At 58.4% G+C, this 115,343-nt stretch carries 92 protein-coding genes, 4 tRNA genes and 1 riboswitch (1 of these 97 running past the window's edge); of the genes, 58 read left to right on the plus strand and 38 right to left on the minus strand.

The window, feature by feature from the left end; translation table 11 throughout:
* The 6 genes from IV01_RS06915 to uvrB form a co-directional block, all read right to left on the minus strand.
* Positions 1–76 (minus strand) — tRNA-Glu (locus tag IV01_RS06915).
* Between the two features lie 45 nt (positions 77–121).
* Positions 122–197: transfer RNA gene (locus IV01_RS06910), tRNA-Ala, on the minus strand.
* 50 nt (positions 198–247) lie between these two features.
* Positions 248–323, minus strand: a tRNA-Glu gene (locus tag IV01_RS06905).
* A gap of 90 nt (positions 324–413) precedes the next feature.
* Positions 414–489 (minus strand) — tRNA-Ala (locus tag IV01_RS06900).
* Positions 490–637: 148 nt separating this feature from the next.
* Positions 638–2,119, minus strand: coding sequence for a glutamate--tRNA ligase (gltX, locus tag IV01_RS06895; RefSeq protein WP_032630281.1), 1,482 nt, complete (start codon positions 2,117–2,119; stop codon positions 638–640).
* A gap of 318 nt (positions 2,120–2,437) precedes the next feature.
* Positions 2,438–4,453: an excinuclease ABC subunit UvrB gene (gene uvrB, locus IV01_RS06890; RefSeq protein WP_032630282.1), complete on the minus strand. Its 2,016-nt coding sequence runs from the start codon at positions 4,451–4,453 to the stop codon at positions 2,438–2,440.
* Between the two features lie 368 nt (positions 4,454–4,821).
* On the opposite strand from uvrB, the gene IV01_RS06885 reads away from it, so the two are divergent.
* The 9 genes from IV01_RS06885 to IV01_RS06845 all read left to right on the plus strand — a co-directional run bounded on the left by IV01_RS06885 (position 4,822) and on the right by IV01_RS06845 (position 12,597).
* Positions 4,822–6,018: an amino acid aminotransferase gene (locus tag IV01_RS06885; protein WP_032630283.1), complete on the plus strand. Its 1,197-nt coding sequence runs from the start codon at positions 4,822–4,824 to the stop codon at positions 6,016–6,018.
* Between the two features lie 375 nt (positions 6,019–6,393).
* Entirely contained in the window at positions 6,394–7,605 is a 1,212-nt protein-coding gene (locus tag IV01_RS06880) for a PepSY-associated TM helix domain-containing protein (RefSeq protein ID WP_032630284.1), read from the plus strand.
* Positions 7,602–8,159: a hypothetical protein gene (locus IV01_RS06875; protein WP_032630285.1), complete on the plus strand. Its 558-nt coding sequence runs from the start codon at positions 7,602–7,604 to the stop codon at positions 8,157–8,159. The genes IV01_RS06880 and IV01_RS06875 overlap by 4 nt, the downstream gene beginning before the upstream one ends.
* Positions 8,156–8,494 (plus strand): hypothetical protein, encoded by a 339-nt coding sequence (locus IV01_RS06870; RefSeq protein WP_032630286.1) that lies wholly within the window; start codon positions 8,156–8,158, stop codon positions 8,492–8,494. The genes IV01_RS06875 and IV01_RS06870 overlap by 4 nt, the downstream gene beginning before the upstream one ends.
* Positions 8,491–9,063, plus strand: a complete 573-nt coding sequence (locus IV01_RS06865) for a DUF6162 family protein (protein ID WP_032630287.1) — start codon at positions 8,491–8,493, stop codon at positions 9,061–9,063. Before IV01_RS06870 ends, IV01_RS06865 begins: the two co-directional genes overlap by 4 nt.
* 35 nt (positions 9,064–9,098) lie before the next feature.
* Complete coding sequence (locus tag IV01_RS06860) at positions 9,099–10,025, plus strand: metal ABC transporter substrate-binding protein (protein WP_032630288.1); 927 nt, start codon at positions 9,099–9,101, stop codon at positions 10,023–10,025.
* The gene (locus tag IV01_RS06855) at positions 10,022–10,786 is read left to right on the plus strand and encodes a metal ABC transporter ATP-binding protein (RefSeq protein ID WP_032630289.1); all 765 of its coding nucleotides are present in this window, start codon (positions 10,022–10,024) and stop codon (positions 10,784–10,786) included. The genes IV01_RS06860 and IV01_RS06855 overlap by 4 nt, the downstream gene beginning before the upstream one ends.
* Positions 10,786–11,685 (plus strand): metal ABC transporter permease, encoded by a 900-nt coding sequence (locus IV01_RS06850; protein WP_032630290.1) that lies wholly within the window; start codon positions 10,786–10,788, stop codon positions 11,683–11,685. The genes IV01_RS06855 and IV01_RS06850 overlap by 1 nt, the downstream gene beginning before the upstream one ends.
* Positions 11,686–12,597 (plus strand): metal ABC transporter substrate-binding protein, encoded by a 912-nt coding sequence (locus tag IV01_RS06845; RefSeq protein WP_032630291.1) that lies wholly within the window; start codon positions 11,686–11,688, stop codon positions 12,595–12,597.
* 267 nt (positions 12,598–12,864) lie between these two features.
* Here the strand turns inward: IV01_RS06845 and IV01_RS06840 are convergent, their stop codons facing one another.
* The gene (locus tag IV01_RS06840; RefSeq protein WP_032630292.1) at positions 12,865–13,827 is read right to left on the minus strand and encodes an isopenicillin N synthase family dioxygenase; all 963 of its coding nucleotides are present in this window, start codon (positions 13,825–13,827) and stop codon (positions 12,865–12,867) included.
* Positions 13,828–14,335: 508 nt separating this feature from the next.
* Between IV01_RS06840 and hutH the strand changes: the two genes are divergently transcribed.
* The 12 genes from hutH to IV01_RS06785 all read left to right on the plus strand — a co-directional run bounded on the left by hutH (position 14,336) and on the right by IV01_RS06785 (position 28,000).
* On the plus strand, positions 14,336–15,865 hold the full coding sequence (hutH, locus tag IV01_RS06835) for a histidine ammonia-lyase (protein ID WP_032630293.1): 1,530 nt from the start codon (positions 14,336–14,338) through the stop codon (positions 15,863–15,865).
* 69 nt (positions 15,866–15,934) lie between these two features.
* A complete protein-coding gene (locus IV01_RS06830; RefSeq protein ID WP_032630294.1) occupies positions 15,935–17,116 on the plus strand; it encodes an alpha-hydroxy acid oxidase in 1,182 nt (393 codons plus the stop codon).
* A gap of 4 nt (positions 17,117–17,120) precedes the next feature.
* Positions 17,121–18,497, plus strand: coding sequence for an FAD-binding oxidoreductase (locus IV01_RS06825; protein ID WP_032630295.1), 1,377 nt, complete (start codon positions 17,121–17,123; stop codon positions 18,495–18,497).
* 120 nt (positions 18,498–18,617) lie between these two features.
* A complete protein-coding gene (locus IV01_RS06820; protein ID WP_050507833.1) occupies positions 18,618–19,454 on the plus strand; it encodes a transporter substrate-binding domain-containing protein in 837 nt (278 codons plus the stop codon).
* A 147-nt stretch (positions 19,455–19,601) separates the two neighbouring features.
* Positions 19,602–20,261, plus strand: a complete 660-nt coding sequence (locus IV01_RS06815) for an amino acid ABC transporter permease (RefSeq protein WP_032630297.1) — start codon at positions 19,602–19,604, stop codon at positions 20,259–20,261.
* Positions 20,258–20,929, plus strand: coding sequence for an amino acid ABC transporter permease (locus IV01_RS06810; protein WP_032630298.1), 672 nt, complete (start codon positions 20,258–20,260; stop codon positions 20,927–20,929). The genes IV01_RS06815 and IV01_RS06810 overlap by 4 nt, the downstream gene beginning before the upstream one ends.
* 88 nt (positions 20,930–21,017) lie before the next feature.
* On the plus strand, positions 21,018–21,830 hold the full coding sequence (locus IV01_RS06805) for an amino acid ABC transporter ATP-binding protein (protein WP_154232255.1): 813 nt from the start codon (positions 21,018–21,020) through the stop codon (positions 21,828–21,830).
* On the plus strand, positions 21,830–22,567 hold the full coding sequence (gene hutC / locus IV01_RS06800; RefSeq protein WP_050507834.1) for a histidine utilization repressor: 738 nt from the start codon (positions 21,830–21,832) through the stop codon (positions 22,565–22,567). The genes IV01_RS06805 and hutC overlap by 1 nt, the downstream gene beginning before the upstream one ends.
* A gap of 96 nt (positions 22,568–22,663) precedes the next feature.
* Positions 22,664–22,924 (plus strand): hypothetical protein, encoded by a 261-nt coding sequence (locus IV01_RS0125360; protein ID WP_050507836.1) that lies wholly within the window; start codon positions 22,664–22,666, stop codon positions 22,922–22,924.
* Between the two features lie 309 nt (positions 22,925–23,233).
* On the plus strand, positions 23,234–24,535 hold the full coding sequence (locus tag IV01_RS06795) for an Nramp family divalent metal transporter (RefSeq protein ID WP_032630301.1): 1,302 nt from the start codon (positions 23,234–23,236) through the stop codon (positions 24,533–24,535).
* Positions 24,536–24,803: 268 nt separating this feature from the next.
* Positions 24,804–26,120, plus strand: coding sequence for an MFS transporter (locus IV01_RS06790; RefSeq protein ID WP_032630302.1), 1,317 nt, complete (start codon positions 24,804–24,806; stop codon positions 26,118–26,120).
* A gap of 113 nt (positions 26,121–26,233) precedes the next feature.
* Positions 26,234–28,000, plus strand: a complete 1,767-nt coding sequence (locus IV01_RS06785) for a sensor domain-containing phosphodiesterase (protein ID WP_032630303.1) — start codon at positions 26,234–26,236, stop codon at positions 27,998–28,000.
* A gap of 10 nt (positions 28,001–28,010) precedes the next feature.
* Here the strand turns inward: IV01_RS06785 and IV01_RS26875 are convergent, their stop codons facing one another.
* Positions 28,011–28,178, minus strand: a complete 168-nt coding sequence (locus tag IV01_RS26875) for a DUF6021 family protein (protein WP_195758806.1) — start codon at positions 28,176–28,178, stop codon at positions 28,011–28,013.
* A gap of 328 nt (positions 28,179–28,506) precedes the next feature.
* The gene (locus IV01_RS06780) at positions 28,507–31,305 is read right to left on the minus strand and encodes a PAS domain-containing protein (RefSeq protein ID WP_418903548.1); all 2,799 of its coding nucleotides are present in this window, start codon (positions 31,303–31,305) and stop codon (positions 28,507–28,509) included.
* Between the two features lie 205 nt (positions 31,306–31,510).
* Positions 31,511–31,716, plus strand: a riboswitch (cobalamin riboswitch).
* 105 nt (positions 31,717–31,821) lie between these two features.
* Here IV01_RS06780 and IV01_RS06770 point away from each other — a divergent pair.
* On the plus strand, positions 31,822–33,972 hold the full coding sequence (locus IV01_RS06770) for a TonB-dependent receptor (RefSeq protein WP_032630305.1): 2,151 nt from the start codon (positions 31,822–31,824) through the stop codon (positions 33,970–33,972).
* Between the two features lie 203 nt (positions 33,973–34,175).
* Here the strand turns inward: IV01_RS06770 and IV01_RS06765 are convergent, their stop codons facing one another.
* Entirely contained in the window at positions 34,176–35,087 is a 912-nt protein-coding gene (locus IV01_RS06765; RefSeq protein ID WP_032630306.1) for a LysR family transcriptional regulator, read from the minus strand.
* A gap of 102 nt (positions 35,088–35,189) precedes the next feature.
* On the opposite strand from IV01_RS06765, the gene IV01_RS06760 reads away from it, so the two are divergent.
* The 5 genes from IV01_RS06760 to IV01_RS0125365 all read left to right on the plus strand — a co-directional run bounded on the left by IV01_RS06760 (position 35,190) and on the right by IV01_RS0125365 (position 44,406).
* Complete coding sequence (locus tag IV01_RS06760) at positions 35,190–38,615, plus strand: molybdopterin-dependent oxidoreductase (protein WP_032630307.1); 3,426 nt, start codon at positions 35,190–35,192, stop codon at positions 38,613–38,615.
* Between the two features lie 24 nt (positions 38,616–38,639).
* A complete protein-coding gene (locus tag IV01_RS06755) occupies positions 38,640–39,578 on the plus strand; it encodes an ornithine cyclodeaminase family protein (RefSeq protein WP_032630308.1) in 939 nt (312 codons plus the stop codon).
* Between the two features lie 58 nt (positions 39,579–39,636).
* The gene (locus tag IV01_RS06750; RefSeq protein WP_032630309.1) at positions 39,637–41,088 is read left to right on the plus strand and encodes a short-chain fatty acid transporter; all 1,452 of its coding nucleotides are present in this window, start codon (positions 39,637–39,639) and stop codon (positions 41,086–41,088) included.
* Positions 41,089–41,666: 578 nt separating this feature from the next.
* A complete protein-coding gene (locus IV01_RS06740; protein ID WP_032630461.1) occupies positions 41,667–43,088 on the plus strand; it encodes a sugar porter family MFS transporter in 1,422 nt (473 codons plus the stop codon).
* Between the two features lie 109 nt (positions 43,089–43,197).
* The gene (locus IV01_RS0125365) at positions 43,198–44,406 is read left to right on the plus strand and encodes a sugar transporter (RefSeq protein WP_032630311.1); all 1,209 of its coding nucleotides are present in this window, start codon (positions 43,198–43,200) and stop codon (positions 44,404–44,406) included.
* Between the two features lie 6 nt (positions 44,407–44,412).
* Here the strand turns inward: IV01_RS0125365 and IV01_RS06735 are convergent, their stop codons facing one another.
* Positions 44,413–46,887, minus strand: a complete 2,475-nt coding sequence (locus tag IV01_RS06735) for an EAL and GGDEF domain-containing protein (protein WP_154232252.1) — start codon at positions 46,885–46,887, stop codon at positions 44,413–44,415.
* Positions 46,888–47,202: 315 nt separating this feature from the next.
* Here IV01_RS06735 and IV01_RS06730 point away from each other — a divergent pair, with 315 nt between their 5' ends.
* Positions 47,203–49,530: a putative bifunctional diguanylate cyclase/phosphodiesterase gene (locus tag IV01_RS06730; RefSeq protein WP_032630312.1), complete on the plus strand. Its 2,328-nt coding sequence runs from the start codon at positions 47,203–47,205 to the stop codon at positions 49,528–49,530.
* Positions 49,518–50,402, plus strand: a complete 885-nt coding sequence (locus IV01_RS06725; RefSeq protein WP_032630313.1) for a phosphate/phosphite/phosphonate ABC transporter substrate-binding protein — start codon at positions 49,518–49,520, stop codon at positions 50,400–50,402. Before IV01_RS06730 ends, IV01_RS06725 begins: the two co-directional genes overlap by 13 nt.
* Before the next feature lie 410 nt (positions 50,403–50,812).
* Here IV01_RS06725 and IV01_RS06720 read toward each other — a convergent pair whose 3' ends face one another.
* The 6 genes from IV01_RS06720 to IV01_RS06695 all read right to left on the minus strand — a co-directional run bounded on the left by IV01_RS06720 (position 50,813) and on the right by IV01_RS06695 (position 56,090).
* Positions 50,813–52,057: a saccharopine dehydrogenase family protein gene (locus IV01_RS06720; RefSeq protein WP_032630314.1), complete on the minus strand. Its 1,245-nt coding sequence runs from the start codon at positions 52,055–52,057 to the stop codon at positions 50,813–50,815.
* 27 nt (positions 52,058–52,084) lie between these two features.
* Positions 52,085–53,182: a carboxynorspermidine decarboxylase gene (locus tag IV01_RS06715; protein ID WP_032630463.1), complete on the minus strand. Its 1,098-nt coding sequence runs from the start codon at positions 53,180–53,182 to the stop codon at positions 52,085–52,087.
* Positions 53,183–53,344: 162 nt separating this feature from the next.
* On the minus strand, positions 53,345–53,722 hold the full coding sequence (locus tag IV01_RS06710; RefSeq protein WP_050507867.1) for a hypothetical protein: 378 nt from the start codon (positions 53,720–53,722) through the stop codon (positions 53,345–53,347).
* Positions 53,723–53,727: 5 nt separating this feature from the next.
* On the minus strand, positions 53,728–54,495 hold the full coding sequence (locus IV01_RS06705; RefSeq protein WP_032630315.1) for a phosphatase PAP2 family protein: 768 nt from the start codon (positions 54,493–54,495) through the stop codon (positions 53,728–53,730).
* 36 nt (positions 54,496–54,531) lie between these two features.
* Complete coding sequence (locus tag IV01_RS06700) at positions 54,532–55,392, minus strand: phosphatase PAP2 family protein (protein ID WP_032630316.1); 861 nt, start codon at positions 55,390–55,392, stop codon at positions 54,532–54,534.
* 11 nt (positions 55,393–55,403) lie between these two features.
* Positions 55,404–56,090: a histidine phosphatase family protein gene (locus tag IV01_RS06695; RefSeq protein WP_050507841.1), complete on the minus strand. Its 687-nt coding sequence runs from the start codon at positions 56,088–56,090 to the stop codon at positions 55,404–55,406.
* A 333-nt stretch (positions 56,091–56,423) separates the two neighbouring features.
* Here IV01_RS06695 and IV01_RS06690 point away from each other — a divergent pair, with 333 nt between their 5' ends.
* From IV01_RS06690 to IV01_RS0125370, 7 genes are all read left to right on the plus strand, one after another.
* Positions 56,424–58,073, plus strand: coding sequence for a phosphoethanolamine transferase (locus IV01_RS06690; protein WP_032630317.1), 1,650 nt, complete (start codon positions 56,424–56,426; stop codon positions 58,071–58,073).
* Positions 58,074–58,144: 71 nt separating this feature from the next.
* Positions 58,145–58,819: a response regulator transcription factor gene (locus IV01_RS06685; RefSeq protein WP_032630318.1), complete on the plus strand. Its 675-nt coding sequence runs from the start codon at positions 58,145–58,147 to the stop codon at positions 58,817–58,819.
* A 244-nt stretch (positions 58,820–59,063) separates the two neighbouring features.
* The gene (gene yghU / locus IV01_RS06680) at positions 59,064–59,903 is read left to right on the plus strand and encodes a glutathione-dependent disulfide-bond oxidoreductase (protein ID WP_032630319.1); all 840 of its coding nucleotides are present in this window, start codon (positions 59,064–59,066) and stop codon (positions 59,901–59,903) included.
* Positions 59,904–60,479: 576 nt separating this feature from the next.
* On the plus strand, positions 60,480–61,889 hold the full coding sequence (gene mapR / locus IV01_RS06675; protein WP_032630466.1) for a GntR family transcriptional regulator MpaR: 1,410 nt from the start codon (positions 60,480–60,482) through the stop codon (positions 61,887–61,889).
* A 416-nt stretch (positions 61,890–62,305) separates the two neighbouring features.
* Positions 62,306–65,299: a type III effector HrpK domain-containing protein gene (locus IV01_RS06670; protein ID WP_032630320.1), complete on the plus strand. Its 2,994-nt coding sequence runs from the start codon at positions 62,306–62,308 to the stop codon at positions 65,297–65,299.
* Between the two features lie 708 nt (positions 65,300–66,007).
* Complete coding sequence (locus IV01_RS27535; protein WP_080290362.1) at positions 66,008–66,310, plus strand: DUF7693 family protein; 303 nt, start codon at positions 66,008–66,010, stop codon at positions 66,308–66,310.
* A 126-nt stretch (positions 66,311–66,436) separates the two neighbouring features.
* Positions 66,437–68,158: a PAS domain-containing hybrid sensor histidine kinase/response regulator gene (locus tag IV01_RS0125370; RefSeq protein WP_050507843.1), complete on the plus strand. Its 1,722-nt coding sequence runs from the start codon at positions 66,437–66,439 to the stop codon at positions 68,156–68,158.
* Positions 68,159–68,210: 52 nt separating this feature from the next.
* Here the strand turns inward: IV01_RS0125370 and IV01_RS06665 are convergent, their stop codons facing one another.
* Positions 68,211–68,960, minus strand: coding sequence for a glucose 1-dehydrogenase (locus IV01_RS06665; RefSeq protein WP_032630321.1), 750 nt, complete (start codon positions 68,958–68,960; stop codon positions 68,211–68,213).
* A gap of 209 nt (positions 68,961–69,169) precedes the next feature.
* On the opposite strand from IV01_RS06665, the gene IV01_RS0125375 reads away from it, so the two are divergent.
* The gene (locus IV01_RS0125375) at positions 69,170–70,084 is read left to right on the plus strand and encodes an AraC family transcriptional regulator (protein ID WP_195758807.1); all 915 of its coding nucleotides are present in this window, start codon (positions 69,170–69,172) and stop codon (positions 70,082–70,084) included.
* Between the two features lie 21 nt (positions 70,085–70,105).
* On the opposite strand, the gene IV01_RS06660 is transcribed toward IV01_RS0125375, so the two are convergent.
* Positions 70,106–70,603 carry an isochorismatase family protein gene (locus tag IV01_RS06660; protein ID WP_032630322.1) on the minus strand — a complete coding sequence of 166 codons (498 nt, stop codon included), beginning with the start codon at positions 70,601–70,603 and terminating at the stop codon, positions 70,106–70,108.
* A gap of 152 nt (positions 70,604–70,755) precedes the next feature.
* Between IV01_RS06660 and IV01_RS06655 the strand changes: the two genes are divergently transcribed.
* The 3 genes from IV01_RS06655 (at position 70,756) to IV01_RS06650 (ending at position 72,556) form a co-directional block, all read left to right on the plus strand.
* Positions 70,756–71,313, plus strand: coding sequence for a GNAT family N-acetyltransferase (locus IV01_RS06655; RefSeq protein WP_032630324.1), 558 nt, complete (start codon positions 70,756–70,758; stop codon positions 71,311–71,313).
* Between the two features lie 217 nt (positions 71,314–71,530).
* Positions 71,531–71,692, plus strand: coding sequence for a DUF2986 domain-containing protein (locus tag IV01_RS26445; RefSeq protein ID WP_080290363.1), 162 nt, complete (start codon positions 71,531–71,533; stop codon positions 71,690–71,692).
* A 111-nt stretch (positions 71,693–71,803) separates the two neighbouring features.
* The gene (locus tag IV01_RS06650; RefSeq protein ID WP_032630325.1) at positions 71,804–72,556 is read left to right on the plus strand and encodes a substrate-binding periplasmic protein; all 753 of its coding nucleotides are present in this window, start codon (positions 71,804–71,806) and stop codon (positions 72,554–72,556) included.
* A gap of 32 nt (positions 72,557–72,588) precedes the next feature.
* Here IV01_RS06650 and IV01_RS06645 read toward each other — a convergent pair whose 3' ends face one another.
* Entirely contained in the window at positions 72,589–73,506 is a 918-nt protein-coding gene (locus IV01_RS06645) for a LysR family transcriptional regulator (protein WP_032630326.1), read from the minus strand.
* A 124-nt stretch (positions 73,507–73,630) separates the two neighbouring features.
* Between IV01_RS06645 and IV01_RS06640 the strand changes: the two genes are divergently transcribed.
* On the plus strand, positions 73,631–73,894 hold the full coding sequence (locus tag IV01_RS06640) for a DUF2798 domain-containing protein (RefSeq protein ID WP_032630327.1): 264 nt from the start codon (positions 73,631–73,633) through the stop codon (positions 73,892–73,894).
* A 399-nt stretch (positions 73,895–74,293) separates the two neighbouring features.
* On the opposite strand, the gene IV01_RS06635 is transcribed toward IV01_RS06640, so the two are convergent.
* The 6 genes from IV01_RS06635 to IV01_RS06610 all read right to left on the minus strand — a co-directional run bounded on the left by IV01_RS06635 (position 74,294) and on the right by IV01_RS06610 (position 80,785).
* The gene (locus IV01_RS06635; protein WP_032630328.1) at positions 74,294–75,490 is read right to left on the minus strand and encodes a CaiB/BaiF CoA transferase family protein; all 1,197 of its coding nucleotides are present in this window, start codon (positions 75,488–75,490) and stop codon (positions 74,294–74,296) included.
* A 2-nt stretch (positions 75,491–75,492) separates the two neighbouring features.
* A complete protein-coding gene (locus IV01_RS06630) occupies positions 75,493–76,431 on the minus strand; it encodes a hydroxymethylglutaryl-CoA lyase (RefSeq protein ID WP_032630329.1) in 939 nt (312 codons plus the stop codon).
* 161 nt (positions 76,432–76,592) lie between these two features.
* The gene (locus IV01_RS06625; RefSeq protein ID WP_032630330.1) at positions 76,593–77,879 is read right to left on the minus strand and encodes a CitMHS family transporter; all 1,287 of its coding nucleotides are present in this window, start codon (positions 77,877–77,879) and stop codon (positions 76,593–76,595) included.
* Positions 77,880–77,990: 111 nt separating this feature from the next.
* The gene (locus IV01_RS06620) at positions 77,991–78,689 is read right to left on the minus strand and encodes an RraA family protein (protein ID WP_032630331.1); all 699 of its coding nucleotides are present in this window, start codon (positions 78,687–78,689) and stop codon (positions 77,991–77,993) included.
* A 13-nt stretch (positions 78,690–78,702) separates the two neighbouring features.
* On the minus strand, positions 78,703–79,731 hold the full coding sequence (locus IV01_RS06615; protein ID WP_229636142.1) for a hydroxyacid dehydrogenase: 1,029 nt from the start codon (positions 79,729–79,731) through the stop codon (positions 78,703–78,705).
* Between the two features lie 136 nt (positions 79,732–79,867).
* Positions 79,868–80,785 carry a LysR family transcriptional regulator gene (locus tag IV01_RS06610; RefSeq protein ID WP_032630332.1) on the minus strand — a complete coding sequence of 306 codons (918 nt, stop codon included), beginning with the start codon at positions 80,783–80,785 and terminating at the stop codon, positions 79,868–79,870.
* 352 nt (positions 80,786–81,137) lie between these two features.
* Here IV01_RS06610 and IV01_RS06600 point away from each other — a divergent pair, with 352 nt between their 5' ends.
* On the plus strand, positions 81,138–81,578 hold the full coding sequence (locus IV01_RS06600; protein WP_032630335.1) for a YqaA family protein: 441 nt from the start codon (positions 81,138–81,140) through the stop codon (positions 81,576–81,578).
* A gap of 16 nt (positions 81,579–81,594) precedes the next feature.
* On the opposite strand, the gene IV01_RS06595 is transcribed toward IV01_RS06600, so the two are convergent.
* Positions 81,595–82,290: a tRNA (adenine(22)-N(1))-methyltransferase gene (locus IV01_RS06595; protein WP_032630336.1), complete on the minus strand. Its 696-nt coding sequence runs from the start codon at positions 82,288–82,290 to the stop codon at positions 81,595–81,597.
* Positions 82,291–82,376: 86 nt separating this feature from the next.
* Positions 82,377–83,303 (minus strand): Gfo/Idh/MocA family protein, encoded by a 927-nt coding sequence (locus IV01_RS06590; protein ID WP_032630337.1) that lies wholly within the window; start codon positions 83,301–83,303, stop codon positions 82,377–82,379.
* A 427-nt stretch (positions 83,304–83,730) separates the two neighbouring features.
* On the opposite strand from IV01_RS06590, the gene IV01_RS06585 reads away from it, so the two are divergent.
* The 3 genes from IV01_RS06585 to IV01_RS06575 all read left to right on the plus strand — a co-directional run bounded on the left by IV01_RS06585 (position 83,731) and on the right by IV01_RS06575 (position 87,682).
* On the plus strand, positions 83,731–83,916 hold the full coding sequence (locus IV01_RS06585) for a hypothetical protein (protein ID WP_032630338.1): 186 nt from the start codon (positions 83,731–83,733) through the stop codon (positions 83,914–83,916).
* 63 nt (positions 83,917–83,979) lie between these two features.
* Positions 83,980–84,477, plus strand: a complete 498-nt coding sequence (locus IV01_RS06580) for a pilus assembly PilX family protein (RefSeq protein WP_032630339.1) — start codon at positions 83,980–83,982, stop codon at positions 84,475–84,477.
* Positions 84,464–87,682: a pilus assembly protein gene (locus IV01_RS06575; RefSeq protein WP_032630340.1), complete on the plus strand. Its 3,219-nt coding sequence runs from the start codon at positions 84,464–84,466 to the stop codon at positions 87,680–87,682. Before IV01_RS06580 ends, IV01_RS06575 begins: the two co-directional genes overlap by 14 nt.
* 26 nt (positions 87,683–87,708) lie before the next feature.
* Here IV01_RS06575 and IV01_RS06570 read toward each other — a convergent pair whose 3' ends face one another.
* Positions 87,709–88,665, minus strand: a complete 957-nt coding sequence (locus tag IV01_RS06570) for a threonine dehydratase (RefSeq protein ID WP_032630341.1) — start codon at positions 88,663–88,665, stop codon at positions 87,709–87,711.
* 102 nt (positions 88,666–88,767) lie between these two features.
* On the opposite strand from IV01_RS06570, the gene IV01_RS06565 reads away from it, so the two are divergent.
* A complete protein-coding gene (locus tag IV01_RS06565) occupies positions 88,768–89,568 on the plus strand; it encodes a helix-turn-helix transcriptional regulator (RefSeq protein WP_032630342.1) in 801 nt (266 codons plus the stop codon).
* 370 nt (positions 89,569–89,938) lie between these two features.
* Positions 89,939–92,371, plus strand: coding sequence for a DUF3772 domain-containing protein (locus IV01_RS06560; protein WP_032630343.1), 2,433 nt, complete (start codon positions 89,939–89,941; stop codon positions 92,369–92,371).
* A gap of 112 nt (positions 92,372–92,483) precedes the next feature.
* Here IV01_RS06560 and IV01_RS06555 read toward each other — a convergent pair whose 3' ends face one another.
* Complete coding sequence (locus tag IV01_RS06555; RefSeq protein ID WP_032630344.1) at positions 92,484–93,650, minus strand: MFS transporter; 1,167 nt, start codon at positions 93,648–93,650, stop codon at positions 92,484–92,486.
* A gap of 94 nt (positions 93,651–93,744) precedes the next feature.
* Here IV01_RS06555 and IV01_RS06550 point away from each other — a divergent pair, with 94 nt between their 5' ends.
* A complete protein-coding gene (locus tag IV01_RS06550) occupies positions 93,745–94,638 on the plus strand; it encodes a LysR family transcriptional regulator (RefSeq protein WP_032630345.1) in 894 nt (297 codons plus the stop codon).
* Between the two features lie 384 nt (positions 94,639–95,022).
* Positions 95,023–95,586 carry a type 1 glutamine amidotransferase domain-containing protein gene (locus IV01_RS06545; RefSeq protein WP_032630346.1) on the plus strand — a complete coding sequence of 188 codons (564 nt, stop codon included), beginning with the start codon at positions 95,023–95,025 and terminating at the stop codon, positions 95,584–95,586.
* A gap of 194 nt (positions 95,587–95,780) precedes the next feature.
* On the opposite strand, the gene IV01_RS26450 is transcribed toward IV01_RS06545, so the two are convergent.
* The 4 genes from IV01_RS26450 to IV01_RS06535 form a co-directional block, all read right to left on the minus strand.
* Positions 95,781–95,936: a hypothetical protein gene (locus tag IV01_RS26450; protein WP_080290365.1), complete on the minus strand. Its 156-nt coding sequence runs from the start codon at positions 95,934–95,936 to the stop codon at positions 95,781–95,783.
* A gap of 160 nt (positions 95,937–96,096) precedes the next feature.
* Entirely contained in the window at positions 96,097–96,699 is a 603-nt protein-coding gene (locus IV01_RS0125380; protein WP_080290366.1) for a DUF417 family protein, read from the minus strand.
* 17 nt (positions 96,700–96,716) lie between these two features.
* A complete protein-coding gene (locus tag IV01_RS06540) occupies positions 96,717–97,142 on the minus strand; it encodes a cupin domain-containing protein (protein WP_032630471.1) in 426 nt (141 codons plus the stop codon).
* Positions 97,143–97,144: 2 nt separating this feature from the next.
* Positions 97,145–97,588: a carboxymuconolactone decarboxylase family protein gene (locus IV01_RS06535; RefSeq protein WP_032630347.1), complete on the minus strand. Its 444-nt coding sequence runs from the start codon at positions 97,586–97,588 to the stop codon at positions 97,145–97,147.
* A gap of 116 nt (positions 97,589–97,704) precedes the next feature.
* Here IV01_RS06535 and IV01_RS06530 point away from each other — a divergent pair, with 116 nt between their 5' ends.
* Positions 97,705–98,619, plus strand: a complete 915-nt coding sequence (locus tag IV01_RS06530) for a LysR family transcriptional regulator (protein WP_032630348.1) — start codon at positions 97,705–97,707, stop codon at positions 98,617–98,619.
* Between the two features lie 157 nt (positions 98,620–98,776).
* Here the strand turns inward: IV01_RS06530 and IV01_RS06525 are convergent, their stop codons facing one another.
* The gene (locus IV01_RS06525; RefSeq protein WP_032630349.1) at positions 98,777–99,748 is read right to left on the minus strand and encodes a GlxA family transcriptional regulator; all 972 of its coding nucleotides are present in this window, start codon (positions 99,746–99,748) and stop codon (positions 98,777–98,779) included.
* 299 nt (positions 99,749–100,047) lie between these two features.
* On the opposite strand from IV01_RS06525, the gene IV01_RS06520 reads away from it, so the two are divergent.
* Positions 100,048–100,593, plus strand: coding sequence for a cysteine hydrolase family protein (locus tag IV01_RS06520; RefSeq protein ID WP_032630350.1), 546 nt, complete (start codon positions 100,048–100,050; stop codon positions 100,591–100,593).
* A 504-nt stretch (positions 100,594–101,097) separates the two neighbouring features.
* The gene (locus IV01_RS06515; RefSeq protein ID WP_032630351.1) at positions 101,098–102,588 is read left to right on the plus strand and encodes a hypothetical protein; all 1,491 of its coding nucleotides are present in this window, start codon (positions 101,098–101,100) and stop codon (positions 102,586–102,588) included.
* A 60-nt stretch (positions 102,589–102,648) separates the two neighbouring features.
* Here IV01_RS06515 and IV01_RS06510 read toward each other — a convergent pair whose 3' ends face one another.
* The 3 genes from IV01_RS06510 to IV01_RS06505 form a co-directional block, all read right to left on the minus strand.
* The gene (locus IV01_RS06510; RefSeq protein ID WP_080290367.1) at positions 102,649–104,139 is read right to left on the minus strand and encodes an MFS transporter; all 1,491 of its coding nucleotides are present in this window, start codon (positions 104,137–104,139) and stop codon (positions 102,649–102,651) included.
* Positions 104,140–104,220: 81 nt separating this feature from the next.
* On the minus strand, positions 104,221–107,400 hold the full coding sequence (locus tag IV01_RS0125385; protein ID WP_050507851.1) for an efflux RND transporter permease subunit: 3,180 nt from the start codon (positions 107,398–107,400) through the stop codon (positions 104,221–104,223).
* A complete protein-coding gene (locus IV01_RS06505) occupies positions 107,400–108,563 on the minus strand; it encodes an efflux RND transporter periplasmic adaptor subunit (protein WP_032630353.1) in 1,164 nt (387 codons plus the stop codon). Before IV01_RS06505 ends, IV01_RS0125385 begins: the two co-directional genes overlap by 1 nt.
* Positions 108,564–108,712: 149 nt before the next feature.
* Here IV01_RS06505 and IV01_RS06500 point away from each other — a divergent pair, with 149 nt between their 5' ends.
* The 6 genes from IV01_RS06500 to arcC form a co-directional block, all read left to right on the plus strand.
* Entirely contained in the window at positions 108,713–109,414 is a 702-nt protein-coding gene (locus IV01_RS06500) for a response regulator (protein ID WP_032630354.1), read from the plus strand.
* Positions 109,415–109,469: 55 nt separating this feature from the next.
* Positions 109,470–110,780 carry an ATP-binding protein gene (locus tag IV01_RS06495; RefSeq protein ID WP_032630355.1) on the plus strand — a complete coding sequence of 437 codons (1,311 nt, stop codon included), beginning with the start codon at positions 109,470–109,472 and terminating at the stop codon, positions 110,778–110,780.
* A gap of 405 nt (positions 110,781–111,185) precedes the next feature.
* A complete protein-coding gene (arcD, locus tag IV01_RS06490) occupies positions 111,186–112,613 on the plus strand; it encodes an arginine-ornithine antiporter (RefSeq protein WP_032630356.1) in 1,428 nt (475 codons plus the stop codon).
* A gap of 33 nt (positions 112,614–112,646) precedes the next feature.
* Positions 112,647–113,903: an arginine deiminase gene (gene arcA, locus IV01_RS06485; RefSeq protein ID WP_032630357.1), complete on the plus strand. Its 1,257-nt coding sequence runs from the start codon at positions 112,647–112,649 to the stop codon at positions 113,901–113,903.
* Positions 113,904–113,970: 67 nt separating this feature from the next.
* Entirely contained in the window at positions 113,971–114,981 is a 1,011-nt protein-coding gene (locus tag IV01_RS06480; protein WP_032630358.1) for an ornithine carbamoyltransferase, read from the plus strand.
* Positions 114,982–115,123: 142 nt separating this feature from the next.
* Positions 115,124–115,343, plus strand: partial view of a carbamate kinase gene (arcC, locus tag IV01_RS06475; RefSeq protein WP_032630359.1) — the 5' end (the start) only. Its footprint extends 710 nt past the window's final position; the window shows 220 of its 930 coding nt (coding positions 1–220); the start codon lies at positions 115,124–115,126; its stop codon lies beyond the right edge, outside the window.

A 115,343-nucleotide genomic window follows, 5' to 3' on the forward strand; every position in this document is an offset into this window, starting at 1 on the left:
TGGCGTCCCCTAGGGGACTCGAACCCCTGTTACCGCCGTGAAAGGGCGGTGTCCTAGGCCACTAGACGAAGGGGACGCAAAACCTTCGAGCAGATTCGTCAATGACGAACCCTGGCAAAATTGGTGGAGCTTAGCGGGATCGAACCGCTGACCTCCTGCATGCCATGCAGGCGCTCTCCCAGCTGAGCTAAAGCCCCAGATTTATCGCCTCGCGGCTCACATCACTTTCAAATGATGCATTTTAAAATGGCGTCCCCTAGGGGACTCGAACCCCTGTTACCGCCGTGAAAGGGCGGTGTCCTAGGCCACTAGACGAAGGGGACAAAACCTTCTTCATGCAGATGATCGGTCGCTGGATCCGGTCATCTCGCATTGTTTCAAGGCAGCAAAGCTTACCCTTGAAACTCTAAATTTGGTGGAGCTTAGCGGGATCGAACCGCTGACCTCCTGCATGCCATGCAGGCGCTCTCCCAGCTGAGCTAAAGCCCCACATCAGTGGACGGGGCGCATGTTAAGCGTGAGTGGCAGAGCTGTCAAATTTATTTTTAACAATTTCTAAAGTTTTTTGTCGGTATTACAACCACTTACCGTTCGGCCCCGCAAAACAGGGCCGAACGGCAAGGGCTCAGTCAGTTGCTCAGGCGATGGCACCCAGCAGCTTTTCCCATTCCTTGTTTTCTTTCTTCGAAACGCCGCCGAGCAGATCAATCGCCTGGCGCAGACGGAAGCGCGTCAGGTCTGGCCCAAGGATTTCCATTGCATCGGTCACCGAGACCGAATTGGCCTGACCGGTGATCGCCGCGAACATCAACGGCATGGCATCACGCAGCTTGAGCTCCAGATGCTCGACGACGGCCTGAATGCTGCCCATGATCCGGTCCTTTTCCCACTGGCGCAGGGTTTCCAGCTTCCACAGAATCAGTTGCATGACCTGGCGCACCTGATCAGGCGACAGTTTTTTACTTTCAAAGAGCTTGACGTCCGGCGTGACGCCACCGGCGAAGAAGAAGCCGGCCAGCGGCGCGACCTGGCTGAACGTCTCTACCCTGCCCTGCACATGGGGCGCGATCTTCATCATGTATTCCGGGTTCAGCGCCCAGGTCTGCAGACGGGTGGCGAACTCTTCCACCGGCAGCTCACGCAGCCACTGACCGTTGAGCCAGGACAGCTTCTCGATGTCGAAGATCGGCCCGCCCAGGGAAACCCGGGACAGGTCAAAGTGCTCGACCATCTCTGCCAGAGAGAATTTCTCGCGCTCGTCCGGCATCGACCAGCCCATCCGACCCAGATAGTTGAGCATCGCTTCAGGCATGAAGCCCATGCGCTCGTAGAACGTCACCGAGGTGGGGTTCTTGCGCTTGGAGAGCTTGCTCTTGTCCGGGTTACGCAACAGCGGCATGTAGCAAAGCTGCGGCTTGTCCCAGCCGAAATATTCATAGAGCAGGATCAGTTTCGGTGCCGACGGCAGCCACTCTTCGCCACGCAGTACATGGGTGATGCCCATCAGGTGATCGTCGACAACGTTGGCCAGGAAGTACGTCGGCAGGCCGTCGGTTTTCATCAGGACCTGCATGTCCATACGATCCCACGGGATTTCGACTTCGCCGCGCAGCATGTCCGGAACCACGCACACGCCTTCGCTCGGTACTTTCATGCGGATAACGTGAGGCTCACCAGCGGCGAGGCGACGGGCGACTTCTTCCTTGGAAAGCAGCAAGGCACGGCCGTCATAGCGCGGGGTTTCACCCTTGGCCATTTGCTCGGCGCGCATCTGATCCAGCTCTTCAGCGGTGCAGAAACAAGGGAATGCATGACCCAGCTCAACCAGTTGCTGAGCGTACTTCTGATAAATCTCGCCCCGCTCGCTCTGCCGGTAAGGGCCGTGCGGGCCGCCAACGTCAGGACCTTCACTCCATTCGATGCCCAGCCAGCGCAGCGCGTCGAAAATCTGCTGTTCCGACTCGCGGGTCGAGCGCAGTTGATCGGTGTCTTCAATGCGCAGGATGAACTCACCGCCGTGCTGCTTGGCGAAGCAGTAGTTGAAGAGTGCGATGTAGGCCGTGCCAACGTGAGGGTCGCCAGTAGGCGATGGCGCGATGCGGGTACGAACGGTGGTCATGAAAAATCCCGGAATAGGTCTAACAAGCCGCGAATGTTAACAGGCGCGGGGGTTGATGTGGGAGGAGTGGGCTCCAGAGACGGGTTTTGTGTACATATCCATTAGCTGGGTAACGGCTAGTGATGGTTGCGCCCTTACGGCGCCTCACTTTTGAGAAGAAGCGCAAAAGTAAGCATGGTTACTTTTGGGCTCTTTTCAAAAGTGACGCGCTGTAAAAGCGCAACCATAAGTCGCCACAACCGAAAGAATGGATATGTACACAAATACAAATAGATACCCATTCCTATCGCGGGCAAGCCTCGCTCCAACGGAGCGTCATCAAACCGCCAACAACCGCTCCCGCAACTTGCCAATCTCGTCGCGCATCTGCGCCGCGGCCTCGAACTCCAGGTCTCGGGCCAGTTGGTACATTTTCTCTTCAAGCTGACGAATGCGTTTGGTGATTTCGCTGGGTGAACGCAGTTCGTTTTCGTACTTGGCGTTTTCTTCGGCAGCCTTGGCCATGCCTTTGCGCTTCTTGCTGCGCGAACCCGGCACCGTTGCGCCTTCCATGATGTCGGCAACATCCTTGAATACACCTTGAGGGGTGATGCCGTGCTCCAGGTTGTGGGCGATCTGTTTGTCCCGGCGCCGCTCAGTCTCACCGATGGCGCGCTCCATGGAGCCGGTGATCCGGTCGGCGTACAGAATCGCCCGGCCATTGAGGTTACGTGCCGCCCGGCCAATCGTCTGGATCAGCGAACGCTCGGACCGCAGGAAGCCTTCCTTGTCGGCATCCAGAATCGCGACCAGCGAGACTTCCGGCATGTCCAGGCCCTCGCGAAGCAGGTTGATCCCCACCAGCACATCGAAAGTGCCCAGACGCAAATCCCGGATAATCTCGACCCGCTCCACGGTATCGATGTCCGAGTGCAGATAACGGACTCGCACCCCGTGATCCGCCAGATAGTCGGTCAAATCCTCGGACATGCGCTTGGTCAAAGTGGTCACCAGCACTCGCTCTTCCAGAGCCACACGCTTGGTGATTTCCGAAAGCAGGTCATCCACCTGAGTCAGCGCCGGGCGGATCTCGATCTGCGGGTCTACCAGTCCGGTCGGACGCACCACCTGCTCAATGATCCGGCCAGCATGCTCGGCTTCGTAGTTACCGGGGGTCGCCGAGACGAAAATGGTCTGCGGGCTGACCGCTTCCCACTCGTCGAAACGCATTGGCCGGTTATCCAGCGCCGAGGGCAGACGGAAACCGTATTCCACCAGCGTCTCTTTACGTGACCGGTCGCCTTTGTACATCGCGCCTACCTGCGGCACGCTGACGTGGGATTCGTCGATCACCAGCAAGGCGTCGGCCGGAAGGTAGTCATACAACGTTGGAGGCGGCGCGCCGGATGGACGACCCGACAGGTAGCGTGAATAGTTTTCGATGCCGTTGCAGTAGCCCAGCTCCAGAATCATTTCCAGGTCGAAACGGGTGCGCTGTTCCAGCCGTTGAGCTTCCACCAGCTTATTGTTGTTGCGCAGGTATTCCAGGCGCTCCTGCAACTCGACCTTGATGCCCTCCATTGCTTCCACCAGGGTTTCCCGGGGGGTTACGTAGTGGCTCTTGGGGTAAAAGGTAAATCGCGGCAGCTTGCGAATCACCTCGCCGGTCAACGGATCGAAGGCCGACAGGCTTTCCACTTCATCGTCGAACAGTTCAATGCGGATCGCTTCCAGATCCGACTCGGCCGGGTAGATGTCGATCACATCGCCCCGCACTCGGAAAGTAGCCCGGGCAAAGTCCATGTCGTTGCGGGTGTACTGCAGATCCGCCAGACGGCGCAGCAAGGCGCGCTGGTCGAGTTTGTCGCCGCGATCCACATGCAACACCATGCGCAGATAGGTTTCCGGACTACCCAGACCATAGATGCAGGACACCGTGGTGACGATGATCGCGTCCTTGCGCTCCAACAACGCCTTGGTGGCGGAAAGTCGCATTTGCTCAATGTGGTCGTTGATCGAGGCATCTTTCTCGATGAAGGTGTCCGACGACGGCACATAGGCTTCGGGCTGGTAGTAGTCGTAATAAGAGACGAAGTATTCCACCGCATTGTTCGGGAAGAACGCCTTGAACTCGCCATACAACTGCGCCGCCAGGGTCTTGTTCGGCGCCAGCACCAGCGTCGGGCGCTGCACCTGAGCGATCACGTTGGCGATGCTGAAGGTTTTACCCGAGCCGGTCACGCCAAGCAGGGTCTGGTGCGCCAGCCCGGCTTCGATCCCTTCAACCATCAGGCGAATGGCCTCGGGCTGATCCCCAGCAGGCTCAAAACGGGTTACGAGCTGAAACTCGGACATAACGGACCTCTTTTGGCGTTTTCACCCGACAGTGCGTGAAAACATGCGCGAAAAACGCTGTAACTGCTAGCGCCCGCGCCACGAAGGGAACGGTCGTACAGAATATGAAGTGATGGGACTACAAATGGAGTCGCCATCGGCTGCTTTCAACCCGTTGCTTTCAACCACTGAATCAGGGCCACCGGCAGATGCGCGTTGCAATATGACTAATGGCTGAAAAATAAGCCGGGAAACCGCAAAAAAACGCCTCCCAGCCTGTCGCCCCCAGCGAAGATGGTCTCTATACTGACTCCCCGTTTGTGCACCGCTCTGGCGCATCCGGATCAGAGCGGGTTTCCCCTCACCTCTCACACAGAGCCGCCACAAAAATGAGCCTGTTCTCCGCTGTCGAAATGGCACCACGCGATCCAATCCTGGGCCTCAACGAAGCATTCAACGCCGATACACGCACCACCAAGGTCAATCTTGGCGTGGGCGTCTACTGCAACGAAGAAGGACGCATTCCCCTCCTGCGCGCGGTGGCTGAAGCCGAGAATATCCGCGTGGCTCAACATGCTCCCCGTGGTTACCTGCCGATTGACGGGATCGTGGCTTACGATCTGGCGGTGCAAAAACTGCTGTTTGGTAGCGAGTCGCCATTGATCGCGTCCGGTCGTGTCTTGACTACCCAGGCCGTCGGCGGCACGGGCGCCCTGAAAATCGGTGCAGATTTCCTCAAGCAACTGCGTCCTGACGCCGTCGTGGCCATCAGCGATCCAAGCTGGGAAAACCACCGCGCCCTGTTCGAAACCGCCGGCTTCCCGGTGCAGAACTATCGCTACTATGATGCGACCAGCCACGACGTGAACCGTTCCGGCATGCTCGACGACCTGCAGAATCTGCCTGCCGGTTCCATCGTGGTGCTGCACGCCTGCTGCCACAACCCGACTGGCGTCGACCTGACCCTGGAAGACTGGAAAAAAGTCCTTGAAGTGGTCAAGGCCAAAGGCCACGTCCCGTTCCTGGACATGGCTTACCAGGGCTTTGGCGCCGGTATTGACGAAGACGCCGTCGCCGTTCGTCTGTTCGCCGAGTCCGGCCTGACGTTCTTTGCCTCCAGCTCGTTCTCCAAATCCTTCTCGCTGTACGGCGAGCGGGTGGGCGCCCTGTCGATCATCACCGACTCCAAAGAAGAAACCGCTCGCGTCCTGTCCCAGGTCAAGCGCGTGATCCGCACCAACTACTCCAACCCGCCGACCCATGGTGCAACGATCGTCGCCGCCGTGCTCAACAACCCAGAGCTGCGCGCCCAATGGGAAGAAGAGCTGGCTGAAATGCGCGTGCGCATCAAAGACATGCGCCAGCAGATGGTCGAGCGTCTGGCCAATAACGCTGCCGGCCAGGACTTCAGCTTCGTCGGCCGCCAGAGCGGAATGTTCTCCTACTCTGGCCTCACCACCGAACAGGTGCATCGTCTGCGTAACGAGTTCGGCATCTACGCCCTGGACACCGGTCGCATCTGTGTGGCGGCGCTGAACCAGAACAACATCGAGACCGTGTGCAAGGCGATTGAACAGGTGATCTAAGCCTCCATCGCAACAAAAAAGGGGAAGCAGACCGAGGTCTGGCTTCCCCTTTTTTTATGGCATTTATTCACACGGATTATGTGGGAGCGAATTCATTCGCGAAGCGGCATTGCAGTCGACACTCCTTTTGTGGATGTAAGGGCTTCTTCGCGAATGAATTCGCTCCCACAGGAACACATCCACCTTCACCACTCCGCCACTAGAAACAAATTCTTACATCTGAAATAAGAATTAAAGCTGTAGGTATTTCATTCTCATTCGTCTTAACAAAAATGCAGCAGTTGCGTCTTCAACAGTCACGCCTGCTTTTCCGGTGACACAACAAGCCCAAGCGATCATTGGGTTGCTCCAACCGTGAGTCGAGACCGTTATCCCATGTCGAAGAAATCCCGTTCAAAAATCTGGTTTCTGGTCCACAGCTGGCTGGCATTGCCGATCTGGTTCTTTGTGCTGATCGTCTGTTTTACCGGCACCCTGGCCGTGGTCAGTAAGGAAATCATGTGGCTGGTCAACCCGGAGATGCGCGCGAATCCGCCCAGCAACGATGCCCCGCGCATGAGCTTTGAGCAGGTCAAGCAGACGATTCTGAGCAAAGACCCGCACCTGATCGTCAACCGGATTTCCGAGCCGGACGGCGATTACTTCGCCCTGAATGTACGGGTCACCTACCCCGGTGGTCGCGCGGTGACGGCCTATGCCAACCCCTACACCGGCGTGATGCAGGGCATCGCGCCATCCTTCGACTTCCCCGCCTTCACCCGGGCCTTGCACGGCTGGTGGCTGGTGCCGTTCACCAATGGTTTCTCCTGGGGCTGGTACATGGTCTCGATGCTCAGCATCCCGTTGCTGGCGTCATTGGTGACGGGGCTGGTGGTCTACAAGAAATTCTGGAAAGGCTTCTTCAAGCCCACGCTGCGTTTGAACCACGGTGCGCGGATTTTCTGGGGGGATTTCCACCGTTTAAGCGGTATCTGGTCGATCTGGTTCATCGCGGTGATTTCCATCACCGGCATGTGGTTCCTGATCCAGGCGATTCTCTTCGACAACCAGATCACGATTTCCAGCCAGTCGCCCATTGCCTCAGTGATACCACACGCCAGCGTGCCATTGACCGCTGACGGCAGCCCGGCGCCGATGATCAGCCTGGACCGGGCCGCCGATATCGTCCGGGAGAAAATCCCCGGCCTGGAGCCGAGCATGATCACTGCGCCGCTCAATGCCTACAGCAACATCAGCGTCATGGGCCGCAGCTGGTACCCGCTGATGTTCCAGAGCGCAGAAATCAACCCGTACAGCGGTGAACTTGCCACCTCCCACCTGCTGTCGGACCGCTCGGCCCTGGAATTCGTCACCGAGTCCATGCGACCGCTGCACACCGGTGACTTCGGGGGTATCTGGATCAAGCTCATCTGGACGTTCTTCGCGCTGATCCTGAGCATGATGGTCCTCAGCGGCTTGTTGATCTGGACCAAACGCACCACTCAGGCAACCCTCAACGCCCTCAAGCGCAACCATAAAGCCGACGCCAGACACAACGAGCGCCAGACTGCACATCTGCCCACCGAAACAGCGGAGACCACCCTGTGAACAAGGCCGCTACTGTGACACCGCCCTCGAAGCGCTCGCCTACAAAGCTCAGCCGCTTCTGGTACAAGTGGCGGTTCCACCTCAACATCCTGTTGTTGCTGATACCGCTGGGGTTCATGCCCAAGTACTTCTCCGATATGGCGCTGTTTCGCGGCGATGCTGGTCTCGGTCAGCGTGAGATCGGCGAGGTTCAGGTCGGGCCATGGAGCATTCGTCTGGCCGAATTACGCAACAGCGCGCCGATGCTCGACGGAGCTTCGGGTTATATGAAGACCTTCAACGCCGCGCTGTGCACCGAGTGCGCGGACCGGGTCAAGGCGACTTACCTGCGGATCGGCAAACCCCGCAGTCTGCGCGCCGCCGGGGTGATTTTCTTCGGCTCGCCCTATCGCATGGGCGCGTTCATGCAAATCCCTGAACGTACCGACCCTGATGCCGACCTGTGGATCACCATGGAAGGGTGGGACGGCTCAGTGCATCAGGCTTCCATCCCTTTGTCACAGGCCTCCCCCGCTACGGTTGCCTGGTTGAAAACCCAAGGAGTCAAACCATGACCAGCAGACTTTATCTTCGCCGGCTGGGCACATCCGCGCTGTTCCTGCTCGGCGCAGGCCTCAGCAGCGTTGCCCTGGCGCACAACCCGATGTGCGAATGCAAACAGATCGAGAATGAACAGATCCGCTGCACCGGTGGTTTTTCCGATGGCAGCGGCGCACCGGGAGTAACCCTGGACGTGATCGGCTACGACGAAACCATCCTGGTACCCGGCAAACTGGGTGAGGACTCGACAATGACTTTCAAAAAACCCGCCTCAGAGTTCTACGTGCTGTTCGACGCAGGTCCCGGCCACGTGGTGGAAATCGACCAAGCGGATATCCAGGCCCCATGAACACGCCCACTGTTCAGATCGTCCGCCCCGCGGGTGCCGGGCATGAAACCCTCTACGTGTTGCTGCTCTGCGCGGTGATTCTGCTGGTCGCAGGGGCCGTCGTCGGTTTGCACGGTGAAAGCCAGGACGTGCAAAGCGTTGCCGCCCACCAACTGGACGCCCGTCGTGACCTGACTGCCTCCGAGCAAGGTATCTATGCAGATCTGCGGGTGACCCTGGATGAAATCCACTTCCTCGCCGCGGAACAGCAAACCCCGGTGACCCCACAGCAGCTGGGCGATGAGGGCTTCGCGCCGTTTGCAGAGGACGCCAGCTCGGTGAGCCGTGGCGCTCATGCCTGGCAAATGGTCGACAAGTCCTACCTTGGGCTAAGCCAGAACCCCACGGTGGCAGGCTCGTTTCTGTTGCGCCTCGGTAAGACCGATGACACCCAGGCCGACATCTGGATCAACCGCAGCCCATCCTTGGCGGCCAGCAACGACATCAGCGACGCGGCCCTCATCAAGGCCGGCTGGCAACAGGTCGTCGCCCAGTTCGACGCTGGCGTAACTCGCCATCAGAAGCATTGACCCCACGCACTTATTTGAAAGAAGACTGCCTGCCCATGCCCATTTTTTTGAAACGCCGACCGTTGTTGCGTGTTGTGCTGGTCGGCCTGCTGGCCACCCTGCTCGCGCCCATGGCCAATGCTGATGCCAAGCGCTTGCGCATCGGCATCACCCTGCACCCGTATTACAGCTACGTGAGCAATATCGTCGGCGACAAGGCCGAGGTCGTGCCTCTGATCCCGGCGGGTTTCAACCCCCATGCTTACGAGCCTCGCGCGGATGACATCAAGCGCATCGGTTCGCTGGACGTGATCGTACTCAATGGTGTCGGCCACGATGATTTTGCCGACCGCATGATCGAGGCCAGCGAGACACCGCAAATCCCGGTCATCGAAGCCAATCAGGACGTGCCGCTGCTGGCCGCCACCGGTGTTGCGGCCCGTGGCGCAGGCAAAGTGGTCAACCCCCATACCTTCCTGTCCATCAGCGCCTCGATTGCCCAAGTCAATAACATCGCCCGCGAACTGGGCAAGCTCGACCCGGACAACGCCAAGACCTACACCACCAATGCCCGTGCCTACGGCAAACGCCTGCGTCAGATGCGTGCGGACGCCCTGGCCAAGCTGACCAAAGCGCCGAATGCCGACCTGCGCGTGGCCACGGTGCACGCTGCCTACGATTACCTGCTGCGCGAGTTCGGCCTGGAAGTCACGGCCGTGGTAGAACCCGCCCACGGTATCGAGCCAAGCCCCAGCCAGTTGAAGAAAACCATCGATCAATTGCGCGAACTGGATGTGAAGGTGATTTTCTCGGAGATGGATTTCCCGTCCACCTACGTTGAAACCATCCAGCGCGAATCCGGGGTCAAGCTCTATCCGCTGTCACACATTTCCTATGGCGAATACACCGCCGATAAATACGAGAAGGAAATGGCTGGCAATCTGGACACTGTGGTTCGGGCGATTCAGGAGGCCGGTGCATGACCATTGCTGAAAAAATCGCCCTCACGGGTAACGGCCCCGGCGTGGAGTTTGCCGACGTCAGTCTGACCTTGGGTCGCACGGCGATTCTTGACCACGTCAACTTCAAGGTCCGGGCGGGCAGCATCCATGCGCTAGTCGGGCCCAACGGTGGCGGCAAGAGTTCGCTGATCAAAACCCTGCTCGGGCAGATGCCGCATCAGGGTCAGCTCAGCCTGCAATGGCCTGACGCGCCGGGTGTGATCGGCTACGTGCCCCAGGCGCTGGAATTCGACCGAGGCTTGCCGATGACGGTGGATGACTTCATGGCCGCCATGTGCCAGCGGCGTCCGGCGTTTCTGGGCTTGTCGCGGCGTTATGCCGGGGCGATTGGCGATGCCCTGGAGCGGGTCGGCATGCAGGACAAACGCAAACGGCGCATGGGTGCCTTGTCTGGCGGCGAACGCCAGCGGGTGTTGTTGGCACAAGGGCTGATTCCTGCTCCGCAACTGCTGGTACTCGACGAGCCCATGTCCGCTCTTGATGAAGCCGGCATTCAGGTGTTCGAACGTCTACTGATTGACTGGCGTCAGGCGGGAATCACCGTGTTATGGATCGAGCACGACCTGGAGGCCGTCAAGCGGCTTGCCGACCAGGTCACCGGCCTTAACCGCAGAGTGCTGTTCGACGAATCTGCCGCCACGGCCCTGACCCCTGACCGACTGTTGACCCTTTTCTCAGCTCATCCGCGTGTCGCCGATGCCAGTTTCGGGAGTGCTGCGTGATGGATTACGAGCAGTTTCGACTTTTCATTCAAGGTCTGGCGTCGTCGGGCTATCTGCCTGAGGCGCTGGCCTACGGTTTTGTGGTCAATGCCTTACTGGCGGGTTTGCTGATCGGACCGGTGCTGGGCGGTCTGGGCACCCTGGTGGTGGTCAAGCGTTTTGCCTTCTTCTCCGAAGCGGTCGGTCACGCAGCATTGACCGGCGTGGCCATCGGTATCCTCCTGGGTGAACCCTATACCAGCCCTTACGGCGCGCTGTTTGGCTATTGCCTGCTGTTCGGCATCGTTCTGAATTACCTGCGCAATCGCACCGGCCTGGCACCTGACACGTTGATCGGCGTCTTCCTCTCGGTGTCGTTGGCCTTGGGCGCGAGCCTGCTGCTGACGCTGGCAGGCAAGATCAACGTGCACATTCTGGAGAACGTGCTGTTTGGCTCGGTGTTAACCGTCAACGGCAGCGACCTGCTGGTCCTGGCGGTGGTGGGCACGCTGGTCATGGGCCTGAGTTTGCCGTTGTACAACCGCATCATGCTCGCCAGTTTCAATCCGCAACTGGCGGCCGTGCGCGGCGTGGCGGTCAAGACGCTGGATTACCTGTTCGTGATTCTGGTGACCCTGATCACGGTCGCCTCGGTCAAAGTCATCGGCGCGATTCTGGTGGGGGCCTTGTTGGTCATTCCCGCCGCCGCTGCACGTTTGCTGAGCCAATCGCTCAAAGGCTTCTTCTGGATTTCCGTGGCCATTGCCACCTTCAGCACCCTGTGCGGCATTCTGCTGCCCATCGTCTTCGACCTGCCCGTACCGTCCGGTGCCGCGATCATTCTGGTTGCCGGCATGGCCTTCGCCCTGGCCGCGATTGCCCGTGGCACGGTGCCAAGCCTCAAAGGGAATATTGGATAAATGCTGCGTACATTGACTTTCGCTCTGGCCATCACCGGCCTGTTTACCTGCACGGCTCAAGCGGCTCCCGCGACCGCCGACAGCAAAACGCCGGTACGAGTGCTGGCCAGCCTGCCCATCACCTTCGGCTTGGGGCAGATTCTGCTCAAGGACAGCGGCGTGGTGCTCGAACGTGCCGCTGCAGCCAACTTGCCCGGTTCACGGCAGACCGCATACTTCACCGGTCGTGGCGCTGATGCCCTACGCAAACTGGCGGTGGATGCGGACGCCGTGATCGGCTTGCGTTCGGTCTGGGCAGATGATCCGCTCTACCCCAACGCGCGGCGCAGCAACATTCGCATTGTCGAGATCGACGCCGCACGTCCGGTGGATGGCAGCTTGCCGGGCATTGCCGTGCAACCGGGCCAAGGGATCGATGGTTTGAACAGCCAGCCCTGGCTGTCCAGCAACAACATGGGGCGTATGGCCGACGTCATGGCCGCCGATCTGGTGCGCCTGGCGCCCGCGGCCAAACCGCGGATCGAAAGCAATCTGGCGAGCCTCAAGCAGCAACTGCTCAAATTAACGGCTGACAGCGAAGCGAGTCTGGCCAGTGCCGACAACTTGAGTGTGGTCAGCCTCTCCGACCGCTTGAGCTATTTGATCGGCGGCCTGAATCTGGAGCTGATTGACACGCAGTTGCTGACCGACGAGCAGTGGACACCTGAAGCCATACAGAAACTGACCGAGACTTTAAAGGCCAACGATGTCGCGTTGGTACTCGACCACCGCCAACCGCCAGAGCCGGTAAAGGCGGCGATTACGGCAGCGGGCAGCAAACTGTTGGTCGTGACCGAGGATGGCGAAGACCCGGTGGCAGAGTTGCAGGGCAATATCGGGCGGGTGACGCAGGCGTTGGTTGGGAAGAAGTAACAGGCTGCACTCCATCGTCGGAATGCAGCCCAGACCAAGCACCGTTCCTGGGTCCGTGATTACCTGTGGGAGCGAGCTTGCTCGCGAAGAGGGCGGGACATCCAATATATTTCTGATGACAGGGAAATTGCTTTCGCGAGCAAGCTCGCTCCCACAGGAGTCTATTGCGGCTCGAGTCATGCGGGGTTGCAGCGAACCTAGAATTTCACAATTACCCCGCCCCTAAGGGAGCGCGGCCTGTGCAAAAAAAGGCGCCGCATTGTTTTTCTACTGCGCCTTCTTCCGATAAGCCATCGAATCATCAATCCGTTTGAGGATGTAATCCCCCGCCGCCACGGCCGGATACAGACTGGCATCCGGTTCAACACCCAGATCACAGGGGTCAACCATTGCGCTATAGGTCGGGTCGTAAAAGGTTGCGATGGAATAGCGCTCGTGCCCGGATTTATTGATCACCCGGTGCAAGGTTGAACGAAAGCGGTCGTTGGACCAACGGGCCAACAGATCCCCGACATTGACCACCAGACTGCCGTGAATCGGCGTGGCATCGATCCAGTCGTTCGTGCCCAAATCGCGAACCTGCAAGCCGCCGCTGTCATCCTGATACAACAGGGTGATGCAGCCGTAATCGGTATGCGGCGCCACCCCAAACTGGTCGGTCTCGGCCATGGGTGGGTGTGGTGGGTAATACACCATCTGCGTGCGCTGCAGTCGCTTGTCGTATTTTGCGGTGAAGAAGTCTTCGTCGATGCCCAGGCCTGCTGCCACCGCCTTCAACAAATCCGCCCCGGCAACCGCGATCGCGGCGTAATACTCGTCCAAGGCGTCGCGCAGTTCAGGCATAAACGCTGGCCACTGGTTCGGCCCACGCAGCGCCTCGCCGGCCAGCACATTTGCATCGTCTTCCGGCAATTCCAGGCCTATGCTGAAAAACTCTTTGTGGTCAGGCCGAGTCGCTTCGTACATCAGCGCCCCGCCCAGGGCATGCCAACCTCGGTGCCGTTTGTTGACGGCTACCTGGCGCTTGGTTTCCACGGGATAGGCGAAAAATGTTTTTGCGGCGGCCATGGCCCGGTCGATCACTGCCTGCGGCACGCCGTGGTTGGTGATATAGAAAAAGCCGCTCTCACTGCATGCCTCGCGAATGGCCGCACCGACCCGCTGGATGCTGGCGGGATCACCTTGATGGACGCCGGTCATATCGATCAAGGGTAGACGAGTCTCGGTCATGCTGACTCCTTTGTGGCGGCGGTATATACAGGTTCTGATTTTCAAGGATCAAGCATTTAATGTGCCGGGCTAGGGCGCAAAGATGCATCGCTCGCCGGTTTTTGTGGGAGCGAGCTTGCTCGCGAAGAGGCTGTAATGCTCAAGTATCTCTTTGAACTAGAACACCGCCTTCGCGAGCAAGCTCGCTCCCACAAGTCCATCATTTGCTGCGCGAGCAGGCGGCATCTGAACGGTGGCTCTACTACAGCAGAAAAATTTGGGACACAACGTTTCCAGATGCCCCAGCATTGGGCGGCCAGACCGCAAATGGTGCAACTTTAGGTGACAGGAGTGGGTTATGCAGGCATCGAGGCATCGAGCAATCCCTCGGCCCGCAGAGAAATTATTTGCTTGGCCCGGCTTTTGCTCTACCTGTATATACAGGATGATATGACCTTCGCTTCTGAAACGGTGTCAGCTCAAAAATCGTCGCCAGAATTACCCAATTAATCAAAGCAGGAATTGCGCTATGCCTTCACCACTTGTACTCATTCCAGGCCAGTTCGACCTCGACCAATTGCGCGCCATTTATCAGCAGCAAAGCCCATTCGAGCTTGATCCTGGCGCCCGAGAAGTGGTGGATGCCAGCACACGTACCGTCAACGAAATCATCGCCAACCAACGCACCGTGTACGGGATCAACACCGGTTTCGGCCTGCTGGCGCGCACCTCGATTCCCACCGAGTCACTGGCCAAACTGCAACGTAACCTGTTGCTGTCCCATTGCACCGGGACTGGCCCTTTGCTGGATGACGCCAGTGTCGCGCTGATCATGGCCCTGAAGGTCGGGTCGCTGGCCCGGGGTTTCTCCGGGATTCGCTGGGACGTGATTCAAGCGATCAGTGCGCTGTACGCCGCCAAGGTCTATCCGTGCATTCCGTCCCAGGGTTCGGTCGGTGCCTCGGGCGACCTGGCCCCCTTGGCGCATATGTCGGCTGTGCTGATCGGCGTGGGTCGGGTGCGCCATGAAGGCCGGGAAATGGACGCGGTGGAAGGCCTCGCCCTTGCTGGCCTTGAGCCCATGGTGCTGGGCCCGAAAGAGGGCCTGGCGCTGATCAATGGCACCCAGGTGTCTACTGCGCTGGCACTGCGCGGCCTGTTCGCCACCGAAAAGCTGTTCACCGCCGCAGTGGTAGCGGGCAGCCTCAGCGTTGAAGCCCTGAAAGGCTCCGACGTTCCCTTCGATCCACGTATTCAGGCGGTGCGAGGCCAGCCGGGTCAGATTGACGTGGCCCAGTTGTATCGCGAGCTGTTGGCCACCAGCGAGATCCGCACTTCACACATCAATTGCGGCCGTGTGCAGGACCCTTACTCCCTACGTTGCCAGCCCCAAGTGATGGGCGCCTGCCTGGATCACATGCGCTTTGCCGCCGGTGTATTCATGCGTGAAGCCAACGCTGTTTCAGATAATCCGCTGGTGTTCAGCGCCGATGGCGATGTGTTGTCCGGCGGTAATTTTCATGCCGAGCCAGTGGCCATGGCTTCTGATGTGCTTGCCTTGGCGATTTCGGAAATCGGCGCACTCTCGGAGCGCCGCATTGCGCAACTGGTCGATCCTGCCCTGTCAGGCCTGCCGGCGTTTCTGGTCAAGGAAGGCGGGCTCAATTCCGGCTTCATGATTGCCCAGGTCACTGCCGCTGCGCTGGCTTCCGAAAACAAGACCCTGGCCCATCCTGCCTCGGTGGACAGCCTGCCGACCTCCGCCAATCAGGAAGACCATGTGTCCATGGCGACGTTTGCGGCACGCCGTTTGCTGGATATGGCGGGTAACAGCAGCGCCGTAGTGGCGATCGAACTGCTCGGTGCCGCACAAGGGGTAGATTTGCACGCTCCATTGCACACCTCGGAAAAACTCAGCGAAGTGCTGGAAATGATCCGCAGCGAAGTCCCCCACTACGACGAAGACCGCTATTTCGCTCCGGATATCGCCGCTGCACGGGCCTGGGTCGAAGGCGGCGCGTTTGCCCGTTGGCTGCCTTTTGAGCGCTTGTACGGCTGATCGCCCCTCGCGTCGGCGCAAATTCATGCGCCGACAGCGCTGCTTTTCTTTTCCTCACTAAGGAACCGCATGCGCAGGTATCACAACGGCCCGGATTTTCGCCGGGCCCACAGCATCGCCGAACTGGCCGACATGGCCCGACGTCGGCTTCCCCACTTCGCCTGGGAGTACCTGGAGGGCGGCGCTGAAGAAGAGCTGACCCTCAAGCGCAATCGCCAGGCGTTTTCTGATATCGCGCTGCTGCCCAGCACCTTGGTGCCCTACGCCAACCTCAAGACTCGGCGGACAGTCTTCGGCCGCGAGCTGCCGCTGCCCATGGCTATCGGCCCCACCGGCTACAACGGCATGCTGTACAAGGACGCTGACATTCATCTGGCCCGCGCCGCCACTGAACGTGGCCTGCCGTTCACCTTGAGCACGGTCTCCACCAGCTCCATGGAGCAAGTGGTGGCCGCCGTTCCCGACGTCAATCTGTGGTTGCAACTGTATTGCCTGCGTGATCCGGCCATTCAGGAGGATATGCTGAAACGCGCCAGCGCCGTGGGTTGCCAGACGCTGCTACTGACCAGCGATGCCGCGTTGCTCGGTAACCGGGAATGGGACAAACGCAACTTCACCCGCCCGCGCGCCCTCAGCCTGAGGAATAAAATCGATGTGCTGTGCCATCCGCGCTGGCTCTATCAGGCGCTTTGGCCCAAGGGCATGCCGAGCCTGGCCAATATCGAACGTTATCTGCCGCCCGAGCAGCGCAATGCCAGCGGCGGCGCGCATTTCATGGGCGCACAAATGGACACCGAGCTGGACTGGGAGGCGCTCGCCCGCTTGCGTGATCGCTGGCCTCAGCGTCTGGTGCTCAAAGGAGTGATGCATCCCGCCGACGCGGAAAAAGCCGTGGCACTGGGCCTCGATGGCATCGTCATCACCAATCACGGGGGACGACAACTGGACGGCGCTCCGGCCAGCATCGATTGCCTGCCCGCCATCGCCGCTGTGGCCAAGGGCAAATTGACCCTGTTACTGGACAGTGGAATCCGCCGCGGCACGGACATTATCAAAGCCTGTGCGCTGGGTGCCGATGCGGTCTTGCTGGGTCGTTCCACCTTGTACGGCGTTGCCGTCGGTGGTCAGGCAGGTGCCGGGCATGCTCTGGATCTGTTGGCCGAGGAACTGCGCTTGTCTCTGTATCTATTGGGCCGCCCGGACATATCCGCGTTGCGTGCGGACTTTTCTCCAACCTGCACGGTGAGCTGAAGCCATGACTGATCTGAAGCACACGCTGGCGCAACTGCGCGAAGCCCTGGGCGATGCTCAGGTACTGACCGGCGAGGCCATCAGCCAACGCCATTACAGCGACTGGACGCGCCATGCCCCCACCTGCCCGGCCGCCCTGCTGTTACCGCGCAGCACCGAACAGGTGTCCGCCGCATTGCGCATCTGTAATGCCGCGCAACAGCCCGTTGTCCCCCAAGGCGGCATGACCGGGCTGGCGGGCGGCGCAGTGCCACGCGCCGGGGATATTGCCCTGTCCCTGGAACGCCTGCGGGGCATCGAAGAAATCGATAGCGCAGCAGCCACAGTCAGTGTCTGGGCAGGTACGACCTTGCAGGACATTCAGCAAGCGGTGCATGACGCAGGTTTTCTGTTCCCGCTGGATCTGGGTGCTCGTGGCTCCTGCCAGATCGGCGGCAACATCGCCACCAATGCGGGGGGCAACGCGGTGATCCGCTATGGCATGACTCGCGAGTTGGTGCTGGGCCTTGAGGTGGTACTGGCCGATGGCCGGGTGCTGAACCTGATGAACAAGATGATCAAGAACAACTGCGGTTATGACCTGAAACAGTGCTTTATCGGCAGTGAAGGCACGCTAGGGGTGATCACCCGCGCCGTGTTGAAACTGGCGCCGCAGCCCGCCGAAACCACGACGCTGCTCTGCGCCCTGCCCGACTACCCCAGCGCCGTGAGTCTGCTGCGTCGTGTGCAACGCAGTGCAGGAACGCCGCAAGCTTACGAGTTGATGTGGCAAGACTTCTTCTGCATGGGCGTTTCCTGGCTGGAAACCCCGGTAGCGCCGATGCCCGATGACTATCCACTGTATGTGCTGCTGGAGTCCTCGGCCTCGCGTGAAGTGCTGGAGCAAACTCTGGAGGCAGCCCTGGAAGCCGGGGAAGTGGTAGATGCCATCCTCGCCAGCTCCCAGACTCAAGCCCGTGGGCTGTGGAAGATTCGCGAAGCCACTGGAGAGTTTCCGGTGCGCCTGGCACCCCTGAATTTCGATATCAGTCTGCCTATCGGCCAGATCGGTGATTTTGCCGAAATGTGTCGCCAGCGCCTGGCGGAACGCTGGCCAGGCAACCAGAGCGTGTATTTCGGCCACATCGGTGACAGCAATCTGCACCTGACCGTGGATTGCAATTCTCTGCCACAGCCAGCGCCCATTATTGAGATTGAAGAGCTGGTGTACAGCGCGGTCGGCGAAATGCGCGGCGCGGTATCTGCCGAACACGGTATCGGCCTGCTCAAACGCGAGTTCCTGCATCACTCGGTGAGTGATGAGGCCTTGCAGACCATGCGCCAGCTCAAGGACTGCTTCGACCCCCAGGGCATTCTCAACCCGGGGAAAATTCTCGACTGAGCCAATGACCCACCTGTCTATACCGGTATGGCACGCTAACTGCAGCCATGTTCAGGAGATCAGACAGCCCTCAGTTACGCCACGACCACGACAGTCCTTACCGAGACGAAGGAGTTACAAATGCAACTCGATTCCCTGTTAAGTAAAACAGTCAAAAGCCTGAGCATCGCCATAGCCTTGGCTGCCTTGCCGTTGGCGGCCCATGCCGACCAGTTGGCCGATGTGAAAAAAGCCGGTGAGTTGGTGGTGGGCACAGAGTTGCAATTTGCACCGTTCGACTTCACTGAAAACGGCAAGCAGAAAGGCTTGAACGCCGAGTTGTTCGAACAGCTGGGCAAGGAGCTGGGGGTCAAGATCAAGTTCATCGACCTGCCATGGCCTAGCGTGTTGCCAGGGCTTGAGGCGAAGAAATTCGACATGGTTGCCGGGCCGATCATCGAGACCAAAGCACGCCAGGAGCGTTACCACTTCGTGCTGCCTATCGCTGAAGCTACCGTTGCGCTGATGGTCGGGGCCAAAGACGACAGCATCAAAAAGCCTGAAGATATTTCCGGCAAAACCGTTGGTGCGGGCAAAGGCTCGGCGCAGCTGGAAGAACTCAAGGCCTTCGCCGCGACCCTGCCTGAAAAAGTCACGATCCGCGAATACGTCGATAACAACCAGGCCTACGCTGATCTGGCCGCCAAGCGCATCGTGGCGGTGGCCAACTCGCTGCCGAACATTTCCTACGTCGCCGCTGAGCGCAGCAATCTGTACAAAGTGATCCTGCCGCCGTTTGGCAAGAAGTCCTACTTCGCTTATCTGGGCCGCAAAGACGCGGAATCGCAAAGCCTGATCGCCGCGCTGGATGCCGCCATCCTGAAAATGCACGCCGACGGCCGTCTGGCTGCGCTGCAGAAAAAATGGCTGGGCGCGGAAATGGACGTGCCAAAGGCGGAGTTCACGCCGACCTGGTGATGTCACGACAGCAGTGCTGCCGTACGACCACCGTAGGACCGGCTTTAGCCGGGAGAGGGGCATTTCTGACAATACAGATGCAGTGAATGTACCGGCCTCCTCCCGGCTAAAGCCGGTCCTACGGGGCTACCAATATCTGGAGAAACAATGTTCGATTGGCCCTTGCTGATCCAAAACCTGCCATTGATGCTGGAGGCGCTGCTGGTGACGTTGCAGGTCACTGTCGCCGCGCTGGTCATAGGTTTTGTCATCGGCGTTGTGGTCGGCAGCCTGCGGTTGTCGCCCATCCCCCTGCTCAGGCGTCTGGGCGGTGGCTATATTTTCGTGTTCCGCGGCATTCCGCTGCTGGTGCAACTGCTGTTTATCTATTACTTCCTGCCCCGCATCGGCTTGCCCAATGTATCGCCCACAGTGGCGGCCATCATCGGCTTGTCGCTGGCAGCGGGCGCTTATATTGCCGAGATCATGCGCGGCGGCTTTCTGGCAATTCCCCAGGGTCAACTGGAAGCGGCCGGCTTGCTGGGCTTGAGCAACGCGCAAATGCTGGTACGCATCCGGGTTCCGCAGGCGGTGCGGCTGACGCTGCCAGCGCTGGTCAATGAAATGATCCTGCTGATCAAGGCGTCGTCGCTGGTCTCGGTCGTCGGCCTGGCGGATCTGACCCGCACCGCGCAAAACATGGCGGCCAGTGATTACCTGTTCGTGCAGGATTACCTGATGCTGGCGGCCTTTTACTGCCTGATCAATATCCCGCTGGCCTTCTGTGGCGGCCTGCTGGAGCGACGATTGAAAGGGCATCTGGCATGATTTTCGATCCGCACATCATCACCGATCACCTGGACGAAATCGGTTCAGGTTTCATGATCACCCTGGCCACCTGGACCAGCGGCGTAGTACTCGGTATTGCCCTTGGCATGCTGATCGCCATTGCCCAGCTGTTTGGCAACAACCTGGTGCGCGCCCCGCTACGGGTGTTCATCGAGCTGATTCGCAGCACGCCGTTTCTGGTCCAGTTGTTTCTCGTGTACTACGCCGGGCCGGCGTTCGGCCTGAGCCTGGAACCGATTCCTGCTGGGATTCTGAGCCTCGGGATATACGGCAGCGTGTATTTCGCCGAGATCTTCCGCACCGGTTTCGAATCCGTGGCCCGCGGCCAACTGGAAGCCGCCGATTGCCTGGGCATCACCCGCTGGCAGTGCATCATGCGCATCCAGGTGCCGCAAATGCTGGTGATCATCCTGCCCGCGCTGGTCAATCTGGTGACCATCTTGTGCAAGGAAACCGCCGTGCTGTCGATCATCACCATCCCGGAACTGACCATGGTCCTGACCGGCATTGGCTCGGAAACCTTCGCGTTTGTCGAAACGTTGCTAGTGCTGTGCATCGGCTACCTGCTGCTGGTCGAGGCCTGCTCACGGTTGGGCATGTTCCTCGAACGCCGGGTTGGCCGTTTCATGAACAGGCAATCTCAATGAATAACCAAGCCCTATGAACAGCGCCCACACATTGCACCAAGGTTTACCCATGAACGAATCCGTGGAACCGGCCGACAATCGAGAGCCTATGTTGCGCCTTGAAAAAGTCGGCAAAAGCTTCGGCGCCTTGCGCGTCCTCAAGGGGATTGATTTGCAGGTGCAGCATTCTGAAGTGGTCTGCCTGATCGGCCCGTCCGGTTCAGGCAAAAGCACCCTGCTGCGCAGCATGGCGTTCCTCGAAGAATATGACGAAGGTGAAGTCATCATCGAAGGCAAACTGCTGGGCTGGTTACCGGGCTCGTCACAGGAGCATGGCGGTAACGGCAAAAAGCGCAAACGCGCGCCGCAGTCGCAGATCAACCAGGTACGCAGTAACGTTGGCATGGTGTTCCAGCAGTTCAACCTGTGGCCGCACATGACTGCCATCGGCAATGTCTGTGAAGCCTTGCGCCGGGTGCGCAAATTGTCCGCAGAAGAAGCCAATCGCCGTGGCATGGCCATGCTCTACAAAGTGGGGCTGGCGCACAAGGCTGCCTCATACCCGGCTCAGCTGTCTGGCGGCCAGCAACAGCGGGTGGCGATTGCCCGGGCGTTGGCGATGGAGCCGCACATCATGCTGTTCGATGAACCGACCTCAGCCCTCGACCCGGAGCTGGTGGGCGAAGTGTTGCAAGTCATGAAGACCCTGGCCAAAGAAGGCATGACCATGGTGGTCGTGACCCACGAAATGGGCTTCGCCGCTCAGGTTGCCGATTCGGTGGTGTTTCTCGATCAGGGCGAGGTGGTCGCACGCGGGACGCCGCAGCAGATCTTCCACAACGCCGAACATCCACGCTTGCAGCAGTTCCTGCAGAACTATCTGGACCGCAACGCATTCTGGCAGGACGGCAAAGAGGTCTGATGAGCCCGCCAGCGCCACAAGCCTTGTATCGCCGCGCCAAGGACTTTGTGCAAGGCAAGCTGAACTCGGGCGAGTGGAAAGCGGGCGACCTGATCCCCTCGGAAAACCGCCTGGTGCAGGAGTTGGGAATGTCGCGCATGACGGTCAACCGCGCGCTGCGGGAACTGACCGAAGAAGGCTTGCTGGTGCGTGTTTCAGGGGTCGGGACGTTTGTCGCCGAGAGCAAACCGCAATCAAACCTCTTGCGTATCACCAACATCGCTGACGAGATCAGCGCCCGAGGCCATCGCTACAGCTGTGAGGTGCTGCATCTGGGTCGCGAAGCAGCCTCGATGCCGGTGGCAGCGGCTTTGGCATTGAGTACCGGCGCATCGGTTTTTCATGTGCTGTGCGTGCACTGCGAAGAAGGTGTACCGGTGCAGCTGGAAGATCGCTACGTCAATCCTGAACACGTTCCCGACTTTCTCAAGCAGCCCTTTGGCGACCAGCTGCAACCGGCGCGCTATCTTTTGCAGACAATTCGCCCGGATGACATTGAGCACATCGTCGAGGCCTGCCATCCCAACGCAGAGGAAAGCCGTTACCTGCAAATAGCACTGACCGAGCCGTGTCTGGTCCTGATGCGCCGGACCTGGAGCGGCGGAAAAGTGGTCACCTATGTGCGCCTGATTCACCCCTCCTCTCGCTATCGCCTGGGCAGTCGATTGCCGGTCAACAGCGCCCACCGCGACAGCTGATCGACCAGCGGTGGCAACTTCGATCGAACGACAGTCATCCGCCAGCCTCGAAATCTTGTAAGCCTTTCAGCAGTACATGAATCAGAGGTGACAATAATGACCGACCAGAGCCAGAACACCCTCGACCGAAATGACCCTGCCATTGACCCGGAAAGCCCGCAAGACGAGTCAGTCCAGAGCCAGCAGAATCAAGGCCGACCACAGGGCCAGCCGGATACTCAGTTTGAACAGAATCAACAATCAGGCGGCAACACCTTCACACCGGATTACGAGCCGGAAGAAAAGCCCGAAATCCAGCGCCCTAATCCCCACGCCACACAGGGTGAAGATGCGGACGTGGACACTGATGGCGGGTAGGGTCTTACCTCCAGTAGCGAGGTCCGCTGTTTAACCCGTGGGAGCGAATTCATTCGCGAAAGCGTCCTTTGAGACAACCGGATGTGGTCTGCGACGTCCCCTTCGCGAATAAATTCGCTCCCACAGAATTGCGTTTCAATCATTGAAACGCGTGATGTTTGATTAAATCTTCGAACTGCATCATCTGCTTCCCCGCCCCTCCCCCTCGCAATATTTCCAAACATTTGCAAAACTTCTTGAGTTGTACGACGTCCGATGTTGTGTTCGACTTGCACTGTCTCACTAAAAATAACAAGGGAGATCTAACCTATGGCGAGCACCAGCTCCGTCGATAAGAAACCTGTTGCTGTGCGCGAATCGTTTTTTGCCAAGGTCACCAAGCTACTGGGTCCTGGCATCATCGCGGTGTTGTCCTGGCTCGGCGCGGGCGACCTGATTACCTCTTCGGTAGCAGGTGCGAACTACGGCTACGCCATGATGTGGGTGCTGGCGGTTTCGCTGTTACTGCGATTCCTTATCGTCAATATCATCGCGCGCTTCCAGCTCTGTAATAACCAGGGCATGAGCATCCTTCAGGGTTACGCCCAACTCCATCCGCTGTTCGCCTGGTTCATGCTGGGTTACGCACTGCTGATGGGCCATCTGATCAACGCCTACATGATCAAGGGCGCAGGCGAAGCGCTGGCCATGTTGCTGCATATCAACCAGCCGTTGCTGTGCTCGTTTGCAGTGGTGATCGCGGTCTGGCTGCTGGTAGGACGCAACATCTACACCATGATCGAAGGCGTCATGAAAGGCCTGCTGGCCCTGATGACCCTGGCGTTTCTGGCGCTGGCGATCATGTCCAAACCCGATGTGGTCGGCATTCTCAAAGGCACTATCGGCTTCAGCATCCCGCCAGATGAGGGCGTGCATGGCGCGTTACTGGTAGCAGTGTCGGTGATCGGCGCCGTGGCCGGTTCCATCGCCAACTTCGTGCATCCGTATGTGATGCGCGAGAAAGGCTGGATCGGTCCTGAGCACAAGCGGATGCAGCGCAACGACCTGCTGTTCGCGGTGTTTGTCGGGATCATCATCAACCTGGCGATCTGGGTGGTCGGTGCCGAAATCCTGCGTCCCAACGGCCTGCAAGTGAATACCCTGCAGGATCTGGGCAAGGCGCTGGAAATGTTCTTCGGTCCTGCGGGCTGGTACATCTTCTTCGTCGGCGTGTTCGCCACCCTATTCGCCAGCATCGCCGGCAAGACCACCGCGTTCCCGATGCTGATCACCGATGCCTTCCAGCACATCCAGCCAAAACGTCGGGAGAAGTACGGCAAAGAGTTCCATAAAGACCCGATGCACAAGTGGTTCATGTTGTTCATCCTGGTCACCCCGTTGGTGTGGTCACTGCCGGGCATGCCGGACTTCGTAACCCTGACCATCGGTGTGAACGCGTTGAACATCATCGGCTTGCCGATCATCTCGCTGGGCCTGCTATTCATGTCGAACCAGAAATCCCTGCTCGACAAGCAATACCGCAACAACCTGTTCGAGAACATCGCACTGCTGTTCGCGACGGGTCTGGCATTGTGGGTCGCGTTCCAGCTGGGGAGTGATTTGTTGGGTTGATACTGTTGGGTTCTTTGTGGGAGCAAGCTTGCTTGCGAAGAAGGTGTTCGGCGATAAACATTTTCTGGATGTGCCGACGCCTTCGCGAGCAAGCTCGGTCCCACGTAATGGCTGCCGTCCTGACAAATGATTTGCAACAAACCATTGCACAACCACCGCTCCAGACAGCAGGATCGTTATTCCTGCCCAACCCAGCGGAGTTTCACTGGCAATGGACCACGTCTTACCACCACCCTCTACCCGGCTGACCTCCCGCGAATTTCGCGGGATGGTGGCCATCCTCATCTCCATCGCCCTCGCCACCCTCGATACCGCCATCGCCAATACCGCGCTGCCAACTATTGCAGCGGACCTGAATGCCTCGCCCGCTGCGTCGGTCTGGGTGATCAACGCGTATCAGCTGGCCGCGGTTGCGACGTTGCTTCCGTTTGCGGCGTTGGGTGGAGTTATCGGACATCGTAAGGTCTATTTGGGTGGCCTGATCCTGTTTGTGATCTCTTCGGTGCTGTGCAGCCTTGCCTGGTCCTTGCCGACCCTGACCATCGCCCGAGTCATACAGGGGCTGGGTGCCAGCGCAATCATGAGCGTCAATGCGGCGTTGATCGGTTCGATCTTCCCCCCGGAAAGACTGGGGCGCGGGCTGGGGATGAATGCCCTGGTGGTTGGTACCTCCTTTGCCGCCGGGCCTACCATCGCTTCTCTGGTGCTGTCAGTGGCGAACTGGCCGTGGCTGTTTGCGATCAACCTGCCCATTGGTGTCTTTGCCCTGGTCTTCGCCTGGAACTCACTACCCGCCAGCAAACCCGGAAAATTGGGCTTCGACCAGTTGACCGCCCTGCTCAATGTCATCACCTTCGGCGCGTTGATCTACGCCTTGGGGGAGGCTGCGCAACTGGGCTCGATGAACCGCGTGTTGGTCGCCATGACGGTGTTCCTGATTGCCGGAGCCCTGATGCTGCGCCGCGAAGCAGGCCACCCGGCACCGATGTTCCCTCTGGATCTGCTCAAGCGGCCCATGTTCGCACTGTCCGCCCTGACCGCCTTTTGCTCATTCGCCACCCAGGGCGTCGCCTTCGTGTCACTGCCGTTTTTTTTCGAAACCGTGCTCGGACGCGACCCGATCCAGACCGGTTTTCTGATGACTCCATGGTCGGTGGTCGTCGCGATGATCGCCCCGGTGGCCGGACGTCTGTCCGATCGTTATGCCCCAGGTTTGCTTGGCGGTATCGGCCTGGCGATTCTCAGTGCCGGAATGGTTTCCCTGACCCTGATGCCCAGCGATGCCAATGCCTGGGAAATCGGCATCCGAATGGTCATCTGTGGGATTGGCTTCGGTTTTTTCCAGGCGCCCAATCAGAAAGCCTTGATGACCAGCGCGCCGAGAGAGCGAGCCAGCGGTGCCAGCGGGACCATCGCCACTGCACGACTGATTGGTCAGGCGACAGGCGCCGCATTGGTAGCCTTGAGTTTTGGCATCAGCGGCGAGCATGGGCCAGTCCTGGCACTGGCCATTGGTGCTGGTTTTGCCGCTGTGGGTAGCGTCGCCAGCGGGTTAAGGCTGATTGCGGCAAATCCGCGCAGTTGAGCCGTTACGGAGGCCGTTCGTAGGAAACTTTTAGCAGTTTCTGGCATCCCAGCTATGATGGCATAAGGCCTCAACTCTAGAGACCGTCATTCGGCTGACCTTGGAAACACTTCATGAACTTAGCACCACAAGCCGAAAAACAACGCTTGGCCGCCGTCCGCGCTGTTCAGTGGCTGGAAACTGCCGCCAGCGAAAATTTCGATCGGATCTGCCGACTCGCTGCCGCTTATTTCGACGTCCCCACGGTCCTGATATCGCTGGTGGAAAAAGACCGCCAATGGTTTGCCGCCCGCGTGGGTTTCGCAGCCAATCAGACCCCGATTTCTCAGTCGTTCTGCGCCCATACGATTCAGCAGGATGGCGTGCTGCAGGTCGTTGACGCCTGCGTCGATCCACGATTCATCGCCAATGAACTGGTGACCGCGCCCGATGGCATCCGCTTTTATGCTGGCGCGCCGTTGATTACCCGTGAAGGCCATGCCATTGGCAGCTTGTGCATTATCGATAAGTGGCCGCATCAACTCAGCCACGCTGAAACGCTGGTCCTGCAGGACCTGGCCGAAATGGTTATCGCGCAGATCGAGCAGCGCCAGCAAACCCGGACGGCTCATCCGGCCAGTGGGCTGCCTAATCTACGTCAGTTTCTGGCTGATAATCCTGGTCCGTGGCTGAACACCGATCTGCCGATCAGGATGCTGGCAGTCATTGAGGTAGTGGACAGCCAATGGGCCTTTGAAGCCAATGCAGACGACGGCTGCAATCTGACCAGCAAGGCCGCGACTATCACGGCTCGTCTGGCTCAGGCACTGGATGACAACTTTACGGCGTACCACATCAGCGAGCGCCATTTCTGCCTGTTGCTGCCCACAACAGCGCACATGAAACAGCAGTTGATGCAGCATTTGAGCGAACTGGTCTGCGAACCCTGCGCCGAAGATTCAATCTCGACATTGCCTGGCGTACGCATGGGTCTCGCGTGCTGTGAGGACGGCCAACAATCTGTCGGTGAACTTCTGCGCAAGGCGCGCAGCGCAGCAGATCAGGCGGCTCGAGACGGGATTGATTGGGGGGTCTGGGATGAAAACCCCAACAGCGCCTCGCGCCGCGCCCTGACCTTGACGCTTGAGGTCGCCAGCGCCTTGGGCAACGGTGAAATCTCGTTGGTGTTCCAACCGCGTTTCAGGCTTGAAGACGGTCGCCAGGTTAGCGCCGAAGCGCTTCTGCGATGGACGCATCCGCTATTCGGTACGGTTTCACCCGCCGAATTCATCCCGCTGATCGAGCGCTCAGGGCAGATCAGTCTGGTCACTCGCTGGGTCATCGACAACGCGCTGGCCGCAGCCGCCGAATGGGAAGATTACGAAGCCAAGGTATCGCTGAACCTGTCTGCGCTGGACTTTCAGCATCTGGATATCGCAATGGAGCTCAAGAGCGCTTGTGACGCCCATGGCATCGGTCCTGAACGGGTTGAAGTTGAAATCACTGAAGGCGAATGGATCAGGGCCAGCACCACCGTACTCACCCAACTGTCAGAGATTCGCGCGTTGGGCGTGGACGTGGCCATTGACGATTTCGGCACTGGCTACAGCAACTTCGCCTATCTGCACGAGATCCCGGCCAATGTGATCAAGCTGGATAAATCCATCATCACCGATCTGGAAAACAAACCGCGCAACTGCATCATTGCGCAGTCCATATTCCAGCTGGCCCACCGTCTGGGCTATCGAACCGTGGCAGAGGGCATTGAGACCTTCAAATGTCTGGACCTGGTCAGGAGCTATGGCTGCCATGAAGCGCAGGGCTTCTTCCTCAGCCGTCCGCTGACAGCCGCGCAGATCAAGCAGACGACCGTGGGCAGCCACTTCCTGCTCAATGCCTGATCACGCCGGGCTATTCATCGGTTTCGTAAGGTGGGTATTGCTCATCTGGAACGCGCTTGTCGGCGTCCACGTCCTTGTCATCGGCCGGGGCTTTAGCGGGATGCGGCGGATCGATCTGCGGATCTGAGAGATCAGGCGAGTCTGGATCGAAGTCGGGTTCTTGCTCAGGATTAGCCATATTCACCTCTCGTCAAACGCCCAGGATGGCTGGGCTACCTGACTGTGAAAGCGCACGAAAAGCGAAGTGCGGTAGTTCTGACGAGTGGTGATTCCCTGTAGAACATTTAGGCTTGCGCGCGAGCTGAAATGCGACGTGGGACCGGCTTCAGCCGGGAAAGCGGTAATTCTGACGACACATTCTCAGTGACCGACCCGGCCTATTCCCGGCTAAAGCCGGTCCCACGACATCGCGATTGCATCCGTGGGAGCGCCACCCCGGTCGCTCCCACGAAACATCATTCCAGACAATGTCTCACGCTGCTCGTAAGCGCCTACAAGTCACACGTTTACCTGCCGTTGATTTCACTGCGCAACAACCGCGCCAGCGCTTCCACCGAATAAGGCTTTTGCAGGAAGGTGAAACCCTGTGAGTTGCCTTGGGCCAGTGCCGGGCTGTAGCCGCTGGTGAGCACGATGGGCATGAGCGGGTACAGACGCTTGATTTCCAGGGCCAGTTCAACGCCGTTCATGCCAGGCATGACAACGTCGGAAAAGACTGCCTGGAAAGTCTGGGCCTGCTCAGACAGGATCGCCAAGGCCTCGACACCGTTTTTCGCCCAGTGAATCCGGTAGCCCAACTCCCTGAGGGTCTGAGTGGAAAATTCACCGATTTGCAGGTTGTCTTCCACCACCAGCAGCCGTGCGCCCTCGCCGTCCGCCTGCGGATGCTGATCCACCACCGGCTGTTCGGTAACCGCGACGGGTATCACCTGAGGCAAGTACAGAGTGAACTTGCTGCCTGTCTGTTGCTGGCTTTCGACCATGACTTCGCCGCCAGACTGCTTGGCAAAACCGAACACCTGAGAAAGCCCCAGCCCGGTGCCTTTGCCAACCTCCTTGGTGGTGAAGAACGGATCGAAAATCCGGTCCAGCTGCTCAGGCGCAATGCCAGAGCCAGTATCGATCAGGGATACCGCAACGTAATCCCCTTTGGCCGCCGCGTGGGTACGACGGGCTGGCAGGTGCTGCACCGGCTCGACACAGATCCGCAAGACGCCCTCGCCGTTCATGGCGTCCCGAGCGTTGACCGCCATGTTGATCAGCGCAGTATCGAACTGACCGGCATCGGCATTGATGTGGCAAGGGATCTCGGGCAGTTCGATCAACACCTGAATTCGGGCGCCAGTCAGCGAGCTGATCATCTCACCGATAGTCCGCACGCTTTTACCCACTTCAAAGACTTCCGGGCGCAGGGTTTGCTGGCGAGAAAACGCCAGCAACTGGCCGGTGAGCTTGCTCGCGCGATCCACGGCATCGGAGATAGCATCGATATAGCGCCGACGGCGGTCCTCATCCAGGCTGCGCTTGAGCAGATCCGTCGAGGCCTTGACCACCGTCAGCAGGTTGTTGAAGTCGTGCGCAACGCCACCGGTCAGTTGCCCTACCGCTTCCATTTTCTGCGATTGCCGCAGGGCTTCTTCGGTCCGGCGCAAGGCTTCAGCGGCCTCACGTTCAACCTGAATATCCCGACCGACCGCATGGATGTAGGACTGATCCGGCACCGCGGTCCAGGAGATCCAGCGATAGGAGCCGTCCTTGTGCAGGTAGCGGTTTTCGAAGCCGGGAAAGCTGACACCCTGGGACAGATCCTGGGCCGCAGCGGTCGTGATCTGGTCATCATCAGGGTGAAGAAAATCGAGAAACGACTTGCCCTGCAGGTCGCTCTGGCTCCAGCCCAGGACCTGAGTCCAGGCCGGGTTGACGGCCACGATCTCACCGGTGAATTCGGCAATCAGCATCAGGTCGGTGGACAAGCGCCAGATTCGGTCACGATCCTGAGTGCGCGCCTCGACGCGTTCCTCAAGCGTGGCGTTGAGGCGTCGCAAATCTTCTTCAGCTTCGCGGGTCGCCGTTATATCTCGAGAAATACAGAGGATCTTTTCGACCGCGCCCTGCTCGTCGTAAATCGGCGTGACCTGCACATCCCACCATTTCGGGGTGCCCATATAGGTATTGGCAAAGCCCTGAAAGCGCCCGGAGATACCGGCCTTGGCGTTCGCAATGGCAGCCTTGGCATCCAGATGCCCTTGATCCTGCCAGAAATCAGGCCATGGACAGCCCTTCACCGCGTTGAAGTCACTGACTTCCATGACCTTCATGCCGCCTTCACTCATGAACGCCAGCTTGCCATCCAGGTCGATCACCTTGATGCAATCGTTGCTGCTGGCCAGGACCCGGCTATTGAACTCCTGAGTGTCACGCAGCCTGGACTCGGTGCGCTTGGTGGCTGTGACATCCTTGAACAGCACCGCGATTCGGTTCTGTTCCTGACCATCCACCTTGTAAGCGTAAATTTCATACCAGTGTCCGGCCAGGGCAACGGCTGGCGCGTCAAACCCGACGGACTCACCGGTCAACGCCACCCGGGCGTAAGCGTCGAACCACGGCTGGGGCTGGCCCTCTGTGATATCCCGCATGCTCTGGCTGATCATCTGCTTGAGCTGGGTCATGCCTTCAAAGGCCGGGTTGATTTCGACGAAGTGAAACTCGGTCAGTTGGTTATCGACAAAGCTCACATCCACCACGCAGAACCCGATATCGATCTTGCTGAACAGCTCGCGATAACGTGCGTCTCGGGACTTCAGCCGCTGAGCCAGTTGCACAGAATGAGTAGTCTCGACCGTATGGCACAGCACCCCCATGACCGTTTCTTCGCGCTCGTCATAAAGGGGCGAAAACGAAAAGGTCCACCAGGTCTGCTCAGGAACACCGTAGCGCGCCATGCTGATCGGCTGATTCTCGAAACGACTGGATTGACCGGCGAACGCTTGTTCGACCATCGGCCGAACCTGCTCCCAGGCATCGGCCCACAACGTCGTGATGCTCTGCCCGAGTGCGCCGGCCAGACGCGGACCGAGGATCGGCCGGTAAGCGTCATTAAAGAAGAACATCAACTCCGGCCCCCAGACCAGATACAGGCTTTCCGGCGAATTGAGCATCATGCTCAGCGCCGACCGCAAGGACGCAGGCCATTGCTCCATCGCGCCAAGGGATGAGTCTGACCAGTCTCGAGCTCTGATTGCAGCTCCGGTCTCGCCGCCAGGGAGGGTCAACGGCGAAGGTTTGGATACGAGGCTAATGGTCATTTACCAAATACTGAAGCGTCACATGACGACGATGATCGACCGCAGCGGCAGACGAAGATAGCCAAGTTTGGAGTGCTGGCGAACAAGTGGCAACCACCGGGTAGCGGATTCTGCCTGTTGGCCGCGCAAATAGACCACCGACAGGCCTCGACGTTCTCCACGACGTGCAGACATTGAAGATTGACGCGACCGCTCATCGATGGTCAGATGCGCGCCAGTTTCAGGTGCCTCATGCCGCCGAGCATGAGGTGAAACGGGAAGCCGGTGCGTCACTTCGATGACTAGTCCGGCGCTGCCCCCGCAACGGTAAGCGAGCGAAACATTCGACAGACCACTGTGCAACTGCATGGGAAGGTGAATGTTTCATGACCCTCGCAAGCCCGGAGACCGGCCTGCAACTTCGTTTTGGCAAACCCGCGGTGGGCGGGCGCAGGCCGGTTTCCGTGGGCTTTTGCGCCCGCGATTCCTCTCGCGTTATTCCCCCGGGATCCATTCATTCCTTTTGGTTGGAATCGTATGTCCCGCAACTCTCTGCTGCACACCCTGGCGACTCGTTCGCTGCACATCACACTGCTCCCCTGCCTGGCACTTTCGGCAACGGCTTTTGCCGACGACGATAAAGTACTGGCGTTACCTTCCACGGCGATCATTGACAGTGCAGATAGCCGCGAACCCGATCTTGCGACTGTGCTGCCGGCTGGCTCAAGGCTCAACCTGACGGCCCTGGAAAACCCCGCCAGCGTCAGTAGCCTGGGTACCGAGGCCATCAGCAATCGCAACAACCTTACCGTACAGGATGCCGTGACCCGCTCGCCGGGCATCACCAGCATTGCGGCGCCGGGCAATGGCAATACAGCGCTGTCGGCACGGGGTTTCTCGGGGCACCAATCGGTGATGACCCTGTTTGACGGCGCACGCCTGTACACCGGCTTTGGCACCCAGACCTTTCCGGTGGACCCATGGATGGTCGAGCGCATTGACGTGATTCGTGGCCCGGCTTCGGTGCTGTATGGCGAAGGTGCTACCGGCGCGGTGATCAATGTGATCCCCAAGAAGCCATTTGAGGGGCAAATCCACAACAGGCTGCGCCTGGGTTACGGCTCCGATGATCGTCAGCAACTGGGCCTGGACAGCGGCGGTTCGCTGAGCGACACCCTGAGTTATCGCCTGACGCTCAACCAGGAACAGAGCAACGGCTGGGTGGACACTGGCAACTCCAGAAGCCTGGCCCTGAGCGCAGCTTTACGCTGGCAAGCCACGGATGACCTGGCGTTCACCTTTGCTCACGAGCGTGGCGACAGTGAGCCCATGAGTTACTTCGGCGCACCGCTGATCGATGGTCGTTATCGCGACAGCGTTCGGGACAAGAACTACAACCTGCACAACGCCGTGCAGCGCTATAACGATGAATGGACCCGCTTCAACACCGACTGGGCGATCAACGAAAACATCAGCGCCAACAACCGGCTGTACTACATCAAGAGCCGTCGCCACTGGCGCAACGCCGAAGCCTATAACTGGAGCAGCGCCCAGGGGCAGCTGCTGCGTGGTGATTACCTGGAGATCAAGCACGATCAGGAACAGATCGGCGACCGCCAGAGCTTCACCTTCAATCATTCGTTGTTTGGCCTGGACAGCAGAACGGTAGTGGGCGCCGAATACAACCGGATTCGCTTCGGGGTGGTCAATAACTCGCCGTATGACGATGTAGGTGGCGACTACATTGATCCGTGGAACCCGGCAAATAGCGATTTTCAGAGCCGATCGCCGCTGCTGCCGCTAGCCGACAGCACCACCCGCACCTTTGCGCTGTTCGCGGAAAACCGCCTGCAATTGTCCGAGCGTTGGTCGCTGGTGACGGGCATTCGTCGCGATCAGAACCACATCGACCGCAACGACCTGCGCGCCAACACGCGCAGCGACCGTAGCCTCACAGGCGGCAACTGGCGTGCAGGCCTGGTGTTCGCGGTGACTGATCAGCTGTCGCTGTATGGCCAGTATTCCACCAGCGAGGATGGGGTCAGCAACCTGATCAGCCTCAACCCCACTCAGCAGCAAATGGACCTGACCGAAGCGAAGCAGACTGAATTCGGCCTCAAGCAGCAGTTCTGGGAAGGACGTGGAGAATGGACGCTGGCGGCCTACCACATCGTGAAGAAGAAACTGCTGACCACTGACCCGCTGACACGTCTCACCCAGCAGGTGGGCCAGCAATCTTCCGATGGCCTGGAAGCCTCGCTGGAAGTTGCCTTGAATCACGGCTGGCAGGTCTCGGCCAACGCCGCGCTGGTGCGCGCCGAATATGACAAGTTTTACGAAACGGTAGCGGGTCAGGCGATTTCCCGAGCGGGCAACCACCCCACCGACGTGCCACGGCGCAGCGCTAACCTGTGGTTGAGCAAAGCCTTGACCCAAGACCTCGACGCCGGAATCGGCCTGCGGTATGTCGATGCCCGTTATGCCAACGCTGCCAACACTGCCGACGTGCCGGGTTACAGCGTGCTCGACGCCAATCTGGGTTGGAATGTGGTGCACGATGTGCGATTGGGGCTGCAATTGAACAACCTGCTGGACCGCCGCTACGCCGTCGCCGGGCAGAACAGCGGGCAACAATGGCTGATGGGCCAGCCCCGCTCGTTGTTTGTGACGGCGGATTATAGTTTTTGAGGTGATGCGAGAACGCATTGGCTGTAGGAGCTCACGAGCACGGCGAGGCAGCAATGGCGGTGTGTTTGATGCACGTCAATCGCTGGCCTCGTAACCTCGGTCAGCGCCTTCAAAGATCGCCGAACCCGTGGAAGCGGTGCTTGCCCGCGATGCAGGCGATGCGGTCTGTCCAGCATATGGCGGTGTCTGTACTGCGGTCCCACTCACCCCCGTACCAAATCCTTGAACGACAACTGCAAAAAATCCTGCAATTCAAAAAAATTCTGGCTATGTGCACGGGTCGGGTCCCAGACCAGACCCAGGTCCATGGAGGGGATGGGGTCCGCCAATTGGCGGCGGACGATCCGGTGTCCATCCAGCGACCATGGGCGATAGACCAGGTCAGAAAGCACGGTCACCCCCTTGCCCGCCGCGACCAAGCTGCGTACCGCTTCGATCGAGGCACTGCGAAACCGCGGTTGTGCAACCAGGCCGTAGTGCCCCCAGTACTTGTCTACCGTGGAAACATGCTCATCCATATCCAGCAGGATGTAATCGTGGGCTGCCACGTCGGCCAGGCAGACGCGACTGGCGCTCATTAGCGGATGTTCAGGATGGCCCCACAACTGGCGCGGCGAACGGATCAGCGGGTTGCAACTCAGGGGGTCGGGATCGGGCAGATTGGAGGCCAACAGGATCGCCAGCTCCAGGGATCCATCGCGCAACCCGGCTTCAATCGCGGAACGTTGGTCCTCAATGATCACCGGTTCCAGCCGGGGGAATTTCTTTTCCAGGGCCTTGATCAGCGGCGACAAGACATACGCCGAAATAGTCTCGGTGACACCAATCCGGATCGGCCCGCTGGCGTGTGAAGGGCGTACGGCCACCGCTTCGACAGCATCGAGCATGGCGGCCTCGACCTGTTGCGCATGGCGCAAAAACACCGCACCCGCATCAGTCAGCCGCACACCACTCGCATGCCGGGTAAACAGCGAGACGCCGACGCTCTGCTCCAGCCCTTTGAGGGAAGCAGTCATTGACGACTGAGTGACGTGACAACGCTGCGCCGCCTTGGACACCTGCCCGGTGTCGGCGATGGCAATGAAATGCTGCAGTTGCTTGAGTGTGGGGAGCATCGGTTTTTCCGATATCGCGTTAAACAATCTTTGAATTATCAATACGTCGTCAGCGAGTAATAACATCGTGCCATGACTCATTACAAGTGGCGGTCTCAGCGGATGACAGACGCTCACCGGCAGGAAAAGACAGGCTATTGCACGCTGTGCCGCTCTCGTTGCGGCACGATCAACGTCGTGCAAAATGACCAATTGCTGGAAGTACGGCCCAACCCTGCACATCCCACCGGCAACAGCATGTGCCTTAAAGGCAAGGCCGCTCCGGAACTGCTGCACAGCGCTGATCGACAGCTGTATCCGATGCGCCGCACTAACCCGAAAACTCACCCTGATCCCGGTTGGGAGATCATTTCCTGGGAACAGGCGCTCAGTGAAGTGGCTCAGCGCCTGGAAACCGCGCGACGTGAATCCGGTGCCGAATCGGTGGCCTTTGCCGTCACCACACCCAGCGGCACGCCACTGAGTGACAGTATTGACTGGATCGAACGCTTCATTCGCCTGTATGGCAGCCCCAATACCTGCTACGCCACCGAGATATGCAACTGGCATAAAGACCATGCCCACGCTTTCACCTTTGGCTGCGGGATGCCCACTGCCGACTACCGTAATGCCGAGCTGATTTTGTTGTGGGGTCACAACCCGAGCAATACCTGGTTGGCCCAGGCGGAAGCGATTGGTGCCGGAGTCAAAGCCGGGGCGAAAATGATTGTTGTCGATCCACGCCAAACCGCTTTGGCCAGCGACGCCGATTGCTGGTTGCGAGTGCGCCCCGGCAGTGATCTTGCGCTGGCCATGGGGCTGGCCAATCTGCTGATTCAGCACAAGACCTTTGATGAAAGCTTTGTCCGCACCTGGAGCAATGGGCCGTTGCTGGTGCGTGCCGACAATGGCGACTTGTTGCGTGGTGCGGATATCGGCCTGCCCGATGCCGAAGATTTCGTCGTCTGGGACCTGCAGCTGGGCAAGCCACGCTCCTCCGGCGACCTGAGCAAATCGGACCTCGACGCGGCGGCTCTTTATGGCAGTTTCAAACTGACCCTCAGCAACGGCGATGGCACTATCGCCTGCAGCCCGGCTTTCGAGCTGTATGCCGAAGAATGTGCGGCGTACACCCCTGAACGGGTGACGGCCCTGACCTGGATCCCGGTGGACCAGCTTGAGCAGGCGGCCGGGTTGATCGCCGGATCATCACGGGTGGCGTTTCACGCCTGGTCAGGCGTCGGCCAGCAGGCCAATGCCTCGCAAACTGACCGGGCCATGGCCTGCCTGTACGCACTGACCGGCAGTTTCGACCGTGTCGGTGGTAACCGCATCTTCCAGAAGCCGTCTTGCAACCCGGTCATGTCGTTCGACCTGCTGGCCCCTGAACAACGCGAGAAAGCCCTGGGGCTGGACGCGCGTCCGTTGGGCCCGCCATCCCAGGGTTGGGTGACCGCTCCCGATCTTTATCAGGCCATCGTCAACCATCAGCCCTACGCGATTCGGACCCTGATGGCCTTCGGTACCAATCTGCTGCTGTCCCAGCCGGACGTTCATCTGGGCGAGCAGGCCTTACAGAAGCTGGATTTCTACGTCCACTGTGACTTGTTCGAATCTCCCAGCGCCCGTTACGCCGACATCTTTTTGCCGGTGAACACCCCATGGGAACGGGAAGGCCTGCGCATCGGCTTCGAAATTTCGGCAGAAGCAGAACGCCTGGTGCAGCTGCGCCAACGCATGGTGTCGCCACGGGGTGAATCCCGTTCTGACAATGACATCGTGTTCGATCTGGCCGTCCGGCTGGGTCTGGCTGATCAGTTCTTCAGTGGCTCTCTGGAAGCGGGTTGGGATTACATGCTTCAACCCTTGGGGCTTACTGTGGAGCAATTAAGAGCGCAACCAGACGGGACGCGTATCGACACGGTTGACCGGGAACGCAAATACGCAGACTCCGGCCGGCGCAAAGCTTTCAATACGCCCTCAGGGCTGGTGGAGTTGTATTCCGAACGGCTACGACGCCATGGCTACTCTCCCCTGCCTCGTTCTTCCGCCCTTGACCCCGCCGACGAAGCCAGAAACAGGGCTTTCAACTTGGTTCTGACCTCGGCAAAAAATGGTTATTTCTGCCACAGCCAGCATCGCAGCCTGGCATCGGTGCGCCGCAAGGCATTGTTTCCGGTGCTGGAGATTTCCGCTGAACTGGCCCAGGAAAGAGGCATTGATCACGGCGATAACGTGTTGGTGGTGACCGACAGCGGTGAAGCCACCTTCAGTGCACGGATCGCCAAGGGCCTGCACCCCGGCGTGGTGGTGGGGGAATATGGCTGGTGGCAGAAATGTGATGCCCTGGGCCAGGCCGAGTTACCGGTCGCCGGGAAATCGGGCAGCAATTTCAATAGCCTGATCGCCAATGCAGCGCTGGACCCCATCAGCGGTTCATCGCCGTTGCGGGCCTATCGCTGCGACGTGCGTCGCGATCCGGCCACGGATGAGCGCCAACGTCGCTGGGAAGGTTTCCGGGCGTTCCGGGTGACCGGGCTGCATCTTGAAGCCAGCGACGTGAGCACTGTGAGTTTTGAAGCAATCGACGGCGGTTACGTTCCCAACTTTCAGCCGGGCCAGCACATCACTGTGCTACTGCAGGTCGAGGCCCAGGCCGTGCTGCGCTCGTACTCCCTGACGGGCTCAGCCAATGTCCAACGCCGTCGTGGCTATAGCATCGCAGTGCGCCAGGCCTTGGGCATCGATGAGTCCGGCGCGCTTCAAGTGGGCCTAGCGTCAGGCTTCATCAACGAATCATTGCGGGTGGGCGACACTCTGATGGCGCAAATGCCGTCGGGGAATTTCATTCTGCCGATCACGACCAACCGTCCGCTGTTATTGCTGGCCGGCGGCATTGGCATCACCCCGTTTCTCAATCTGCTGGAAACCTTGAAGGGTCGAACGCAAACACCAGAAATTCTGCTGTTGTACGCCAACCGTAACGGCGACAGCCATGCGTTCAAGGCCCGGCTGCAGGAGTTGAGCAAGGTTTTGCCCCGCTTGCGGATCATCAATTTTTACAGCCGCCCGCAAAACGGCGACCGGGCCGGTGATGACTATCAGGTAGCAGGCAGAGTCACGGTTGAGCACGTGCCCAGAGCGCTGCTCAAGCTCCGGCCGCTGATCTACCTGTGCGGACAGGCGCAAATGATGAGCGAATTCTCCAGCGCACTGCAAAAGATCGGCGTGCCGCGCTTCGATATTCAGCAAGAGGTCTTCAAGTCGCCAGCCGTTCCTGTGATCGAGCCAGGGCTAAGCCATCCGGTGACCTTCAGCAAGACCGGCATCACCCATACCTGGTCCTCGCAGGACGGCTCCTTGCTGGATTTCGCCGACCGGCTTGGCCTGCGCCTGCCCAGCGGCTGCCGGGTCGGCCAGTGCGAAAGCTGCGCGGTAAAGGTGCTTGCAGGAAGCGTGGTTCACCTGCAGGGCGAAGGCTCAGACGACCCCGATGTTTGCCTGGCCTGCCAGGCCATCCCCACCAGCGCAATAACCCTGGATGCTTGATATGACCCGACGAGAAGGTGCGACATGCTGATTATTGATGCCGAGCGCACGCGCTCCCTGCTGCCGTTCGCTGAACTGGTGCCCGCGCTGGAGACAGCGTTCTGCGAGCCCGTGGAAGTGCCCCTGCGGCATAACCACAGCATTGCACCCGACTCCGACTCACCCGGCTGCATGCTGCTTATGCCGGCCTGGAATCGGCAGGGTTTTCTCGGCATCAAGACCGTTACGATCTACCCGCACAACGCCAGCAAAGGCCTGCCCGGCCTGCATTCGACCTACATGCTGCACAACGCCGAGACCGGCGCGCCACTGGCCTTGATCGACGGCAACGAAATCACCTCGCGACGCACCGCTGCCGCGTCGGCGTTGGCCGCATCGTTTCTGAGCCGCGAAGACGCAGCTTCGCTGCTGGTAGTCGGTGCGGGACGGGTCGCAAGCCTGCTCGCTTATGCCTATCGCGCGGTGCGGCCGATCCGTCAGGTGGCGGTGTGGGACATCAATCCCGCACAGGCGGCAACCCTGGTGGAGCAGTTGCAGCGTGATGGCTTCGAAGCCTGGGTCGCCGATGATCTAAAGGCCGCATGCGCCCATGCCGACATCGTCACCTGCGCAACGCTTTCGACCACACCGCTGATCCTGCGCGACTGGCTACGTGACGGCACGCACCTGGACCTTATCGGCGGCTTCACCCCGCAGATGCGCGAAACCGACGACGCCTGCTTCGTCGGTACGTCGGTATTTGTCGACACTTATGAAGCCGTGCTCAAGGCCGGCGACCTGCTAAGCCCACTGGCCAGCGGCGCACTGCTGGAAAGCGATATCCGTTCGAATCTGGCGAGCCTTTGCCAGGGCGAGCATCCGGGCCGCGCAACGGCCAAGGAAATCACCGTATTCAAAGCGGTAGGCACGGCCCTTGAGGACCTGGCCGCCGCACAACTGGTTTACCTGCAACACTCAAAATAATTAGAAAGCCTCATCACTTTTGAAGCTGCCTGTCGCCCGATACTTCAGGAAGACAACCATGAAAGAGTCTGTTCTACAAAAAAGCGACACAACAAAAGAAGACCTCGGTTTTTTCGAAAGAATTGCCGTCGGAGTTTCCAACTGGTCCGAGCGCTGGTTCCCCGACGCCTATGTATTCGCAGCGGTTGCGGTGGTGCTGGTGGCAATCGGTTCGCTGTCCATCGGCGCATCAGTGAAATCAGTGGCCGGGGCTTTTGGCGACGGTTACTGGAGCCTGATCCCCTTCACTATGCAAATGGCTTTGGTGGCCATATCGGGCTACGTCGTCGCGGTATCCCCCCCTGCCGCGAAACTGATCGACAAGCTCGCGTCGCTGCCGAAAACAGCTCGCGGTGCAGTGACCTTTGTCGCATTCATCAGCATGAGCATTTCCATGTTCAACTGGGCGATCAGCCTGATCCTCAGTGGCTTGCTGGTCAGGGCAATTGCTCGTCGTACCGGGTTGAGGATGGATTACCGCGCGGCCAGTGCCGCAGCTTATCTGGGGATGGGCGCCACCTGGGCGCTGGGGCTGAGCTCTGCGGCCGCGCAGATCCAGGCCAACCCGACCAGCCTGCCCAAGTCGATTCTCGACATTACCGGCGTGATTCCATTTTCGGAGACTATTTTCCTCTGGCAATCGTTGACCATGGCGGGCGTGCTCATCGTGGTGTCGATGCTGGTCGCCTGGTTCTCTACACCAACAGAAGGCCGGGCGCGCACCGCTCAGGACATGGGTGTGGATCTGAGCGTTCCCGATGAGGTAGCGGACGGACCACGCCGTCCGGGTGAATGGCTCGAATACAGCCCGCTGCTGACCCTGCTGATTGTGGGTCTTGGCTCAATCTGGCTGTACAACGAGTTCACCACCAAGAACCCGATCTATGTGATCTCTGGACTCAATACTTACAACTTCCTGTTCCTGATGCTGGGGATGCTGCTCAACTGGCGGCCGAAGCGGTTCCTGGCAGCGATTGCCAAGTCCGTGCCTTCGGTGGCCGGGGTTTTGATTCAGTTTCCACTGTACGGCGCCATCGCGTTCATGATGACCAAAGCCGTGGGCGCCGATGGGGCGACCTTGTCTCATCACCTGGCCTCGGCATTCGTCGCCGTGGCCGACAGCGATAGCTTCGCGGTGGTGATGGGCGTGTATTCGGCGGTGCTTGGTTTCCTGATTCCCTCCGGAGGTGGCAAGTGGATCATCGAAGCGCCTTACGTCATGCAAGCGGCCAACGAACTCAAGGTCAACCTGGGTTGGGCGGTGCAGGTCTATAACGCAGCCGAAGCATTGCCGAACCTGATCAACCCGTTCTGGATGTTGCCACTGCTGGGTGTCCTCGGACTGAAGGCGAGGGATATCGTCGGCTTCACGTTCACCCAATTGCTGGTGCATACGCCGCTGGTGCTGTTCATGCTTTGGGCATTTTCCATGACATTGAGCTATACGCCGCCGGTCATGCCTACGCCTTGAGGGTGCGAAACAGCAAGGTCCTGTAGGCGTTGTCGGAAGTTACGACGGCTGCGAAAGCGGTTTGCCTGACACCCCCATGTTCGCAGCCTGCGGCAGCTCCTACAGATCGCACCGTACCTGTGGGAGCGGTGCTTGCCCGCGATTTTAGCGCTGCGGTGTTTCAGACATACCGCGTTATCGTTCAACGCGAGCAAGCTCGGCTCCTACAGACGATCACCGAACCTGTGGGAGCGAGGCTTGCCCGCGAACCAGGCGACGCGGACTGCCTGACACACCGCGTTATCGTTCATCGCGAGCAAGCTCGGCTTCATCAGAAGTACACCGAACCCGTTGGAGCGAGGCTTGCCCGCGAAATCAGGCGATGCGGTTTGCCTGTTCCACTCTGGGAGAACATGCTGCCCGTAGGCGACCAGGTCGACAACTTCACCGAAATAAGAGCAGCTGAAACGATTAATTACTGTGAAATATCCGGTTACTTTGCGGAACTCGCGCGGCTGGCAGGCCCCTAAGATGCCATGTCCGCAGCCTGGGCCATTGTTTTCAACTGGCCGTCTCACTGTTCAACCAAGGATTTCGCAGTGCCTTCAAGTATCTCCTCACCAGCAAAACCTGATCAGGGTGGGCAGGCGATGTCGCCTTCCAGGATGATCTTCATTTCTGTGCTCGTTGCCACCATGGGTGCTTTGGCATTTGGTTATGACACCGGCATCATCGCCGGTGCCTTGCCATTCATGACATTGCCTGTGACTGAAGGCGGACTCGGCCTGACGGCGTTTACCGAAGGGCTGATCACGTCTTCGCTCATTGTTGGCGCAGCCTTTGGTTCCCTGGCCAGCGGTTATCTGTCTGACCGGTTCGGTCGCCGGGTTACGTTGCGGGTTTTGTCGCTGCTATTCATCGCTGGGGCTCTGGCCACAGCCACCGCACCTTCGGTCCCCATCATGGTCGCCGCGCGCTTCCTTCTGGGCATCGCCGTGGGCGGTGGTTCGGCGACGGTGCCGGTGTTCATTGCTGAAATTGCTGGCCCGAAAAAACGTGGACGACTGGTCAGCCGTAATGAGCTGATGATTGTCAGCGGTCAGTTGATGGCCTACGTGCTTAGCGCCCTGCTTGCGGCGTTGCTGAGTTCTTCGCATATCTGGCGCTACATGCTGGCTATCGCCATGATTCCCGGCCTGTTGCTGTTGGTCGGTACTTTTTTTGTGCCGCCATCGCCGCACTGGCTGGCCAGCAAAGGCCGCTTCGATGACGCTCAGGATGTTCTCGAGAAACTGCGCGATACCCCCGAGGAAGCCAAGGCCGAAGTTGCCGAGATGAAGGCGCAAAAGGAGAGCCAACGCAAGCGTCCGCCGGTGTCGGAACTATTGCGTCAAAGCTGGGTGATCAAGCTGCTGCTGATCGGTATCGGTCTTGGGTTCACCGCCCAGTTCACCGGCGTGAATGCCTTCATGTACTACACGCCGATCATTCTCAAGACCACCGGCATGGGCACCAACGCTGCACTGACCGCCACCATCGGCAACGGTGTGGTATCGGTGATTGCAACATTGCTGGGCATCTGGGCAATTGGCCGTTATGGCCGTCGTCATCTGCTGATGACGGGGCTGGTCATGGTGGTCCTCGCTCAGATTGCACTGGGTTGCGTGCTGACGTTCATTCCGCAGAACCTGACGCAGAGCTATGCCGCACTGGCCTGCATTCTGCTGTTTCTGCTGTTTATGCAAATGTGCATCGCGCCGGTTTACTGGCTGCTGATGTCGGAACTGTTCCCATCCCAGGTGCGCGGACTATTGACCGGCACTGCGGTATCGATGCAGTGGCTGTTCAACGCCGCCGTCGCCTTTCTGTTTCCCCTGGCGCTGGCTGCATTGGGCAACCCTACGTTCTTCATCTTCGCGGTCATCAACGTTGGCTCGCTGCTGTTCGTGTTCTTCTGTCTGCCGGAAACCAAAGGCAAGTCCCTGGAAGAAATCGAAAAGCACATGAAGAAAGAACTCTAGACGTGTGCGCCGTGCTGCCACTCTAATTGTCACCGCGACCGGCACGGCGCGATCATTACGCAGCAGGTTCCCCGCCAGAGGAACCTGCCACAACGTTTTGCGAGGATTCATGACAGCGTCTGCTGACACTCAAAACACCAGCTGGGTCAGTGTCTGCACACTGGCAGTAGCCGCCTTCATATTCATCACCACAGAATTCGCGCCCGTGGGTTTGCTCAGCGCCATCGCCAACAGCTTTGGTATGACCTCCGCTCAAGTGGGTCCCATGCTGACGGTCTATGCCTGGACCGTTTCACTCATGTCGCTGCCCATGATGCTGCTGACCCGCAACATCGAGCGCCGTCTGCTGCTCAAGGTGGCCATCGGCGCATTGATCGCCAGCCACATCCTCCTCAGTCTGTCGCCCAACTTCACCCTCGTAGTGATCAGCCGGGTCTGCATTGCCTTGGCCCACTCGGTGTTCTGGTCGATCACCGCCTCTCTCGCAGTGCGCCTGGCGCCGCAGGGTAATCGCGCGCGCGCCCTCAGTATTCTGGCCATGGGCTCATCCCTGGCCATGGTGCTGGGCATTCCAATCGGTCGACTGCTGGGCGAAAGCATGGGCTGGCGGGCCACGTTTCTGGCGATTGCCGGGGTTGCCTGCCTGATCTGGATTCTGCTGGCCAAGAAACTGCCCCTGTTGCCAACTCAGAACAGCGGCAGCCTGACCAGCCTGCCGATCCTGTTCAAGCGTCCGGCGTTGGTGTCGCTGTACTGGATCACCGCTCTGGTGGTGACGGCCAATTTCACGGCCTACACCTACATCGAGTCGTTCGTGCAAAAGGTTGGCGGTTTCAGTGAAGGGACCACGACCTGGTTATTGCTGTTGTTCGGTCTGGCTGGACTACTGGGTTCGATGGTGTTCAGCAAGCTGGATACCCGCTTCCCGAAAAACCTGACCGCACTGGCGATCGGCTCGTTGTGCCTGTGCCTGGGCCTGATGTTCTGGGCGTCATGGAGCATTTATACGCTGGTGGTCGTGTTCGCTTTGTGGGGGCTGGCGATGTTGTGTTTCGGCGTGCAGATGCAATCCCAGGTCATCAGTCTGGCGCCGGATGCCACTGACGTCGCGACCGCTTTGCACTCGGCCATCTATAACATCGGCATTGGTGGCGGCGCGCTGCTGGGCAGTATCGTCGTGCATCACCTGGGTTCGGCATGGGTGGGCGTTATCGGCGGCCTGGCGGCAGCAGTGGCTCTGGCGTTGTGCCTGTTCAACGCCAGACGGTTCGAGAAAGCCGCGCGGGCAGCCGCTCGGGAATCAGGGCTGCAGGGTTAGTCCACGTCAGAGCGGATCAAGTTCTTTGCGACGCTCATCGGCCGGGACCGGGTACCCGAACAGATGACCCTGAAAGTGTGAGCAGCCCTCTGCCTCAAGCTGAGCCTGCTGCTCCAGGGTTTCGACGCCCTCGGCAGTGACCTTGATGTTCAGGCTGTTACTCATACCGGTGATGGCCCTGACGATGGACAACGCTTCGCGACTCTGCCCCATGTCGCGAACAAACGACTTGTCGATCTTGATGCGATCGAACGAGAACGAGCGCAAATATCCCAGCGATGAATAGCCCGTACCAAAATCATCCAGCACAATACTGATCCCCAATTCCTTGAGCGCCCGCAAGGTATGAATATTCTCTTCGCTATTCTCCAGCAGAACTGACTCGGTGATCTCCAGCTCCAGACGATCGGCTTCAAGGCCCGAATCAGAAAGTGCCAGTGCCACGATGTCCACTAACCCGGGTTTGTTGAATTGCACCGACGACAGATTCACCGCCACGGTTTGTCGTGTGCCCCAGCTGGCCGCCTCGCGGCATGCCAGATTCAGGGCGCGGCTGCCGATTTCATGAATCAACCCGGTTTCTTCGGCAATGGGAATGAAGTCCAGAGGCATGATCGTACCCTTGGTTGGATGCTCCCAACGCATCAAGGCTTCATAGCCGCAGATGCGTCTGTCCCGGCTGTCGATGATTGGCTGGTAATGCAGTTGCAACTGGCCCAGATGCAGCGCGGTGCGCAGGTCGGTCTCGATGCTGCGACGGGCGCGGGCTGCATCACTCAGCTCGGGGCGGAAATACTCGTGGCGGTTGCGACCGTTGCGTTTGGCTTCGTAAAGCGCCATATCCGCAAAGCCCAAAAGTTGCTGGGCGCTGTCATGGTCATCCGGTGCTATGGAAATGCCGATGCTGACCCCAACAACAAGACTGTGCTCCTCAACTGAAAACGGCCTGGTGATCGCCGAGATGAGTCGTTGCGCAGTGCTGCCAGCGGCCTCGTAATCCTCCAGTGCCGTCAGCACAATGGCGAACTCGTCACCGCCAAGCCTCGCCAGGGTATCGTGCTCACGCAACTCAGCGCGCAGGCGCTTGCCCAGCGCGTTCAGCAGTTTATCGCCGAATGCATGACCGAACGCGTCATTGATATGTTTGAAGTTATCCAGATCCAGACATAAAACACCGGTCAACTTTCCCGGGTGCTGATCCAGCTCAAGAGCCAGCCGCTCGTTAAACAGGGTTCGGTTGGGCAACCCCGTAAGCGCATCGTGATGAGCCATGTGCTGGATCTGAGTTTGAGCGGCCAACTCGTCAGTGACGTCCTCTGCGACAAACAACACGTAGTTGGACTGGCCTTCGAGGTTCTTGCACAGCAAGGCCCGACTGCGAAGGGTGCGGTCTCCGATAACCGTCGCAACCAGCGTTTCGGCCACCTGTACACCGGGTTTGCGAAACACCCTCTCCAGCTGCTGCTCGATGTATTGGGCGACGTCCGGCTGCAAACACGCACTGATCGTGCGGCCCACCATACTTGCCTGCCGGTAGCAAAACAGGCGCTGGGCTTGCTGATTGGCCAGCAGCACCCTTTTGGTCACAGCGTCCTGAACGATGACGCTGGCAGGAATGTTGGCGATCACAGAATCAAGGAAGCGCGACAGCGACGTCATTTCCTGGCTGTATTGCTCGGCCAGCTCTTTGGCACTGACCAGCTCAAGCTCGTAGCGGCGGCGCTCGCTGATGTCCCGGGTGACCTTGGCAAAACCGATCAGTTGCCCGCTTTCATCGTCATAGATCGCATCGATCACCACGCTGGTCCAGAAATGGCTGCCGTCCTTGCGTTGACGAATACCTTCAGCGGCGAAACGGCCGTTTCTGCGCGCGGTTTCCAGCCCGGCCTGGGGCAAGCCCTTGGCTCGGTCCTGAGGGGTATAGAACACCGAAAAATGCTGACCGATGATTTCTTCTGCTTTGTAGCCTTTGGTCCGCTGCGCCCCGACATTCCAGTTCACCACGTGACCCTGGAGATCGAGCATATAAATCGCGTAATCAGTGACGCCCTGCACCAGCAGACGAAAACGACGTTCCTGCTCCTGTTGAGCAAGTTGAGCCTGGCGCTGCACGGTGCAGTCGCGGGTGACTTTGGCGAAACCCAGCAATTCGCCCGCCTCGCCCCAGATCGCATCAATGACCACATGAGCCCAGAACGAGGTTCCGTCCTTGCGCAGCCGCCAGCCCTGATCCTCGAAGCGTCCGGTCGTCCCGGCAACCTGCAGGTTTCTGTCCGGCAGGCCGGCGGCAATGTCTTGCCGGGTATAGAAAGCCGAGAAATGCTGGCCTACGATTTCGCCTGCGGTATAGCCCTTGGCGCGCTCCGCTCCCGGATTCCAGTTCGCTACGATGCCTTGCGGGGTGAGCATGTAAATCGCGTAATCGATCACACTTTGAATCAACTGGCGATACATCAGGTCGGAGCTTTCACTCATCGGCATTACAGCGAACCTCAGCTGAATTCAAAGCCGGCTATCCATGGCAGTGACAGGTATAACCAGGTACTTTTGCGCTAAGTATCATAATGCCACTAATGGTAGGGTTATTGGCAGAGATTTAAGGTGATTGAGCGCACAACTCCAGCGAATTTCTAAATTGAAACGATTGCTGCAGGAGCGGTCGCAGGTTGCGAAGACGGTGCACCTGTCAAACCGCGACTCGCAGCCTCGGCAGCTCCTGCGGATCAGTAAAATCTGTAATATTTTTGTTACACACTGGTAGTAATGTGGCGTTTTCTTGCGGCTGGAAGAATGAGAGTGATGCGCCTGTTTTCTTCCTCGTTGAGCCTGCTTCGGCTGCTGCTGGGCATCTTGTGTGCCGCCACCCTCGCTTTTCTGTGGGGCTTGTTTCTTCAACAGAAAGCCACTTCCGAGCACGAAGCACTGGCCGCCAAAGCCGCAGAACACCTTAATCTGGCAACCATTGCCGCGGAAAACCTGCGGCAACTGGTTGACCGCGCCCAAGCCATCGGCAAAGTCGCGCGCAGTGATATTGAAGATCGCGATCAGCGCAATTGGGGTCTGGTGCGCATGCTCGCCGAGGACCCGGTCCTCAAACGCATGACCCTGTACAGCAAAGATGGCAGGCTTCTGTCCGGCACTCATGTCGATGAGCCACAACAACTGTCCGCTAACTGGCTGGAACAACTTCAAAAGCACTTCGCCCTGTACGGCCTCAAGCCTTTGTTGCCGGGCTCAATCAGCGGTCAGACTGGCTCGCCCTCACCCAGCTGGCGACTACCGTTCCTGCTCCCGCTCACCGATCCCGCTGCACGCGAGCTCGAAAGCGTGTTGCTGGTCCAGCTGGACATCGGCTATCTGGCGGCGCTTTTTGAGCGCATCGATCTAGGCCGCAGCGGCATGATGCGTTTGCTGGATAACACGGGCCAGGAACGGCTGCGCATCACCAGCAGCGGCGTCGTGATCTCTGGAGCAGCATTCAGCCCGGAATTACCATTCAGCGCTCAGGAAGCCGGGGAAATCACCCAATACGCCGCCTCGGCAAACTATCAGAGCTTGTATCGACGCATGGCGCCACGTGGCTTCAGCATCGTGATCAGCCAGCAGCGTGACGAAATCCTCGCCTCCTCAAGGCTGACTTACCAACGCCAGTTCTGGCTGAATGTGTGCATGACAGTTTTCATTCTCGCCAGCCTGATCTGGACTTTGCGAGTACTGCGCCGACGTCAGGAAGCCTTCGCGGCTCTGGAGCAGGCTCAGCAGATCAATCAGCAGCTGATCAGTCGTCTGGAAGACGAGCATCGGCGCAGCAGCCATGCCGCAGCAACCGACCATTTGAGCGGCCTGCACAATCGACGACAGTTCATGGAAGTGGCGGCGCAAGTCTTGACCCGGCAGCGCGGCAAGCGGCAGTTGTTGGCGATCCTGTTCATTGACATGGACCGTTTCAAGTCGATCAACGATTCCCTGGGGCACCGCACGGGAGACTTGCTGTTGCAGGCAGTGGCCGGACGCATCAGCCGCATGCTGGAGCCGAGCGACGAAGCTGCGCGTTTCGGCGGCGACGAATTTGTGGTGCTGCTGGCAGGCGAACGCAGCGAAGAACAGATCGATGCCTGGGCTCGCAGCCTGGTGGAAAAACTGTCTGCGATTTACTCCCTGGAAGGACACGAACTGAGCACCAGCCCTAGCGTTGGCGTCAGCATTTGCCCGCGGGATGGGCAAGACATCGACGACATGATTCGCTGCGCGGACGCGGCCATGTACTCGGCCAAGCGAGCGGGCCGTGGTCAATATCGTTTCTTCGACCCGTCGCTGAACGTCTCGGATATCAAAGAGTTCATCCTTGAACAGGCCTTTACCGGTGCATTGAGTGAACGCCAGTTCTTGCTCCACTACCAACCGCAAATCCGCCTGGATTCCATGCTGGTGGAAAGTTATGAGGCGTTGGTGCGCTGGCAGCATCCAGACTTCGGTTTGCTGTATCCGGATCAATTCATTTCCCTGGCCGAACGCAGCGGATTCATCATCGCACTGGGCTGGGAAGTCTTGCGCCTGGCCTGCGAAGACCTGGCACGCTGGCAAGCCCAGGGCCGGGACTCAAGGCTGGCGATCAACATTTCAGCGATACAGCTGCGCCAGGCAGACTTCAGCGAAAAATTGCTGAGCGAACTGAAGCGTTACCGCATCCTGCCACAGCGCCTGGAACTGGAAATTACCGAGACCTCGGTGCTGGATCCGGAAGGCCATGGCATCGAACATCTGCAACGCCTGCGCCATGCAGGTCTGGCCATCAGTCTCGACGATTTCGGCCAGGGTTATGCGGGCTTCGCTCATCTGCAATTACTGCCGCTGACCAAACTGAAGATCGACCGAGCGGTCATCGCGCCCTTGTCCAACAGTCCCGATGACAACCCAATCGTGGCCTCTACCATCATTCTCGCCAAGCGTCTGGGCCTGGAAGTCGTTGCTGAAGGCGTGGAAACCCGCGAGCAACTCATCTGCCTGAAGCTGGCTGGTTGCGACATGGTGCAGGGCTACCATTTCAGCCGGCCGATGTCGGCCGAACAGCTCAATGAATACGCTCCTTTTATCAACGCGATGGATACCGCATGCGCTCAGTAAAATGGTTGGCCGGGCTTTTAACGACGGCGTTGATGACATCAGCGCTGACCACCACGGTGCATGCCCAATGCACCCAACGCAGCCTGCGCGTTGCGATCATTCCCAATACCAGCAAGCCTTTGGAAGTGTTACGCCGGGACTATCAGCCGCTGCTCGAACGCTTGAGCACTTCGCTGCACATGCCGGTGGACCTGGTGTCTACCTCTTCGTCCTATGAAAGCGTGATTGATGCGATCGTCTCTGGTGGCGTGGACGTTGCCTGGCTTGGGCCTGCTTCCTATGTGATGGCTCGCCAGCGGGACCCTCGCATCGAACCGTTCGCCAGCCTGACGATCAGCCCTGGCTTCTTCACTCCTGCGGGCCACCACTACCAGTCGTTACTGCTGACCCGACGCGGTACCTTCGACAAGGTTGAAGCATTACGCGGCGCCCAGGTGGCCTTGAGCGATCCGGCCAGCACCTCCGGCAGCGTGGTGCCTAACGCTGAGTTTTCCGTGAAAGTCGGCCAGCCCCTCACCCGGTTTTTCAGCTCGGTGGTTTACGCAGGCTCCCACAGCAAATCCCTGGACACCCTGCTGGACGGCAGAGTGGATGCAGCCTTTGTCGCCAGTGTTGAAGTCGATGCCTATCTGAACAACGGACGTATCGGGCGTGACACCTTCAATGTCCTGTGGCGTTCGGAGCCCATCTACTACTCACCTTACGTGTTCAGCGGCAGCCTCTGTCCGGAGTTAAAGGAGCAGATCCGCAAGGCCATGCTCAATGACCAGCAAGGCCTTTCCGCATTTCTCCAGTCCCAGGAAGCCTCGGGCCTGTTCCCGGCCAGCCATGCTGAATACGAGCCGTTGTTGCGGATGATGCAGATGCGTTGACGCGCGCGGTGCCCCTGAAAGAACTGGATCCCTGTGGGAGCCGAGCTTGCTCGCGAAGAACGATGACGCGGTATACCTGTAGAACCGAGTGGCCTGAATCGCGGGCAAGCACCGCTCCCACAGGTTCGGTGATCGCCGCGGGAGCACGCTTGCCCGCGAAGAAAGATCACGCGGTATACCTGTAGAACCGAGGCGCCTGAATCGCGGGCAAGTCGGAATACCACCCACTCGCACCGTCAGGCTCGGTGATCGTGGTAAAAGCTGCCGAAGGCTGCGAATGGCGCGTGTCAGGCAAAAATACCTTCGCAGCCTTCGGCAGCTCCTACAAAAAGCGAGTGATGTGTTTGGTCATAAAGAAAGGTCAGAGCAATGTGCGCCGCGAGCGGCGCACATTGTCTTTGTTGGCTACATCAAACGATGGCGTCCCAAGGACGGTCGCCCTTGTCGTCCTTGATGCGGGTTGGCAGGCCCATGGCGTCAAGCAGCTTGAGGAACGGCTCGGCTGGCAGCTCTTCAACGTTGGCCATGCGCTGTACGTCCCATTCCCCACGGGCAACCAGCAGGGCTGCGGCCACCGGTGGTACGCCAGCGGTGTAGGAAATGCCCTGGCTGTCGGTTTCAGCGTAGGCTTCTTCGTGGTCGGCGACGTTGTAAATGAATACCTCGTGCGGCTGACCGTTGCGGGTACCTTTGACCAGATCACCGATGCAGGTCTTGCCGGTGTAGCCCGGCGCCAGCGAAGACGGATCCGGCAGCACCGCCTTGACCACTTTCAACGGCACGATTTCCACGCCCTCAGCAGTCTTCACTGGCTGCTCGGACAGCAGGCCCAGCTTGTTGAGCACGGTGAAGACATTGATGTAGTGCTCGCCAAAGCTCATCCAGAAACGCACGTTCGGCACGTCGAGGTTCTTGGACAGCGAGTGCACTTCATCGTGACCGGTCAGGTACAGGTTCTGCGAACCCACCACTGGCAGATCATCGGTACGTTTGACTTCGAACATGCTGTTGGTGGTCCATTGGCTGTTCTGCCAGCTGTACACCTGCCCGGTAAATTCACGGAAGTTGATTTCGGGATCGAAGTTGGTCGCGAAATACTTGCCGTGTGATCCCGCATTGACGTCGAGGATGTCGATGGAATCAATACGGTCGAAATGCTGTTGTTGCGCCAGTGCGGCATAGGCGTTGACTACGCCCGGGTCGAAACCCACACCGAGAATGGCGGTGACGTTCTTCTGCTGGCACTCTTCGAGGTGTTTCCACTCGTAATTGCCGTACCACGGCGGCGTCTCACAGACTTTGCCTGGCTCTTCGTGGATGGCGGTGTCCAGATAGGCGACGCCGGTATCGATGCAGGCACGCAGCACCGACATGTTCAGAAACGATGAACCGACGTTGATGACGATTTGCGATTCAGTCTCGAGGATAAGCGCCTTGGTCGCTTCGATATCCAGTGCATTGAGCGAGAAGGCTTTGATATCGGCGGGTTGCTTGAGACTACCCTTGGCCTTGACGCTGTCGATGATGGCCTGGCATTTGGAGATGTTGCGCGACGCGATAGCAATACGACCGAGTTCGTCGTTGTGCTGCGCGCACTTGTGGGCCACCACCTTGGCGACACCTCCTGCACCAATGATAAGAACATTTTTCTTCAATTTCTTTCTCTCTCCTTATCTGCCAGCTTACGAAAGGCTGGACAGGTAATCGTGGAAACCAAACTCACGAACCACCTCGACTGTACCGTCGAGTTGTTTCACTACGATGGACGGCATTTTCAGCCCGTTGAACCAGTTTTTCTTCACCATGGTGTAACCCGCTGCGTCAACAAACGACAGCCGATCGCCGATGGCCAGCGGACGATCAAATTGGTACTCGCCGAAAATATCTCCGGCCAGGCATGATTTACCGCACACCATGTACGTGTGTTCGCCATCGCTGGGTGCCAGCTTGGCGTTCAGGCGGTAGATCAACAGGTCAAGCATGTGGGCTTCGATGGAGCTGTCCACCACGGCCAGGTGCTTGCCGTTATAGAGGGTGTCGAGCACGGTGACTTCCAGAGAAGCGCTCTGGGTGATCGCCGCTTCACCAGGCTCCAGATAGACCTGCACACCGTACTTCAGCGAGAACGCCTTGAGGCGCGCGCAGAATTCGTCAAGCGCATAGCCTTCACCGGTGAAGTGAATACCGCCGCCGAGGCTGACCCATTCCACTTTGTGCAACAGATGACCAAAGCGTTCTTCGATGGTGCCCAGCATCTGGTCGAACAGGCCGAAATCACCGTTCTCGCAGTTGTTGTGGAACATGAAGCCGGAGATCTGCCCGATGACTTCTTCGACCTTGACCGGGTCCCACTCGCCCAGGCGGCTGAACGGGCGCGCCGGGTCGGCCAGCAGGTAATCGGAGCTGCTCACCTGCGGGTTGACGCGTAAACCGCGCACTTTGCCGGCCGAAGCCTCGGCGAAGCGCTGCAACTGGCCGATGGAATTGAAGATGATCTTGTCGCAGTTCTCGAGCATCTCCTCGATTTCATCGTCAGCCCAGGCCACGCTGTAGGCATGGGTTTCGCCGGCGAATTTCTGACGACCGAGCTTGAGCTCGTAAAGCGACGACGACGTGGTGCCGTCCATGTACTGTTGCATCAGGTCGAATACCGACCATGTAGCAAAGCACTTGAGCGCGAGCAGAGCCTTGGCCCCGGAGTGTTCGCGCACGTAGGCGATCTTCTCCATGTTGCCCAGCAGCTTCTGTTTATCGATCAGGTAGTACGGCGTTTTGATCATTTCGACGCCTCCGGCAAGGTCGGCCAAAAAAAGGACACGCATTGTGCCTTCACTAAGGGGCGTTCTCAATGAGTTTCCGCCCTGCGTCGGGGTGGGGCCTGAACACGGGCGATGCCGGCTGATTAAGCCGGTGCCAGGTTACAGTTTGATGGCAAAGTTATTTCAGGGCTGCGCTTTGCGCCCCAGCGCTTTGCTCCAGCTCTGGTCCTTGCTGTGCTGCCAGTTTCGGTCCGCCTGGCTGCCGATGCCGGCATGGTGTTCAACGTCACTGTTCACACTGGCCTGGCACTGACGGAAACCATCATCCCAGCCTGTCGCGTAATAACGGTCCGCCAGATAAGCCGGTACATTTTTCCGATACTCCGCCAGCGCACCGGCGGCCTGTCGACCACTGCCACAGCCATCTTCAAAACCGCTGACGAAGGGCGCCGGATAGCCTTGAGCGAGCAAGCGTTCACGGGTGCTCTGACAGCCACCCAATAGCGCAACAACCACAAACAGAGCTGCCAGCGCCGACACCTCGTGAAATGAGACAGGCATGATGCTCACCTCGGCCGCTCTACTCGGCCGCTCTTTTTTTTGGATATCAGGTTGCGTTCACTGATCGAGGCTGCTGTTGCCGGGCGATAGAGCAGCCAACGGTAACAAAGCACGCAGATCACCCAGTCAAACAGCAAGGTCCAGAGGTTATGGGAGAGAAAATGCGCGCCCTGAAGCATGCGCCCCACAGAAAAAATCACCCCCAACCCAAGGGCCACGCCCAGCGCAATACGTGCGCCGCGTGGATGACGGTCACGTAACGCGAAGAACAGGGCCAACAGCGAAAAACCAGTCGATGCGTGACCACCCGGCCAGCACCGCCCAGGCTTGAGGGTTTCAGCCCGGGCACTGAGCAGCGGCGTGAACGTCTCGATCCCACCGAACTCGGTGAGGCTCCACGGGCACTGAACCGCAGTAAGGGCCTTGAGCGGGGTGACGATTGCGGTACTTAACCCCATCGCCAGCACTACATAACCCAGCGGCCGGCGCCACTCACGCCATTTCGGCCGGAACAGGCTGGCAATAAAGCCGATGACGATCAGCATGCTCAGCAGAATCACCGCCTGCTTGGCGCGATCGTGCAGGATATTTTCCAGCCAGTAGCTCTTACGGCCGATAAAACCGCTGCCTGGAACATAAAATTTTTCGGCAATGGCGAAATCCAGACTTGCGGGGTCCAACCAGAGAAGCAAACCCATGATCAGCAACGGGAAGCCCAGCCAGAGCCGAAAATCAAAATGACGCGACACAGGAAGCGATGGTGCATTAGCCATGAACGAGTTCCGACAAGGATTAAAGTGCAGTTTTTTTCAGTTGCTGACTGACGAGGACGTAGCGGGAAGTTCCAATGTCGCAGTGCCCTTCCCGTCCGACCTGACCATTTTGCGAATCGGCTGCTGCAAGGCTGAACGCCCGTAGAAGAACAGCGCCACCAACAGCGTGCTCAACCAGACGAAAATCCCCGCCCAGAAGGTGTGCGACAGATAGTGCCAGCCTTGCAATACCCGGGTGGTCCCGTAGACCAGGCCCAGGACAGTTATGCCTGCCAGCAAGAGGCGCGAGTGCTGCCAGCGATAGCGTCTGGCAATAAAATAGAGGGCGAACAGGCTGAATGCGCTTGAGGCATGACCACCCGGCCAGCAACGACCAGCCCCGGCCTCGCGCCACAGGGTAAAGTTTTCAAACCATTCCCGATGCAGCTCGGCGCCGCCGTAAAGCGTTGTTTCCACCGGGCAATAGATGCTGGTATGGCTCTTCAGGAAATGGATGACGCCGGTACTCAGGGCAAAGGCGACAATAATGAAGAAGAAATCCAGCCTGTAGCGATGTAACTGCTGCAATGGCCGGGCGAGCCGCGAGCCGATGATGCGACGCGGGAGCCGACTTCCCCGGTACCTTTCCAGTAACGGCCAGATAAAAGACAGCAGCGCACCGATGATTGCCAGCTCACCGGTCCAGTTCGGGATGATCCGCGCCCACTTGTGGGTGATTTTTTCGAAAAGGTGGCTCTCACCAATCGGAAACACGCCAGCGACCGGATCGAAGAACAGATTGCTGAATAGCCGGTCGAGCTCGGTCAGGTCAAAGACCAGAAATGTCAGCAACGCCAGAAGTAAGGGCAAACCCAGATTGCGGTAATAAAAAGTAGCGCGGGGGCTTTGGGCTTTCATTAGAAAAGACATCAATTGGACTGCTCTATAGTCAAGTTTTTCCACTGTGCCGCGTCCAGCGATCCGAGGATCTTCGGTGCATGAGTGCCATCCACCTGAACGAAGAACGCCTGGGTGTATTCACTGCTGCGGTCCGAGGCATGCACGCCCATCTTGCGTTCGAACTGATCAATACAACCGCTATGGGTAATCAGCACCAGATTTTCTTTCAGGTTCTTATTAGCCATAACGGCACCCTTGAAGCCGTTATCGCACTCACTCAGCCAGTTTTGCGTAGGCACCGCCCGCCCCGCGATGAAATCCGCAGTCTGCCGGGTCCGGGTTAACGGGCTGGCGAGCATCCGAGTGTTTTCAAGTCCCAGTCGTTGTAAGCCGAAACCCACCGCCACTGCCGCATTGCTGCCAATTTTAGTAATGCCGTCGGCACTCCCAAGACAGGTATTGCCGGACCGGTCACAACGTTCGGCATGCCTGACCATGACCACTACCTCACCCTGTGCCCAGCGCTGGTACAGACCAGACTTGAGCATATTGCTGCTGACGCCAAGATCCAGCACGGGAGTCGCTGTAAAGAACCAGCCCGAAGTCGTCGCCAGGGTGACAATACTCATGACAAGTGCAATCCGTCCGTAGTTGAAACGACGCTTTCGAAAAGGGGGTCGCTCAGTCACCGAACCAATAATTAACGTCTGGGCCACCTTGTCGCTCCTGCTGAATATTCAGAACTGGGGCGCCCGTTGAGGGCAACCCTCAAATTTCACCCACATCAATGGCTTGACGATAAAACCTGCCCCGTAGCTGAGCAGTGAAAACAATGTGAAAAATAAGTTGAAGCGCTGACTGATAATGCTTCTGCCTTCCGTGAAGAGACGCTGTAACAGTTCATAAAAAAGCGGACATCACCCCACCATTTGTTTGCATGCTTTTCACAAAAATTTTATGCCACCCCCTCTAAAGTCCACGCCATTGGAGACAGCACCGCTTTTTTGCCTGACTGCCAGCGCTCCGCAACTTTTTCAAGTAGATTTCGTATGTTTAAAATCAAAGCAGTTCGCCCTGAACTTATCACCGTCTTCGCCAGCGCCTTCTTGCTGCTCGGTTTTAACGCAACCTTTTGGCAGCACCTCTTTACTATCACCGACACCGGCAGCACGGGCGTGCTGTTGCGCATTGCTTTCAGCGCCATGATATTTTTTGTATTTAATATCGCCCTCACCTTTTTGGCATTTGAAAAAATCTTCAAACCGTTGTTAATCGCGTTGTTCATGATCAGCGCAGGTGTCGCTTACTTCATGAACCGGTATGGCGTGCTTATTGATACAGGCATGTTGCGTAACTTCGCCGAAACCAATGCCACTGAAGTCTGGGATTTACTGTCACCCAAGTTGTTTGTCTATCTTGCACTGTTGGGAGTATTGCCCTCTTTTCTGCTGTGGAAAACCCCGGTCACGTACCGCCGGCTGCATCACGAACTCATCAGTAAAGCGTTGGTCAGCGTGACCTGTGCCGTGGTGATCACGGGTGTTGCACTGTTCAATTACCAGGGTCTTTCATCGCTATTCCGCAATCACAAAGAACTGCGCCTGATGGTCGTACCCAGCAATTACCTGAGCGCATCTATCGGGTATCTACGTGAGCAGATCGTCACCGCCCGGAAACCGTTTCTGAAGATAGGCGAAGATGCAAAGCTGAGCAGTGACTGGGCCCAACACTCGCGCAAATCCCTTACGGTTCTGGTGGTAGGCGAAAGTGCCCGGGCCGAGAACTTCGGCATACTGGGCTACAACCGCGACACGACACCTCAACTGCAGAAAGAGGATGGCTTGGTTGCCTTCACCGATGTTCACTCGTGTGGCACTGAAACGGCGGTATCGGTGCCCTGTATGTTTTCCAACATGGGCCGCAAGGACTACAACGCTTCCACGGCAAAAAGCCAGGAAGGTTTGCTCGACGTGCTCAAGCGTGCCGGTCTGGAAGTAATCTGGCGTGACAACCAGTCCGGTTGCAAAGGCACCTGCGATCGGGTAACAGTCGAGGACGTCAGCAATTTGAAAGATCCTCAACTGTGCGCCAACAACGAATGCAGGGATGAGATATTACTGCAGGGCTTGCAGAACTTTATCGATCACCTGGATAAAAACACCGTGCTGGTGCTGCACCAAATGGGCAGTCACGGCCCTGAATACTTCAAGCGTTATCCCAAAGAGTTCGCAAAGTTTACTCCTGTGTGCCAAAGCAACGCCCTGGACAATTGCAGCAGGGAGAGCATCGTCAACGGTTATGACAATACGCTGCTGTACACCGACCATGTGCTGGCCAGCCTGATTGATATCCTGCGCAACAATCAGGACAAAGTCGACACCGCGATGTTATACCTGTCGGACCATGGTGAATCGTTGGGTGAATACAATTTATTCCTGCACGGCACGCCTTACGTGCTGGCACCCGATCAACAAAAGCATGTGCCAATGCTGGTGTGGTTCTCCGACAGTTATCAGCGGTCGTTCTCGGTCGACAGCCATTGCCTGATGAACACCCGCAACGCACCCTTGAGCCAGGACAACCTTTTCCACTCGATGCTCGGCTTGTTGCAGGTTCATAGCAAAGCTTACGACCCTGCGCTGGATATGTTCGCAGGCTGCAGAAAGGCCAACACTGGCAGCGCGTTGGCGGCTCAGTAACCGCATCCCGGCACACTCATCACCACCACGGGCCTGATCAATCGGGTCCGCAGAATAAAAAAGAGCGGTCCATGCGCATACTTGTTATCGAAGACCATAAAGACATCCTGGCCAATGTGTCGGAGTACTTCACGCTCAAGGGCTGCGAAGTCTCGGGTGCCCTGGATGGCGTAACCGGGTTGCATCTCGCGGTAACGGGGAACTTTGACGCGATCATTCTGGACCTGATGCTGCCTGGAATGGATGGCAACACGGTCTGCCGACGCGTCCGGGAAAATACCAGCCAGCACGTACCCATCTTGATGCTCACCGCCAGAGACCAACTGGATGACCGTCTGACCGGGTTCGAGGTAGGCGCCGATGATTACATCGTCAAACCGTTTGCCTTGTCTGAATTATTCGCTCGGGTTGAAGCCGTCACCCGGCGCTTCAAGGGTGTGCAAAAAAACATCATTCAGGTCCATGACCTGACCTTCGATCTGGACTCGCTCGAAGTCAAACGCGCAGGCGTACTGCTAAGACTCAACCCGACCAACAGGGTCCTGCTGGAACTGCTTATGCGCAAAAGCCCCGCGGTGGTCAGACGCAAGGATTTCGAACAAGCGCTCTGGGGTAACGCCCCTCCCGACACGGATAGCTTGCGGACCAGCATCTACACGCTGCGCAAGACCATCGACAAGTCCTTCGAGACTCCGTTGCTGCACACGGTTCACGGCATGGGCTATAAGCTTCAAGGACCGCGATAGTAACAATCGTCAAACGCAAGCCATCCGGATTCGGGACTCAACACTGGCCCCGGGGTTGGGCGGGTCACGTTGGGAGGCCGCGCAAATGGCCACCCAACAGGCAGTGATGCTGCGGGTCATCTGACGCGACACCATCGGCAGGTCCCACAGGGTTCAGCGATTGCCACACGAATGTTCTGTTGAATCATACTGCGCCTCAGCCTGTCCCATCCTCACGCATCACCCAATTACCCGGAGGTTCTTGATGAGCAACGCGCCTTACGTTCCACCCAAGGTCTGGAAGAACGAAGCACCGTCTGGCGGTGCCTTTGCGAGTATCAACCGCCCCGTTGCCGGGCCGACCCATGAAAAGCAATTGCCCGTGGGCAAGCATCCTTTGCAGCTGTATTCCCTGGCCACACCCAATGGGGTGAAGGTCACGATCCTGCTGGAAGAGCTGCTGGCGCTGGGGCATAGCGGTGCCGAATACGATGCGTGGCTGATCCGTATCAACGAGGGTGATCAATTCTCCAGCGGCTTTGTCGAGGTCAATCCCAACTCGAAAATCCCGGCCTTGCTGGATCGCACTGCCCAGCCCGAGATCCGGGTATTCGAGTCAGGTTCGATCCTGCTGTATCTGGCAGAGAAGTTCGGCGCCTTGTTGCCTGCCGACCTTGCCGGGCGAACCGAAACCCTGAACTGGCTGTTCTGGCAAATGGGCGCGGCACCTTATCTGGGCGGTGGTTTCGGACATTTTTATGCCTACGCCCCCGAGAAAATCGAGTACGCCATCAATCGCTTCACCATGGAGGCCAAGCGTCAGTTGGACGTGCTCGAACAACGCCTCAGCCACAGCCCCTATCTGGGCGGCGACAGCTACACCATCGCCGACATTGCAGTCTGGCCGTGGTATGGCGAACTGGTGCGGGGCAATCTGTATTCAGCTGGAGAATTCCTCGCCGTCGACGAATACCCCCATGTACAGCGCTGGGCAGAAGAGATCGCCAAGCGACCTGCGGTTATCCGTGGCAAGCGGGTCAATCGAACCTGGGGCGATGAGGACAGCCAGCTAGCGGAACGGCATCAGGCGGCGGATCTGGATTGATAACCGGGCCAATGCAGCTCCTACGCACTGCAGTCATCGTGGGAGCGGTGCTTGGTCTGGGCCGCATCCGGGACAATTACAGACACCCCGGTTCATCAGTCCTACCGAGCCATCGTTCATCGCGGGCAAGCACCGCTCCCACAGTAAATCGGCGGTTGTCTGCTATACCGAGGCGCTACGATTCGCGGGCAAGCCTCGCTCCAACGGGGAACTCAGTCGCCTGTAGGAGCCAAGCTTGCCGGCGATGAACGATGACGCGATGCGCCTGGCGTGCCGCGTACCCTGTGGGAGCGGTGCTTGCCCGCGATGAACGATGACGCGATGCGCCTGACAGACCTCGGCGCCGGTATGGTCCGGAGGCGGCCCAGACCAAGCCCCGCTCCCACAAAAATCACCCGACCCCGTGGGAGCGAATTCATTCGCGAAGAGGCCAGTACATTTGAAGCCTCTTTATTGGTAGCCCGCTCTTACAGGTTCTGCGGCTCAGTCTGATCTGCTTTTTTCTGCAATGTTTGATGCTGTTTTCAACACAGATTTTCGCCCATCATGGCTGCCCAGCTCCCGCAGGCCTCGCTCATGAAACGCTACGAACAATTCGCCGCTGATATCGCTGAACTGATCCGCACCGGCATGCTGGCGCCCGGCGAGAAAGTGCCGTCGGTAAGAATGGCGAGTCGTACCTATGCGGTCAGCCCTTCGACGGTATTCAAGGCGTACTACCTGCTGGAGGATAGAGGTTTGATCCAGGCGCGGGCGCGTTCCGGCTATTACGTGAGGGAGTGCTCCGCGAGCGCGATGGTTGAACCCGAGCTGGTCAGGCATGTGAGTGAGGGCACTGATGTTGCCGTCAGCGAGTTGATATTTTCGGTAATGGCATCCCTTAAAGACCCTGAAACAGTCCCCTTCGGTTCAGCGTTTCCCAGTCCGTGGCTTTATCCCTTGCCACGCCTGGCCAGGTCCATGGCAACGGCAGTTCGCGAGATGTCACCCGCAGCCATTGTCAGCGACATGACCACTGGCAACCCCGAGTTGCGGCGCCAGATTGCGTTGCGCTACATGATCAGCGGCGTTCGCTTGCCGGCCAATGAGCTGGTGATCACCAACGGCGCGATGGAAGCCTTGAACTTGTGCCTGCAATGCGTCACTCAACCCGGTGATCTGGTTGCCATCGAGGCTCCGGCTTTCTACGCCTGCCTTCAGGTACTGGAGCGCCTGAAACTCAAAGCGGTCGAGATCCCCGTCCACCCCCGCGATGGTGTAGACCTCACGTCGCTGCAAGACAGCCTGCAACGCTTGCCCATCAAGGCCTGCTGGTTCATGAGCAGCCTGCAGAATCCATTGGGTGCCAGCATGACCCAAGAGAAGAAAGTCATGCTTTACGACCTGTTGACCGCCCATGACATTCCGCTGATCGAAGACGATGTGTATTCAGAGTTGTACTTCGGAACCCGGGCGCCCAATCCGATCAAAAGCCTGGATCGACACGGCCTTGTGATGCACTGCGGCTCGTTCTCGAAGAATCTGGCGCCAGGCTACCGGGTGGGCTGGGTCGCCGGCGGGCGTTATACCGAGCAGATCAATCGCCTGAAACTGATGACCACGATTTCACCTTCAGTGCCGGCTCAGGCGGCTATCGCCGATTACCTCAAGCACGGCGGTTATGATCGCCACCTCAGGAAATTGCGCGACACGCTGGAGCTGCAACAAGGCGCAATGCTGGCCGCCGCGACCCGCTACTTCCCCTCGAATACCCGAGTTACCAAACCCTCGGGCGGTTACTTTCTGTGGTTCGAATTCCCGGAGCAGGTTGACTCCCTGCAACTGTTTCAACTGGCGCTGGCACAGGGAATCAGCCTGGCACCTGGCCCCATATTCTCCGCCAGCCAGCGCTTTCAAAACTGCGCACGGCTCAATTACGGATACCCCTGGGATGAATGCAGTGAGCAGGCAATGGCCATGCTGGGACGTATCCTCGCCTCATTTTGAGTAACGCAGCTTGCTGCAGGAGTTGTCGGAGGTTACGACGGCGACGAAAGCGGTGGGCCTGAAAGACACGGTTCGCCGCCCCCCGCACTCCCACAGCCAGCTCCTAAAGGCCTGCGTGTTTCAGGCACATCTGAAAAGCCGCAGCGAACGTGATCCAGTCAGCGTTTCCAACCTTTGCGAAGTTCATGGCGGCGCAGAAAACCCGGAGTGTCATCGTAACTTCATCCCCGTGGTTTTCTATGAATGCAGCTTAGAAAGCTCTCAGGGGAACTGCCATTAGTTAGCCACTAGTTAGCCACTAACTGCGACATCTAACGCCCCACTTACGCCAGTTAATCAGTCGTGAGTTTTACGTCGCTGTACGTAATCTCATATAGCCACTGCACTTTCTGTCGAACTTCTAAAAGGAATAGACAATGTCCGTCAAAGCAGTAAGCACTTTAGGCGTCAATACCAAACCAGAAGATCCGAAAGCCGGTGAAGCCTGGGAATTGGCTGTCAAGCAGGCCAAAGACGCGGGCATTGAATGGCAGAGGCCGAAAGACGACACACGCACGGCGCAGGAAATAATTGACGATAGTCCGTTGCTGAAAAATCTTGGCGACCAGAGCGACGTGAAGAAAATGCTTGAAAACCGGGTCGGTCATTTCACCAATGACCCTGATGCCGCGTACCGGGCCACCCAAGTGCTGGAACATATCGAAAAGCTCGACGAGGGTGGCAATCGGGTCGCAGGCAAAGATGTAAACAACGGCCGGGTAGATGGTTTCACCAAGGGCGGCGACGCCAAACATGGCACTGAGGCGGGTCGCCTGCAGGATTTCGGCAAATACGGCTTCTCCAATCTCAAAGGTGAATTGAAGGATCTGTCCAGCGCCAGCAACGACCCACAAGCCCGTGAACAGGCCGAGGCTCTGGGTATCAAATGGGAGCGCCCGGAGAATGATCAGCGATCGGCCCAGGAGATCATTGACGACAATCCCCTGATCAAGAATCTGGGCAATCAAAGCGGCGTGAAGGACATGCTCAAGGAGCAGGTTGGCGATTTCGACACAGACGCCGACGCGGCCTATCGCGCAGGTCAGGTGATGGACCGGATAAGCATGTTCGATGCAACAGGTAAATCGCTGTCCGGTGGCGATGTGTTCAACAGCAGCGTCGATGGCTTCACCAAGAGCGGCGAAGCGAAGCACGGTACTGAAGCAGGCCGCCTGCAGGACTTCGGCAAATACGGCTTTTCGGCGCTGCCCGAGCTGAAAAAAACCGATGAAATCGGCAGTTATAAGGATTATCTGAAAACCAATCCCGACGCCGATGAAGCCTCGAAAACCCTTGCCAGGTACGCGGCGATCCTTGATGACAGCTTCGAAGCGATCAAGGGCAAGACCGGCGCGGGCAAATACCTGACGGCGGACAACCTCACGGAGTACAAGGAGCAGAACACCCAACTGAGTGACGAGGTCAAGCAGGCACTGGACTTCTTCTCCCAGCCAGGCGCCTTCCAGCTTATTGATAACGCCAAGAACCCGCTGGGCAAGGGCCCTGATGGGGATGTCAGCCAAGGCGATATCCAGAGCTGGCTCAAGAGCAGCTCAGTGCCCAAGGACGCTACCTCGGTCACCGCGCTGCTGGCATCGATCGCCGATAACAATCTGCTGGCAAAGGTCGATACATCGGGCTTCAGCAAAGATGTGTTCGAGCATCCCGAGAACTACACCGCGGAACAAAAGGCCGCTGTGCTTCAGGACTTGCAGACAGCACAGCAGTTGATCATTCAAGGCAGTGGCGCTGGGATGTGGAAGGACGACAAGTCGCAGGTCACCATCGCCAACATCGTGCGCAGCCATCCGGACGCGCAAAAGCTACTGGATGATGTCAACGAACACATTGCGATTCTTCAGGACGACAAGGAAGTCGCCAAATATATGAGCGAAAACAGCACCAGTGAGCTGAAAAAACTGGTGGACGACAGCCCGGCGCTGAAACAGGCACTGGAAAAAACCTACCAGGACGAAGTCAAATCCGGCAAGGCCCTCGATAGCTTGTGGGAAGCGAAGTCCAAAGACGGCAAGACCGATCAGCAGCAGATCCTTGCCGAGTTCTTCGCCACCGGGCAAAGCCTGCAGAGCGCCCTGGGTATTCAGGATGTCAGCGAACTCCAAAGCGCGGTGAAGAGCTCATCACACAATCAGGAGCTGCAAGACTTCTATGAGAAGTCACTGGCTTCAGGTGACCGTTTGAACGTGTTGCTCAAGGACCATACGATTGAAGAAGCCACCAGCGCTTTCGGCATGGAAGTGGCGATGTATAACGCCGCGCTGGATCCTGAATTCACGGGTAAATTCGATACCCAGTTGAATGATAATTTCAGCAAAATCGTCCAGGGCAATGCCTTCAAGGATGCCTCGTTCGATGACATCAAGCAGGCCTTCGGCATTAATGGCGGTGATCAACTGGATGAGGCGAAAGTCAAAGCCCTCATCGAGCAGATCAGCAAAGACAGCCCGGAACTGCTGGTCAACGCCGACGGCACCGTCGCGACGCCCGATCAGATACTGGCGACGTTCCGGGGCGATTGGGACCTGCTGCGTCAGGGCACCAAGACCATTGATAGCCTCGGCCTGTTCAGCAAAGATTCGTCGGTCAAGGAAGCTTCGAGCAAAGGCGTTCTGCATGGCGTCAGCGGCCTGTTCATGGCCGGCATCACTATCGCCAAAGGCGCGAAAAACGCGGGCAAGCTCACTGACCGGCAGATCGTCGACATCACAACGGGATCGGTGCAGTCCGCAACGCTGCTGACCGAAGGCGGCATCAAGGGCTACCAGAATTACCTGAAAGAAGTGAAAGGCAAACTCGACGGCGACCTGCTCAACACGGTTGGCTCGCTGCTCGACGATGTCTCGCCGGAAAACGCCGGCCTGCAGAACCAGACCAAACTCCACGAAAAGCTGACCTCCAACCTGAAGAAGCTTGAAGAGGCCGCCAAGGGCGTCGGCGGCATTGCCGGGATCGCCGCGGGGGCTTACGGCATATTCGACGGCGTCCAGTCGATCAGAAAAGGCGACACAGTAGCTGGCGGCTTGAGCATCACCGCCGGTTCGCTGGGCATCATGGCCGGCTTGGCATCAACAGTGGAAGGTGGCCTGGGTCTGCTTGGCGTGAACCTGACCACCCGAGTCATCCCGATGCTCGCGGGAACACTGGGCTTCGCAGCGGCGGGAGTCGCGGCGCTGGCGACGATGATTCCGATGCTGATTGAAGAAGGCAAGCAGGAAACCAGGGTCGGTAACTTTGCCAATATGCTCAGCGAATACCTCACTCACTATGAGATCGACGGGGTCAAGAACGGCGATATCTGGGATATCCCGGATGAAGAATGGCCGGGCCCTGATGAGACCATTGCCTCATGACTCATCGATAACCGCCTCAATCGGAATGCTTTCTGCAGGAGCGCACGAGCAACGCGAGACCGCGATAGCGGTGTATCAGCCAGCACTCCATCGCTGCCTCGCGCTGCTTGTGAGCGCCTGAAGGAGCCAGTTGACCCTCGATGTCGTGGGTACATGCGCGCATCTGCTTCGTTGAAGATGCCGCTCTGCGGGCTAACGCCGGTCTAACGCAAGCGCTTGTCCGCTATGAACGATGACGCGGGTTACCTGTCAATAAGCGTGCTTGAGTAAGCACGAGCAATTGGGGTAAACAGGCAGGCCCGCAAAGCGCTGACTGGTATGCCCACTGGCTTGAGGCTTGCAAAGCACCACTCCAACTGCACCGCCGCGACATAATTCTGACGGTGCAGCATCCAATGAGTGCTCAAGGACGCAGCGATGCGCCGGTTATTATCAGGAGATGTACCGTGTCAACTCTTAGTGAAATCGCAGCGAACCACGCGAAAGCCGCTAAAACGCTGCAAGCTAAATCCGTGATGCTAAGCGGGCTATGCGGCTCAACCGAACAAGCACTCGAAATCCCTCCAGCGCAATCCGCGGAGCAACTTGCTCGACACAACTTCGCTCCGATCAGCGAGAATGTTTCAGGGCAAGTCGCCTGTCATTCATACTGACTTTTGCCGATCTCCCCCTTATTCTGCTGGGCCTTCAGCAGAATAATAACGCTCGATGAAAACCCCCTTAACAGCCCGAGAGGTCTGCCAACTGCTCAGAGATATTGCGCTGGGCACCCGGCTGATAAGCCTTGCCAGCACGGTTGACAGCGGCATCTTGACCGTAGACGCCGATGGCTGGAGACTCGGTCTCTGCACATCCAATGGCGCTTTGGCGTCTTGCGAATCTTGCCACTCACCGGACGGTCGATCCGCGTCCCAGGAGGCGTGGCAAAGCTATGGTACTGATCCGATGGAGCTGCTAAGCACATGGGAGCTTGCCCAAGTGAGTCGTCTGCTCAACGAGCTGGCTTTATAACTCGCCCATCACGACTGGCCTTGCCGGGATACAAACTGACATCAGTCAACGCAGCAGTGAGCGATTTTGCCCGGCGGTATGTGATAATCGGCACCTCATTCGACTTCCCAGCACAGAGCACTGCGCATGTCCTATCGGGCACCCCGGGACCTGGCCCTTGACCTTGCACTTTCTACCCTGCTTGAAACCCAAGTGCACGAGGGACACTACGCCAGCGTCGACGAGGCTCGCCTGGCGGTTCTGCGGATCACCCAGGGCAGCGAGGCCGGCACCCGGGACGTGACTGCCGAGCAGGCCGGCGAGACGGCGCTATACGACTCGATGGACTTCACCCGTCTTGCCCTTTCGGCGGTGAGTGGCGTGGGCGTCTGGACCTACGAAGTGTCCAACGACTGTTTTTACTGCGACGCGGGCATCAGTGAGTTGTATGGCATCGACCCAGTGCAAGCCGCAGCCGGTATCAAGCGTCAGGATTTTCTCGCCAATGTGCACGCCGATGACCTCGCCGCGCTGCGCAATACCATGTCCAACGGGCTGATCAAAAGCGGCGATCTGGAACTCGAATACCGTATTGTCCACCCGGACGGCTCGATCCGCTGGGTGCTTTCCCGTGGTCACACCTATTTCAACGGCGCGGGTGAGCCGGTGCGGCGCACCGGGGTCGGCCTCGACATGACCGCCCAGCGACTGCTGGAACAACAGTTGCGCCAGAGCCAGAAGATGGAAGCAGTCGGGCAATTGACCGGCGGCCTGGCCCACGATTTCAACAACCTCCTGACCGGGATAATGGGCAGCCTGGAAATGTTACGGCTGCGGGTCAGCCAAGGCCGCTTCAGCGAGACGGACCGCTACCTCGATGCGGCTCACAGTGCATCCAACCGTGCTGCAGCCCTGACCCATCGCTTGCTGGCCTTCTCCCGCCGCCAGACCCTGGAGCCCAGCTCCACCGACGTCAATCGCCTGATTGCCGGGATGCTGCAACTGATTCGTAGCACTATCGGCCCGGCCATCCTGGTGCAAGTTCAGAATGCCGCTGACCTCTGGCTGACCCAGGTTGACGCCAACCAGCTGGAAAACGCCCTGCTCAACCTGTGCATCAATGCCCGGGATGCCATGGCCCAGGGCGGCACGCTGACCATTAGTACCGGCAACTGCACGTTACCGGCCATTGCCGCCGCTGAACGCGACTTGCCGGTTGGCGAATACCTGACGCTGAGCGTCAGCGACACGGGCACCGGCATGAGCAGCGATGTCATAGCCCATGCCTTTGACCCGTTCTTCACTACTAAACCCATGGGCGAAGGCACCGGCCTGGGCCTGTCGATGATCTACGGTTTCGTCCGCCAGTCGGGGGGCAGCGTGCAGATTGATTCGCAGCCAGACGTCGGCACCACCATGACGTTGTACCTGCCAAGGTCGCAAGCGGAAACCGCCGCGTCCCATGACGCCCCTGTTCCACTGCCGCCCTCTGCCGCCGGACAAGGCGAGACAGTGCTGGTGATCGACGATGAGCCCGCTGTGCGCATGCTGATCATCGAAGTCCTGGAAGATCTGGGCTACACCGCCCTGCAAGAGGCAGACGGAGCGAGCGGCCTGCAGGTGCTGCAATCGAATCAGCAAATCGATCTGCTGGTTACCGACGTCGGCCTGCCCGGCGGCATCAATGGCCGTCAGGTCGCCGATGCTGGCCGCAGCTTGCGACCCGATCTGAAAGTGTTATTCATCACCGGTTATGTCCACGACGCAACGCTGTGGGAGGAACAACTGGAGCCGGGCATGCACCTGCTGACCAAGCCTTTTTCGATGTCTGAGCTGACACAGCGCATCAAGCGGGTGATCACTGAATGAAGGGGCGGCCGCGCTCTATTGCGCGCAATCTCGCCCGACAACACCGAACAGTCTAGTAACCGACCCCGCGTACGCCGCCCGAAGCGCGAATGGATTCGCCGGTGACCCAATGCGAGTCCTCACAGGCAAGAAACACTGCCAGCGGCGCTATGTCTTCCGGCTCGCCAAAACGGCCCAGCGGCGTCCCGGAAAGGATCTTCTCTCCCAGTTCGCCCGCAAAGTTCCCATGGGTGGCCGGGGTATTGGTGTGCCCGGGCAGGATGGAATTGACCCTGATCCCACGCGCACCCAACTCCCTGGCCAAGGCGAAGGTCAGGGTATCAACCGCCCCCTTGGTTGCTGAGTACGCACTCGACGCCAGGTACGGGTCAGTACTCAGGATCGAGCTGATATTGATGATGCTGCCTTTAGGTCCGAGGAGTTTGACCGCCTCTCGCGCGGCCAGAAGATAGCCCAGCACGTTCAGGTTGAATTGCTTGTGAAAGGCTTCGGTGGTCAGGTCATCGATCATTTCGAATACCGCTACACCCGCATTGTTGACCAACACATCCAAAGCGCCGTATTTGGTTTTAACCGTGTGAAACAGGCGCACGACATCAGCCTCAAGGCTCATGTCAGCCTGTATTGCGAAAGCGCTGCCACCCTGCGCCGTGATCTGAGCAACCACTGCATCCGCATCTGTCTGGCTGGAGGCGTAATTCACGATCACGGTTGCACCCTGCTCGGCCAATGCTCTGGCGATGCCAGCACCGATGCCTTTGGATGCGCCTGTTACAACGGCAATTTTTCCTTCGAGTTTCATAAGCTGATAGTTCTCCGAGCGAAGTGAGGTCTCTACAAAAATTCGGTGCCTGCGGATACCACCGCCAGAGCACAACGAACTGCGTGACTCAGTATTGCGCCCGCAGACGAGCCAGCGTCTGCCGGTTTGTCGCACATCCTTGCCTATTCTTCTCACATGCCTTGCGCCGCCCTGACAACAGGCTCATCGTTCAGCCCATGGATAAAGCAATGACGGAACTGCGCAGCATCGTGATGCGCGCCCAGAACATGTGGACCGATACCGGATTGCCCCGGGTGGCCATGGTCAGGGCGGAGGCGTGTGCGGATCAGGTTTACCAGCCGATGTTGCACCTGGTGCTTCAGGGTCAGAAAACCCTGTCGATTGGTGATGAGGTGTCTCGCTACCCGGCAGGCAGCTACTTTCTGGTGCCGGTCGATGTTCCGGCCACCGGCCAGATTCATCGTAGCGCTGCTGACCTGCCCTATCTGGCGGTCAGCCTCACTCTAGATCCAGAGGTGATCTCGACGCTGTTGCTCAACGAAGGCAAGTCCACAGCAAGCCACAGCGATACGAGCTTTGAAGCGGTGCCTGCACCGACGGAGATGATTGACGCGTGGTTACGGATGATGCGCCTCATGGATCGCCCTCACGAAGCCGCAGTACTGGCCCCTATGATCGAGCGTGAGATTCTGTTTCGCGCCTTGCAGGGACCATTGGCAGGGATACTTCGTGACATTGCCCGCCCGGACGGGCGACTGGCGCAGATTCGGCGGGCAAGCCAGTGGATTCGAGAACACTACACCGAGCCCTTTCGCGTGGAGCCGCTGGCAGTGATGTCGGACATGAGCGTCGCGGCGTTTTATCGGCACTTCAAATCCGTCACCGCCATGACGCCCATTCAGTACCAGAAACGCTTGCGCCTTCTCAGGGCACGCTGGCTGTTGTTGTTCGACACGCTGGATGCCACATCCATTGCTTACACCGTCGGCTATGAAAGCGCCTCGCAGTTCAGCCGCGAGTACGCCCGCCTGTTTGGTCTGCCCCCGGTGCAAGATGCGGCGCGGTTCAAATCGCCGCCACAGATATCAGGCTTACCGCCCACAAAGGACGCGGGAAGAATTCTGCAGCAGACCAGGGCTTGATAGCCGCCACCGGGCTAGCCTCTAGAGCGCTTGCCCAGATCTGGTCTCCAAGCTGGCAATCACCTCAGCGCGGGTCGTGACCTGGCGGAAGTGATGCTTCCAGAGATCAATGCCTAACTGACCCGAACGATCCAGCGATGACCCCACCGTCAGGTCAGTCACCAGCGTCGGGCATAGTCCTGCATCGAACAGCGCAAAACCGGCGGCCAGCACACAGGTTTCGGTCTGCATGCCACACACCAGCACCCGCTCGGCACCCAGCTGCCTGACGTGGTCGATCAACTCGGCCGTCGGCCCGTACCCGTGCTTTATGAACACCTTGTCGGCTTCAACCAGACTCTCGTCCTGCGCCGCAGGGTGCCACCCCAGTTGCTTTTCAAAGGGAGTGACCTGTTCGTCATGGAGTTCGACCGAAGCGATGGTCGGGATCATGGCTGAAAATGCCCGCACACCGTCGACCAGCCACTCAGGCGGACTGAAGGTTTCCTGAACATCAACGATAAGCAACACCTGCTGCATGGACTTCTTCCGGATACAAGCTGAGGGCCGGCAGTATATAGCGGCTGGCGCCAAGTCGCCTGCATCGACAGCTCACCGAGATTCGACAACAGCGTTCGCACTCTGCAAAAGTATCAGAGCCACGCCCTCCCCACGCAAAAGGACCCTGCACCATGGAATGCGCGCCGACCCTGCGGACTTCACGTCTCCTGCTCACGCCTCTGCAACTGACCGATGCGCCCGCCATACAGCAGTTATTTGCCCACTGGGAGGTAGTCCGCTATCTGGACAGCCGTGTGCCCTGGCCTTATCCGGAGGATGGGGCGCTGACGTATGTTCGCGATATCGCACTGCCTGCCATCGCAGCGGGCCATGAATGGCACTGGATGATCCGCCTCGCAGCAGAACCAGCGACCTGCATCGGCAGTATCAGTCTGTATGACCAGCCGGGTAACAATCGAGGCTTCTGGCTTGCGCCGCAATGGCAAGCAAAGGGTTACATGCGGGAAGCCTGTGAGGTCATCAACACCTATTGGTTCGAGACGCTGGCGCGCCCCGTGATGCAAGTGCCCAAGGCAGTGGCTAATCAGTCTTCACGCAACGTCTCCCAACGTGAAGGCATGCGGATGATCGGGACACAGAGTGGTGACTTTGTGTCCGGGCCCATGCTCAAGGAGATATGGGAATTGACCCGGGATGAGTGGATCAGCAAAAAAAATGCCACACGTTAGTCTTCGAAGGGATCGAGCAGGTTTTTTCTCTGGCTCCACCCAGCGCAGGAGCATGGACAGGGTCACTGCGAGTCCGTACTGTGGCGGCTTTTCCAGCCTGGCACCTGAAGCCCCGCCCTGAAACGACCATCAGGCTGCTCAGAAAGCGCCTTCCCAATGGAGTCAGGTCGGGAGATCGGGCTGGATATTTCAACGTGCGTACACACCGGGTAGAAACATGAATCGTCGCAAGAAACTGAACCAGATCCTGAAGGCAAACGCCAAAAAAGCCAGCGCCAAATTGGCCCCTGTCAACAAAGACAGATACATCAGCAAAGCTGACCGGCTGAAAATGGCGGCTGAATCCAGCGAGGATTGCACCACTACCTCGCAGAGCTGAGGGACTTGCCTGCCGGACACGTTTTACCGTCTATGCTTGCCTTGTCCGTCCAATCGGCTCCGCAACCGGAACCGTGTGCTGGAACACCGAACAGCTCGACAGGCAGAAAATGTGAATTACTCGACCGTGACTGTTGCGCTGTTCTGTCTGATGACGGGCCTTTCGGGCCTCTCGGCCGGTGCAGAGCGCTATCAGGTGGTGACCGAGGAGTGGGCGCCCTTCAACTACCTGGAAAACCATCAGATCGCCGGCATGACCACCGAAATCGTCCGGGCCATCATGGCAACTGGTGATGATTTCGAGATAGTGCTGCTGCCCAGCATGCGCGCCTCACACGTCTTGAAGAGCAAACCCAGGACCATTCTGTATTCAATGTTCCGCACCCCGGAGCGCGAGCAATCATTCAAATGGGTCGGGCCGATCGTCGAGGAGTCTATCCATCCGTGGCAGCTGGCGAAGGCGCTACCGGTCAGTTCGCTTGAGCAGTTGATGCACGCCCCGCAGATCACCACCCGCCATGCCGGGCTGCTGCCGGACCTGCTGCGATCAATGGGCTTCAGTAATCTCGACCGCAGTGCGACCGAAAGCCTGCAGCTGTACCGCATGCTACTGGCCGGGCGCACTCGGATCATCATCGGCGACACCGATGCCGGGGTCGCCTACTACAGTCGCCAGTTGGGCATTCCAGACGGTACGCTGCGCCAGATCCCCATCGAGTTGTATCGCTCATCACTCTACATCGCCTTCAGCCCTGACTCCGATGACAGGCTGGTCGCGGCCTGGGCCGATGCTTTAGAGCAACTGCGCGAGTCGGGTGAACTGGCACGCATCAAGCATCGTTATGAGCTGCCTGCGGGGCCGTGAATAAGGGGTGTCTGGCACACCACTGTTCGCATTCAGGCAGTTCCCCGCCCGATCGCACCTTCCAGAAAATCGATAAACGCCCGGGCCTTGGCATTCAATGCAGATCGCTCAGTAACGCATGCGTAGATGTCCATCGGCTCGGACTCCGCAGTCGCTGCGCCGGTTTTGCCTGACTCGAACAGCGGCAACAGTCGGCCACTTTCAATCAGCGGCCCGGCGATGAAGCTTGCGAGACGAGCGATTCCGCCGCCGTTCAACGCAATCTGCGCGAGCATGTCGATGTCATCGCAGACGAATTCCGGGTTGACCTTCGCCTCGCAGCGTTTGCCTTCGACGATAAAATTCCAGGGCAGAAAACGCCCATCGGTGGGGTAGCGAAAAACCAGGCAGGCGTGAGCCTTTAGGTCATCTGGCGTGACCGGAACTCCAGCCCGGTCCAGATAAGCAGAGGATGCGCAGAACACAAACGCAAAGGATGCGATGCGCCGGGCCACCAGCCGATCACTTAACTGGGCGTTGATGCGCAGACTGACGTCGATGTTCTCCAGCCTATGATCCACGCGCCGGTCAGTGCTGATCAGTTCAACATTGATGCCGGGATAAGCCGCTTTGAAAGCGGGCATGAGCGGTGCCAGCACATGGCGACCAAAAGCTGCGGTGGTCGCGACACGCAGCGGCCCCTGAGGCTCCGTGGCTACGGCCGCGACTTGTGAGGCCAGTTCAACTTCACGGGGGATGTGACGCACCTTTTCGAAGTAACGCGCACCGCTTTCGGTCAGCACCATGGTGCGCGTGGTCCGCGATAGCAGGCGCACGCGCAGATGCTTTTCCAGCCGAGAAATACTCTGACTGACCGCAGCGGCGCTCATGCCCATGGCGCGAGCGGCAGCGGCGATGCTGCCAGCTTCCACCACGCGAATGTAGGTATTGATCAAGCCTAGAAGATCCATCGACACCACACACTCTATTCGTTGGATTTACTTAACAATCATTCAATCGACAAGCCTCTACTGAGCTGTCCGGCAAATTGTTAGCTTAACCCCGACAGACACTCAAGATTAAAGAGGCAAGCACATGACCCCGAGTAACACCCAGAGGAATCGGCGAGTTCGCCTCCCTAAACGCGCCACGCCCTACGTGTTCGCCTTGTACATGGCGACGATCATGGCATTTCTGATGTGCTTGGTCATTACCCTGGCTGAGTTTGGGGTGAACGAACATTACATGAGGAATGTGATGAAGGCCTACCAGGTGGCGATGCCTTCGGCATTCATTTGCGTGTTAGTCGTGCGGCCGACGGTCGCCCGGCTCGTGGCATGGACAGTGCACGGGCATTGAGGCCAACGGGCGACCGGATCTGGCAGATGTTCCGCGTTATCGTTCTTCGCGAGCAAGGTGGAGCGCCACCCCGGTCGATCCCACAGAGATCACGGTCGTCCGTTGGAGCCGGGCTTGCCCGCGAACCAGGCGACGCGGTCTATCAGACGTACCGCGTCATCGTTCATCGCGGGCAAGCGCGCTCCTACGGACGAGCGCTGAAACCTGTGGGAGCGGTGCTTGCCCGCGAATCAGACACCGCGGTTTAGCACGCCTACCGCGCCATCGTTCATCGCGAGCAAGGTGGAGCGCCACCCCGGTCGATCCTACAGAGATCTCGGTCGTCCGTTGGAGCCGGGCTTGCCCGCGAACCAGGCGACGCGGAGCACCGCTTCCACAATAGATGTGGTCACCGCATCGCTAGCTTTTAACCACACCGGCAGCGTGCAACGCGCGGATTTCTTGAGGGGTATAACCCAGCTGATCAAGCAGCTCCGAGGAATGACTGCCCAGCTCGGGCACGTTCAAGCGAGCGCCGAAACGCTGGCCATCCATTTCGAACGGCAACATCGGCACTTTGACTTCCGAGCCATCAGGCGCTGTCAACGCCGCCATGCCGCCGGATGCATTCAGGTGAGCATCCTCGAACAAGTCCTCAGGCCGTTGAATCGGCGAAAATGGCAGACCGGCCGCTTCGCAGCGGTCCATGACCTCCACCTTGCTGATACCGGCAAGACACGCTCTGACCAGAGGCAAAATATCGTCACGCGCCTGCACTCGCTGATTGTTCGCGGCCAGTGCGGGGTCTTCGGCCCATTCGCTGAAACCGAATGCTTTACAGAAGCTCTGCCATTGGCCGTCGCTGACCACACCGAGGAACACTTGCTCATCGTCAGCCGTGGTAAATACGTCATAAATTGCCCATGCCGATACGCGATTGGGCATCGGCGCAGCGGCTTTGCCGGTGACCACTTTCTGCATCATGTGCTGTGCGACAAGGAACGCCGAGTTTTCGAACAGACCGGTCTGCACAAACTGGCCCAGCCCTGTGGCGTTGCGCTGGTGCAGCGCAGCGAGAATCGAAATGGCGCTGAACATGCCACCCATAACGTCATTCACCGACGCCCCCGCCCGTAGCGGTCGCCCCACCGGACCGGTCATGTAAGCGAGGCCGGTCATCATCTGCACCACCTCATCCAGCGCAGTGCGCTGATCGTAAGGACCCGGCAGAAAACCTTTCATCGAGCTGTAGATGATCGAGGGTTTGATCGCTTTGACCTGTTCATAACCCAAGGCCAGTTTTTCCATGGCACCGGGGCGGAAGTTCTCGGTGACCACGTCCGCGCTGGCGATGAGTTTGCGCACCGCCCGCATCCCCTCCTCGGTTTTCATGTCCACGGCAAAACTTTTCTTGTTGCGGTTATAGGTCATCCAATAGCCCGCCCCCGAACCTTGAAGACGCCGGGTGTTGTCACCGGCGGGCGCCGGTTCCACTTTGATAACCTCCGCTCCCAAATCGGCCAGCACCAGGCCGCATGTCGGACCCATGACCATGTGCACGAATTCGATCACGCGGATGCCTGCCAGTGGCAAAGCTTTTTCAGCCGTCGATTGCATGTTCATTGATCCTGGCTTGCGTAACGAAAATTCTTGCCGACACCGGCATCAGGAATGAAGCCGTACAACGGTTCCCCCGGCAGACCTTTATGCAACCACTCCCGCGCGGCCACCAACCGGTCAATATCGACGCCGGTGCGCAGGCCCATGGATTCCAGCAGGTAGACCAGATCCTCGGTGACGATGTTGCCCGAGGCACCCGGCGCATAAGGGCAGCCGCCCAGCCCTCCCTGAGAAGCATCAAGAGTGGTCACGCCAGCCTCGAGGGCCGCGACGACATTCGCCAGGCCCTGCCCGCGGGTATTGTGAAAGTGAGCACTGCCAGCGACAGGTCCCAGCTCGTTGCGTAGCCGGGTAAACAACTGACGCACCTGGGTCGGATTGGCGTAGCCCACCGTGTCTGCCAGACCGACTTCGTCAACACCCAGCCCGGCCATGGTCAAGGCCATGCGCAGTACATCGTCGGCCGGCACCACACCTTGCAGCGTGCAGCCAAACACGGTGGACAACCCGGCTTCAATCTGGACATCGGGGTACTGCGCATTACGCAAGGCAACCACGAGGCGAACTTCCTCGATCACCTGTGCGTGGGTCTTGCGGATGTTCGCCAACGAGTGCTGCTCGCTGACTGAAATCGGCAGCGTGATTTTCTGTACGCCCGCCTCAAAAGCAGCCTGGGCACCTTGGAGATTGGGCACCAGCGCGGTAACGAACAGCCCCGGCAGGGTTCGCGCATGAGCGACCAATTGTGCGGCATCAGCCATCTGCGGCAGCAGCTTGGGCGACACGAACGAGCCGATTTCGATCTCACGCAAACCTGACGCCGCCAGCGCCGAAATCCACTGAATCTTCAGCGCCGTCGGCATGGTGCCTTTGACGCTTTGCAGCCCGTCACGGGGACCGACTTCGCTGATCAGAATATCGATGTCGTTGTTGTGCATGGAATGTTCTCCATCAAACATGAATTAACCACCTGAGAAACCGATGCTCTTTGCAGGAGCTCACAAGCACCGCGAGGCCTCCATGGCGACGTGTCAGGCAGATCGCTATCGCTGCCTCGCGATGCTCGTGAGCTCCTACGGGTTGCATCGGTGCAAAGCCCTCAGTGCAATATGGAAAGCGCGCCAATCATCACTGACATCACGAACATCACACCCACCGTACCCAGCGACCATTTGAGAGAAATCCGCTGGTTATTGGCGTAGTCGACATCCAGCAAACCGCACAGCAGGTAAGTCGATGCCACCAGCGGACTCAGCACATGGACCGGCTGCCCGATCAAGCCGGCGACCGCCATTTCCATCGGGCCGATGCCATAGTGGCTGGCGGTGTCGGCCAGGATCGGCAAGATCCCGAAATAGAACGCGTCGTTGGTGAGGACGTAGGTGCCCGGCATGCTGATCAATGCGGTAATCAGCGACATGTACTGCCCCGCCCACTCGGGAATGATGTAGATCAGACTTTCGGAAATGGCCTTGATCATGCCAGTGCCGGTCATGATGCCGACGAAGATCCCGGCGGCAAAAATCAGCAGCGACACCAGCATCACATTGTCCGCGTGGCGGGCGATCAGGGCTTTCTGCTCTTCGATTTTCGGAAAGTTGACCACCGCGCCCAAACCAAACGCGAGCATGAACAGAATCGGCAGCGGCAAGACGCTCATGACCATGCAGGCAATCAGAGTGATGGTCAGCACGGCATTGAATACAAAGCGCCAGTCACCGGGACGGGATTCCTTGAAATGGTCCATGCCCTCGCCTTCGCGCAGCTCGACCACCCCCAGGCGACGCTTCTCCATGCGCCCCAGCAGAAACGCGACAAACACCACCCAGACCACCGCGGCAAGCATCATTGGCAGCATTTCCATGAACAGCTCGGCGATGTCGACATGCATGGCGCTGGCGGCCCTGGAAAACGGCCCGGCCCATGGCAGCATGTTCATCACGCCATTGCTGAGCAGCAACACGGTGGCCATGACTTGCAGACGAATCCCGGTGCGCCGGTAGATCGGCAGCAGCGCCGCAGTGGTGATGATGTAAGTGGTTGCACCGTCACCGTCCAGGCCCACGCAGATACCGAGAATGGCACTGCCGATCACGATTTTCTGCGGATCGCCTTTCACCACTTTGAGGATCATTTTGACCAGCGGGTTGAACAGCCCCGCATCCGTCATCATCGAAAAATAGAGGATGGCAAACGTCAGCATGATCCCCGTGGGTGCGAGCATCTTCACCCCGTCGATCATCATCGGGCCAAGCCCGGAGGCAAACCCGCCGATGCAGGCGAATACCACCGGCACCAGCATCAGCGCCACCAATGGCGACAGGCGCCGGCTCATGACCAGGTACATGAAGCAAGTGATCATCGTATAGCTGAGGATCGTCAGCATGGTTTCCCTCTTTTTTTTAGTTTTATCTGGGTGACTTTTACGGGTGCGGCGCGCCCGCCATCGGCATCAATGGTCAAGAGCGATGAGAAGCAGAGTTTCAGGGGCAAGCGATCAGACGGGTAATCCTCTGGCGCGCAACAGTGCATCGAAGCGCTCCGGGTCAGCGGTGCCCAGACGATTGGTTTCGCGGATCGAAGCTTCGCGTTCAAGGTGGGCCAGCGCTTTGGGCAATAAGGCTGCGACATCGGCTTGAGGCACCGCCAGCACGCCGTCCGCATCGCCGAGCATCAGGTCGCCCGGCATGACACACAGGCCGGCACAGGCAATCGGCACGTTGATCTCACCGGGACCGTCCTTGCTGGGGCCGCGATGGGTATGCCCGGCAGCGAACACCGGCAGGAGGCCTTCGGCCAGTTCTTCCAGGTCGCGAACCGCCCCGTCGATCACAATGCCGCCCAACTGCACGCGCAGGGCGGTGGTGCGCACCAGGCCGCCGATCACCGCCTGGCTGACATCGCCTGCGCCGTCGATCACCAGCACATCACCGGGCTGCACCATCATCAGGGCTTTGTGCACCATCAGGTTGTCGCCGGGTCTGACGCGCAGCGTGAACGCCGGACCGCAGAGCTTGAGCGACAGGTCGCCATGGTAGACGTGCAAGCCCCGGGCACCGATGTTGCGACCCAGACAATCGCCCGCTACGGCCACCGGCACGCTGCGAAAAGCTTCGATCAGTGCTGGGTCAAGCTGGTCGTTGCGTGGATTGATGCGGTAGCCGGTGGGCCAGTCATTGAGAGCCGAAGCGGTCATGGTAAAACTCCAGTCAGAGGGCAAGCTGGGCAGCATTGACGCAAGAGGTCTGCGGCACAGGCTTACCGTTGAGGAAATCCAGAACGTTATTCGCTGCGTCACGGGCCATGGCGGCCAGGGCAGCCGGAGTCGAACCCCCTACATGAGGGGTGAGCACAATGTTGTCGAGGGCGAGCAACGGGCTGTCCGATGGCAGAGGTTCGATGGCCATGGTGTCCAGACCGGCGGCGTACAGCTGGCCGCTGCGCAACGCATCAATCAGCGCTGCTTCGCTCACCACCTCGCCTCGTGCGGTATTGATCAACAGCGCGCCTTGAGGCAGCAGCGCCAATTCAGCGGCACCGATGAGGTCGCGAGTATGCGCGGTGAGTGGCACGTGCAGGCTCAGGACATGGCATTCACCGAGCAGTGTCTGGAGTGAATCCACGGCTACGGCACCGAGCAGATCGCTGTCGGCGCGCAGAAACGGATCGTAGACCCGCACTGACATTCCAAGGGCCTGACAAACCGTCGCGACTTTGCGCGCCACCTGACCAAAACCCACCAGGCCCAATGTGCGGCCGCTCAGCTCCAGGCCATCTTGTGCACGGGACCAGCGCCCGGCGCGGATTTCGCTGTCCATCCAACTGACCTTGCGCGCCGCAGCGAACATCAATGCCAGGGTCATTTCGCAGACCGACTGAGCATTGGCACCGGGGGTGACGTAGACCGGAATTGCCCTTGCGCTGGCCGCCGCAACGTTGATGTTGCTCACGCCTACACCATGCTTGGAAATGACTTTCAAGGTCGGGCAGGCGGCGATTGCCCGCTCACTCAATTCGAACGTGCGCGAGATCACCGCGTCGACAGGCTGGCTGGCCATCAGTTGCTCGATGTCGGCCACTTCTAGGCCCGGGCGGACGAACAATACCCTGCAGTTTTGCTGCTCGAGAATGCTCAGTCCCGCAGGGGCCAGGCGCTCGGCGGTGACGAGAATGGTGTAAGTCATGATGGGCGCCTTATTTTCATTGTTGGCAGCGGTGTTGACGTTGCTCACGGACATCAACCGCTCTGGCACCTATGTTTCACTTATTTCTCGTATAAATCTATTTCTGCTTTTTTATTCAACTATGAATTTTATTGATATAAGTACCCACAGCCTGCCGCAGCTGGGGCAATGGGTAACACTCAGAGAGTATTCAGGCGAGTTCGGAGTGATCGGTATACAGACTGGCGCCTTCGCGCTTGAGCAAATCAACCATATAAGCGGTGGGAGGCGAGATGTAGGCTTCGCGGCGGGTGACCAGGCCGAAGCTGCGCTTCATGGTGGTTTCAGGCAGTGGCACTTCGCGCAGGGTCGCACCGATTTTCCCCACCCCCAGGTTATGCCGAGAAATGAAGCTCAACAGCGGGGTGTGCGCGATCAGCCGAGGCATCATATTGACGGAATTGGTCTGGATCTGGATCTGAGGCATATCCAGTTGATGATTGAAGAATGTATTGTCGATCCAGCGCCGCGTAGCGACCGTAGGTGCGGCCAAGACCCAGCGCCAGTTGCACAAGGCGGCCATGCTGACAGGCTTTTCAAACAGCGGATGGTCAGCGCTGGCGACCACCACCACCTCGTCCTGCAGCAGCGCGAAGGTTTCGAACTCCGCGACATCCACTGCCGACAGTGGGCATATCAGCAAGTCCAACTGGCCGGTGCGCAACGCGTTGAGCAACATATCGTTCTGCCCGGTGATCAACTCCAGCGTCAAGTCCGGTGCTGTCTCCAGCAACAGGGAAACCAGACTCGGCAGCAGGAATTCGGCGGCCGTCGGCCCGCAGCCTAGGCGTACATTGCCCACGGTACCTTTGGCGAAGTCCTGAATTTCCCGCCGGGTTTCCTGCACCCCTTGCCGTAAATGCCGGGCCCGCATCAGCAGCAGTTCTCCGGCAGGCGTCAGACGCATGCGCCGCCCTTCCCTGAAAAACAGTGCGGTGCCTAGGTCCTGTTCCAGACGCTGGATGCTTTTGGACAGCGCTGGCTGGGTACGATGAAGCTTGTCGCCCGCACGCCCCAGATTGCCCAGGTCGGCAATGGTTTCAAAGTAGTAAAGGTCGCGTAAGTCCATCCTGGCGGATTCCATGTGGCGTTGAGCGACCGCCATGATGATGGCTGCGGGGTTGGGATACGAGGGGAAAATCAAAGCGCGCTCTTACGGGCGGAATGCGATCTCTGTGGGAGCGGTGCTTGCCCGCGATACGGGCGACGCGGTTTACCAGGCTTACCGCGTCATCGTCCATCGCGAGCAAGCTCGGCTCCTACAGACGAGCGCCGAACCTGTGGGAGCGGTGCTTGCCCGCGATTTGGGCGACGCGGTTTACCAGTCATACCGCGTCATCGTTCATCGCGAGCAAGCGCGCTCCGACGGACCAGTGGGTCAGGCATAATGCCGCTCCAACTCGAATCTGGCCGATAAATACGTGTTTGAGCTAACCAGCTATCTGGGCCTATTTGTCGCGGCATTCGGCGCCGCAACGCTGCTGCCCCTGCAATCGGAAGCGCTGCTGGTGGGCATGCTGATTTCGCACAACTATTCGATCCTGCTGCTGGTGGTGGTCGCCAGCGCCGGCAACGTGTTGGGTTCGCTGGTGAACTGGTACATCGGCCGCTCAATCGAACATTTCCGGGACAGGCGCTGGTTCCCGCTGAAACAGCACCAATTGGAAAAAGCTCAGGTGACTTACCGTCGGTTCGGGCGCTGGAGCTTACTGGCCAGTTGGGTGCCGGTCATTGGTGATCCCATCACCATGATCGCTGGCATCATGCGTGAGCCACTCTGGAGTTTCCTGATCATCGTGACCTTGGCAAAGATGGCCCGCTATCTGGTGCTGACGGCTTTGACGCTGGGATGGATGGCTTAGGCGGTGTGGATCCGGCTCACTCCAGCAACGCTCTGATCCACCGAGTCTGGCGGGTCACCTCTTGCAGCTTCTCCTCGGGCACCACCTGCAGGGCGCGGGCGAAGTTGTTCAGGGTCTGCTGCTTGTAGCGCAGGATCCGCGTCCATTTGTCGAGAAATGCCGGGCTTCGCACCTGCATCTGCAGCGGGCCGAAGTACAACTGCTCGGGGGTGTACAACACCGACCCGATCCGCTCGGCGACGATGATTTCATAGTGAAAGCGGTTTTCTTTCAGCAGCTCCTCGAAGAGGATGCGATAACCATTTTCCATCAGCCATTGCCGCAGGGGCTGCTCGCCACCGTTGGGTTGCAGGATCAGTCGTTCATCGCCGCTCAATCGCGCTTTACCATCGTCGAGGATGTCACGAATGGTCTCGCCGCCCATGCCGCAGATGCTGATCGCCGTGATCCCGTCAGCCGGCTCTATGGCCATCAGACCATTGGCATGGCGCACACTGATTTGCTGCTCTAGATCGTTCTCGCGCACGGTTCGTTCAGCGGCGTGAAAAGGCGTAATCGCCACCTCCCCCGCCACTGCCGACGTGATGACACCACGGCGCATCAACGCCACGGGCAAGTAACCGTGATCGGAGCCGATATCCGCCAGGCGTGCACCCGCCGGCACATGCGCCGCCACCCGTTCCAGGCGCATAGACAATGTCTGTTGGTTCACTCTCAGCCCCTTTTAATCATCGGGGCGCGATTCTAGGTGTACCGACGGGTTTCAACTACCCCAACCTTGTGGGGGTCAATCATCCTCTAATCGTAAAACGGCTCGACCAAGGTCCGGCTTCCCACGAAGAAACTGTCCGCCACCAGTCGTAACGGCTGCAGGTCCAGATCACTGGCTTTGTCGCCAATCAACTGCTGAAAATGGCGATACACCGCCGCATATTCACCCTCTTGCGAGACCGTCTGGCGCACCTCATCAATGCTCAACACGGCACCGCCGTTGTCCAGGCGCAACACGCCCTCTGCGCAACGAATCTCGATGCTCCAGAGCTCATCATGACCGTGATCAAAATCGAATTCTGCGCGTACATCGAGGCGCTGCGGGTCAGACATTTTGATGGACGCAGCCATAGGTGACTGGCAGTTGTTCGGCACTCGCAAATCCGCTGATTCGACGAACAGCGGCAGCGGCAGCAGATGGGTCACGATGGACAAGGCATTGATGCCAGGATCGAAAACACCCAAGCCACCGGGTTGCCAGATCCACGCCTGGCCCGGATGCCATTTGCGTACGTCTTCCTTCCAGTCGATTTGCACGCTCTGCAGGGTGCGCGTCGACAACCAGTCACGGGCGGCTTCGATGCCGGGGGCGTAGCGTGAATGCCAGGCGAAAAAGCCCGTGACGCCCTGTTGCTGTGCCTGGCTGACCAATGCCATGGCTTCACCCAAGGTCGCGCACGGCGGCTTCTCGACCAGCACGTGTTTGCCGGCAGCGATTGCTTGTTGCACCAGGGCGAATCGACCTTGAGGTGGCGTGCAGAACGCTATCGCATCCACGGGCGGGCCGTTCTCCAGCAACTCACTCAATGACTTGAAATTCTCGACCCCGGCACAGGGTTGCCCTTGGGTCGCTACAGACACCAATACAAACCCGGGATTGGCGTTGATCGCGGGTACGTGCTGATCCTGAGCAATTTTGCCGTAGCCCACCAGACCGAGACGGATCGGTTGCATGCATGACTCCTGTTTTGTATTTATTTTTTGGGAACTAGCGTGAGAAGCAATGCGTCAAGACTACGTATATGCAACGGGGAAGTCATTAAGGGGTAGAGACGTCCGCGAGGAAGCACTCAGTGGGGCGTTTGTATCTTTAAAGGGGTCATGGATCCAAAAAAGCACTCAATGGGGTGACACATGGAGACAATGGTCTACGCTCCAATCAGTTCAGGACGCATTGACTCCCCTAATGTCTTGTTGTCAAGGAGAGACTGTATGAGCCACCGAGCCAATGATTTCGGCCTCGCCGGACGGCCGATGAGAGTTGAGATTGTAACGTCTGGCAGCCGATGCGCTGCCCAGCTCACCCCCTGCCATAGGGGGCTCGAAAACCTTCAGCAGCGCGTCTTCTGCCACGCAAACGTGTCTTTCGGCCGTAGCGATCATGACCGTTGGTCAGGACGCTGGCGCGCGTCACACGACACCCATCACGCACAGCAGGCTTACCCGCCTGTTCTTCCCGCTAATCAAGGCGGCGGTGGCCTGCGCCCCGGTAATACTCATCCTTTTTGATAACGCCGCCCATCACCGGATAGCGATGGGCATCGACGTGGAATTTTCCGGCAGTTGACCGCTACGAACGTTTTAAACGCTTCGCGGAATGGCCTCTGATGGAACACGCGAGGACGATTTTATGCGCCAGACACGAGCGAACTTATATACCCGGCAGCGCGGCATGGTGTTGGTGGTCAGCCTGGTGTTTCTTCTGCTGCTGTCGATGTTGGGTGTTTCTTCGATGCAAAGTGCAGCACTTCAAGAAAAGATGGCCAGCAGCCTCGGCTTTCGTAATCAGTCTTTCCAAATTGCGGAAGCGGTTCTGCGTACCGGAGAGAGCTCGATACTGGCTAATGGTTTTTCCCTGGCGCGTTGCACCTATTGTTTACCGCCGCCTGAATCAACAAGGGTAGTGGCCAGCGGGACTTACAGCGGCGCAGGGGCGAGTTCTGGCCTGCCGTGGATTGCCTCGGGCGGGGGCTTCTATCTGATACAGAATCTGGGACAGACTATGACGCCCGTCGTGCTGCCGTCGGTCTGTTCAGGCGGCGCGACAGTCACGCTTTACCGGGTAACTTCGGTCAGTACTCAAGGCACGTCCAGATCGGTGCTGGAGAGTGTTTATGGGACTTGCTAGGTTGCTGCACCGTGCAATGAAGTTTGTCTACGGCGTGCTGCTTGCCTTGTACTTGATGGCACCGGCTTATGCGTTTACGCCTGCGCCCGCGCCATTGTTGAATTCGTCAGTCGTACCGTCCAACGTCATGCTGCTGATTGATAACTCCCAGAGCATGTACAACATTATCTGGTCGTCCAGTTTCGACGCGTCCGTCACGACCCGGCCTCCAGTACGCTACTACTACACCTGCATAGGCCTATTAGGCATCGTGATTCCATGCCTGACTCCGACCACTATTACCGGGACCGAAACGGTATCTGTGGGAGAGCTTTCGGCACTGAGCCTACTGGGGTTATCGGTAAATTGCCTGGTGGGCGGCGTACCGGTTTATCGAGGCGCTCTTCAATATTGCATGAAGCTGCCTGATCCGGCAGGCGGTGGATTGACCCGCTACACGGCCGATTATTTATCCTGGCTGATCGATACCTTTCCGGTCACGGGTGGCCTGATTGATGTGACGGCTGGGCAAATTCCCACCCAGTACCGTATGGGCGTGGCCAAGTCGGTGGCGACCAGTCTGGTAGCCGCCAATCCCACGCTGCGCATGGGGCTTGCTGCCTACAACGATCCGGTGAACGGCAACCCTGGGCCCGGCGGGCGAATCGTCAGCAATGTGCTCGATCTTTCCCCGGTCACTAAAACCAAATACCAACCCACGGAAGTCACCCAGGCCCAAGCGACTGCCAATATCAAAACCTTGCAAAACTCCATCAATGCATTGGTCCCGTCAGCCAATTCGCCCATGGCTGAAACCTACTACGAAGTGACCCGATATTTTCGAGGCCTCCAGCCCTTCTACAATTCAACTCCCACCCGATACACCAGCCCGATCCAGTATCGCTGCCAGAAAAACTACGGCGTGGTCATTACTGATGGCTTGCCGACGTATGACCGCACCTTCCCCACCAATGATCCTGATGACGTGCTCAATACCTCGCGATCCCTCCCTAATTGGGATTTGAACGCGGCCAACGATGGCACCAACCTCAGCGGTGACGCCGAGGGCAATACGCTTTACCTGGACGATATTGCAAAGTTCGCTTTCGACATCGATATGCGCAAAGCAGCCGAAGGGAATGATCTGTCGGCCAAGAGCTGGGATGACCCCAGCTTCGCTCAACAGAACATGAACACCTACACCATTGGTTTCACCACCAGTAACCAGATGCTGATCGACGCCGCCGACAGTGCTCATGGTCGTGGCAGGTACTACCAGGCCAACGACAGCGCCGGCCTGTCCGGCTCATTGCAGCTCGCACTGAGCAACATTTTCAGTGTCTACGCGGCGGCTGGCTCTGGCACCGGCGGCGGCGCGTCCAACTCCTCGACCTTGACCGCCGGTGCCCGCTACTACCAGTCGTTTTATGACCCCAGCGATTGGCACGGCACGATCAACGCCTTTGATGTCGACGCAACGACGGGCGCATTGAGCGCGGCAAAATGGTCCACCGACACGACGGTTGTCACGGGAGCGACTGCGCCGGTTTTTGAATCCTGGAGCACGGCTACCACGCCCGCCAGGATCACCCTGAATTACTCCAATTTCTCCACGGCACAACAGGCCACTCTCAACACCGGCTTACCAACCGGGGTCACCGGAGCCCAATTAATCAACTGGACCATGGGTACGGCCAGTCCCGGCCTGCGGGCGCGGACCCGGCTGCTCGGGGATATCGTCAACTCCCCCCTGATCGCCGCCCTGCCGACTGACAAGACATCGGTCGATATCGCCGGTAATACCAGTTACAGCAATTACGTAACGACCAAAGCCAGCAACATGACGCCCAGTGTGCTGGTCAATGCCAATGACGGGTTCTTCAACGTGCTGAACGCTGACGGCACACGTCGTTACGCCTACATGCCATCCACCGCACTGCCCGCGCTGGCGAGCATCGCGACTCCCGGCTATGGCTCCGGCATTCATAGATTTACGGTGGATGGCCCGCTCGCAGTGTTTGACGCGCAATTGGGCAACGCCTGGCGCACCATCGCGTTTGGTGGAGTGGGCGCGGGAGGTAAAGCCTATTTCGCGATCAAGCTGTATGAGAGTAATAACACGCCTGTCGCACTGTGGGAGGTAAAGGCACCCGACGTACCGTCTGCTTCAAACCCATTCAACAATCTGGGTTATGCCTACTCCAAGCCAGAAGTGGCTCGCATGGCCGATGGCACCAGTATCGTGGTGCTGGGCAATGGCTACGGCAGCACTACGGGGCGTGCGTCGTTGTTCGTGCTCAATGCCAATACCGGCGCGCTGATCAAAGAGATCCAGACCCCGATGGTGGTCGATGGTGAAACCGACAACGGTCTGTCGTCGGTCAAGTTGAAGGTCAACGCACAGAACATTGTGCAAGCGGCCTATGCGGGCGACCTTAAAGGACGTCTGTGGAAGTTTGATTTGAGCAGTACGGCCGCGACCGGCTGGGCAGTGGCCTTTGGCGGGACCAAGCCATTATTTACAGCTCCAGGTGGCCCGGCTCAGCCCATCACCGTTCAGCCGCTGCTGCTGGACCACCCCATCAACGGCAAAATCGTCTACGTCGGCACGGGCAAGTTCATGGAAGCCACTGACAAGACCACCATCGCCCAGCAAGGGTTTTATGCAATCTGGGATGCAGACGGGGGGGGCGGGGGCATAACGCAGACCAACCTTGCGGTCCAGACCGTCGACATTGGCAGCCTGACCGGAGTCAATGGCAATACCTACTACAAATCATCGACCAACGATGTGGACTGGACCAGCAAAAAAGGCTGGTACCTGTTACTGGCCACCGACGACCCGTTTCTCGGAGAGCGGATCATTTATCCGGCGCAGACCAGCCGGGGCCGGATCATCTTCACCACCGCTGCCGTCACGTCGCTGGATCCTTGTGCCAGCGCCGGGACCGGCACCGGACGTTTGTTCGAGCTGGACGCGATCAAGGGCGGAATGCTCAATTATCGGGTCCTCGACACCACCGGAGACGGCAAAATAACGGCTGCAGACATTACGGTTTCTGCGGTCGCATTTCTCAATGGCATCCCCAGTAATCCGACGATCTTGACGGGGTCCGGCTCGGACCCAGACTTGAAAATCGTGACTGATTCAGCAGCCAACAGATATGGCATGCGCGAAGCGGGTGCCTTTGGCTCTCAGCGAATCATGTGGCGCCAGATCCAGTAGCGCATAAGCACAAGGGGGGCTTTTACTCAGGCAATAACCCGCGCATAGACCGACCTGTCCACATTGCCACCGGACAGAATGACGCCGACCTTGCGGCCCTGCATCGCTTCGCGCTCTTGAATCAGCGCCGCCAGGGGCGCGGCGCCAGCACCTTCGGCGAGGTTGTGGGTGTCGGAATAATAGACGCGCATCGCCTCGCCGATCTGCGCCTCGCTGACCGCTACGATCCGCGCTGCGCCTGCTGTGTAAATGGCTAAGGCTTCGGGAACCGGTTTGCGCACGGCCAGCCCGTCGGCGAAGGTATTTGCCGAGGCGGTCTCGCGCAGCGCGCCCGATTCAAACGATAACTTCGCGGCCATGGCCTCGGTAGACACGACGCCCACCACCTCGGTCTTCAGGCCCAGCGCATCACGGGCGGCGATGACCCCGCAAATGCCGGATCCGCAGCCAATCGGCACGTAGACGGTGTCCAGGTCTGGCGCGGCCGTGAACAGCTCCAAAGCGTAAGTGGCCACGCCCTTGACCAGCTCGGTGTGGAACGGCGGAACCAGATACAACCCATGGACCTGCGCCAGGCGTGCGGCCTCTTCCCTTGCTTCGTCGAAATCCTGGCCAAATTCCACCACTTCCCCACCAAAGCCACGCATGGCGTTGTTCTTTTCTGGCGAGTTGCCTTGCGGCACGACAATCAGTGCCCGCAACCCCAGCGCAGCCGCCGCCAGAGCCACGCTCTGCCCGTGATTGCCCCGAGTGGCGCTGACAATACCTTTCACCTCGGGATGCATGCGCTTGAGCCAGTGCATGAAGGTAATTCCCCCGCGCACTTTGAAAGCCCCGGTCGGCGTGTGATTTTCGTGTTTAACCCACACCGTGCACGCCAGGCGTTCAGCCAGCAAGGGCCAGGCGTATTGCGCGGTGGCCGGCATGACTTGATAGACAAGGCTGGCGGCCTGTTCGATGTCGTCGCGAGTCAGTTTGTGCATGAGTGCCTCCAAAGGTTTTCCCTAGCCTAAAGGGAGGTGCAGTGAGCTGGCTTTCAAAAAACTGACCTGACTTTCCCGTGCCCTCTTCGCTACTATCCACCGATGAGCCATCGCAAGCGCACGCAATCATTGCCTCAGCCTGAACCGGTCCGTCGTATCGAAGCCGGGCCGTGGATGATCGAATTGTTACCCGGCTGCGCCTATGCGACCCGCTACGTGTCGACCCAATCAGCCATTGGTTTCGCCTTCGACAGCCAGCGCGGTCTGCATGCCATCGGCAGCGATCGGGTACAACCCTTTACGGCGATACCCAACGGCCTGGCGTTTGTCCCGGTCGGCTGTGACGTGTTGTCCGAATCGGCTCAGGGCGGTGAATACCTGCGGGTGATCCGCACCGATGGTGCCGAGTTGACGGGCAGTCGAGCCTTCAACAATCGCGTCGATCAGCACGCGACGCAGCTCGCCTCACGCATGCGTAACGCGCTGTTGCAGGCCTCGGTGGAGGACGACTGGGAAAGCTGGGCCCTGGCGTTGGCGGACCGCGCGCAGCATCAGGAAGCATTGCTGCCGCCCCACCCTGGCTCAATCACCGGCAGCCGATTGCGCCTGCTTGACGAATTCATTGACGCGGAGCTCGGCGGCTCACTGGGGATAACGGCGATGGCACAGTTACTCGGATTGTCCGAAGGTTATTTCCTGCGCGCGTTCAAGACCGCGACCGGCACGAGCCCCCATGCGTACCTCATCAACCGCCGCCTGACCAAAGCCCGTGCCCTGATGCGCGATTCAAAGGCCAGACTTTCAGACATCGCCCTCACCTGCGGCTTCAATTCCCAGGCACATATGGCGACCGTGTTCAGGCAGCGTCTTGGGGTGAGTCCGGGGCAGTTGCGTCGGGGGTAGTTGGGGCGGTTGCCAGTACAGCTCGACGCCTGCCCAGAGTGGAATGCGAGCCATGCGGGAGCGGTGCTTGCCCGCGATTGGGCTACCGCAGATATCAGGCCAATCGCGTCCAACCTTATCGCGAGCAAGCTCGGCTCCCACAGGGACAGCCGTTCCGTGAGACACACTTCGTATGAATCCCACGTCCTGAAAGCTTCTTTATTCACGGCACGAGCCCGCTTTTCAATGGGAGCGTTAAGTGGATTTGGGCGGAAATTAGCGTCTGAGCCCAAGTAACCCGTGAGGCCAGCCCCGACAGCTGATATTTTTAGCGCCTGAGGCTTCTGACGCCGGGATCTGGTTAGCCGCTTAACGCTATGAAGGAAAGAGAATGCAGCACCCTCCGTTGAACCGTTTCTATGCCGGGCTATTGGCCCTGTTGCTGCTGTGCGTCAGCGTGCCAGCCTTGGCTCAGGCAACGCCCTCCCCCCAAGTCGCCGATTCCAGCAGTCAGTCGCCGGAGGTTGAGCAAGCGAGTCTGGATGACCTCAATGAGCAGCTCGACCAGATCCGCCAAAAAGTCACAGTCAAAGCCAACGAAGACTTGCTTTCAAGCTTGCGCCAGGCCGCCTTGCAGGTGCAGAAGCAGGCCGACAGCCTCATCGCCAGGCAAGCCATTGATATCGAACACCTGGACGACCAGCTCAACATTCTCGGTCCGCCCCAACCTGATGAAGCGCAAAGCCTGACCAGCCAGCGCAAGACCCTGACCAATCAGAAGAACGCACTGGTCAGCGAGGAGCGTCAGGCCAATACGCTGAGCCAATCGGCCCGGGATCTGGCCACGCAGATTTTCAGCCTGCGCCGTAGCCTGTTTGATTCGCAAATCAGCACCCGGACCGCGAGCCCGCTTAGCTCGGCGTTCTGGTCCACCCTTATTCGCCCTACCGATGATGACCTGGGGCGCATGAACCGACTTCTGACTGACGTCCGTAGCGTGTTTGACAGCGCGCTGGCGCCAGGCAACCGGGCGTTGTTCTTTAGCGTGGTGTTCGGCGCGTTTTTGGTGTGGGTCGTTGTCAGGCGCGTGTTGGAACGGCTGTTAATCGGGCTGATGGTCCGTTGGCTGCCCGAAGGACGCCTGCGTCGTAGTGCACTGGCGTTGGCGGTCGGGTTATCGACAATCGTCACCATCACTGCGGCCACTTCTTTGCTGCGCTGGGGAATCGTCAGCAATGCCGTGCTCAGTAACGACGTGGTCAATTTGCTCGACCAGTTGCAGACGCTGATAACCTTCTGTGCCTTCATTGTCGGGCTGGGGCGCGCACTTTTGATGCTTCCCCACCCATCCTGGCGTCTGCCACAGATTCCTGACGAGATCGCCACCGCCATGGGTCGCTTCCCGGCCATATTGGCGCTGGCACTCATGATCATCGGCACCCAGGAACGCATCAACAGCGTGATAGCCAGCAGCCTGGCACTGACGGTGGCGGTCAATGGTCTGACGGCATTGGCGGTTTCGCTGGTGTTTTTCTTCGCGCTGCTGCGCTATCGCCGCACCCGCCGTCGCTTTGAACTGGAGCGCCTGCCAGGTTTCGCTGGCCTGGTTCCTTTTGTCATCACGGTCTGGATCGGGCTGAGCTTGCTGGCGTTGTTGAGTGGCTACCTGACGCTGGCGTACTTTCTGGCAGTCAAACTGCTGTGGATGAGCGTAGTCGCGTCCACCGCCTACCTGTTGATTGCCTGCTTCGGCGACGTCTGCGAGACGCTCTTGTCGCCCAAGCAGCCGGGCGGTATGGCGCTAGGTTCGGCGCTGGGGTTGTCCGCACGGCATCAGGCCCAGGCGAGCACCATCCTGGCGGGCATTGGTCGTACGTTGCTGCTTTTAGCCGCAGTACTGCTCGCCTTCATGCCCTCGGGTTCCAGCCCGGGCGAGCTGCTCGAAAGCTTTATCCAACTGGACTTCACCAACAAATCTCTGGGCAATCTGAACATCGTGCCCGGCGATATCCTGCTGGCCTTGATCTGCCTGGTCGTGGGATTGCTGGCCATTCGGGTCCTCAAGGACTGGTTTGGGGAACGGCTGTTGCCCGAAACCAACATGGATGCCGGCATGCAGGCCTCGCTGGTGACCTTGATCGGTTACATCGGCTTTGTATTGGTTGTGGCCGTGGTGATGTCCACGCTTCATATCAGCCTCACTAACCTGACCTGGGTGGTCAGTGCCCTGTCAGTGGGGATCGGTTTTGGCCTGCAAGCCATCGTGCAGAACTTCATTTCTGGCTTGATTCTGCTGACCGAGCGCCCGGTTAAGGTTGGGGATTGGGTGAGCCTGGCAGGCGTCGAAGGCGACATCCGCCGGATCAATGTGCGCGCCACCGAAATCCAGATGTCCGACCGCTCCACGGTGATCGTGCCGAACTCTCAGTTCATCACGCAAAACGTGCGTAACGTCACCATGGGCAATGCGCTCGGAGTCGTTGGTATCACCCTGACCTTGCCGCTGGAAACCGATGTCTTGCAAATCCGCGAGCTGCTGCTGCAAGCCTTTACCGAGCACGAGGCCATACTCGACGCCCCCGCGCCGTCGGTGACCTTTAAAGACCTGACCAATAGCGGCTTGATCATCAGCGCCAGCGGTTACGTCAACAGCCCGCGTTCAGTGGGTGGCGCGCGAAGCGACCTGTTATTTACCGTTCTGGGGCGTATGCGTGAGGTGGGGATAGCCCTGTCTTCTCCGCAAAATATGATCTTGATCAAAGAGGCTATTGAAAAAGAGAGCCAGGAAAAAAACAGCGTGGAAAAAGAACCTCCGCAGGCCTGAAGAGCGCTTGAGGTCTGGAGTAACCCCCGTAGCAGGCGATCGTGAGGCCTGCTACGGGTTCAGAAGGCCGATGGAGCCCGATCGCAGCCGCCGGAACTCGCCCCCACATACATCACACCACCGCAGCCGCAACTGTTCTGGAACGCCAGGCAAACGCCAACACCATCAACAACCCCAAGCCCGCCATTGCCGCGCCGGCCAGGGATATCGCCGGATAACCCAGCCCGGCGTTGATCACCGCCCCGCCCAGCGCCGCACCAATTGCGTTGCCGAAGTTGAAGGCACCGATGTTCACCGCAGAGGCCAGATTGGGCGCGTCCTTGGCTGCTTCCATGACGCGCATCTGCAGTGGCGGCACCAGGGCGAAGCTGGCGATACCCCAGATCAGGATGGCAACGGCAGCCGGCAGCGGCCAGCGCATCAGTACGGTGAACGCCAGCAAGACGACAATCAACACGCTCAAAGAGACGATCAGGGTGCGATCTATCGAGCGGTCGGCAGCCTTGCCACCCCAGATGTTGCCCAGCGTCAACCCCACTCCGAACAGCACCAGCATGGCGGTAATGTAGGCAGTGGACGCGTGGGTCTCATTGCTGAGGATCGGCGCAATGTAGGTGAAGACGGTAAACATGGCACCCGAGCCGACCACGGTCAGGGCCAACGCCCCCAGCACCGGGCCACGGCCCAGTACCCGAATTTCGGCCATGACACCGACGCTTTTCGGTGCCGGCAGGTTGGGCAGCGCGAACCACAACGCGGCCATGGCCACCACGCCAAGACCGGTAATACCCCAGAACGCGGTGCGCCAGCCGAACAGTTCACCAAACCAGGCCGCCAGCGGCACACCGCCCATGGTCGCCAGGGTCAGGCCCATGAACATCGCCGCAACCGCCCCGGCACGTTTTTCCGGGGCGACCACGCTGGCGGCAACGATTGAGCCAACCCCAAAGAAAGCACCGTGATTCAGTGAAGTCACGACCCTGGCGACCATGAGGCTGTAGTAATCGGTCGCCAAGGCTGACATCAGATTACCCAGGGTGAAAATCGCCATGAGTCCGATCAGCAGATAACGCCGGGGAATCTTGCCGGTGGTCAGGGTCATCAACGGCGCGCCGAGCAGTACGCCCAAGGCGTAAGCACTGACTAACAGGCCAGCGGCGGGAATGGAAACGCCGAGATCGGTCGCAATGCTCGGCAACATGCCCATGGGGGCGAACTCGGTCACGCCGATGCCAAAGGCACCGATGGCGAGTGCAACGAGGGGTGGGTTGATACGCATGGAAGGCTCCTTATCTGTGCCGCCAATGCTACGATCCAGCGTTTTAATCCGGTAGATAGCGTTTCTGGCAATCACCTTTGCGTAAGGAGCACAAATGGACTTCAACGGCAGGTCTGGTGAAATGGAAGTGTTCGCCACTGTGGCGCAGGAAGGCAGTCTGTCGGCCGCCGCCCGTGCATTGGGGCTGACACCCTCGGCGGTCAGTCGGATCATCGCGCGGACCGAACAACGTCTCGGCACCCGCCTGCTGTTGCGCACCACCCGAGCGATCACCCTCACTGCCGAGGGCGAGGCTTTCCTGCGCGGCGCCCGGCGTATCCTCGCCGACATGGCTGAAGTCGAAGAAGCCATCGCTGACCAAGGCGTACCACGCGGGCGGTTGCGGGTCAGCGCCGCCCTTGGCCACGGGCGGCAGGCCATCGTTCCCTTGGTCGCAGCCTTCAGCGCACGCTACCCGAACATCGTCGTCGATCTCACCCTCGGCGACGAAGTGGTCGACATTCTCGCGGGTCAGGCAGACGTGGCGATACGCTTTGGCTATCTGCCGGACAGCCCGTTGACCGCGCGCAGGATCGGCGACACCGGCCAGGTGGTGGTGGCATCGCCCGAGTACCTTGAGCGCCATGGCATCCCTCAGGAACCGGAAGACCTGCTACGGCACAACTGCCTGCGCTTCAACTTCAGGCGTGCCGAACCCAATTGGCCGTTCATCCGCGACGGTCGAGCGTTCTCTCTGAAAGTCAGCGGTAACATCGAATGCAGCAGCGGTGAAGCACTGGCACAATTCGCCCGAGTAGGTGCTGGCATTGCGCGTATCGGCGAGTTCAGCGTGAGTGAGGATTTGCGGCGCGGCGACTTGATACCGCTCCTGGAAGCCTGGAACCCCGGTGATCAGGAACCCATTCACGCGGTATTCGTAGGTGGCTCGGCGATGCCGGCACGGGCGCGGTTGTTCGTGGACTTCTTGCTGGAGCATCACCGGATGTAGGTGGCGGCGTCAGTGAGAGGTCGCTATCGGCCAGCAGGATTTGCCTACCGATCACACGCGGCGCGCCGCCCATCAGCCCATATCCCGAATCTCTAAGCAGAGCTCATTGTCAGAGCGGGTTTGGGTGAGCGTCCCGACTTTGATCAAATCATTCAGAGCATTCCAACGGCGTGGCCATCGCAGACCCAGTGGGCGCCGGTCTGTGCAAAGCTCGCCGAGGCGTACGCAGGCCAGAATCGTCTCCACGCCTCATCCAAGTCACCTCCCTCCAAACAAATCCAACTGAACTTTCAAAACCGCTCTGTCATCCCATCTGCAAAGCGGCGGATAAATCACCCTCCGCACGCTTCATTTACCACCTGGATAAAGGACGGAGTAATCAATATGAATAATGAACTGGCAGGCAAAAAAATACTGTTCATCACCTCCAATACGGGGATCGAGCGGGATGAGCTAGTTAAACCGTTGGAAGCTTTCAAGGCACAGGGTGCTTCGGTCACCCATGGTTCAAGTGATGGCGGTACAACACAGACTTTCGTTCAGGACACCGAGAAAGATCGAACTGTCGAGTCCCACACTGCTCTGGCCGGTCTCAAGGCGTCGGATTTTGATGCGCTTGTGATTCCAGGCGGTACGGTCAATGCCGATACGCTGCGAATGGATGAAAACGCTCAGCGCCTAGTCAAGGAATTTGCCGATGCAGGCAAGGTAATCGCTGCGATTTGTCACGGCCCGTGGTTGCTGATCAACGCAGGGGTAATCACGGGCAAGACCCTTACCTCCTATCCCAGCGTCAGGCTCGACCTGGAAAATGCCGGTGCTGCCGGTTGGGTAGATGCCGAGGTCAAGCAATGTCCGGCTAATGGATGGACGTTGATAACTTCACGTACGCCAGATGACATTCCGGCCTTCAACGAGGCTATCGTTGCGGCGCTTGAGGTGGCGTGAGGCTGGAAATACGAGAGCAGGACACGGCGCGTTCCGCTGTTGGATCGGAGGGCGTCGCGGCCGTCATTGAAAATGACTGGCTGATGAATCCAAAGCATTAGTGCGCCATCACTCAGCGCCCAATGCCTGGATAGCGGCAGCTGACTTCAGCCAGTGCCGTCAATTGCGATTACCACGTCAGGTGAGTGCCTGGCTCAAGCGTTCTCCTCTTGCTCGTCATCGTCATGCTTGACTGCAGGCTTCATACCTGGCTGAGGCGCATGCTCCGCGTTCGGTGCGATTTCTTCGCCGTGATTCTTTTTCTCTTGCTGAACTTTTTTGTCGTGGGCGACGTTACGTGGGTCGGTCATGGGAATTCCTTGAGTAGGTACATAAGTTGAATAGCCATCGACGCATTGAGCACATCGCTGATCTGTGCCGGCTGGTAACCCGCGGCGGCCAACAGGTTTTCAGTGAACCTTCTTTAACCAAGTCCACGCCGTAGCCAAACCTGAACTCGCCGGTAACACTTCAGAGGGCGCGCGTCGCACGTAAACGCACGATGCCTTCAGCCATTACCACGAGCGAAATGCCTAAAAGTGCGATGTCCTTGATCAAGAATGTGCCGAGCGCGTTTAGCCAGGGAAAGCCACCAGATGGCGCTTCCCATATCGGGAGTGCCACCATTGTCGAGACGGTCGTAAGAAACGTCAGGGTGCCGAGAAGACCACCGACAATTGCAGCGCGCGCTGACCATATCGACGCGATGATCAGGGTAGCCGTGATCATCTCTACAACGCCCAGCAGGTACGACGTGCCCACTTCCCCAAAAACAAGATAAAGCCAAGCGAGCCAAGGCGTCCCGTTTATCAAGGGCTTGAGGGCTTCCACCTCAATCTGGGTGAATTTCAGTACACCGATTAATAGAAGGGGGAGTACCACACCCGCCAACGCCACAGCTCGGGCGGCTGTAACGAATGTAGTGTCTGCTTGATGGTGGCTGGTGGCTGGTGAGGAATGACTGCTTTGGGGCCTATTGCACCCCTTCGTCAAAGGCTGCAACAGGCCGAGGTTGTGTACAAGCAGCGCGGTACAAACAGCTGCAGCAGTGATGCGCTTGAAGGGCAAAAGCATCGCCGCCAAAGCCGCTCCTACGGGGTGTTCACACTCATTTTTACTGGCTTGACCAACGGTGCCTTGCCGTCCGATATCAACCACGCCACTAACACCGCCGGGGCTGTCTTGCTCGGGTTACGCGTCACCCCATGCAGTTGCTCCGGCGCCTCGTACCAGGCGTCGCCAGCTTTGTAGGTGTGCACCGGGCCACCGTCCAGCGACGATTCCACTTCACCACTCACCACCACGACAAACACCGGCCCAGGGTGAGTATGTGGTTTCGAAGTAGCGCCCGGCGCGAACTCCACCCGCAGCGCCTTGGCGTCAGTTCCAGCCATGGCCGGCAATTGCGCCTGCGCAACTGGCGTCACCGTTTCATCACCGGCGCCGCCGCCATGGGCGTGCGCCAGGCCAGCCAGTAGCCAGACCGCCAGCGCGGTCATTCGCAGAGAGGCGGCCATAATCATTGCGCCGGCTGCATGGCGAAACCGACACCGAAGCGGTTCCAGGCGTTGATGGTCGCGATGGCGAAGGTGAGGTCGGCCAATTCGCGGTCGTTAAACTGCTCGGCCACCTCTTTGTAAATCGCTTCCGGAGCGCCCTGCTCTGCCAGCAGCGTCAGGGTTTCGGTCCACAGTAAAGCGGCACGTTCACGGTCTGTAAAAAACGGGGTTTCGTGCCATGCCGACAGGGCAAAAATGCGTCGTGGGGTTTCGCCAAGTTTGATGGCATCGCTGGCGTGCAAATCAATGCAGTAGGCGCAGGCGTTGAGCTGCGAAGCGCGGATTTTGATCAGTTCGTGCAGCGACTTTTCCAGAGAGGATTCGCCCATCGCTTTCTCCAGACCCAGCAGGGCTTTGAAGGTGTGTGGGGCGACTTGTGCATAATTAACGCGTTGGGTGGTCATGGAGGCTTCCTCTAAAGTGGCCCGGCTGGTCACCGGGGATGGGCTCACTTTATTGGTCGAGAAAACTTCGATAAACCGGCTAAACTCGGAAACATTAGACGACTATCCGGACAATCATGGCTTTCGACCGACTCGACGCGATGCGCGCGTTCTGCCGCATCGTTGAACTGGGCAGCTTCACCCGTGCCGCCGAGGCGCTGGCGACAGCTAAAACCACGCTGTCCGGCCAGATCCAAGCCTTGGAAAACCAGCTGGGTGTGAAGCTACTGCACCGCACTACACGCCGAGTGATCGCCACCACCGACGGCGCCGCCTACTACGAGCGGGCGCGCACCGTGCTGGAAGATATTGACGAGCTGGAAGCCAGCGTCTCGCAAACGCGCACCGTGGCACAGGGCAAAGTGAAAGTGGATATGCCCTCGCCCGTCGGGCGTTTTTTAATGATCCCCGCGCTGCCAGGGTTTGTTGGCCAATACCCGGATATCCAGCTGGACCTGGGCTGCAGCGAGCGGGTGGTGGACCTGGTACAGGAAGGCGTCGACTGCGCCATCCGCGGCGGCGTGGTCACCGACCCGGATCTGGTGTGCCAGCCCATTGGCCAGATGCGGTTCGTACTGTGCGCGTCGCCTCTCTACCTGAATGAAAATCCACCAGTAGTCAGCCCGCAAGACCTCGCGCGGCTGCGCTTTCTAGCCTTTGTGTTTCCCGCCAGCGGTCGGCAGAACCCGGTGCGCTTGAGCTGCGGTGATGAAAGCGTTCTGATCGAACAGACACCGGCGATGCGCTTTAACAGCGGCGGCGCTTATATGGCGGCGGTGGAAGCGGGATTGGGCTTCGTTGCCGTCCCGCTGTGCGAAGCGCAGGCATTATTGGCGGATGGCAGGTTAGTGCAGCTATTGCCGGAGTGGAGTTTGGCGAGCATGCCGATGAGTTTGGTATACCCCTATTCGCGGCGGCTGTCGGCGCGAGTGCGGGCTTTTACGGAATGGGCGACGGCAACGATGGGGCAGGATCCGCTCTGGTGTTTCTAGGGCGCGAAATTATTTCCTTGCTCGGCTGGAGGTGCAACCAGGCGGCGTAACGCAAGAGATGCTGACTCAAACCTCGCGCTTTCTGGAACCAGACAGGTTGGTCCTGGGAGAGATAGGACACGAGTGCCCCGTCGCAAGAACAAACATTGTATTTTGCTCATTTTTTCTGATTCATCCCGAGGCAAAACATCTTCCGGTAGTCAGAGGGTGATGTCCCCAGTTGAGCGCCAAATTGTTGCCTTAAAGAGAGGGGCGTCCCAAAACCTGCTTCAACCGCAATGCATTCAATCGATAATTCAGTGGTTTCCAGTAACGCCTGCGCTCTGGCTACTCGCTCCGCGCTTAACCATCTCGATACGGTAGTACCGGTGGCTTGCTTAAACCGTCGAGTAAAGGTGCGCCTACTCATTTTTGCCCGGTCTGCAAGGAGGTCAAGCGAGAGATGATCGGCAAGGTGTATGCGGGCCCACGCCAGTACCTCAGACAAATGAGTTTCGCTGGATAACTGAGGCACAGGATGGTTTACATATTGAGCCTGGCCTCCCTGCCTATGCGGCGGTGTCACCAGCATCTTCGCGGTGCGATTCGCCACCTCCGCGCCCAGCCGCTGGCGTACCAGATCCAGACAACAATCGATTGCTGCTACGGTTCCCGCGGAGGTCACGATATTGCCATCGCTGACATAGAGCACTTCGGGCCTGAAGCGAACGTCAGGAAAGCGTCGCGCAAATTCGTCTCTGGCTGCCCAATGAGTGGTTGCCTCTTTGCCATCAAGTAGCCCGGCATCGCCCAGCACAAACGCCCCCAGACATAACCCGACGATGAGTTTTCCTTGCGCATTAGCGAGCTGCAAAGCCTGCACAAGCGGTGCAGAGGCAGTGACTGACTGATCGCCCCACGCAGGAATAACGATTACGTCGGATGCCCTCATCAATTCCAGACCATGACTTACCTCTAAGCCGATGCCTTGGTCGCTACTCACCATACCAGGCGACTCAGCGCAGTAGCTGACCTGATATTGAGGCTTTCCAATCGTGGACTGAGCCGTCCCGAGCACAACGCCAGGCACAGAAAGATGAAACAGGCTTACGCCGTCAAACGCTAGAACAGCAACCTGTATTGATTGCATCAGGCAGCCTCGCATTGGGCCGTGTGCTTACACCGGACACACGCAGGAATTGATGAACAAGCGTCCGTTGGGACGTCTTTGCGCATATGGAGTGTGTCTATCAAGCCCTGCCCGCCAATCGGGGACAACCCGTCGAATGGCCTGATTATATCGAATTGTGTCATTCAGGCCACTGGTGAGCTTCGTGACACTCAGCAAAAATGATGTAGCTGACAGCCCACTCTTGCACTGCATGGAGAGAAACGCTGAGTATCAGTTAAACGACATCATCGCTTTAATAACGTGACTGGAGATCGTGTATGAAACAAGGTCTTGTGGTAGTGGATCTGCAAAACGAATATTTGCCGACCGGCAAATTGCCTTTGACCGGTATAGAAGCGGCTGTGGAAAATGCTAGCCGGGTGATAAGCCATGCTCGAAGCTCAGGCATTCCCGTTTTTCACATCCGGCATGAATCGAATGATGAGGACGCCACGATATTTATAAAGGGATCCATCGGCGCGGAAATTCAGCCCGCAGTCACGCCTGAGAATCAAGAACCCGTGATCGTCAAAAAACACATCAATGCCTTCAGAGACACCGATCTCAAGAATCAGCTGGATACCCTCGGTGTTCAAGAGATTGTGGTCGTGGGTGCGATGAGCCACATGTGCATCGACGCTGTGGTACGCGCTGCCGTGGATATGGGGTATCCGGTGACTGTGCTGCATGACGCTTGCGCCACACTTGATCTTTCATTTCGCGGAGTCAACGTACCCGCAGCTCACGCACATGCAACGATAATGGCGGCGGTGGAGTTCGGTTATGGAACCGTTAAATCTGTGGACGATTTCCTTTCAGCGTAAGCTCGTAACAGTTGGGTTTCCGTGAGGCAAGCAGAAGCGTTCAATAATTGACGCTCTAATTCCAACGCTTGGCAGAGCAGCCATTCAACAATCCAATGAATTTATCGTTGCGTATTCAAAGCCGCGCGTGCACTGTTGCGGATAAGCTGCGCCTGATGCTTCGCCACAGTTTTATGCCTGTCTCAATGCGCCACTTATAACGCCAAGCCATAAACAGCAGCACTAGTTATTAAAAGTTTAGACGTTTACTTTTCTTCACAACATCCATCGACCGAGTCGATGGGTGTTGTCATCATCTGCGCAGTTGCAACTCCTGAAGAATTCTCAGAAATGAAACAACGATCAATGGAAGACGACCAGAGTTAGCTTTCCGGTCCTTTTGCTTGATTAATCCTTGCCTGGAAGTTCGTACGTGCCGTTTCGTACTGATCGTTGTTGTGCAAATTCGTTCTTACGAAAGCTTCCGCAGTAACGAGAGCTAGCACGATCTGATGGAGAAGGCTGATGCAGAGGTCCATTGATTTGCCGCGTATGGCGATGTTGCTGTGTATCACATTGCTAGCATGTGAGTTCGCCACCCTTGTCACACGTTCAGTGTGGGTCGATGAGGCAATGTTGCTTAAAGCTGTCATGGAACTGAAAAGCCCCGGTGATTTCTTCAAACCGTTGACCTACTACGACCAGGCCGAACCGACATTCGCCTCGCTGTTTTTCAAGGCGGCAATGAGCATCGTTGAATATGACATCAGAGCACTGCGAATAGCGGTGCTTTTGCTTTCCTGCCTATTGATCTCTCCGATTCTTTTGATATTCAAACGTTACCGATGGGGAGTTCCGGTCTTCTTGCTGGTTCTCATCAGTCATGAATTTTCGACTGGACTCTACTTAACCGAGCTCAAACATTATTTCCTGGAGGTCTGCGCGAGCTTTCTGGCCATTTTTTCGATATATAAAGCAGAGGCGCATCAAAGCCCTTATTGGCCCGCTGCTATGGCAGCAGCGGTCAGCATGATGGGGTTTTCCACTTTGGTCGTATCGAGCGGGCTATTAGTCTATGGACTTTTAATGTGCGTCAAACAACCTTGGGATAAAACTTTACTTCGTAAATTAGCCGTTGTTGGGATCTGCACGATAGTGGTCGCGGCCGAGTACGTATTCATGAAGCGCCTCACCCTCTATCAGATCGGGAATTACCAGAATTTCTACGCCAGTTCCGCCCTGGGATCCCTGCCAATCCTTGCCAAAGCTGTCGTAGGCGCTTATGGCAAAGCCTTGCTGGTGACTTCAGGCATCGCCAGTACCGCGCTTCTGTTCAGCAGGCATCGGGGTTTTGCATTCAAGCTGAACCTATTCTTCATCGGGTTGGTAGCATTTGTGGTCGTTGGCCGGATCACCGGGTTTTACCCTGTGAACACTTCCAGACATTTGATCTGGCTTGCGCCGTTCAGCCTGGTCATTGTGAGCCTGGCGATTCTGGGGTTTGCGGCTAGCCCGAAAACATATATCAAGGGGCTTGGCTGGCTCCTGCTGGGTATCGTTTCACTTCAGGCGATAAAGATGGGGGGGAGTGTCGTCAAGGGCGTTAACTACGAATACGTCGATAACAATCATTTTTACCGTTTCATCGCGGATATGCCGCCCACCCGTTTTCTCGTTTATCCCGATGCTCAGCCGTCCCTCGAGTATTATTCTTTACTGCTTCCGCAACTCAACAAACACCAGTATGTGCGGGTTTATGACGAGCTGACTCACCAGCGCGACCCTTCTCGCGCCCAGGCCGAATATGACGCGTCGCTTGTGGAGATGCTGAGCCACAGGCAGGTGGCCGACTTTTCGGTATTGGTGTCCCACGTCAATCTGGATACCGACATCACAGGGCGCGGGAAAGCACTGGAGACCGAGATCGCCCGGATGAACTGCACCTACATTACCTATTTTTACGTGTACAACGCGCAACTCATCAGCGTGCACTGCCCTGAGGAGGCTGAGCGGTGAGGAATTGCCGAAAAGTCAGGGGAAAGAATTCTGCGCCCTGAAAATCCACAAAGACCTGCTTCAAACCTTGCGCAACACGAACCAGACTCCAATACCCAGAAACCCAATCAGCACAGCAGCTGAAAGTAGAACGATACTGTGCGAAGAGCTGAAGGCTATCTGACCGGCCTTCACCAATTGCTGTGCCTGTTCGCCCCCTAACGCTTTCGCCGCAATCATCGTTTCGCCAATGGAGCGGGTAGCGGTTTCGAAGAGGGATGCCGGGATATCCTGTGGTAGCTGTATCGATTTTTCATAACTGGCTGCCATGACAACACCGAAGGCGGTAATGCCCAGCCCTGAGCCAAGATCGTAACTGGTTGCTTCCAGCGCTCCGGCAGAACCAGCCTTCTCCATAGGCGTATTGCTCATGATTGCCACCGAAGACGCGGTCATGCCGATGCCGAGCGCAAGTCCCAGGGTCGTCAGCAGTACAACGACAATCGCGCCGCCACTTCCCAGGCTGCTGACTGCCAGGCCAGCGAGGCTTGCGCTCGAAATCACCAGTGAAAGCGTAGCAATCGACCTCAAGCCGATCGCACGAACAATCCGGCCCGCAAGTGGCCCGCCAATCGCAGAGCCGATCATCAACGGCAGCATGAACAGCCCTGCCTGCAGAGGAGTTCGTCCGAGCACAAACTGCAGCTCCTGAGCCAGCATCAACTCGACTCCGGCCAATGCCCCCATGACAACAAATGCCATGACGACGCCAGCACTGATGGCAGGAATGTAGAAGAGCTTCAAGTCAAGCATGGGATCGGCTGAGCGCAGTTGTTTGCGTACGAACCAGACCAACATGAACATGCCGAAGACGAAGCATCCAGCGCTTCCCAACACGGAGTTGCCAGTCCTGAATGCCGACTTGAGCGCGTAAACGGTCGCCATGATGCCCATGATCAGAAGGAGCACCTGGCCTATTGGCCAAGTGGCGCCGGTCAATACAGGTCTGCGCGGAAGGTAGACAAATGCCATCGGCATTACGATAAGCATCACCGGCACATTGATCAGAAATACCGAGCCCCAATAGAAATGTTCCAGAAGCGCTCCACCGGCAAGTGGCCCTACAGCAGCGCCAGCGGACGCCACTGCCCCCCACAGACCCAACGCCGTCGCGCGCTCGGTTTCATCCTTGAACGTCTGCCGGACAATGGCCAGCGTACAAGGCATGACCATCGCGCCCCCAAACGCCATGAATGCCCGCGCACCAATCAACGCCGTAGCGCTTGGCGAACAGGCGGCGAGCACTGAACCGACGCAGAAAATAACCAGGCCCAGCATCAACATGGGTCGATGCCCGACCTTGTCCGCCAGCGTGCCCATGGGGATCAGCAGACTGGCCATCAGCAACGGATAGATATCGATGATCCACAGCACCTGCGTTCCAGTCGCCTGTAACGCAAGTGTCAGCGACGGTACCGCGATATGAAGAATGGTCATATCGAGGACGATAGGCAGAAAAGCCAATATCACCGCCAGCAATACCAACCAGCGGTTTGCAGTTCTAGCAGGCAAAATAGCTCATCCTTTTCTCACAATGGTTTCCGTTGCGGCGGGTTGTCAGCACCCGGGCAATAATCAGCAAAGGCAACTTATTCATGAGCCTTGTCTAGTTGGGTTTGGAGCTTCTTCGGGCTGAGATTTTTTGGTTTTCGCCTCTTTAGTCGGAGCTTCGGACGCCTTTCCAGGCCTTACCTTTTCCACAATACCCATCACCATCACGAAGAACACGGGTACGAACACTACGGCGAGCGTCGCCGTCAGCATGCCGCCGATGACGCCAGTGCCGATGGCCTGTTGGCTGGCAGAACTTGCCCCCGAGGCCAAAACCAGTGGCACCACGCCGAGGATGAATGCCAGCGAGGTCATGATGATGGGGCGCAAGCGCAGACGCGCAGCCTGAATGCTCGCCTCGACCCGCCCCATGCCCTGATCGTGAAGACTTTTGGCGAACTCGATGATCAGGATCGCGTTCTTGGACGACAGGCCAATGATGGTGATCAGCCCGACTTTGAAAAACACATCGTTCGGCATGCCGCGCAACGTCACTGCCAACACCGCGCCGATCACACCCAACGGCACGACCAGCAATACGGCCGCTGGAATAGCCCAGCTTTCGTAGAGCGCCGCGAGGCACAGGAACACCACCAGCATCGACAAGGCGAGCAGCAACGGAGCCTGACCGCCCGAAATACGTTCCTGTAGGGACAAACCCGTCCACTGCAGGGCGAAGCCCGATGGCAGCGCGGATGCCAGACGTTCCATCTCGTCCATGGCCTCACCGGTGCTGTGACCCGGCGATGGCTCGCCCGACAGACTCACTGAGGGATAGCCGTTGTAACGATCGAGCTGAGCCGGACCTCGCTCCCAGTTGACCCTGGAGAATGCTGAAACCGGCACCATGCGACCCTGGCTGTTTTTGACTTCGAGTTTCAGGATGTCCTCGACCTGTTGGCGACGATCACCCTCGCTTTGCACGATCACCTGCTGCATGCGGCCAAGATTCGGGAAGTCATTGACGTAGGCCGACCCCAGGGAGGTGGACAACACGTTGGCAATATCGGTAAACGAAATGCCCATGGCGTTGGCTTGCTGACGATCAACCTCAATGTTGACCTGAGGCGTTTCAGCCAGAGCAGATTCGCGTACGTTTTGCAGAATGGGGCTTTCGCTGACTTTGCTAAGCAGTTCGTCACGGGCCTGGCGCAACGCGTCGTAGCCTAGCGCGCCACGGTCCTGCAAGCGCAATTCAAAGCCACCCGACGTGCCCAGACCTTCCACCGCAGGTGGCAGCAGGCTGAACACCATGGCGTCTTTGAAGGCGGAAAATACGGCGCTGGCACGATCGGCAATGGATTGGGCCGAGTCCGCTGCTCCTCGCTCGGACCAGTCCTTCAAGGTCGTGAACGCTAGCGCCGCGTTCTGCCCACTGCCGGAAAAGCTGAAACCAAGAATCATCACCGTATTGGCGATACCGGGTTCGTTGGCGTTGTGTGCCTCAATCTGTTTGGCAATCTCAATGGTGCGGTTCTGACTCGCACCAGCCGGTAACTGGACGTCCGTGATGGTATAACCCTGGTCTTCAACCGGCAGGAATGAAGATGGCAGACGGGTAAACAAGAGCCCCATGATGCCCACCAGCACCACGAATACCAGCATGTAGCGGCCCAATTGCCGAACCGCTTTGCTGACCCAGCCTTCATAAGCGTCGCTCATTCGCTCGAAACGAATATTGAACCAGCCAAAAAAGCCTTTCTTCTCGTGATGCGAGTTTGCTGCAATCGGCTTGAGCAACGTCGCGCACAGCGCGGGGGTCAGGCTCAGGGCGAGGAACGCCGAGAACACGATGGAAACCGCCATGGAAACCGAGAACTGCTGATAGATCACGCCGACTGAGCCGGACATGAAGGCCATGGGGATAAACACTGCCGTCAGAACCAGCGTGATGCCGATGATCGCGCTGCTGATTTCGGTCATTGCCTTGCGAGTGGCGTCTTTTGGCGAGAGCCCCTCCTGCACCATCAGCCGTTCAACGTTTTCCACGACGACAATGGCGTCATCCACCAGGATACCGATGGCCAACACCATGCCGAACAGGGTCAGTACGTTGATCGAAAACCCCAGTACATACATCACGGCAAACGTACCCATGAGTGCAACGGGTACGACAAGCGCTGGAATCAGGGTGTATCGGACGTTCTGCAGGAACACGAACATCACGATAAATACCAGCACCATTGCCTCAAGCAATGTGTGAATGACTTTGGTGATCGAGACTTTCACGAACGGCGACGTATCGTAAGGGATGTCGTATTTGACCCCTGCCGGAAAATACTTCGACAGCTCGTCGAGCTTTTCCCGCACGTGGGTGGCCGTGCTCATCGCGTTACCGGCCGGTGCGAGTTGCACGCCCAGCGCAACCGATTGCTTACCGTTCAGGCGAGTCGCAAAGTTATAGCTCTGGCCACCGACTTCAACCCTTGCCACATCCCCAACGGTCACGTTGGAACCGTTGGCATTGGCCTTGAGTACGATGGAGGCAAACTCTTCAGGCGTGGTCAGCTGGCCTTTGACCATGACCGTTGCGGTCAGCTCTTGATCCGTAGAAGACGGTAAGTCGCCGATACTGCCGGCTGAGACCTGCACGTTCTGCTCGGAAATAGCCTGGCTGACATCGGCAGGTGTCAGATTGAAAGCCACCAGCTTTTGCGGATCGATCCAGATGCGCATGGCGCGCTCGGAACCGAACAACTGCGCTTTACCAACGCCATCAAGCCGCTTGAGCTCGTTGATCACGTTACGAGCCAGGTAATCACTCAGGGCGATTTCATCCAGGCGCCCATCCGTTGAAGTCAGGGTCGCGATCATCAGAAAACCGGCAGAGGTTTCTTCGATCTGCAAGCCCTGCTGGCTTACCGCGCGAGGCAGGCGCGGTTCGATCACTTTCAAACGGTTCTGCACGTCGACCTTGGCCATCTCGGGATCAGTACCCGGCTGGAAGGTAACCGTCATGGTGGCTTGGCCTTGACTGCTGCTGGAGCTGAAATACAACAGATGATTAACGCCGTTGAGCTCCTGCTCGATCAGGCTGACCACGCTTTCGTCGATGGTCTGGGCGGATGCACCGGGATAGGTGGCGGTCAACTCGATTTGTGGCGGCGCGACGCTGGGATACTGAGCGACAGGCAGGTTGGGGATTGCCAATAGGCCCGCCAGCACAATAAACAATGCGATGACCCAGGCGAATACCGGCCGATCAATGAAAAACTGCGGCATTACTTCTGCTCCCGGGCAGGCGACTTCGCGCCCTCTTCTTCTGCCGTGACTGCGATACCCGGCTGCACATGCTGCAGGCCGGACACCACCACACGATCACCAGCGTTGAGCCCGGCCTTCACGATCCAGCGATTGTTTTGCACGCCGCCGAGTTCGATGGCACGTTCCCGGGTTTTCCCCTCAGCATCCACAATCATGACCAGCGCCTTGCCTGCGGCATCGCGCTGCACCGCGCGCTGGGCAATGGTGATACCGTCTGCTACGTGAGCCTGATCCAGTTTCACGCGAATGAAACTGCCTGGAAGCAGTTCACTTTGGGGGTTCGGGAATTCGCTACGCAGGACGATCTGGCCGGTACTCTGATCAACCGTCAGGTCGGAAAAAAGCAACTGGCCCTTCAACGGATAAGGGCTGCCATCTTCCTGGATCAGCGTGGCGGTAATTTGCCCGCGATCCAGCTGCTGCAATTGGCCTTGGCGCAACGCGCGACGTAGCTCGCTGATCTGCCGAGTGGATTGATTGATGTCGGCATAAATCGGCTGCAATTGCTGGATGGTTGCCAGTGCGGTGGCATCGCCTTGCCCGACCAGCGCGCCTTCAGTGACCATGGCTCGACTGATACGCCCGGAGATCGGCGCCCTTACCGTTGCGTAGCCCAGGTTCAGACGTGAGCGTTTGAGCGCCGCGCGGGTCGATGCCACGTCCGCCTGGGCTTGCAGAAATCCCGCGCGAGCGTTTTCAGACTCTTGCCGACTCACGGCATCGATTTTCACCAGTTCGGCATAACGATCCGCCTGCAACCTGGTTTGATACTGGTTGGCTTCGGCCTTGCGCAGAGCGGCTTCGGCGCTCTCAACATCGGCCTGAAACGGTGCCGGATCAATGCGAAACAGAACATCACCTTGTTTGACATCAGTGCCTTCGCGGTAAACCCGCTGCAGCACGATGCCCGCCACTCGCGCACGAACCTCTGCCGTGCGCGGAGACACAAGACGACCATTGAGTTCGGTGGTAATCGTGAGGGGTTGGGTCTTTACTGTTTCGACACTCACTTGAGGCGGCGGCATATCCTGTGAGGCAGGAGGCTCACTGCAGGCGGCCAACACGGCAAAACCAACACACAACAGCAAACGGTATGGATCGAGTCGAAAAAAAGACGGCATGGTGGCGTTCCCCTGAATATCCCACCATGCTAAAGACACCGCCCAAATCGCATGTAAATAAGTGTTGGGAAGATGTTAAGAAGTGTTAAGACTTCGCATCCACACGGCATGCCTTGGTTATGCTGCCCCCTTTTCAAATGGCCCAAAGAATGACCAGGATTATGCTTGTCGAGGATGACGCGGCTCTCTCTGAACTGATTGCCAGCTATCTCCAGCGCTTCGAATACGACGTCACGGTGATCAACCGTGGCGACCGCGCGCTTGAAGGCATGCACCGGCTGCGCCCTGACCTGGTGATTCTCGACCTGATGCTACCGGGACTTGATGGTCTGCATGTCTGCCGGCAGTTGCGGGACGAAAACCTAGGCTTGCCAATCATCATGCTGACCGCACGAGACAAGAGTGACGATCAGATACTCGGCCTGGAAACCGGGGCTGATGATTATGTCGCCAAGCCTTGCGAGCCCCGGGTATTGCTGGCCCGCATTCGCACCCTGTTGAGACGCAGCACCGCGGCTGTTATCCGTGAAAATCCAGAGCAAATAGTGCTCGGGCAGTTGGTTATCGACTTGGCTGAACGTCAGGTGCAATGGCGGAACAAGAACGTCGACTTGTCCTCCGGTGAATACAATCTGCTCCAGGTGCTCGCCTCCCATGTCGGCGAAGTCTTGAGTCGAGATCAGTTGATCCAGCAGTTGCGCGGCATCGAATTCAACGGCATCGACCGCTCCGTTGACGTTGCCATCTCCAAGCTGCGGCGTAAATTTGAAGACGATCCCGGCGATCCGCGCAAGATCAAGACCGTCTGGGGCAAGGGTTACTTGCTGAGCCGATCCGAGTGGGACGAGTAGCTTGTTGGTGCACCTGTCGTCCCTTCCTCCTGACCTCAATAGTTGATCGATCACCATGTTCAAAATGCTCGCCCGGCTGTACCTGATCATGCTGGTGACCTACGGCGTCGCCCTCTATGCAGTACCGGAACTGGTCCTGAAGCTATTCGACGAGCGCACCGTCACCTACAACCAGCAGCAGGCCAAGGGCACATTGCGGTTGATCCAGGTACGTTTCACTCAGACCCCCCGCGATGCCTGGGCAGCGCTGGAACGCGAACTACAGGCAGACTTTGCCCCTTTGCAACTTAGAGTGATCCCACTGACGGACCCCAGTTTGAGCGAGGTTGAACGAGCCGAACTCGAACAAGGCAAGAACGCCGTGCGCAGGGGGTTTTACGGCGAACTGGGCACTGCATTGACGCTGCTGCCAGCAGATCATGTGATCGAATTGGTCTCACCGGATCCGCCGGTCGATATCAATATCATCTACTGGTTAATCAATATTCTGATCGGCGCCGCGCTGCTGGGTTGCCTGTTGATCTGGGTGTGGCCACATTGGCGCGATCTGCAACGGCTCAAGCGCACGGCGATGAAGTTGGGCAATGGCAATCTCGGAGAGCGTACGCAAATTTCGCCGAGTTCCAACATTGGCGAATTAGCCCAGGTCTTCGACAAAATGGCCCAGGACATCGAAGGCCTGCTCAATCAACAGCAGGAGCTGCTCAACGCTGTATCCCATGAATTGCGCACCCCTCTGTCGAGACTGGAATTCGGCATGGCGCTGGTCATGGCCGATCCGTTGGAACCGCCCACCAAATTGCGCCTTGAACAAATGCTCAATCATGTCCGCGAGCTGGATACGCTCATCGATGAACTGCTTTCCTATACCCGCCTGCAGTCTCCGTACCAGATTCCGGAACGCCAAGAAGTCCCCATGCAAGCCTACCTGGACAGCGTGCTGGGTGGGTTCATTGAAGAGCAGGAAAGCCGCCACTTCAGCTTGATCCTGAACTTCGAAACGGCCTCCGAGCGTTTCGTACTTGACCCACGACTTACCGCTCGATCCATCCAGAATCTGATCAACAATGCGATTCGTTACTGTGATCGCATGGTGCGGGTCAGCGCAAAAAGCCAACCCGGCATTGGCCTGCTTTTCAGCGTCGAGGATGACGGTATCGGGATACCTGCGGATGAACGGGAGCGGGTATTCGAGCCGTTCTACCGCATGGACAGAAGCAGGGATCGCGTCACCGGCGGGTTTGGCCTGGGGTTGGCCATTAGCCGTCGGGCAATAGAATGCCAGGGCGGAAAAATCACCGTTGGTGCTTCAACCCTGGGCGGCGCCAGATTTGACATCGTTCTGCCCTACACCCAGGCCAACTGAAGCTCACTTGCGAACTTCGTATCTCGCGCGATAATTCCCTGGGCAACGTCAAAGAAGCCGCTTAATCAGCGGTGGATACGGCCCGCTGACGAGTTCCATGACCCCTTCCCCGGCTTGCAACCAGCGTAGTCACTCCGAATTGCTGGTCGCTTGCGACAGCCATTTTCAGCCTCTAGGCATACCCGATTAACGTCCGCTGACCACTACTGCTTCAGGTCAAACTCTTCGTCAGGCGTTTCTGGGCAACGCCAACCTCTGATTAAAGAATACGGCCTCAAGATCCGGACAGAACTGATCGTGATGACCGTTCTGCAAGGGTATCTGGCCATACATTGATCTAAATCAGATGACTCGACAGTGAATGGCACAACCTGCTTTACCTTTTCTGCTCCATTGGAGTCATTCATGTCTGAGTCCCCCGTAAAACTGAAGCTCGGCGCGCTGGTGGCACTGGTAGTCGGCTCAATGATCGGTGGCGGCATATTCTCTTTGCCACAAAACATGGCAGCCAGCGCCGATGTCGGAGCGGTATTGATCGGTTGGGCCATCACCGCTGTCGGCATGCTCACCCTCGCTTTTGTCTTTCAAACCCTTGCCAATCGCAAGCCCGACCTGGACGGCGGTGTGTATGCCTACGCCAAGGCTGGATTCGGCGATTACATGGGTTTTTCGTCCGCCTGGGGTTACTGGATCAGCGCCTGGCTGGGCAACGTCGGTTACTTCGTTCTGCTGTTCAGTACCCTCGGATACTTCTTCCCTGTTTTCGGCGAAGGCAACACGGTTGCGTCGGTGATCGGCGCTTCGGTACTGCTGTGGGCCGTGCATTTCCTGGTGCTGCGCGGGATCAAGGAAGCGGCGTTCATCAACCTGGTGACAACGATTACCAAGGTCGTACCCCTGCTGCTGTTCGTGCTGATCGCGCTGTTCGCGTTCAAGCTGGATATCTTCACCGCGGACATATGGGGCTTGAAGAACCCCGATCTGGGCAGCGTGATGAACCAGGTGCGCAACATGATGCTGGTCACAGTGTGGGTGTTCATCGGTATCGAGGGCGCGAGCATCTTCTCGGCGCGTGCAGAAAAACGCTCCGACGTCGGTAAAGCTACCGTACTCGGCTTCGTCATCGTGCTGTTGTTCCTGGTGCTGGTGAACGTGCTGTCGTTGGGCATCATGACCCAACCGGAATTGGCCAAACTGCAGAACCCGTCGATGGCAGCAGTGCTGGAGTATGTGGTCGGTCCATGGGGTGCGGTGCTGATCAGCGTTGGCCTGATCATCTCGCTGCTGGGGGCGCTGCTGTCGTGGGTGCTGCTGTGCGCTGAAATCATGTTCGCCGCCGCCAAGGACCACACCATGCCGGCTTTCCTGCGCAAGGAAAACGCCAACCAGGTGCCAGCCAATGCCCTGTGGTTGACCAACGCGATGGTGCAGCTGTTCCTGATCATCACCCTGTTTTCGGCGAGTACTTACTTGTCACTGATCTACCTCGCCACCTCGATGATTCTGGTTCCATATCTTTGGTCCGCGGCTTATGCATTGCTGCTGGCGGTGCGCGGGGAAACCTACGAAAACGCCCTGGCCGAACGCAGAAAAGACCTGTTCATCGGAGCTGTCGCTCTGATCTATGCGATCTGGCTGATCTATGCCGGCGGCGTCAAATACTTGCTGCTCTCTGCACTGCTCTATGCCCCCGGCGCGATCCTGTTCGCCAAGGCCAAACTTGAAGTTGATAAACCGATTTTCACCAACGTCGAGAAGCTGATTTTCGCCGCAGTCGTCGTGGGCGCTTTGGTAGCGGCCTATGGGCTGTATGACGGCTTCCTGACCCTGTAAGAAATGCCTGATTTGTACTGGAGGAACATTGTGATGAGCACCCAAAAAGTTAAGTACGGCGTCCACTCCGAAGCCGGAAAACTGCGCAAAGTGATGGTCTGCTCCCCCGGTCTGGCGCATCAGCGTCTGACCCCGAACAACTGCGATGAATTGCTTTTCGATGATGTACTGTGGGTCGCCCAGGCCAAGCGCGATCACTTCGACTTCGTCACCAAAATGCGCGAGCGCGACGTCGACGTCCTGGAAATGCACAACCTGCTGACCGACATCGTCGCCATCCCCGAAGCCCTCGACTGGATCCTGGAGCGCAAGATCACCGCCAACTCGGTCGGTCTCGGCCTGGTCCACGAAACCAGCTCATGGTTGCGCAGCCTGGAGCCGCGCATGATCGCCCAATTTCTGATTGGCGGCGTCTCTGCCGACGACCTGCCCGACAGCTTCGGTGGCAAGACCATTCAGATGTTCCGCGACTTCCTCGGCCATTCGAGTTTCATCCTGCCGCCGCTGCCCAACACCCAATTCACTCGCGACACCACCTGCTGGATCTATGGCGGCGTGACGCTCAACCCGATGCATTGGCCTGCCCGTCGCCAGGAAACCCTGCTGGCTACGGCCATCTACAAATTCCACCCCGAGTTCACCAATGCCGACTTCCAGATCTGGTACGGCGACCCTGACAAGGACCACGGTAGCGCAACCCTTGAAGGCGGTGACGTGATGCCGATCGGTAACGGTGTGGTGTTGATCGGCATGGGCGAGCGCTCGTCCCGCCAGGCGATAGGCCAACTGGCGGTCAGCCTGTTCAGTAACAAAGCGGTGGAACGCGTGATTGTCGCCGGGCTGCCCAAGTCCCGCGCAGCCATGCACCTGGACACCGTGTTCAGTTTCTGCGACCGCGATCTGGTAACCATTTTCCCGGAAGTGGTCAACCAGATTGTCGCTTTCACCCTTCGCCCTGACGAAAACAAGCCGGGCGGCATCGACATTCGCCGCGAAGAAACCAGCTTCCTCGACACGGTGGCCAAGGCCCTCAACCTCAAGGCGCTGCGCGTGGTTGAAACAGGTGGCAACAGCTTCGCCGCCGAACGCGAGCAATGGGACGACGGCAACAACGTGGTGGCCGTGGAGCCCGGCGTGGTGATCGGTTATGACCGCAATACCTACACCAACACTCTGCTGCGTAAGGCCGGTGTGGAGGTCATCACTATCAGCGCCGGCGAACTGGGGCGTGGCCGTGGCGGCGGCCACTGCATGACCTGCCCGATCATTCGCGACCCTATCGACTATTGATGTTGTGGCTGGCTTCGGGCTTTCAGAGCGCGAAGCCAGCGGATAACCGAAACCCAGGAGATCCATCATGGCTTTTAATCTGCGCAACCGCAGCCTGCTCTCGCTGATGCACCATACGACTCGCGAGCTGCACTACCTGCTGGACCTTTCCCGCGACCTCAAACGCGCCAAGTACACCGGCACTGAGCGTCCCCACCTGAAAGGCAAAAACATCGCGCTGATCTTCGAAAAAACCTCGACCCGCACCCGTTGCGCCTTCGAAGTCGCGGCTCACGACCAGGGTGCTCACGTCACCTACATCGATCCGGTCTCGTCGCAGATCGGCCACAAGGAAAGCATGAAGGACACCGCCCGCGTGCTGGGGCGGATGTTCGATGCCATTGAGTATCGTGGCTTCGAACAGGAGATCGTCGAAGAGCTGGCCAAGTTTGCTGGTGTGCCGGTATTCAACGGTTTGACCGCTGAGTTCCACCCGACGCAAATGATCGCCGACACCCTGACCATGCGCGAGCATAGCGACAAGCCGCTGCATGACATCAGTTACGCCTACCTCGGTGACGCCCGCTACAACATGGGCAACTCGCTGCTTATGATCGGCGCCAAACTGGGCATGGACGTGCGCATTGCCGCGCCAAAAGCGCTATGGCCGCACGCCGACTTCATCGCCGAATGCAAAGCCTTCGCCGAAGACAGTGGCGCACGCATCACCATCACCGAAGACCCGCAGGAAGCGGTCAAGGGCGTGGACTTCATCCACACCGACATCTGGGTATCGATGGGTGAGCCGGTGGAAGCGTGGGACGAGCGCATCGAGCAACTGATGCCGTACCAGGTCAACGCGAAAATGATGAAGGCATCGGGCAACCCGCGGGTGAAATTCATGCACTGCCTGCCCGCCTTTCATAACAGCGAAACCAAGGTTGGCAAAGACATCGCCGCGCGGTATCCGCACCTGGCCAACGGTGTCGAGGTGACTGAAGAAGTGTTCGAGTCGCCGGCCAACATCGCGTTCGAGCAAGCGGAAAACCGCATGCACACCATCAAGGCGATTCTGGTGTCGGCGTTGGCGGATATCTAAAAACCTTCAGGCTCCCTTGCCGGAGCGCGCTTGCTGGCGATGGCATCACTGCGGTGTATCTGACGGACCGAGCCGATGCCATCGCCAGCAAACCGACTCCTGGAGCGGGCGTCTGCCATTTCAGCGTTAGAAGGACTGCATTATGCGTATCGTCGTTGCTCTGGGCGGTAACGCCCTGCTCCGTCGTGGTGAGCCCATGACCGCGGACAATCAACGCGCCAACATCCGGATCGCCACTGAACAAATTGCCAAGATTCATGCTGGCAATGAACTGGTCATCGCCCACGGCAACGGGCCGCAAGTGGGCCTGTTGTCGCTGCAGGCGGCGGCCTACACCTCGGTTTCGCCTTATCCGCTGGACG

Origin of the sequence: Pseudomonas syringae (assembly GCF_000737245.1) — a bacterium.
In the GTDB taxonomy this organism is placed as follows: Bacteria; Pseudomonadota; Gammaproteobacteria; order Pseudomonadales; family Pseudomonadaceae; genus Aquipseudomonas; species Aquipseudomonas syringae_J.

Excerpts from the sequence above, each read along its gene's own strand:
- gltX (WP_032630281.1), bottom strand. The coding sequence starts at position 2,119 with ATGACCACCGTTCGTACCCGCATCGCGCCATCGCCTACTGGCGACCCT.
- uvrB (WP_032630282.1), bottom strand. The coding sequence starts at position 4,453 with ATGTCCGAGTTTCAGCTCGTAACCCGTTTTGAGCCTGCTGGGGATCAG.
- IV01_RS06885 (WP_032630283.1), top strand. The coding sequence starts at position 4,822 with ATGAGCCTGTTCTCCGCTGTCGAAATGGCACCACGCGATCCAATCCTG.
- IV01_RS06880 (WP_032630284.1), top strand. The coding sequence starts at position 6,394 with ATGTCGAAGAAATCCCGTTCAAAAATCTGGTTTCTGGTCCACAGCTGG.
- IV01_RS06870 (WP_032630286.1), top strand. The coding sequence starts at position 8,156 with ATGACCAGCAGACTTTATCTTCGCCGGCTGGGCACATCCGCGCTGTTC.
- IV01_RS06865 (WP_032630287.1), top strand. The coding sequence starts at position 8,491 with ATGAACACGCCCACTGTTCAGATCGTCCGCCCCGCGGGTGCCGGGCAT.
- IV01_RS06860 (WP_032630288.1), top strand. The coding sequence starts at position 9,099 with ATGCCCATTTTTTTGAAACGCCGACCGTTGTTGCGTGTTGTGCTGGTC.
- IV01_RS06855 (WP_032630289.1), top strand. The coding sequence starts at position 10,022 with ATGACCATTGCTGAAAAAATCGCCCTCACGGGTAACGGCCCCGGCGTG.
- IV01_RS06850 (WP_032630290.1), top strand. The coding sequence starts at position 10,786 with ATGGATTACGAGCAGTTTCGACTTTTCATTCAAGGTCTGGCGTCGTCG.
- IV01_RS06845 (WP_032630291.1), top strand. The coding sequence starts at position 11,686 with ATGCTGCGTACATTGACTTTCGCTCTGGCCATCACCGGCCTGTTTACC.
- IV01_RS06840 (WP_032630292.1), bottom strand. The coding sequence starts at position 13,827 with ATGACCGAGACTCGTCTACCCTTGATCGATATGACCGGCGTCCATCAA.
- hutH (WP_032630293.1), top strand. The coding sequence starts at position 14,336 with ATGCCTTCACCACTTGTACTCATTCCAGGCCAGTTCGACCTCGACCAA.
- IV01_RS06830 (WP_032630294.1), top strand. The coding sequence starts at position 15,935 with ATGCGCAGGTATCACAACGGCCCGGATTTTCGCCGGGCCCACAGCATC.
- IV01_RS06825 (WP_032630295.1), top strand. The coding sequence starts at position 17,121 with ATGACTGATCTGAAGCACACGCTGGCGCAACTGCGCGAAGCCCTGGGC.
- IV01_RS06820 (WP_050507833.1), top strand. The coding sequence starts at position 18,618 with ATGCAACTCGATTCCCTGTTAAGTAAAACAGTCAAAAGCCTGAGCATC.
- IV01_RS06815 (WP_032630297.1), top strand. The coding sequence starts at position 19,602 with ATGTTCGATTGGCCCTTGCTGATCCAAAACCTGCCATTGATGCTGGAG.
- IV01_RS06810 (WP_032630298.1), top strand. The coding sequence starts at position 20,258 with ATGATTTTCGATCCGCACATCATCACCGATCACCTGGACGAAATCGGT.
- IV01_RS06805 (WP_154232255.1), top strand. The coding sequence starts at position 21,018 with ATGTTGCGCCTTGAAAAAGTCGGCAAAAGCTTCGGCGCCTTGCGCGTC.
- hutC (WP_050507834.1), top strand. The coding sequence starts at position 21,830 with ATGAGCCCGCCAGCGCCACAAGCCTTGTATCGCCGCGCCAAGGACTTT.
- IV01_RS0125360 (WP_050507836.1), top strand. The coding sequence starts at position 22,664 with ATGACCGACCAGAGCCAGAACACCCTCGACCGAAATGACCCTGCCATT.
- IV01_RS06795 (WP_032630301.1), top strand. The coding sequence starts at position 23,234 with ATGGCGAGCACCAGCTCCGTCGATAAGAAACCTGTTGCTGTGCGCGAA.
- IV01_RS06790 (WP_032630302.1), top strand. The coding sequence starts at position 24,804 with ATGGTGGCCATCCTCATCTCCATCGCCCTCGCCACCCTCGATACCGCC.
- IV01_RS06785 (WP_032630303.1), top strand. The coding sequence starts at position 26,234 with ATGAACTTAGCACCACAAGCCGAAAAACAACGCTTGGCCGCCGTCCGC.
- IV01_RS26875 (WP_195758806.1), bottom strand. The coding sequence starts at position 28,178 with ATGGCTAATCCTGAGCAAGAACCCGACTTCGATCCAGACTCGCCTGAT.
- IV01_RS06780 (WP_418903548.1), bottom strand. The coding sequence starts at position 31,305 with ATGACCATTAGCCTCGTATCCAAACCTTCGCCGTTGACCCTCCCTGGC.
- IV01_RS06770 (WP_032630305.1), top strand. The coding sequence starts at position 31,822 with ATGTCCCGCAACTCTCTGCTGCACACCCTGGCGACTCGTTCGCTGCAC.
- IV01_RS06765 (WP_032630306.1), bottom strand. The coding sequence starts at position 35,087 with ATGCTCCCCACACTCAAGCAACTGCAGCATTTCATTGCCATCGCCGAC.
- IV01_RS06760 (WP_032630307.1), top strand. The coding sequence starts at position 35,190 with ATGACAGACGCTCACCGGCAGGAAAAGACAGGCTATTGCACGCTGTGC.
- IV01_RS06755 (WP_032630308.1), top strand. The coding sequence starts at position 38,640 with ATGCTGATTATTGATGCCGAGCGCACGCGCTCCCTGCTGCCGTTCGCT.
- IV01_RS06750 (WP_032630309.1), top strand. The coding sequence starts at position 39,637 with ATGAAAGAGTCTGTTCTACAAAAAAGCGACACAACAAAAGAAGACCTC.
- IV01_RS0125365 (WP_032630311.1), top strand. The coding sequence starts at position 43,198 with ATGACAGCGTCTGCTGACACTCAAAACACCAGCTGGGTCAGTGTCTGC.
- IV01_RS06735 (WP_154232252.1), bottom strand. The coding sequence starts at position 46,887 with ATGCCGATGAGTGAAAGCTCCGACCTGATGTATCGCCAGTTGATTCAA.
- IV01_RS06725 (WP_032630313.1), top strand. The coding sequence starts at position 49,518 with ATGCGCTCAGTAAAATGGTTGGCCGGGCTTTTAACGACGGCGTTGATG.
- IV01_RS06715 (WP_032630463.1), bottom strand. The coding sequence starts at position 53,182 with ATGATCAAAACGCCGTACTACCTGATCGATAAACAGAAGCTGCTGGGC.
- IV01_RS06710 (WP_050507867.1), bottom strand. The coding sequence starts at position 53,722 with ATGCCTGTCTCATTTCACGAGGTGTCGGCGCTGGCAGCTCTGTTTGTG.
- IV01_RS06705 (WP_032630315.1), bottom strand. The coding sequence starts at position 54,495 with ATGGCTAATGCACCATCGCTTCCTGTGTCGCGTCATTTTGATTTTCGG.
- IV01_RS06700 (WP_032630316.1), bottom strand. The coding sequence starts at position 55,392 with ATGAAAGCCCAAAGCCCCCGCGCTACTTTTTATTACCGCAATCTGGGT.
- IV01_RS06690 (WP_032630317.1), top strand. The coding sequence starts at position 56,424 with ATGTTTAAAATCAAAGCAGTTCGCCCTGAACTTATCACCGTCTTCGCC.
- IV01_RS06685 (WP_032630318.1), top strand. The coding sequence starts at position 58,145 with ATGCGCATACTTGTTATCGAAGACCATAAAGACATCCTGGCCAATGTG.
- yghU (WP_032630319.1), top strand. The coding sequence starts at position 59,064 with ATGAGCAACGCGCCTTACGTTCCACCCAAGGTCTGGAAGAACGAAGCA.
- mapR (WP_032630466.1), top strand. The coding sequence starts at position 60,480 with ATGAAACGCTACGAACAATTCGCCGCTGATATCGCTGAACTGATCCGC.
- IV01_RS06670 (WP_032630320.1), top strand. The coding sequence starts at position 62,306 with ATGTCCGTCAAAGCAGTAAGCACTTTAGGCGTCAATACCAAACCAGAA.
- IV01_RS27535 (WP_080290362.1), top strand. The coding sequence starts at position 66,008 with ATGAAAACCCCCTTAACAGCCCGAGAGGTCTGCCAACTGCTCAGAGAT.
- IV01_RS0125370 (WP_050507843.1), top strand. The coding sequence starts at position 66,437 with ATGTCCTATCGGGCACCCCGGGACCTGGCCCTTGACCTTGCACTTTCT.
- IV01_RS06665 (WP_032630321.1), bottom strand. The coding sequence starts at position 68,960 with ATGAAACTCGAAGGAAAAATTGCCGTTGTAACAGGCGCATCCAAAGGC.
- IV01_RS0125375 (WP_195758807.1), top strand. The coding sequence starts at position 69,170 with ATGACGGAACTGCGCAGCATCGTGATGCGCGCCCAGAACATGTGGACC.
- IV01_RS06660 (WP_032630322.1), bottom strand. The coding sequence starts at position 70,603 with ATGCAGCAGGTGTTGCTTATCGTTGATGTTCAGGAAACCTTCAGTCCG.
- IV01_RS06655 (WP_032630324.1), top strand. The coding sequence starts at position 70,756 with ATGGAATGCGCGCCGACCCTGCGGACTTCACGTCTCCTGCTCACGCCT.
- IV01_RS26445 (WP_080290363.1), top strand. The coding sequence starts at position 71,531 with ATGAATCGTCGCAAGAAACTGAACCAGATCCTGAAGGCAAACGCCAAA.
- IV01_RS06645 (WP_032630326.1), bottom strand. The coding sequence starts at position 73,506 with ATGGATCTTCTAGGCTTGATCAATACCTACATTCGCGTGGTGGAAGCT.
- IV01_RS06640 (WP_032630327.1), top strand. The coding sequence starts at position 73,631 with ATGACCCCGAGTAACACCCAGAGGAATCGGCGAGTTCGCCTCCCTAAA.
- IV01_RS06635 (WP_032630328.1), bottom strand. The coding sequence starts at position 75,490 with ATGCAATCGACGGCTGAAAAAGCTTTGCCACTGGCAGGCATCCGCGTG.
- IV01_RS06630 (WP_032630329.1), bottom strand. The coding sequence starts at position 76,431 with ATGCACAACAACGACATCGATATTCTGATCAGCGAAGTCGGTCCCCGT.
- IV01_RS06625 (WP_032630330.1), bottom strand. The coding sequence starts at position 77,879 with ATGCTGACGATCCTCAGCTATACGATGATCACTTGCTTCATGTACCTG.
- IV01_RS06620 (WP_032630331.1), bottom strand. The coding sequence starts at position 78,689 with ATGACCGCTTCGGCTCTCAATGACTGGCCCACCGGCTACCGCATCAAT.
- IV01_RS06615 (WP_229636142.1), bottom strand. The coding sequence starts at position 79,731 with ATGTCCGTGAGCAACGTCAACACCGCTGCCAACAATGAAAATAAGGCG.
- IV01_RS06610 (WP_032630332.1), bottom strand. The coding sequence starts at position 80,785 with ATGGACTTACGCGACCTTTACTACTTTGAAACCATTGCCGACCTGGGC.
- IV01_RS06590 (WP_032630337.1), bottom strand. The coding sequence starts at position 83,303 with ATGCAACCGATCCGTCTCGGTCTGGTGGGCTACGGCAAAATTGCTCAG.
- IV01_RS06585 (WP_032630338.1), top strand. The coding sequence starts at position 83,731 with ATGACCGTTGGTCAGGACGCTGGCGCGCGTCACACGACACCCATCACG.
- IV01_RS06580 (WP_032630339.1), top strand. The coding sequence starts at position 83,980 with ATGCGCCAGACACGAGCGAACTTATATACCCGGCAGCGCGGCATGGTG.
- IV01_RS06575 (WP_032630340.1), top strand. The coding sequence starts at position 84,464 with ATGGGACTTGCTAGGTTGCTGCACCGTGCAATGAAGTTTGTCTACGGC.
- IV01_RS06570 (WP_032630341.1), bottom strand. The coding sequence starts at position 88,665 with ATGCACAAACTGACTCGCGACGACATCGAACAGGCCGCCAGCCTTGTC.
- IV01_RS06565 (WP_032630342.1), top strand. The coding sequence starts at position 88,768 with ATGAGCCATCGCAAGCGCACGCAATCATTGCCTCAGCCTGAACCGGTC.
- IV01_RS06560 (WP_032630343.1), top strand. The coding sequence starts at position 89,939 with ATGCAGCACCCTCCGTTGAACCGTTTCTATGCCGGGCTATTGGCCCTG.
- IV01_RS06555 (WP_032630344.1), bottom strand. The coding sequence starts at position 93,650 with ATGCGTATCAACCCACCCCTCGTTGCACTCGCCATCGGTGCCTTTGGC.
- IV01_RS06550 (WP_032630345.1), top strand. The coding sequence starts at position 93,745 with ATGGACTTCAACGGCAGGTCTGGTGAAATGGAAGTGTTCGCCACTGTG.
- IV01_RS06545 (WP_032630346.1), top strand. The coding sequence starts at position 95,023 with ATGAATAATGAACTGGCAGGCAAAAAAATACTGTTCATCACCTCCAAT.
- IV01_RS26450 (WP_080290365.1), bottom strand. The coding sequence starts at position 95,936 with ATGACCGACCCACGTAACGTCGCCCACGACAAAAAAGTTCAGCAAGAG.
- IV01_RS0125380 (WP_080290366.1), bottom strand. The coding sequence starts at position 96,699 with ATGCTTTTGCCCTTCAAGCGCATCACTGCTGCAGCTGTTTGTACCGCG.
- IV01_RS06540 (WP_032630471.1), bottom strand. The coding sequence starts at position 97,142 with ATGGCCGCCTCTCTGCGAATGACCGCGCTGGCGGTCTGGCTACTGGCT.
- IV01_RS06535 (WP_032630347.1), bottom strand. The coding sequence starts at position 97,588 with ATGACCACCCAACGCGTTAATTATGCACAAGTCGCCCCACACACCTTC.
- IV01_RS06530 (WP_032630348.1), top strand. The coding sequence starts at position 97,705 with ATGGCTTTCGACCGACTCGACGCGATGCGCGCGTTCTGCCGCATCGTT.
- IV01_RS06525 (WP_032630349.1), bottom strand. The coding sequence starts at position 99,748 with ATGCAATCAATACAGGTTGCTGTTCTAGCGTTTGACGGCGTAAGCCTG.
- IV01_RS06520 (WP_032630350.1), top strand. The coding sequence starts at position 100,048 with ATGAAACAAGGTCTTGTGGTAGTGGATCTGCAAAACGAATATTTGCCG.
- IV01_RS06515 (WP_032630351.1), top strand. The coding sequence starts at position 101,098 with ATGCAGAGGTCCATTGATTTGCCGCGTATGGCGATGTTGCTGTGTATC.
- IV01_RS0125385 (WP_050507851.1), bottom strand. The coding sequence starts at position 107,400 with ATGCCGCAGTTTTTCATTGATCGGCCGGTATTCGCCTGGGTCATCGCA.
- IV01_RS06505 (WP_032630353.1), bottom strand. The coding sequence starts at position 108,563 with ATGCCGTCTTTTTTTCGACTCGATCCATACCGTTTGCTGTTGTGTGTT.
- IV01_RS06500 (WP_032630354.1), top strand. The coding sequence starts at position 108,713 with ATGACCAGGATTATGCTTGTCGAGGATGACGCGGCTCTCTCTGAACTG.
- IV01_RS06495 (WP_032630355.1), top strand. The coding sequence starts at position 109,470 with ATGTTCAAAATGCTCGCCCGGCTGTACCTGATCATGCTGGTGACCTAC.
- arcD (WP_032630356.1), top strand. The coding sequence starts at position 111,186 with ATGTCTGAGTCCCCCGTAAAACTGAAGCTCGGCGCGCTGGTGGCACTG.
- arcA (WP_032630357.1), top strand. The coding sequence starts at position 112,647 with ATGAGCACCCAAAAAGTTAAGTACGGCGTCCACTCCGAAGCCGGAAAA.
- IV01_RS06480 (WP_032630358.1), top strand. The coding sequence starts at position 113,971 with ATGGCTTTTAATCTGCGCAACCGCAGCCTGCTCTCGCTGATGCACCAT.